Annotated in this window: 127 protein-coding genes and 1 pseudogene (1 of these 128 running past the window's edge); 31 read left to right on the top strand and 97 right to left on the bottom strand. The window is 39.3% G+C overall.

Going from position 1 to position 115,343, the window contains the following annotated elements:
- The 10 genes from chrA to GH754_RS06010 all read right to left on the bottom strand — a co-directional run.
- A protein-coding gene (gene chrA, locus GH754_RS06055; protein ID WP_153727843.1) for a chromate efflux transporter crosses the window boundary here: on the bottom strand, positions 1 to 157 show its start. 1,043 nt of this gene lie to the left of the window's left edge; 157 of the gene's 1,200 nt are visible here — the first part of the coding sequence; the start codon lies at positions 155 to 157; its stop codon lies off the left edge, out of view.
- A 16-nt stretch (positions 158 to 173) separates the two neighbouring features.
- Entirely contained in the window at positions 174 to 479 is a 306-nt protein-coding gene (locus GH754_RS06050) for a PadR family transcriptional regulator (protein WP_153727842.1), read from the bottom strand.
- Positions 480 to 677: 198 nt separating this feature from the next.
- Positions 678 to 1,205, bottom strand: a complete 528-nt coding sequence (locus tag GH754_RS06045) for a hypothetical protein (protein ID WP_153727841.1) — start codon at positions 1,203 to 1,205, stop codon at positions 678 to 680.
- Between the two features lie 12 nt (positions 1,206 to 1,217).
- A complete protein-coding gene (locus GH754_RS06040; protein ID WP_153727840.1) occupies positions 1,218 to 2,261 on the bottom strand; it encodes a beta-carotene 15,15'-monooxygenase in 1,044 nt (347 codons plus the stop codon).
- Positions 2,262 to 2,339: 78 nt separating this feature from the next.
- On the bottom strand, positions 2,340 to 2,876 hold the full coding sequence (locus GH754_RS06035) for an AAA family ATPase (RefSeq protein ID WP_153727839.1): 537 nt from the start codon (positions 2,874 to 2,876) through the stop codon (positions 2,340 to 2,342).
- Positions 2,877 to 2,891: 15 nt separating this feature from the next.
- Positions 2,892 to 3,413, bottom strand: coding sequence for a GNAT family N-acetyltransferase (locus tag GH754_RS06030; RefSeq protein WP_323741876.1), 522 nt, complete (start codon positions 3,411 to 3,413; stop codon positions 2,892 to 2,894).
- Positions 3,414 to 3,433: 20 nt separating this feature from the next.
- Complete coding sequence (locus GH754_RS06025; RefSeq protein ID WP_153727838.1) at positions 3,434 to 4,453, bottom strand: DUF2332 domain-containing protein; 1,020 nt, start codon at positions 4,451 to 4,453, stop codon at positions 3,434 to 3,436.
- 134 nt (positions 4,454 to 4,587) lie between these two features.
- Complete coding sequence (locus tag GH754_RS06020) at positions 4,588 to 4,902, bottom strand: hypothetical protein (RefSeq protein ID WP_153727837.1); 315 nt, start codon at positions 4,900 to 4,902, stop codon at positions 4,588 to 4,590.
- Positions 4,903 to 5,092: 190 nt separating this feature from the next.
- Entirely contained in the window at positions 5,093 to 5,443 is a 351-nt protein-coding gene (locus tag GH754_RS06015; RefSeq protein WP_153727836.1) for a DUF2200 domain-containing protein, read from the bottom strand.
- Positions 5,444 to 5,591: 148 nt separating this feature from the next.
- A complete protein-coding gene (locus tag GH754_RS06010; RefSeq protein ID WP_153727835.1) occupies positions 5,592 to 6,158 on the bottom strand; it encodes a GNAT family N-acetyltransferase in 567 nt (188 codons plus the stop codon).
- 225 nt (positions 6,159 to 6,383) lie between these two features.
- Between GH754_RS06010 and GH754_RS19410 the strand changes: the two genes are divergently transcribed.
- Together GH754_RS19410 and GH754_RS06005 are read left to right on the top strand one after the other, a co-directional pair.
- Positions 6,384 to 6,554 carry a hypothetical protein gene (locus tag GH754_RS19410; RefSeq protein ID WP_194841298.1) on the top strand — a complete coding sequence of 57 codons (171 nt, stop codon included), beginning with the start codon at positions 6,384 to 6,386 and terminating at the stop codon, positions 6,552 to 6,554.
- A gap of 2 nt (positions 6,555 to 6,556) precedes the next feature.
- Positions 6,557 to 7,369: a serine/threonine protein kinase gene (locus GH754_RS06005; protein WP_153727834.1), complete on the top strand. Its 813-nt coding sequence runs from the start codon at positions 6,557 to 6,559 to the stop codon at positions 7,367 to 7,369.
- Positions 7,370 to 7,384: 15 nt separating this feature from the next.
- Here the strand turns inward: GH754_RS06005 and GH754_RS06000 are convergent, their stop codons facing one another.
- Positions 7,385 to 7,819: a hypothetical protein gene (locus tag GH754_RS06000; RefSeq protein WP_153727833.1), complete on the bottom strand. Its 435-nt coding sequence runs from the start codon at positions 7,817 to 7,819 to the stop codon at positions 7,385 to 7,387.
- 215 nt (positions 7,820 to 8,034) lie between these two features.
- Between GH754_RS06000 and GH754_RS05995 the strand changes: the two genes are divergently transcribed.
- From GH754_RS05995 to GH754_RS05985, 3 genes are read left to right on the top strand one after another with little or no spacing between them, the layout of a single operon-like run.
- On the top strand, positions 8,035 to 8,598 hold the full coding sequence (locus GH754_RS05995; RefSeq protein WP_153727832.1) for a TetR/AcrR family transcriptional regulator: 564 nt from the start codon (positions 8,035 to 8,037) through the stop codon (positions 8,596 to 8,598).
- Positions 8,599 to 8,611: 13 nt separating this feature from the next.
- Positions 8,612 to 9,520 (top strand): ABC transporter ATP-binding protein, encoded by a 909-nt coding sequence (locus GH754_RS05990; RefSeq protein ID WP_153727831.1) that lies wholly within the window; start codon positions 8,612 to 8,614, stop codon positions 9,518 to 9,520.
- On the top strand, positions 9,513 to 11,114 hold the full coding sequence (locus GH754_RS05985) for an ABC transporter permease (RefSeq protein ID WP_153727830.1): 1,602 nt from the start codon (positions 9,513 to 9,515) through the stop codon (positions 11,112 to 11,114). The genes GH754_RS05990 and GH754_RS05985 overlap by 8 nt, the downstream gene beginning before the upstream one ends.
- Before the next feature lie 222 nt (positions 11,115 to 11,336).
- Here the strand turns inward: GH754_RS05985 and GH754_RS05980 are convergent, their stop codons facing one another.
- The 4 genes from GH754_RS05980 to GH754_RS05965 form a co-directional block, all read right to left on the bottom strand.
- Complete coding sequence (locus tag GH754_RS05980) at positions 11,337 to 11,714, bottom strand: hypothetical protein (RefSeq protein ID WP_153727829.1); 378 nt, start codon at positions 11,712 to 11,714, stop codon at positions 11,337 to 11,339.
- A gap of 397 nt (positions 11,715 to 12,111) precedes the next feature.
- Positions 12,112 to 12,321: a hypothetical protein gene (locus GH754_RS05975; RefSeq protein WP_153727828.1), complete on the bottom strand. Its 210-nt coding sequence runs from the start codon at positions 12,319 to 12,321 to the stop codon at positions 12,112 to 12,114.
- 87 nt (positions 12,322 to 12,408) lie between these two features.
- The gene (locus tag GH754_RS05970; RefSeq protein ID WP_153727827.1) at positions 12,409 to 12,954 is read right to left on the bottom strand and encodes a GNAT family N-acetyltransferase; all 546 of its coding nucleotides are present in this window, start codon (positions 12,952 to 12,954) and stop codon (positions 12,409 to 12,411) included.
- An 18-nt stretch (positions 12,955 to 12,972) separates the two neighbouring features.
- Positions 12,973 to 13,779: a carbon-nitrogen hydrolase family protein gene (locus tag GH754_RS05965; RefSeq protein WP_153727826.1), complete on the bottom strand. Its 807-nt coding sequence runs from the start codon at positions 13,777 to 13,779 to the stop codon at positions 12,973 to 12,975.
- Between the two features lie 123 nt (positions 13,780 to 13,902).
- Between GH754_RS05965 and GH754_RS19405 the strand changes: the two genes are divergently transcribed.
- Entirely contained in the window at positions 13,903 to 14,073 is a 171-nt protein-coding gene (locus GH754_RS19405; RefSeq protein ID WP_194841297.1) for a hypothetical protein, read from the top strand.
- Here GH754_RS19405 and GH754_RS05960 read toward each other — a convergent pair.
- The 5 genes from GH754_RS05960 to GH754_RS05940 all read right to left on the bottom strand — a co-directional run bounded on the left by GH754_RS05960 (position 14,070) and on the right by GH754_RS05940 (position 17,945).
- Entirely contained in the window at positions 14,070 to 14,978 is a 909-nt protein-coding gene (locus tag GH754_RS05960) for a sensor histidine kinase (protein ID WP_153728085.1), read from the bottom strand. The genes GH754_RS19405 and GH754_RS05960 overlap by 4 nt on opposite strands.
- Before the next feature lie 19 nt (positions 14,979 to 14,997).
- Positions 14,998 to 15,663: a response regulator transcription factor gene (locus GH754_RS05955; protein WP_153727825.1), complete on the bottom strand. Its 666-nt coding sequence runs from the start codon at positions 15,661 to 15,663 to the stop codon at positions 14,998 to 15,000.
- A gap of 11 nt (positions 15,664 to 15,674) precedes the next feature.
- Positions 15,675 to 16,454, bottom strand: a complete 780-nt coding sequence (locus GH754_RS05950; RefSeq protein ID WP_153727824.1) for an ABC transporter permease — start codon at positions 16,452 to 16,454, stop codon at positions 15,675 to 15,677.
- Positions 16,447 to 17,364 (bottom strand): ABC transporter ATP-binding protein, encoded by a 918-nt coding sequence (locus GH754_RS05945; protein WP_228550155.1) that lies wholly within the window; start codon positions 17,362 to 17,364, stop codon positions 16,447 to 16,449. The genes GH754_RS05950 and GH754_RS05945 overlap by 8 nt, the downstream gene beginning before the upstream one ends.
- 158 nt (positions 17,365 to 17,522) lie before the next feature.
- Complete coding sequence (locus tag GH754_RS05940) at positions 17,523 to 17,945, bottom strand: DUF1801 domain-containing protein (RefSeq protein WP_153727822.1); 423 nt, start codon at positions 17,943 to 17,945, stop codon at positions 17,523 to 17,525.
- Between the two features lie 309 nt (positions 17,946 to 18,254).
- Here GH754_RS05940 and GH754_RS05935 point away from each other — a divergent pair, with 309 nt between their 5' ends.
- Positions 18,255 to 18,404: a hypothetical protein gene (locus tag GH754_RS05935; RefSeq protein WP_153727821.1), complete on the top strand. Its 150-nt coding sequence runs from the start codon at positions 18,255 to 18,257 to the stop codon at positions 18,402 to 18,404.
- A gap of 614 nt (positions 18,405 to 19,018) precedes the next feature.
- Here the strand turns inward: GH754_RS05935 and GH754_RS05930 are convergent.
- Genes GH754_RS05930 through GH754_RS05910 form a run of 5 tightly spaced genes read right to left on the bottom strand, consistent with a single transcriptional unit; the run spans position 19,019 to position 20,765 of the window.
- On the bottom strand, positions 19,019 to 19,324 hold the full coding sequence (locus tag GH754_RS05930; RefSeq protein ID WP_153727820.1) for a MerR family transcriptional regulator: 306 nt from the start codon (positions 19,322 to 19,324) through the stop codon (positions 19,019 to 19,021).
- Positions 19,325 to 19,365: 41 nt separating this feature from the next.
- On the bottom strand, positions 19,366 to 19,530 hold the full coding sequence (locus GH754_RS05925; protein ID WP_153727819.1) for a Fur-regulated basic protein FbpA: 165 nt from the start codon (positions 19,528 to 19,530) through the stop codon (positions 19,366 to 19,368).
- A 16-nt stretch (positions 19,531 to 19,546) separates the two neighbouring features.
- Positions 19,547 to 19,711 (bottom strand): hypothetical protein, encoded by a 165-nt coding sequence (locus GH754_RS05920; RefSeq protein ID WP_153727818.1) that lies wholly within the window; start codon positions 19,709 to 19,711, stop codon positions 19,547 to 19,549.
- Positions 19,708 to 20,403 (bottom strand): LrgB family protein, encoded by a 696-nt coding sequence (locus GH754_RS05915; RefSeq protein ID WP_153727817.1) that lies wholly within the window; start codon positions 20,401 to 20,403, stop codon positions 19,708 to 19,710. The genes GH754_RS05920 and GH754_RS05915 overlap by 4 nt, the downstream gene beginning before the upstream one ends.
- On the bottom strand, positions 20,400 to 20,765 hold the full coding sequence (locus GH754_RS05910; protein ID WP_153727816.1) for a CidA/LrgA family protein: 366 nt from the start codon (positions 20,763 to 20,765) through the stop codon (positions 20,400 to 20,402). The genes GH754_RS05915 and GH754_RS05910 overlap by 4 nt, the downstream gene beginning before the upstream one ends.
- A 217-nt stretch (positions 20,766 to 20,982) precedes the next feature.
- Between GH754_RS05910 and GH754_RS05905 the strand changes: the two genes are divergently transcribed.
- Positions 20,983 to 22,350 (top strand): LysM peptidoglycan-binding domain-containing protein, encoded by a 1,368-nt coding sequence (locus tag GH754_RS05905; protein ID WP_153727815.1) that lies wholly within the window; start codon positions 20,983 to 20,985, stop codon positions 22,348 to 22,350.
- Between the two features lie 206 nt (positions 22,351 to 22,556).
- Here GH754_RS05905 and GH754_RS20085 read toward each other — a convergent pair whose 3' ends face one another.
- From GH754_RS20085 to GH754_RS05870, 7 genes are all read right to left on the bottom strand, one after another.
- Positions 22,557 to 22,862 carry a TIGR04104 family putative zinc finger protein gene (locus GH754_RS20085; RefSeq protein WP_153727814.1) on the bottom strand — a complete coding sequence of 102 codons (306 nt, stop codon included), beginning with the start codon at positions 22,860 to 22,862 and terminating at the stop codon, positions 22,557 to 22,559.
- Positions 22,859 to 24,406, bottom strand: a complete 1,548-nt coding sequence (locus tag GH754_RS05895; RefSeq protein WP_153727813.1) for an NAD(P)H-hydrate dehydratase — start codon at positions 24,404 to 24,406, stop codon at positions 22,859 to 22,861. Before GH754_RS05895 ends, GH754_RS20085 begins: the two co-directional genes overlap by 4 nt.
- A gap of 328 nt (positions 24,407 to 24,734) precedes the next feature.
- Positions 24,735 to 25,181, bottom strand: coding sequence for a DUF5392 family protein (locus GH754_RS05890; protein WP_153727812.1), 447 nt, complete (start codon positions 25,179 to 25,181; stop codon positions 24,735 to 24,737).
- Positions 25,182 to 25,399: 218 nt separating this feature from the next.
- Positions 25,400 to 26,314 (bottom strand): NAD(P)H-dependent flavin oxidoreductase, encoded by a 915-nt coding sequence (locus tag GH754_RS05885; protein ID WP_153727811.1) that lies wholly within the window; start codon positions 26,312 to 26,314, stop codon positions 25,400 to 25,402.
- Positions 26,307 to 27,488 carry an acetyl-CoA C-acetyltransferase gene (locus tag GH754_RS05880; RefSeq protein ID WP_153727810.1) on the bottom strand — a complete coding sequence of 394 codons (1,182 nt, stop codon included), beginning with the start codon at positions 27,486 to 27,488 and terminating at the stop codon, positions 26,307 to 26,309. The genes GH754_RS05885 and GH754_RS05880 overlap by 8 nt, the downstream gene beginning before the upstream one ends.
- The gene (locus GH754_RS05875) at positions 27,485 to 28,234 is read right to left on the bottom strand and encodes a 2-phosphosulfolactate phosphatase (RefSeq protein WP_153727809.1); all 750 of its coding nucleotides are present in this window, start codon (positions 28,232 to 28,234) and stop codon (positions 27,485 to 27,487) included. The genes GH754_RS05880 and GH754_RS05875 overlap by 4 nt, the downstream gene beginning before the upstream one ends.
- Before the next feature lie 25 nt (positions 28,235 to 28,259).
- A complete protein-coding gene (locus GH754_RS05870; RefSeq protein WP_153727808.1) occupies positions 28,260 to 29,465 on the bottom strand; it encodes an acyl-CoA dehydrogenase family protein in 1,206 nt (401 codons plus the stop codon).
- 234 nt (positions 29,466 to 29,699) lie between these two features.
- Here GH754_RS05870 and GH754_RS05865 point away from each other — a divergent pair, with 234 nt between their 5' ends.
- From GH754_RS05865 to GH754_RS05855, 3 genes are all read left to right on the top strand, one after another.
- A complete protein-coding gene (locus tag GH754_RS05865; RefSeq protein ID WP_323741875.1) occupies positions 29,700 to 31,211 on the top strand; it encodes an MDR family MFS transporter in 1,512 nt (503 codons plus the stop codon).
- 58 nt (positions 31,212 to 31,269) lie between these two features.
- Positions 31,270 to 33,105, top strand: coding sequence for a glutamine--fructose-6-phosphate transaminase (isomerizing) (glmS, locus tag GH754_RS05860; protein WP_153727807.1), 1,836 nt, complete (start codon positions 31,270 to 31,272; stop codon positions 33,103 to 33,105).
- A gap of 181 nt (positions 33,106 to 33,286) precedes the next feature.
- The gene (locus GH754_RS05855) at positions 33,287 to 33,601 is read left to right on the top strand and encodes a hypothetical protein (protein WP_153727806.1); all 315 of its coding nucleotides are present in this window, start codon (positions 33,287 to 33,289) and stop codon (positions 33,599 to 33,601) included.
- A gap of 34 nt (positions 33,602 to 33,635) precedes the next feature.
- Here GH754_RS05855 and GH754_RS05850 read toward each other — a convergent pair whose 3' ends face one another.
- From GH754_RS05850 to GH754_RS05835, 4 genes are all read right to left on the bottom strand, one after another.
- Positions 33,636 to 34,079 (bottom strand): DUF4181 domain-containing protein, encoded by a 444-nt coding sequence (locus GH754_RS05850; protein ID WP_153727805.1) that lies wholly within the window; start codon positions 34,077 to 34,079, stop codon positions 33,636 to 33,638.
- 23 nt (positions 34,080 to 34,102) lie between these two features.
- The gene (locus GH754_RS05845; RefSeq protein WP_153727804.1) at positions 34,103 to 34,540 is read right to left on the bottom strand and encodes a GNAT family N-acetyltransferase; all 438 of its coding nucleotides are present in this window, start codon (positions 34,538 to 34,540) and stop codon (positions 34,103 to 34,105) included.
- 66 nt (positions 34,541 to 34,606) lie between these two features.
- Entirely contained in the window at positions 34,607 to 37,801 is a 3,195-nt protein-coding gene (locus GH754_RS05840; RefSeq protein ID WP_153727803.1) for a UvrD-helicase domain-containing protein, read from the bottom strand.
- Complete coding sequence (locus tag GH754_RS05835; protein WP_153727802.1) at positions 37,794 to 40,790, bottom strand: PD-(D/E)XK nuclease family protein; 2,997 nt, start codon at positions 40,788 to 40,790, stop codon at positions 37,794 to 37,796. The genes GH754_RS05840 and GH754_RS05835 overlap by 8 nt, the downstream gene beginning before the upstream one ends.
- A 236-nt stretch (positions 40,791 to 41,026) precedes the next feature.
- On the opposite strand from GH754_RS05835, the gene GH754_RS05830 reads away from it, so the two are divergent.
- Complete coding sequence (locus tag GH754_RS05830) at positions 41,027 to 41,983, top strand: DNA polymerase beta superfamily protein (protein WP_153727801.1); 957 nt, start codon at positions 41,027 to 41,029, stop codon at positions 41,981 to 41,983.
- Positions 41,984 to 42,034: 51 nt separating this feature from the next.
- Here GH754_RS05830 and GH754_RS05825 read toward each other — a convergent pair whose 3' ends face one another.
- The 3 genes from GH754_RS05825 to dacB form a co-directional block, all read right to left on the bottom strand.
- Positions 42,035 to 43,039, bottom strand: a complete 1,005-nt coding sequence (locus GH754_RS05825) for a DUF3231 family protein (RefSeq protein ID WP_153727800.1) — start codon at positions 43,037 to 43,039, stop codon at positions 42,035 to 42,037.
- A 124-nt stretch (positions 43,040 to 43,163) separates the two neighbouring features.
- Entirely contained in the window at positions 43,164 to 43,415 is a 252-nt protein-coding gene (locus GH754_RS05820; protein WP_153727799.1) for a sporulation protein, read from the bottom strand.
- A 194-nt stretch (positions 43,416 to 43,609) separates the two neighbouring features.
- Complete coding sequence (gene dacB, locus GH754_RS05815) at positions 43,610 to 45,085, bottom strand: D-alanyl-D-alanine carboxypeptidase/D-alanyl-D-alanine endopeptidase (RefSeq protein ID WP_153727798.1); 1,476 nt, start codon at positions 45,083 to 45,085, stop codon at positions 43,610 to 43,612.
- Between the two features lie 109 nt (positions 45,086 to 45,194).
- On the opposite strand from dacB, the gene GH754_RS05810 reads away from it, so the two are divergent.
- Positions 45,195 to 46,130, top strand: a complete 936-nt coding sequence (locus tag GH754_RS05810) for an alpha/beta hydrolase (protein WP_153727797.1) — start codon at positions 45,195 to 45,197, stop codon at positions 46,128 to 46,130.
- Positions 46,131 to 46,390: 260 nt separating this feature from the next.
- On the opposite strand, the gene GH754_RS05805 is transcribed toward GH754_RS05810, so the two are convergent.
- Positions 46,391 to 47,245 carry a CvfB family protein gene (locus GH754_RS05805; protein WP_153727796.1) on the bottom strand — a complete coding sequence of 285 codons (855 nt, stop codon included), beginning with the start codon at positions 47,243 to 47,245 and terminating at the stop codon, positions 46,391 to 46,393.
- Positions 47,246 to 47,349: 104 nt separating this feature from the next.
- Here GH754_RS05805 and GH754_RS05800 point away from each other — a divergent pair, with 104 nt between their 5' ends.
- A complete protein-coding gene (locus GH754_RS05800; protein WP_153727795.1) occupies positions 47,350 to 47,799 on the top strand; it encodes a YaiI/YqxD family protein in 450 nt (149 codons plus the stop codon).
- A gap of 41 nt (positions 47,800 to 47,840) precedes the next feature.
- Here GH754_RS05800 and GH754_RS05795 read toward each other — a convergent pair whose 3' ends face one another.
- The gene (locus GH754_RS05795) at positions 47,841 to 48,044 is read right to left on the bottom strand and encodes an alpha/beta-type small acid-soluble spore protein (protein WP_153727794.1); all 204 of its coding nucleotides are present in this window, start codon (positions 48,042 to 48,044) and stop codon (positions 47,841 to 47,843) included.
- 143 nt (positions 48,045 to 48,187) lie between these two features.
- A complete protein-coding gene (locus tag GH754_RS05790) occupies positions 48,188 to 48,916 on the bottom strand; it encodes an aspartate/glutamate racemase family protein (protein ID WP_228550154.1) in 729 nt (242 codons plus the stop codon).
- A gap of 460 nt (positions 48,917 to 49,376) precedes the next feature.
- Between GH754_RS05790 and GH754_RS05785 the strand changes: the two genes are divergently transcribed.
- Positions 49,377 to 49,562: a DUF6954 family protein gene (locus GH754_RS05785; protein ID WP_153727793.1), complete on the top strand. Its 186-nt coding sequence runs from the start codon at positions 49,377 to 49,379 to the stop codon at positions 49,560 to 49,562.
- 18 nt (positions 49,563 to 49,580) lie between these two features.
- Here the strand turns inward: GH754_RS05785 and GH754_RS05780 are convergent, their stop codons facing one another.
- From GH754_RS05780 to GH754_RS05770, 3 genes are all read right to left on the bottom strand, one after another.
- The gene (locus tag GH754_RS05780; protein ID WP_153727792.1) at positions 49,581 to 50,564 is read right to left on the bottom strand and encodes a ring-cleaving dioxygenase; all 984 of its coding nucleotides are present in this window, start codon (positions 50,562 to 50,564) and stop codon (positions 49,581 to 49,583) included.
- Positions 50,565 to 50,726: 162 nt separating this feature from the next.
- Positions 50,727 to 51,866 (bottom strand): DEAD/DEAH box helicase, encoded by a 1,140-nt coding sequence (locus GH754_RS05775; protein WP_153727791.1) that lies wholly within the window; start codon positions 51,864 to 51,866, stop codon positions 50,727 to 50,729.
- Positions 51,867 to 51,888: 22 nt separating this feature from the next.
- A complete protein-coding gene (locus tag GH754_RS05770) occupies positions 51,889 to 52,761 on the bottom strand; it encodes a patatin-like phospholipase family protein (protein ID WP_153727790.1) in 873 nt (290 codons plus the stop codon).
- Positions 52,762 to 52,902: 141 nt separating this feature from the next.
- Here GH754_RS05770 and GH754_RS05765 point away from each other — a divergent pair, with 141 nt between their 5' ends.
- Positions 52,903 to 53,370 (top strand): COX15/CtaA family protein, encoded by a 468-nt coding sequence (locus GH754_RS05765; protein ID WP_153727789.1) that lies wholly within the window; start codon positions 52,903 to 52,905, stop codon positions 53,368 to 53,370.
- 4 nt (positions 53,371 to 53,374) lie between these two features.
- Here GH754_RS05765 and GH754_RS05760 read toward each other — a convergent pair whose 3' ends face one another.
- On the bottom strand, positions 53,375 to 54,748 hold the full coding sequence (locus GH754_RS05760; RefSeq protein ID WP_153727788.1) for a dipeptidase: 1,374 nt from the start codon (positions 54,746 to 54,748) through the stop codon (positions 53,375 to 53,377).
- Positions 54,749 to 55,004: 256 nt separating this feature from the next.
- On the opposite strand from GH754_RS05760, the gene GH754_RS05755 reads away from it, so the two are divergent.
- Positions 55,005 to 55,379, top strand: coding sequence for a DUF4870 domain-containing protein (locus tag GH754_RS05755; RefSeq protein ID WP_153727787.1), 375 nt, complete (start codon positions 55,005 to 55,007; stop codon positions 55,377 to 55,379).
- A gap of 38 nt (positions 55,380 to 55,417) precedes the next feature.
- On the opposite strand, the gene GH754_RS05750 is transcribed toward GH754_RS05755, so the two are convergent.
- Positions 55,418 to 55,909, bottom strand: coding sequence for a DUF456 domain-containing protein (locus GH754_RS05750; RefSeq protein WP_153728082.1), 492 nt, complete (start codon positions 55,907 to 55,909; stop codon positions 55,418 to 55,420).
- A 208-nt stretch (positions 55,910 to 56,117) separates the two neighbouring features.
- Here GH754_RS05750 and GH754_RS05745 point away from each other — a divergent pair, with 208 nt between their 5' ends.
- Positions 56,118 to 56,543, top strand: coding sequence for a FixH family protein (locus GH754_RS05745; protein WP_153727786.1), 426 nt, complete (start codon positions 56,118 to 56,120; stop codon positions 56,541 to 56,543).
- A 459-nt stretch (positions 56,544 to 57,002) separates the two neighbouring features.
- Here GH754_RS05745 and GH754_RS05740 read toward each other — a convergent pair whose 3' ends face one another.
- From GH754_RS05740 to sspL, 3 genes are all read right to left on the bottom strand, one after another.
- Positions 57,003 to 57,998 (bottom strand): nuclease-related domain-containing protein, encoded by a 996-nt coding sequence (locus GH754_RS05740; protein WP_194841295.1) that lies wholly within the window; start codon positions 57,996 to 57,998, stop codon positions 57,003 to 57,005.
- 576 nt (positions 57,999 to 58,574) lie between these two features.
- On the bottom strand, positions 58,575 to 58,718 hold the full coding sequence (locus tag GH754_RS05735; protein ID WP_153727784.1) for a hypothetical protein: 144 nt from the start codon (positions 58,716 to 58,718) through the stop codon (positions 58,575 to 58,577).
- Entirely contained in the window at positions 58,715 to 58,855 is a 141-nt protein-coding gene (gene sspL / locus GH754_RS05730) for a small, acid-soluble spore protein L (protein ID WP_323741874.1), read from the bottom strand. Before sspL ends, GH754_RS05735 begins: the two co-directional genes overlap by 4 nt.
- Positions 58,856 to 58,972: 117 nt before the next feature.
- On the opposite strand from sspL, the gene GH754_RS05725 reads away from it, so the two are divergent.
- Positions 58,973 to 59,149, top strand: a complete 177-nt coding sequence (locus tag GH754_RS05725) for a hypothetical protein (RefSeq protein WP_153727783.1) — start codon at positions 58,973 to 58,975, stop codon at positions 59,147 to 59,149.
- A gap of 7 nt (positions 59,150 to 59,156) precedes the next feature.
- On the opposite strand, the gene GH754_RS05720 is transcribed toward GH754_RS05725, so the two are convergent.
- Both GH754_RS05720 and GH754_RS05715 read right to left on the bottom strand, forming a co-directional pair.
- Positions 59,157 to 59,723: a GNAT family N-acetyltransferase gene (locus GH754_RS05720; RefSeq protein WP_153727782.1), complete on the bottom strand. Its 567-nt coding sequence runs from the start codon at positions 59,721 to 59,723 to the stop codon at positions 59,157 to 59,159.
- Positions 59,724 to 59,725: 2 nt separating this feature from the next.
- Positions 59,726 to 60,616, bottom strand: coding sequence for a 5'-3' exonuclease (locus GH754_RS05715; RefSeq protein ID WP_153727781.1), 891 nt, complete (start codon positions 60,614 to 60,616; stop codon positions 59,726 to 59,728).
- Positions 60,617 to 60,787: 171 nt separating this feature from the next.
- On the opposite strand from GH754_RS05715, the gene GH754_RS05710 reads away from it, so the two are divergent.
- The gene (locus GH754_RS05710) at positions 60,788 to 61,051 is read left to right on the top strand and encodes a DUF4190 domain-containing protein (protein WP_153727780.1); all 264 of its coding nucleotides are present in this window, start codon (positions 60,788 to 60,790) and stop codon (positions 61,049 to 61,051) included.
- Between the two features lie 38 nt (positions 61,052 to 61,089).
- Here the strand turns inward: GH754_RS05710 and GH754_RS05705 are convergent, their stop codons facing one another.
- The 15 genes and pseudogenes from GH754_RS05705 to GH754_RS05640 form a co-directional block, all read right to left on the bottom strand.
- Positions 61,090 to 62,100 carry an LLM class flavin-dependent oxidoreductase gene (locus GH754_RS05705; protein ID WP_323741873.1) on the bottom strand — a complete coding sequence of 337 codons (1,011 nt, stop codon included), beginning with the start codon at positions 62,098 to 62,100 and terminating at the stop codon, positions 61,090 to 61,092.
- 47 nt (positions 62,101 to 62,147) lie between these two features.
- Positions 62,148 to 62,690 carry a DUF421 domain-containing protein gene (locus tag GH754_RS05700; protein ID WP_153728080.1) on the bottom strand — a complete coding sequence of 181 codons (543 nt, stop codon included), beginning with the start codon at positions 62,688 to 62,690 and terminating at the stop codon, positions 62,148 to 62,150.
- Between the two features lie 148 nt (positions 62,691 to 62,838).
- Complete coding sequence (locus GH754_RS05695; RefSeq protein WP_153727779.1) at positions 62,839 to 63,669, bottom strand: manganese catalase family protein; 831 nt, start codon at positions 63,667 to 63,669, stop codon at positions 62,839 to 62,841.
- A 163-nt stretch (positions 63,670 to 63,832) separates the two neighbouring features.
- Positions 63,833 to 64,354, bottom strand: coding sequence for a type 1 glutamine amidotransferase domain-containing protein (locus GH754_RS05690; RefSeq protein WP_323741872.1), 522 nt, complete (start codon positions 64,352 to 64,354; stop codon positions 63,833 to 63,835).
- The gene (locus tag GH754_RS05685) at positions 64,311 to 65,768 is read right to left on the bottom strand and encodes an ATP-binding protein (RefSeq protein ID WP_153727778.1); all 1,458 of its coding nucleotides are present in this window, start codon (positions 65,766 to 65,768) and stop codon (positions 64,311 to 64,313) included. The genes GH754_RS05690 and GH754_RS05685 overlap by 44 nt, the downstream gene beginning before the upstream one ends.
- 192 nt (positions 65,769 to 65,960) lie before the next feature.
- Positions 65,961 to 66,395 carry a peptidoglycan-binding domain-containing protein gene (locus GH754_RS19935; RefSeq protein ID WP_323741896.1) on the bottom strand — a complete coding sequence of 145 codons (435 nt, stop codon included), beginning with the start codon at positions 66,393 to 66,395 and terminating at the stop codon, positions 65,961 to 65,963.
- Positions 66,396 to 66,491: 96 nt separating this feature from the next.
- A pseudogene (locus GH754_RS19585) lies at positions 66,492 to 67,004 on the bottom strand (peptidoglycan recognition protein family protein); the annotation flags it as partial.
- Between the two features lie 108 nt (positions 67,005 to 67,112).
- Entirely contained in the window at positions 67,113 to 67,364 is a 252-nt protein-coding gene (locus tag GH754_RS05675; protein ID WP_323741871.1) for a DUF2164 domain-containing protein, read from the bottom strand.
- Between the two features lie 87 nt (positions 67,365 to 67,451).
- The gene (locus tag GH754_RS05670; RefSeq protein WP_153727776.1) at positions 67,452 to 68,585 is read right to left on the bottom strand and encodes a bifunctional cystathionine gamma-lyase/homocysteine desulfhydrase; all 1,134 of its coding nucleotides are present in this window, start codon (positions 68,583 to 68,585) and stop codon (positions 67,452 to 67,454) included.
- Between the two features lie 15 nt (positions 68,586 to 68,600).
- Positions 68,601 to 69,524: a PLP-dependent cysteine synthase family protein gene (locus tag GH754_RS05665; RefSeq protein ID WP_153727775.1), complete on the bottom strand. Its 924-nt coding sequence runs from the start codon at positions 69,522 to 69,524 to the stop codon at positions 68,601 to 68,603.
- Between the two features lie 16 nt (positions 69,525 to 69,540).
- A complete protein-coding gene (locus GH754_RS05660; RefSeq protein WP_153727774.1) occupies positions 69,541 to 70,002 on the bottom strand; it encodes an S-ribosylhomocysteine lyase in 462 nt (153 codons plus the stop codon).
- A gap of 20 nt (positions 70,003 to 70,022) precedes the next feature.
- A complete protein-coding gene (locus GH754_RS05655; RefSeq protein ID WP_153727773.1) occupies positions 70,023 to 70,661 on the bottom strand; it encodes a class I SAM-dependent methyltransferase in 639 nt (212 codons plus the stop codon).
- 171 nt (positions 70,662 to 70,832) lie between these two features.
- Entirely contained in the window at positions 70,833 to 71,444 is a 612-nt protein-coding gene (gene wrbA, locus GH754_RS05650) for an NAD(P)H:quinone oxidoreductase (protein WP_153727772.1), read from the bottom strand.
- A 113-nt stretch (positions 71,445 to 71,557) separates the two neighbouring features.
- Positions 71,558 to 72,544 carry a metal ABC transporter solute-binding protein, Zn/Mn family gene (locus GH754_RS05645; protein WP_153727771.1) on the bottom strand — a complete coding sequence of 329 codons (987 nt, stop codon included), beginning with the start codon at positions 72,542 to 72,544 and terminating at the stop codon, positions 71,558 to 71,560.
- 127 nt (positions 72,545 to 72,671) lie between these two features.
- Complete coding sequence (locus GH754_RS05640) at positions 72,672 to 73,088, bottom strand: Fur family transcriptional regulator (protein ID WP_153727770.1); 417 nt, start codon at positions 73,086 to 73,088, stop codon at positions 72,672 to 72,674.
- 166 nt (positions 73,089 to 73,254) lie between these two features.
- Between GH754_RS05640 and GH754_RS05635 the strand changes: the two genes are divergently transcribed.
- The 4 genes from GH754_RS05635 to GH754_RS05620 all read left to right on the top strand — a co-directional run bounded on the left by GH754_RS05635 (position 73,255) and on the right by GH754_RS05620 (position 77,956).
- Complete coding sequence (locus tag GH754_RS05635) at positions 73,255 to 73,473, top strand: hypothetical protein (RefSeq protein ID WP_153727769.1); 219 nt, start codon at positions 73,255 to 73,257, stop codon at positions 73,471 to 73,473.
- Positions 73,474 to 73,522: 49 nt separating this feature from the next.
- Complete coding sequence (locus tag GH754_RS05630) at positions 73,523 to 75,124, top strand: catalase (RefSeq protein ID WP_153727768.1); 1,602 nt, start codon at positions 73,523 to 73,525, stop codon at positions 75,122 to 75,124.
- Positions 75,125 to 75,259: 135 nt separating this feature from the next.
- Positions 75,260 to 76,132, top strand: a complete 873-nt coding sequence (locus tag GH754_RS05625; protein WP_153727767.1) for an AAA family ATPase — start codon at positions 75,260 to 75,262, stop codon at positions 76,130 to 76,132.
- A 6-nt stretch (positions 76,133 to 76,138) separates the two neighbouring features.
- The gene (locus tag GH754_RS05620) at positions 76,139 to 77,956 is read left to right on the top strand and encodes a vWA domain-containing protein (RefSeq protein WP_153727766.1); all 1,818 of its coding nucleotides are present in this window, start codon (positions 76,139 to 76,141) and stop codon (positions 77,954 to 77,956) included.
- On the opposite strand, the gene GH754_RS05615 is transcribed toward GH754_RS05620, so the two are convergent.
- The 16 genes from GH754_RS05615 to GH754_RS05540 form a co-directional block, all read right to left on the bottom strand.
- On the bottom strand, positions 77,953 to 78,222 hold the full coding sequence (locus GH754_RS05615; RefSeq protein ID WP_153727765.1) for a hypothetical protein: 270 nt from the start codon (positions 78,220 to 78,222) through the stop codon (positions 77,953 to 77,955). The two genes, GH754_RS05620 and GH754_RS05615, sit on opposite strands and share 4 nt — an antisense overlap.
- Before the next feature lie 56 nt (positions 78,223 to 78,278).
- On the bottom strand, positions 78,279 to 78,461 hold the full coding sequence (locus tag GH754_RS05610; RefSeq protein WP_153727764.1) for a YfhD family protein: 183 nt from the start codon (positions 78,459 to 78,461) through the stop codon (positions 78,279 to 78,281).
- A gap of 86 nt (positions 78,462 to 78,547) precedes the next feature.
- Positions 78,548 to 79,522, bottom strand: a complete 975-nt coding sequence (gene uvsE, locus GH754_RS05605; RefSeq protein ID WP_153727763.1) for a UV DNA damage repair endonuclease UvsE — start codon at positions 79,520 to 79,522, stop codon at positions 78,548 to 78,550.
- Between the two features lie 132 nt (positions 79,523 to 79,654).
- Positions 79,655 to 80,182, bottom strand: coding sequence for a nitroreductase family protein (locus GH754_RS05600; protein WP_323741870.1), 528 nt, complete (start codon positions 80,180 to 80,182; stop codon positions 79,655 to 79,657).
- 15 nt (positions 80,183 to 80,197) lie between these two features.
- A complete protein-coding gene (locus GH754_RS05595) occupies positions 80,198 to 80,605 on the bottom strand; it encodes a DUF4395 domain-containing protein (protein ID WP_153727762.1) in 408 nt (135 codons plus the stop codon).
- Positions 80,606 to 80,888: 283 nt separating this feature from the next.
- Complete coding sequence (locus tag GH754_RS05590; RefSeq protein WP_153727761.1) at positions 80,889 to 81,755, bottom strand: MurR/RpiR family transcriptional regulator; 867 nt, start codon at positions 81,753 to 81,755, stop codon at positions 80,889 to 80,891.
- A gap of 6 nt (positions 81,756 to 81,761) precedes the next feature.
- A complete protein-coding gene (locus tag GH754_RS05585; protein WP_228550152.1) occupies positions 81,762 to 83,135 on the bottom strand; it encodes an aspartate aminotransferase family protein in 1,374 nt (457 codons plus the stop codon).
- Between the two features lie 140 nt (positions 83,136 to 83,275).
- Positions 83,276 to 84,196, bottom strand: coding sequence for a type II secretion system F family protein (locus GH754_RS05580; RefSeq protein ID WP_194841294.1), 921 nt, complete (start codon positions 84,194 to 84,196; stop codon positions 83,276 to 83,278).
- 6 nt (positions 84,197 to 84,202) lie between these two features.
- Entirely contained in the window at positions 84,203 to 85,171 is a 969-nt protein-coding gene (locus GH754_RS05575; protein WP_194841293.1) for a type II secretion system F family protein, read from the bottom strand.
- Positions 85,171 to 86,532 (bottom strand): CpaF family protein, encoded by a 1,362-nt coding sequence (locus tag GH754_RS05570; protein WP_153727757.1) that lies wholly within the window; start codon positions 86,530 to 86,532, stop codon positions 85,171 to 85,173. Before GH754_RS05570 ends, GH754_RS05575 begins: the two co-directional genes overlap by 1 nt.
- Positions 86,533 to 86,555: 23 nt before the next feature.
- On the bottom strand, positions 86,556 to 87,731 hold the full coding sequence (locus tag GH754_RS05565; protein ID WP_153727756.1) for an AAA family ATPase: 1,176 nt from the start codon (positions 87,729 to 87,731) through the stop codon (positions 86,556 to 86,558).
- On the bottom strand, positions 87,728 to 88,360 hold the full coding sequence (gene cpaB / locus GH754_RS05560; RefSeq protein WP_153727755.1) for a Flp pilus assembly protein CpaB: 633 nt from the start codon (positions 88,358 to 88,360) through the stop codon (positions 87,728 to 87,730). Before cpaB ends, GH754_RS05565 begins: the two co-directional genes overlap by 4 nt.
- 16 nt (positions 88,361 to 88,376) lie before the next feature.
- On the bottom strand, positions 88,377 to 89,276 hold the full coding sequence (locus tag GH754_RS05555; RefSeq protein WP_153727754.1) for a TadE/TadG family type IV pilus assembly protein: 900 nt from the start codon (positions 89,274 to 89,276) through the stop codon (positions 88,377 to 88,379).
- Between the two features lies 1 nt (position 89,277).
- The gene (locus GH754_RS05550; protein WP_228550151.1) at positions 89,278 to 89,658 is read right to left on the bottom strand and encodes a TadE/TadG family type IV pilus assembly protein; all 381 of its coding nucleotides are present in this window, start codon (positions 89,656 to 89,658) and stop codon (positions 89,278 to 89,280) included.
- The gene (locus tag GH754_RS05545; protein ID WP_153727752.1) at positions 89,655 to 90,152 is read right to left on the bottom strand and encodes an A24 family peptidase; all 498 of its coding nucleotides are present in this window, start codon (positions 90,150 to 90,152) and stop codon (positions 89,655 to 89,657) included. The genes GH754_RS05550 and GH754_RS05545 overlap by 4 nt, the downstream gene beginning before the upstream one ends.
- Before the next feature lie 85 nt (positions 90,153 to 90,237).
- Positions 90,238 to 90,447, bottom strand: a complete 210-nt coding sequence (locus GH754_RS05540) for a Flp family type IVb pilin (RefSeq protein WP_153727751.1) — start codon at positions 90,445 to 90,447, stop codon at positions 90,238 to 90,240.
- A 221-nt stretch (positions 90,448 to 90,668) separates the two neighbouring features.
- Between GH754_RS05540 and GH754_RS05535 the strand changes: the two genes are divergently transcribed.
- Together GH754_RS05535 and GH754_RS05530 are read left to right on the top strand one after the other, a co-directional pair.
- Positions 90,669 to 91,007: a DUF192 domain-containing protein gene (locus tag GH754_RS05535; protein WP_153727750.1), complete on the top strand. Its 339-nt coding sequence runs from the start codon at positions 90,669 to 90,671 to the stop codon at positions 91,005 to 91,007.
- 325 nt (positions 91,008 to 91,332) lie between these two features.
- Positions 91,333 to 91,527: a hypothetical protein gene (locus GH754_RS05530; RefSeq protein ID WP_153727749.1), complete on the top strand. Its 195-nt coding sequence runs from the start codon at positions 91,333 to 91,335 to the stop codon at positions 91,525 to 91,527.
- A 64-nt stretch (positions 91,528 to 91,591) separates the two neighbouring features.
- On the opposite strand, the gene GH754_RS05525 is transcribed toward GH754_RS05530, so the two are convergent.
- From GH754_RS05525 to GH754_RS05495, 7 genes are all read right to left on the bottom strand, one after another.
- Entirely contained in the window at positions 91,592 to 93,760 is a 2,169-nt protein-coding gene (locus GH754_RS05525) for a PAS domain-containing protein (protein WP_153727748.1), read from the bottom strand.
- Positions 93,761 to 93,842: 82 nt separating this feature from the next.
- Positions 93,843 to 95,093, bottom strand: coding sequence for an ATP-binding protein (locus GH754_RS05520; protein ID WP_194841292.1), 1,251 nt, complete (start codon positions 95,091 to 95,093; stop codon positions 93,843 to 93,845).
- A 118-nt stretch (positions 95,094 to 95,211) separates the two neighbouring features.
- Positions 95,212 to 96,828 carry an ABC-F family ATP-binding cassette domain-containing protein gene (locus GH754_RS05515; RefSeq protein ID WP_153727746.1) on the bottom strand — a complete coding sequence of 539 codons (1,617 nt, stop codon included), beginning with the start codon at positions 96,826 to 96,828 and terminating at the stop codon, positions 95,212 to 95,214.
- 126 nt (positions 96,829 to 96,954) lie between these two features.
- Complete coding sequence (locus GH754_RS05510) at positions 96,955 to 98,376, bottom strand: DEAD/DEAH box helicase (RefSeq protein ID WP_153728078.1); 1,422 nt, start codon at positions 98,374 to 98,376, stop codon at positions 96,955 to 96,957.
- Between the two features lie 374 nt (positions 98,377 to 98,750).
- Complete coding sequence (locus GH754_RS05505; RefSeq protein WP_194841291.1) at positions 98,751 to 102,398, bottom strand: dynamin family protein; 3,648 nt, start codon at positions 102,396 to 102,398, stop codon at positions 98,751 to 98,753.
- Positions 102,399 to 102,496: 98 nt separating this feature from the next.
- On the bottom strand, positions 102,497 to 103,471 hold the full coding sequence (locus GH754_RS05500) for a P1 family peptidase (RefSeq protein WP_153727744.1): 975 nt from the start codon (positions 103,469 to 103,471) through the stop codon (positions 102,497 to 102,499).
- Positions 103,472 to 103,534: 63 nt separating this feature from the next.
- On the bottom strand, positions 103,535 to 103,771 hold the full coding sequence (locus GH754_RS05495; RefSeq protein ID WP_323741869.1) for an indolepyruvate ferredoxin oxidoreductase subunit alpha: 237 nt from the start codon (positions 103,769 to 103,771) through the stop codon (positions 103,535 to 103,537).
- Between the two features lie 172 nt (positions 103,772 to 103,943).
- Between GH754_RS05495 and GH754_RS05490 the strand changes: the two genes are divergently transcribed.
- Positions 103,944 to 105,134, top strand: coding sequence for a M14 family metallopeptidase (locus tag GH754_RS05490; RefSeq protein ID WP_153727743.1), 1,191 nt, complete (start codon positions 103,944 to 103,946; stop codon positions 105,132 to 105,134).
- A gap of 96 nt (positions 105,135 to 105,230) precedes the next feature.
- A complete protein-coding gene (locus tag GH754_RS05485; RefSeq protein ID WP_194841290.1) occupies positions 105,231 to 105,617 on the top strand; it encodes a cbb3-type cytochrome c oxidase subunit I in 387 nt (128 codons plus the stop codon).
- Between the two features lie 426 nt (positions 105,618 to 106,043).
- Here GH754_RS05485 and GH754_RS05480 read toward each other — a convergent pair whose 3' ends face one another.
- The 7 genes from GH754_RS05480 to GH754_RS05450 form a co-directional block, all read right to left on the bottom strand.
- Positions 106,044 to 106,415 (bottom strand): VOC family protein, encoded by a 372-nt coding sequence (locus tag GH754_RS05480; protein WP_153727742.1) that lies wholly within the window; start codon positions 106,413 to 106,415, stop codon positions 106,044 to 106,046.
- Positions 106,416 to 106,441: 26 nt separating this feature from the next.
- On the bottom strand, positions 106,442 to 107,152 hold the full coding sequence (gene sfsA, locus GH754_RS05475) for a DNA/RNA nuclease SfsA (protein WP_153727741.1): 711 nt from the start codon (positions 107,150 to 107,152) through the stop codon (positions 106,442 to 106,444).
- Positions 107,152 to 107,355 carry a DUF6501 family protein gene (locus GH754_RS05470; protein WP_153727740.1) on the bottom strand — a complete coding sequence of 68 codons (204 nt, stop codon included), beginning with the start codon at positions 107,353 to 107,355 and terminating at the stop codon, positions 107,152 to 107,154. Before GH754_RS05470 ends, sfsA begins: the two co-directional genes overlap by 1 nt.
- A gap of 20 nt (positions 107,356 to 107,375) precedes the next feature.
- Positions 107,376 to 108,479, bottom strand: a complete 1,104-nt coding sequence (locus GH754_RS05465) for an AbrB family transcriptional regulator (protein WP_153727739.1) — start codon at positions 108,477 to 108,479, stop codon at positions 107,376 to 107,378.
- A 301-nt stretch (positions 108,480 to 108,780) separates the two neighbouring features.
- Positions 108,781 to 109,746: a peptide-methionine (S)-S-oxide reductase MsrA gene (gene msrA, locus GH754_RS05460; protein WP_153727738.1), complete on the bottom strand. Its 966-nt coding sequence runs from the start codon at positions 109,744 to 109,746 to the stop codon at positions 108,781 to 108,783.
- 77 nt (positions 109,747 to 109,823) lie between these two features.
- Positions 109,824 to 110,489 (bottom strand): VrrA/YqfQ family protein, encoded by a 666-nt coding sequence (gene vrrA / locus GH754_RS05455; RefSeq protein WP_153727737.1) that lies wholly within the window; start codon positions 110,487 to 110,489, stop codon positions 109,824 to 109,826.
- A 103-nt stretch (positions 110,490 to 110,592) separates the two neighbouring features.
- Positions 110,593 to 111,273: a uracil-DNA glycosylase gene (locus GH754_RS05450; RefSeq protein WP_153727736.1), complete on the bottom strand. Its 681-nt coding sequence runs from the start codon at positions 111,271 to 111,273 to the stop codon at positions 110,593 to 110,595.
- Between the two features lie 306 nt (positions 111,274 to 111,579).
- Here GH754_RS05450 and GH754_RS05445 point away from each other — a divergent pair, with 306 nt between their 5' ends.
- The 3 genes from GH754_RS05445 to trhO all read left to right on the top strand — a co-directional run bounded on the left by GH754_RS05445 (position 111,580) and on the right by trhO (position 115,155).
- Positions 111,580 to 112,443, top strand: coding sequence for an NAD(P)-dependent oxidoreductase (locus tag GH754_RS05445; protein ID WP_153727735.1), 864 nt, complete (start codon positions 111,580 to 111,582; stop codon positions 112,441 to 112,443).
- A gap of 115 nt (positions 112,444 to 112,558) precedes the next feature.
- Positions 112,559 to 114,061, top strand: a complete 1,503-nt coding sequence (locus GH754_RS05440) for an alkaline phosphatase family protein (protein ID WP_153727734.1) — start codon at positions 112,559 to 112,561, stop codon at positions 114,059 to 114,061.
- Between the two features lie 119 nt (positions 114,062 to 114,180).
- Positions 114,181 to 115,155: an oxygen-dependent tRNA uridine(34) hydroxylase TrhO gene (trhO, locus tag GH754_RS05435; RefSeq protein WP_153727733.1), complete on the top strand. Its 975-nt coding sequence runs from the start codon at positions 114,181 to 114,183 to the stop codon at positions 115,153 to 115,155.
- The last annotated feature ends 188 nt before the right edge of the window (positions 115,156 to 115,343 follow it).

Below are 115,343 nucleotides of genomic sequence, written 5' to 3'. Positions count from 1 at the left end.
CATAGGTTTTATCATCAAGCCATTTACGGCGGTCAATGTATTCGTCTTTAAAGTATGCTAAATGTGCAACAGGTCCTCCAAATGAAGTCAATCCTAATTTTGTGGAGGTCAATAATATTTCAATCAGCGTTTGAATTTTGTTCTTCGGTTTAGACATGATAGTCCCCTCCCTTTTAGTATATTTCTTTAAATAACTCATAGGCTTTGTTTCGTGATTCGATGAGCACTTCACTGCCTTTGTCTGTGGTCGTGTAGTATTTTCTAATTTTTCCTTCTACGTTTCTTTCTTCCTTTTTCAATAGACCATCAGATTCCATGGAATGTAAAATTGGATAAAGAGTCCCTGAGCTGATGTCATAGCCGTGCTCTTTCAGTTCTTCTACCATCCAAGCACCATAAATCGGATGTTCCTCTGCATGGTGTAAAATATGGATGTGAATGAATCCAAGGAACAGCTTTCGTAATACTTTATCCTCCAAACTAGTCACCTCCAAAAGCACAATCCGATTTCGATATCGGTTTTCGATATTGCGATTGTACATTAGCTTCTAATTATTTTTCAACAACAATATTAAAAATTTACAATAGCTTTACATGGGCTGAAAATTTCACCAAAAAAGAGACCAAATCTATGTGATATGGCCCACTGGGAAACTATACCTTATCTCTATAATGTACTAGATTCCTTGGCTAACAATGGTTTCTGTTGATTTAATCACATTCGTTGGCATAATAGATTGGGATTTCACTCCTATATGGCCTTGGTTTAAGGATAGTTCCGCGTCACCTGACAATATGGGGGACATTTCAAATTTTGTTCTAGTATCATGTGGTAATTTGTCATGGTTATTTTGCTTTACTACTAGATACGTGTAATCATTTCCCATCGGCGTGTGAAATTCAGCTGACCCTGCTATCGTATTATGAAGTGATAACGTTGCAGTTAGTTTGACTATCGAGTAACGATTATGTTCATTTTCCATACCGTAAACATCATATTGGTGATTTCCTGACCGCACAATAAATAGCTCATCATCGTCCGTTGTCTTCACATGCTCAATATCACTTCTTGGAAACTCATCGAGAAAATGTTTTATGGCTGCCTCTTTAGTTTGAAAGACGTCCTGTTCTGCATTATAATCCTGACTTTCACAGCCTACTAAGAATGTCAAAAAAATAACCAACAAAACATATTGAATTCTCAATTTAAGCCTCCCCTATTCATTCAAATGGTCCTTAATTGTTCTTTTAAATCTGTTGGGATCGTCTACTCTGACTGACACCCGATCAAACTCTTTACTTATCCCCATCATAAGCGTAGCTTTCTTCGGTCGCTTTAACCTTAATATAACATCTGGCTGTACCTTCTCGAGATCAACCGCCATAAATTCTATCGTATTTTTTGGGGATTTTTGCTCTAGTTGGCCAGGATTGTCTATCACTTCCTGAATATCAGACCACTTTATTTCCATTCGTTTCATCAACCCAAGGGATAGGTAAATTCCAGTCTCTGTCGTTTGAATTGGATTGAGACGTACCGATTGGATATTGGCTATGAAAAAGATAACGGAATAAATATTGAGTACAAGTAAAATGAGTGATAGTATCATAGATTTTTCATGTAACCACCAATGAATACCGATTGTTTCAATAACAATGGCATGAATCATCATGATTTGAAAGGCGATAAAACTCGTCTTTTGATGAATTGTAAACAGCCGATCACCTTGTCGTGGCTGTTTTCTCCAGCTTGCAAATGCATAATAGAACATTAGGAGATCAGAGGATATAACTTTAATGATCGAAGAAGACTTTACTTGTTGTTCTACTGCGTTAGGAAATGAAAAAACAACTGGTATTGTACTTAGTTTTACAGAACGTACGATGTTGGGTAAATACTTTACTAGTGAAGCAATGACCAACACTTCAAAAAGGACCAAAATTCCTTCCACTGCAAATCCAAACCACGTTATGACTTCGAATGGTGCTAAGTAATCCATGGGAATGAGGAGACGAACCAGTACAAGACCAGCAGCTATGGATATGACCATACTTTTTAAACTCCAATTACGTTTCCAAGCCATAAATAATAATGGTGATATGACGGCGATATCAATCATGGATCCAATCACAACACCACTGGGATCTTCAGGTAAAATGTGGGCCCCTAGTGTAGTATGATACAATGCAATATTGGAACCGAGAACTAGAAAAAGTAGGATTAGTATACTGTTTCGATACAGCGTTTTTTTCAAAACCATTCCCATCGTCCTTTCTATGTTTAAGAAGTCATATATGTATATTTTAACATAATATTCCACTTTCAGCGTTATGTAAGCTTAATATAAGATTTTATACAGCCTATCTATAATATTTTTAGTCATCATATCAACTGTTGCATGCTCTGTATCTATATATTCTTTAAAGTTATACTCCTCAAATGCTTTTAAACATTTATCTGTTTGCTCAAAAGACCAGTTCCCCTCTTTCTCTCCCCGACCTCTAAGTCTCTTGTGAATCGTTGCTTTTGATGCGGTCAAACAAAAATGAAAGGTTTGTGGATCTATGCTTTGAAAACCATTAAAAATATATTGAAAGTAATCTGGATTACGAATCGTCATGGGTACAATTAGGTTCATTTGATATTTTGCTAAAAGGTGTTCTGCTACCTTAACAGTCAGTTCCTTCCATAACTCCAAATCCTGAAAATCCCCTGTGTTCGCCTCTGTTTGCTGTATATCCTCAGGAATAATATTTCGGAGCATAAATCCAACCTCTTCTGGGTCAAACAGCATACTACTTTCCAAATCTTTGTGTAAGGCGTTTGCAACGGTAGTCTTTCCTACACCAAATGCGCCATTAATCATAATAATCATGTTCGTCCCCTTTCATCACAAAAACTTTTCCATCGGAATATCTGTCCACATTTCTCCTTTCCAATAGGTAAAGTTTTCGATTCGTCCAATTTCCCTGTACCCCAATTTTTTATAAAGCCGGTGAGCGGGCTTGTTAAATTCAAAAACGCCTAATTCAATGCGTCTAAATCCTTGTTTTTGAATTTGATCCTCCAAATATTGCATGGCCATACCCCCAATACCCTTGCCACGAGCTTGGGGTTCGCCAATTGTAATCCCAATCCAAGCAGTCCCAGGCTCTTTTTTATAAAGATGACCTGGATCAATCATGAAATTCATTTCCCCTATCAACTGTTCATTTAGATAGATTAAATAGATATCATGATTTTCCAAGCGCTTACGAACATCCTTAATCGTCAGTTCATCCCTATCATGTAATTTTGATTCGTTTTGGATAGGCTGTTTCAACGGAATTAATGCTGGATCATTTTCCCAACGATTCATCATTTCAATCACATTTTCGGTGGGGGTCGTCATTTTTATAAATTTTATTGTCACTGTTTGCACCTCATTTTCTATCATAATTCCCAAGAAAACCATCTTCCGTGCCCGTCAGTCTCTCCGATTACATTTTTGGACTCTTCCCCATTCAAGTAATAATCAAGATGCAAACGGGAATCTTGGATGTTATTGTAGATGTGAAATATTTCTCTGTCTGAACCGATTGATTTCACCTGTTCTAATAAGTTAGTTTTCACCTCGATGGGCATTTGGTTCGCCACATGGGTATGAAATATACAAAGCGTGTAATCTTTTGATATTCTCTCAGAAAGCTGTTTAAGTAGTCCTACCCCATCTCCTTCGATTAAGGTCAATGTATTATTCTTAACGTAATGTACAGCTTTTTCAAATAAAACTCTTCTTTCATGATGATTGGGCCATATAAGAGCATTCAACCAGAGATAATTTTCTTGGTTATTGACATCCATTGTTTGAAGGTCTACCCCAATCCTAGAAGCTACTGGTGGAATGGAATCTTTCATAATGAGTCTGTTCTTACCGACTATTTTCGAGGATATATGTACGTTGGATTCCTCATTTCCATAAATCTGATTCGTTCCATAGGAGTAACTATATTGATCCCATAATAGCTGCAGCCCAGCGCTCGTTCCAATTTCTACTAGAGCTAGAGGTTTCTTGACTATGTCATAGACAAACTGAAAGGCCGGGAAGAGATAGGCACAACGACGAACTTCATTGGTCTGGACTGACTTTTCCTTTAAAATAGTGATGATTTCACCTGAGTATTGCTGACAAAAATCATTAAAGTAAAAAAATGAGTCCTCTACATCACTCGGAGCCTCTACCATACTAGGATAATATTCTTTTAGCTTATGATTCTTACCCTTTAGTAAAAGATAATGAACAGCACCGAAAAGTAAATTAGGAATTGGCTGGCCTTCTCTAGCCATTGATGCTAGCTGTAAAATTTCATCATCTTTAGATATGGATATGGATAGCGTTTCATATAACTCGCTTGATCCTTTACACTCTTTTATGGCGAAATTTCTGAATTTTTCTGATATATGCTTTTTCATTAAACCTCTCCCAATAGATTAGTTAAAAAATTATATTGAATAATATTTTTTTATCAATCATTACTCTAACCCCTGTAACAGTAGAGTACATCTCCTAAAAATTTCGAAGCATTTTTGATAAGCTCCGTTTTGTCTTAAAAGAATAAGATAACCATAACGATAAAACTGATGATTGTATAAAGCACAGAACCATAAAAAATGGTACCAACATTTGCTTTCAAATCATTATTATCTTTTTGGATTTTCCAGCTAGACTCGCTTGCCTCTAAATTTGCAACTTTTGATAATGCTCCACCGCTACTACTAAAAAAGAAAATTACAACGGAAAACCCTAGCCCAATGAAGAAGCTCCATTCACCATATGAGAAAGAAAAGATAAAACTAGCAATCCACACAATTACACCCAAAATGACTGCCGATATCAATGACTGAATTATAATCTTTTTCATTTGTGTCCCTCCCTTAATTATTTTCTACGTTTTAAAACTGACAAAGTTCCCTTTTGTGCTAAAATTTAAAATTTAACTTATGATTAACCTTCCTCTCTACATACTGTTTTCTAGCAAAAGTTAGACAATAAAAAAACACCGCCCCCTTTATACTTTATAAAGGGAATCAGTGCTTCATCATTTTCACCTATTATGTACGCAAAATCTTCTCCATCGCTTTACCCTTTGCTAGCTCATCAATCAGCTTATCCAAATAGCGAATTTCCTGCATAATTGGTTCCTCGATGTCTTCCACCCGGACACCACAGATCACCCCTTTGATTAAAGTGCGCGAAGGATTCAATTGGGGAGCTTCTGCAAAGAAGTTCTCAAAGTCAGTCTCTTTTTCCAAATGTGCCTCTAACTCCTCCTGGCTATACCCTGTCAGCCATCGGATGATTTCGTCGACTTCCGCTTTTGTGCGTCCTTTTTTCTCCGCCTTCGTAACATAATGGGGGTAGACTTTTGCGACACTCATTGAATAAATTTTATGTTTGGCCATGTTATATCCTCCCTTGTACTGAACAGTTCACTCGATAATCTCTTTTTACCATTCTACATGTTATGAATCAAATATACTTAGTTCCACTCTTGCCTTCCCAAGTGAAAAAGCGACTGTTCTAAGTGAACAATCGCCTAATCTGTAGAAGTTAGTCAATCGAATTTTTATAATAAATTAAATTATCTGTCCATCCCCCAAATTCATAAATAAACCCTTTTCTTGTACATTCATATTTCATTCCAACATTCTCAGCTAGATTTATTGAAGCAGGATTATCTAAATTGATATGAGCCTCTATACGATGAAATTTCAAATGATGAAAAGCCATATTAAGCGCTTCATTTACAGCTTCTTCACCATAACCATTTCTCCAATATTGATTGTGGATGGAGTATCCTATTCTACCCCACTGGAACTCATCTCTTGCTAAGGTTGAAAAATCAACCATACCTAAATGTGTACCATCCTCTTTTCTAAATACACCAAACACGTGAGCGGTATCGGTAAGTGCTAATTCTTGATGTTTATCTACTAGATTATGAAACCACTCCTCTGTGCATTGACTCATATCCATTCTCCCTTTATCGTGTCGATGTTGAGATGGATAACGGTTTTCAAATTCGTTGAGCCAATTTTTATAATCAGCTTTCTTTAAAGGTCTTATTACTAATCTTTCTGTTTCTGAAGTAATTTCAAATGATCCTTCTTCTTTCAATGTGACATCTCCTCTGAATAGACTTTTTCCAAAAGACAAGACCTACTTTGTAATCGGGATTTAGTTTCTCTGCCATAAGACATCACACCTTTTTATGTAATTTATCCATATTAAATTAGTTCGATATAAAACAGAATAATCCTGGTGACCTACCTAAAAACTTTGAAACTAATCCCCCACTTTAATCGTAGTATAGTATAACTAAAGGAGAGGGAGGAATACGTATTGTTTAAGAAAATTGTAAAGCAAATGGTAAAGAAAAATATGAGTCATCGTCGTTATTCCAGTAGCGGCTACAAAAGAAGAAAATATGGGAAATATCCATCAAAATACGGCCACCATCACTACAAAAGAAAACATAAATCCAGTGGCTTTTTTGGATCATATAGTAGCTAATTATGTTTCTTTCGTATGTTCACGATTTATTAGAAAAAGAAATCCCCATTGGTCATACTGTTCATGCTCGGTACCAAATTGAATCGCTTCTCGGTAAGGGCAGCTACGGCATTAGTTATTTAGCCTGGGATTTAATCGGTGAGCAACAGGTGGTCCTTAAGCAGAATCGAAAACGTAAGGGGAAAAGAGGATTACGAACCTTTACAAAAGAAGCGGAGATTTTAAAGCAATTTAATCATCCCTCCATTCCAAGATTAATGGATGAATTTAAAATTGAAAAATCTACATTTCTTGTGATGGAGTACAAGGCAGGAAAAACTTTTGAGCAGCTGATTTTTGAAGATGAGTATGTGTATCAAGAACAAGAAGTCTTTTCGATATTACGGCGCATCCTAGATATAGTAAAAACCATTCATTATCAAAACATCGTTCACTTAGATTTACGCATTCCGAACATTATATATCGGGATGGACAAATTTCTGTCATTGATTTTGGTCTAGCCAAGTACTTACACGAAAAGTCGACTAGACAAATGAGAAAAAATCCATTTCGAAATATTCGTGTTGAAAGCGACTTTTTTGCTTTGGGTCACTTTGCCCTTTTTTTACTCTATTCTAATTTTGAACCTGATGAAAACAGTCGAAAAAGGGATAGTTGGTTGGATGAGTTGACTCTTTCTAAACATGCTACCTATATGATCAAAAGGCTCCTCCAGCTAAATTCCCCTTATTCTTCCGTTGATGAGGTTATTGGCGACGTTGACAACTATTTGAAGGTTGAGCATGAACAAGGCTTAGAGAAAAGTAATCTCTAAGCCTTGTCTTTGGACTTAATGATACCTAAACCAAACAAACCATCCATCTTCTTGACTCTTGGCTAGAAAAATTTGACCTTCTGATGCGCTAGCACTTTTCCCTTCCCATCTCGGAAAATGCAATCTGACTAGCCAGGACTGATTCGCTACCTCTTCACCACAAAAATTTTTCGCCATTCCATAATATGCCTCATCTTTTTTATTTCCAACAATATTCGGGAATGGGGCAGCTGTGATGACCTCCCATTCAGAGTAGTAATTACCATAGTCCCCCTTCCCATATGTAGATGGAACAATTTTCTCTAGTGCTTCTACTAATTCATCCTTATCTTTTACGGTAGTCTTTTCTAAATGCTCGACATTCGGGCAGTCTACGTCAGATTTTGCACTGATTTGGGTGGGGAACACCAGAAAACTTGCAAGTGTAAGTATGGTAATTATTCTTTTCATATATCTCACCTCTGTATTAATGTCCCAATCATCATCTGACCTTATTCGTTATGAAACAAAACCGGTAAGAAAAAATTAACAAAATTAACATTGACCAATGCGGTCAATTTTGATACATTGGAGTTGACCACAATGGTCACTTCACTCCATGAAGGAGGTAAAAGGCGATTCACTCAAAGTTTAAAAGCCTCAGTAGAGAGAAACAGGAACGTATTATGAATGCAGCACTCAAAGAATTTTTGAAAAACGGATTTGATAAAGCGTCAACTAACGAAATGGTAAAAGAAGCAGAGATTTCCAAAGGATCGTTATTTAACTATTTTCAAAACAAGAAGGATTTATATTTATATCTGGTTGATTATGCCTATCAAATTATTGACAAAGTTTATGAACGCATCGACTTTACAGAAAGGGATCTTTTTAAACGACTTGGCAATGTTGGATTGGTAAAGCTACAGATTCAGAAACAGTCACCCCATATTTTTGATTTTCTCACCTATCTCATTCATGAGGATTCAGAAGAAGTTAAGGATGTAATTGATCAAAAGTATAATGTGGTCTTTAAAGAGGGATTGACCAAGATTTATGAGAACATTGATTACTCCAAGTTTCGTGAGGATATCGATGTCCAAAAAGCGATGGATATTCTGACATGGACGATGGTAGGATTTGGGGAAAAAGCAAGAAGTGAAATCAAACCATTTGATGAGGTTGGAGAGAAACAATTAAGAGATTGGGAAAGTTATGCAGAAATCTTAAAGCGTAGTTTTTACAAATAAGGGGGATACGAAAATGAGTGTATTGGAAGTCAAGCATTTAACCAAAACGTTTGGAAAGTTCAACGCCCTATACGATGTGAATTTTGATGTGAAAAAGGGTGAAGTATTTGGCTTTATTGGTCCGAACGGGGCTGGTAAATCGACGACCATTCGCGTTTTACTTGGAATTTTGAAGGCAACTGAGGGTCAGGTGAAGGTCTTTGGTAAGGATGCCTGGGATGAGGCAGTGGATATTCATAAGCATCTCGCCTATGTGCCTGGTGATGTGAATTTGTGGCCTAATTTAACAGGTGGCGAGGTGATTGACTTATTTGTAAAACTACGTGGAGGGAATAACAACCATAAACGAGAAGAATTAATCAAAAAGTTTGATTTAGACCCAACCAAAAAATGCCGGACTTATTCGAAAGGTAATCGCCAAAAAGTCGCGTTAGTCGCAGCCTTTTCGTCTGATGCTGATTTGTATGTTTTAGATGAACCAACATCAGGACTGGATCCGTTAATGGAACGCGTATTTCAGGAATGTGTTATGGATGTGAAAAGCCAAGGCAAGAGTGTTCTACTTTCCAGTCACATTCTATCAGAAGTAGAAAAGCTGTGTGATCGAGTTGGCATTATTCGACAAGGTCAAATCATCGAATCCGGCTCCCTAAATGAAATGCGGCACCTCACGCGTACGCATATTCTTGTGGATACTAAACAATCCATCACAGCATTAGAGGAGTTCAATGGAGTTCATGATATAGAAGAAACAGAGAATGGCTTAACCTTTCAAGTAGATACGGAAGAGCTCGACAATGTCATCAAACATGTTAGTCAATTTGGGATTCTGAAGTTGGAAAGTGCACCCCCAACCTTAGAGGATTTGTTTATGCGTCATTATGAGGGTAATGAAAAACAGGGGGTGACCACTAATGGCTGATCAAGTGCTCGCAAACACAGGTCGGCTCGCTCGGTTTATTTTTCGGCTTGACCGCATCCGGATTGCCCTATGGTTAATCGGGTTAGTGATTTTTACGATTATCATTCCCCCTGCTTTTGACAATTTATATAAAACACAGGCGGAAAGAGATGCGATAACCGAAACCATGGCCAATCCTGCTATGACGGCAATGTTTGGCCCTGGAGATTTGAACCATTACACAACAGGCGCCATGACTGCCCATCAAATGGTGCTGATGACCGCTGTCATTGTCGGGATTATGGCTATTTTACTCATGGCTCGTCACACCAGAGCAGATGAAGAGGATGGCCGAATTGAAATGATTCGTGCCCTGCCCTCTGGCCGACTCTCGTATTTAAATGCATCATTAGTAGTGACGAGCGCAACATTTATTGGCTTAGCCCTTTTTACAGGCTTCGGGTTATATGCCCTTGGTATTGAAAGCTTAGATTTAGAGGGCTCCTTGCTTTATGGTGCTACGTTAGGTGGAACGGGGCTAGTTTTTGCAGGAGTGACAGCGGTTTTTGCTCAACTCTCTGAAAGTTCCCGAGGCACAATTGGATGGTCCACCGCGGTTCTACTCATTGCTTATTTACTTCGTGCTATTACTGATGTAAGCAATGAGTCCTTATCCTGGCTATCCCCTTTAGGCTGGGTATCAAAAGCAGAAATCTACTCGTCAAATCAATGGCTTCCGGTATTATTGATGCTTGCTGTTTCTATTATTTTAATGGTTGTATCCAATTATTTAAATAGTATCCGGGATTTAGGTCAGGGATTTATCGCATCCAAACCAGGTAAAAAGTATGCCTCTCGATTTTTACAAAGCCCATTTGGCCTGGCATTCCGCCTTCAGCGAACAGGCTTTATCTCCTGGGCTATCGGTTTATTTGTATTGGGGGCGTCCTATGGATCTATATTTGGTGATTTCGAAACGTTCTTTGGTGATAATGAAATGTATGAGCAAATGTTGGTTCAAGCTGAAGGAGCCTCGTTAGTCGAACAATTTATACCTACTCTTATGATTGTAATTGCCCTGATTGCCACCATCCCACCTGTCATTGCCATGAATAAACTACGTGGAGAAGAGAAAAAGGAACGTCTAGAGCATATCCTAACACGAGCAGTTTCTCGAACAAAGCTAATGGGATCATATTTTGTTCTAGCTGTGATCAATGCCTTTGTGATGATCTCCTTAAGTGCACTTGGCTTATGGTCAGCAGGGACCTCTGTTATGGAGGAAGGACTTGAATTCGGCATGATTTATAGTGCCGCTATCGTATACTTTCCAGCGATGGTTGCCATGATTGGTATCGCGATCCTCCTTAATGGATTTTTACCAAGAATGACGCATTTGGTTTGGCTTTACTTTATCTACTCATTCTTCGTGCTCTATCTAGGCAATATGTTCCAATTTCCAGACTGGGTCGGCCAGCTGTCACCATTCGGCCATATCCCACAGCTACCAATCGAAGACGCAGCCTTCATGCCATTGTTTGTACTAAGTATCATAGCTGTCGGAATCATCATACTAGGATTCATTGGATTCAACAAACGTGATTTACAGAACTAAGTGGTCCGGGGGGGACAGGTTCCTTGTCCCACCCGGTTCTTGGTATTTATGTTGAATCTAGTTAAGTGCGGGGCGTGGGGTGTCGGTTCAGCATTTGGTTATCTATCTTTAGCATAACAGGCTTGAACTCTAGCACTTTCTCTCGCTGCTTCAGCAAAAACACGTACTGCTTTAGCATTTGCAGCATGCTTTAGTATTTGCACTTGGTTCTTCAGCTTTTAACTAGGTATCTTCAGCTTTCAGATCCCCAGCTTCAATCCAGGAAAAGTCCGTTAAGTAGGTAAGCATTTCATCAAAACTATCCGTTCCATACATCCAAAAGATAGATTGTACAGTCACAAAAATAATCAGATGAATCATAGCACTATACCGATATTTTCTAGCAATATATTTTGGATCCTTGGCACGCTCCATAATCCGATAATCCTTATCAGTTAAAAGCTCCACACCACGCCATTGCCCAATCTTTGTACGCATCCACCGATCTAGCTTCAAAAAATCAAAAATACCAAATGTACACGCATATAAAACAAAAATGACTAGAATGATCTGAAACGTAGAAATCTCATTCGTCACCTGATAAATCCATATACCTAGCAAACCTTCTAATCCGAGCAAGACTAAAAAAGCAATAATAAAGAATATACTGAATTTTTTTCGACCGAAGAAATACCGAAAGAGGCCAAACAATAATAAAGACAAAAGCGACAATACTTCAGCCGTTATAAAAATCTCCCACTGATATTGAATGAGGAATTACACGCCCTATCCCCCCACCTATTATTATTTTTCTTTATGATGTAATGGCTGCTCTTTGAACCTTTGTTGATAACATCAATCTGGAAAATATCATTTGAATTTTTCCTATATGTAATGGGAGTCTTCCCTTCGACTCGTGCGTTGAAACCGGGGTTCAGCATTTGACTCGCTTTCTTTAGCAAATCAATCTTGTACTCTAGCATTTTTTTCTACTTTTTTAGCCTAAACACGGTCCTCTTCAGCATATCGTGCGTTCTTTAGGATTTACAATTGATTCTTCAGCATTTAACCTTTCATCTTCAGCTTTTCGCCAGCTTACAATGTCTGGACCCAGGGGTTCAGCATTTGCTCCCCCTACTTCAGCATAACAATCCCAAACTTCAGCATCCCCCTCCACATCTTCAGCAAAAACCCGCTCTCCTTCAGCATCTCCCCCGTACTTCAGCATTTGCACTTAACTCTTCAGCATTTAATCAGCCATCTTCAGCCAGCACCCCCCTAAAGCGGGACAAGGGACCTGTCCCCCCGACCCGCTTCAGTCAAATACCGGGTTTGATTCCCATTCTTCACGCAGTAATCCCATACGTATGGAATCGTAATATTTGCCATTGTAGTAGCGACATTTTCTCATTCTCCCCTCAAGCTTCATGCCGAGCTTTTCGCCTACCTTCATCATTCGCTCATTCCCGGACCAGGTGGTATACCCCACACGGACTAACGGCAGGTTGATAAATAAGTGGTTGATCCACATACGAAAAGCCTTCGTACCATAACCTCCACTCCAATAATACGGGTTGTATATGCCAATCCCCATTTCTAGCCAACGAGAAGGCTTATGCTCCCAATAGTAACTCACGGTTCCAACCACTTCCCCGTTCACTTCCACAACCCAGCGATCCTCAGCCTGAACCCATTTATCTCTTTGATTCAGAAATTCCTTGTATGGAACGTGGAGCAATTCGAAATAAGGTGCGTCCCACTTTTTCCATTCAGGTGATTCTTCTTTATAAATTAACTCCCATAATATAAGTAAGTCGTCCTCTATGACAGGTCTAATCACAACATCTCCATCTTGATACATGCTTGTTCGACTCTCCCTTTATTTATATTCCGCTAACTTATCGTCACGTAACGGATAATGCTTTCTTACCGACTCGATTAAAGAATGTTCCAACGTAAACGTTTTGAGTGTCTCATCTTCGCCATATATAGTTGGATCCTGATTAAAATCAACCCAAGGCGGGCAAAAAATCGAATTCCCAAAATGCTTACCCGCTTGATTTAAACTTAAGAAATAAACTTGATTTTCTAGCGCCCTTGTCACCACAAAGGAATGCCAACTAGGAAACGACTGGTCCTTGAAAAAGGCGACAGGATGTACGATGACATCTACCTTTTCCTTCAGAGCAAGCGTTCGAATCATCTCTGGAAAACGAATATCGTAACAGATGATCATGCCAAACTTCCAACCATTTAACTCAAACGTCGTAAGGGAATTCCCTCTCGAAAAGTAGTTTTTTTCCGATGAAGCCTCAAACTGCGCGATATGAATTTTATCATAATGAACAAGTTCTTCTCCTTCATGTGAAAGCACCGTTTGCCGAATATAATAGCTCCCATCCTTCTCATAAGGATAGCCATAACAAATGGCACAGTTTAACTTTTGAGATAACTCCTGAAATGTTTGATGAACGATACTATCATTTGAGTTGGTAAGCTCAGCTAGATTTTGAAAGCTTTGATCACCATAGCTAATAGTCGATAATTCTGGTAAAACGAGGAAATCAAAACCATCCTGTAGCTCATAGAATTGTTCAGCAAGCTTTTTAATCCGTTGCATATGTTGAATCTGGGTTTGTTTCGTATGGACGTTTTCAATGGCTAACTGCATTCCTGCAATTTTCATCCCTCTTCCCCCTCAAAAACACACACTCTCTGGATTATTTTAACATAACTATCTGCTGTACTTTGGATTGAGCTTAACATTTTGGGAAAAGATAAACGGGGAATTTATGATGGAGGTGTAGACATGGAAGAAGATTACCGCGAATATCGAACAGGACAAGGAGTGCCTGCATCCGGGGAGTATATATGTCAATCCGGCAAAAAAGCAGAATTTAATGAAAATGACACATTCCCCGTATGTCCTGTCAGTGGTGAAGAAACCACTTGGAAGCATGATAAGTACGAGCAATCCTAAGCTTGAGCTCTATTAAGGGGAAGATGGATGTGAAGAACAAACCAGTCTTCATCCAGTTCTGCATCCATTTTTCCATTCATTTTCTCCACTAGCTTTTTGGACAAATAAAGACCCAGCCCACTGGCCTCAGTGTTCGTCCTATTTTTGTCTTCTGTATAAAAACGCAAAAACACTTTTTCTATGGCAACCTTACTATGGGATTTAACATCATTTTTCACGCTGAAAATCAAATCTGTATCGCTATGCTCATAGCTAATAACCGCTTTACTTTTTGCATAGCGAAGGATATTTTGAATGATATTTTGAATAACACGCGTGAGCATGAACTCATCCGCAATAATTTGCGACTCCCTTCCATGTTCAGGAAAGTGAAGTTCTATATTTTGCTCCTCAAATTGTTCATAAAAAGATAGAAATATATCTTCGACTAAATTGGAGAGCGAAAATGAAGATAGCTGTAGTTCTTTTTGATTCGTTTCGATCCGCGCTAGATCGTAAAATTGGTCTGTCATTTCAAGAAGACGAGTAACTGAACGTTCGATAATCTTTATGTAATGTGCCCTTTTTCTCTCATCGGATACCTCCTCGAGTAGTTGCACATACCCTTTGATCGATGTAAGAGGTGTCCGTAAATCATGTGAGAGCCCCGTAATGAACAACCTTACATTCTCTTCCATTTGTTTCGCTTGTCGATTTTTACCTTCAAAAGCATCAACCATTTGATTCAATTCATCGACTATATCCATCAATGTCCGCTCACGAAAATCAAGGGACAACCGATATCCATAGCTTGCGCGAATCGGAAGTTCCTTCATTTCATGTTGTAATTTGCGCAGTTCACGCTTTAAAAAGAAAAGATAAAAAAGAAGCGCCAATGCTACAAAGGCAAATATCCATCCCCACATCACATTCACGCTCCCTTAGTTAATCAAATTTAAATCCTATACCCCAAACCGTTTTAATGTAGTTCGGGTTAGCTAGTTTATTTCGTAAATTACTTATGTGCATGTTTACCGTTTGATCGTTCTGGAAAAATGGCTCTTTCCAAACACTTTCGTAAATATTGGCGCGACTATAAACCTTTTGCGGATTCTCTAAAAAGAGGAGAAGAATTTCGTATTCCCGTCCCGTAAGATGAAGCGTTTGATTATTACTCTTTACCTCACGTGTGTCCAGATTTACGCTGATATCCTTGTAATGTATCTCTTGTTTTTTGTTAATTGATGACTTGGTAACGTGACGTAATTGAATATCAATTCGTGCTAGGAGCTCCTTCACATCAAACGGTTTGGTAATATAATCATCTGCCCCATTTGTCAAAAGTTCCACTTTCAGATTTTGATCGTTTTTTGCCGTAATGACAATCACAGGAATTGATGAGCTATGCCGAATGTCTAAAAGGAATTCCTCTCCATTCATGCCTGGAAGCATCAAATCTAAGAGAATTAAATCTACCTGGTTGTGTTCAAGTAGCAATTTCCCTTCAGTCCCGGAATATGCACTTAAGGTATCAAATCCTCGCAAATCTAATGATTCCTTAAGAAGGGAATGAATATCTTGATCATCTTCCATAATTAATATTGTAGCCATCTTTATCCGACCTACTTTATATCTGTTCGTTTAAATGAAATGATTCCTAAAGTTGATGATAACACGATTGTGATAAGACTGACCATGACCATATCAGGAAATTTTGCAATATGGGCTGGGGTTGCAAAATTGTAATAGAACAAGAAGGTTTCCGTAAACCAATCTGTAACTTGCTGAAAATGTTTCGTATGCCTGAAAATATCCGGAAGAAAACCTGTTGCAATCGTATAAAGAAAACTCCAAATAAGTGCAACTCCACTATTCTTAGTCAAAAAGCCAATCATGACATAGACTGACACGTTTGCCAGTATTAATAAATAAAGGGTACCAAACGTTTTGAGTGAATAAAGATAGTAATGGTTAATATCCGCAACCTCACCAAAACCAAAAATGATAGAAAAGCTGACCATACCAAGGGCAGTCATGATGATCGTTCCAACGAGAGTAACAAGTCCAGCAATCACGAACTTAGTTAGATAGTAATGTGTGCGGCTTCGACCTAGTGACAAGGCATTTCGTATGGTTCCGTTTTGAAATTCTTCTCCAATAAAGAAACTGACAAAGGAACACAATACGAGAAAAATGGTCAGGGCGTTTTTATCAATCATCATAATTCCTGTTGCTCCATTAATGACAGTATCAACGACTTGATTGAGTTCCTTTCCATTTTCGACATTAAGTTTCGTATTTATAGCTTGAAATATTGGCAGTAAGATAAATATGCCTAATACAACCATTAGTTTTTTACTTCGTGATAATTTGATTCTTTCCGCTGTTAAAAGGTTAAGCATCGCTGGTTCCTCCTGTTAATTGTAAGAAATAATCCTCTAGTTTTTGTCTAGTTGTTCCGATTCGGGATACCTTCAAGTTCGCTAACACTAACGAGCGATTGATTGAGGAAACGTCATCAAGACTTTCGTAAATATGAATTTTACTCCCACTAATAACTTCATAATCCTTTATTCCCAATTCATCTAAAACCGCCACTGCCTTCTGAACCTCAGTTGTTTCCAATTCAATATATTGACGAGTCTCACGTGCCAACTCCTCCTTTGAAAGTTCACGAATGAGTTGTCCATCATGCAAAATCGCATAATGGGTAGCCACCTGTGAGAGTTCATCAAGCAAGTGACTTGAAAGTAAAACAGTGATTCCACGCTCTGTCACCAAGCGATGAATGATTTCTCGCATTTCCACAATTCCGGATGGGTCAAGACCATTCGTCGGTTCATCTAAAATTAAAAACTCAGGATTGGTTATAAGTGTTGAAGCAATCGCTAAACGCTGTCGCATACCCAAGGAGAAGTTCTTAGCCTTCTTTTTACCTGTATGACCCAGATTCATTAATTGAAGTAAATCATCTATTTCTCGATCACTCACCCCACCGTTTGCCGCCTGAACACGCAAATTCTCCCGTGCAGTTAAATCTGGATAAAGTGCTGGTGTCTCAATGGATTGCCCCATTCTTCTTCGTCCTTTCTGCAACCCTTTAATACCCGTTTCACCAAACAGCTCAATGTTCCCCTCATCGACCGTGATCAATCCCATGACTGTGCGCATAAAAGTCGATTTCCCTGCGCCGTTCTCGCCAATTAAACCGTAAATCATCCCTCGTTTAATTTCGAGGGATACTTTATCGAGCGCTTTTGATTTGCCATATATTTTTGAAACATTGACGGCTTTTAGTATTGTCTCTGACATCATCGTCATCCTTTCGTCGTTGATAAACTTAGTATAAAGAGCAAATATAAAAATTTAGACTAAAAAAGTCTAAAGAAAGTATAAAGATTTTAGCACAAAAAAAGCAGCTCAATGATGGTATCAAACAACACTGAACTACTACGTGTATCCGCGTTTTCTTATTGTTCTGGGTATGTTTTACGTAAAAATTTTACTGATTGATTGATCAACGCCTTCAATACACCCACATCAATATCGGCAATCTTATTTATGTATACACAAGCTTTTCCTGTCGTATGCTTGCCGAAATCCTTCAATTGTTCGTCTTGAGCCTTATCACCAGGAGCGAAATAAAGACTGATTTTAGCTTTCCGAGGAGAAAATCCTACTAGAGGTGCATCACCTTCGTGGCCAGATTTGTACTTATAATGATAAGAACCAAATCCAATGATGCTTGGGCCCCACATTTTGGCCTCATAGCCCGTCGTTTCAGTAAAAATATCCAGTAGCTTAAAGGCATCCTCCCGCTTCTTCGGACTATCCACATTTTCAATAAACTCAATCACACTGTTATCGTTCTGTTTTGTTTTCAATTCGTACATGAACCAACCTCCTTTAGACACTTCATATTTTTTACATTTTTTCTGTATTTTTTCATTATTACTGTGTCAACCTAAGAATGCAACAGAGGAGTTCAAAATGAGTCAATAGTATACGTTAATTTTGACACACCAAAAGGTCATAAAGCATACGTTATTTTCGGAGAATGACACAATATATTCAAGAATATAAAAGTTTTTAAAAGAATTTCATTTTTAACTTTACTTTTTCGTAAAATTTGCTATTATATAGTTGGATTTAATAATAAATGAAGAAAATTTAATACTTGGAAGGAAAGGAGTGGATGGAGAATGGTAACATCTCTATACATTCTGTCAGTAACTGTTTTAACTACTTTTTTTGTCTTATCTACAGTAGAAAATCTTTCAAATCGAAGAAAGAAAAAAGCAGCTATGAACAAAAAAGAGCAAGAACCAGTCCTTGCTTTTGGTAAACGCTAAACATTATTGCTTACAATCTGATGAATTTAAGTTAATTTAGGCCTATTGCATATGCAATAGGCCTTTTTGATTGAGCTTGGGTGGGATATGGTGACTTGGTGTGGGGTGGAGTATTTGGGTAGGTGCTTAGCTTTTACATGGGAGGCGGGCTTTATCATTTTTAGGGGCAGCTTTAGCTTTTATTAGTGCGAGTGTAGGTTTCAGCATTTTGGGTGACTTCTTTAGCATCTCCACCGCTTTATTCAGCATTCTCCTTCGCTTTTTCAGCGGATCTAATCTTCACTTTAGCATTTAAGTGCTGCTTCAGCTTTTGCAGACTATTCATCAGCATTTAGGGAGTTTTCTTCAGCTTTTATTTGATTTTTTTAGCTTTTACAAGTGCAAGTACAGGCTTCAGCATTTTGGGTGACTTTTTTAGCATCACCAATACTTTATTCAGCATTCTCCTTTGCTTTTTCAGCGGATCTAATCTTAACTTAGTATTTAAGTGCTGCTTTAGCTTTTGCGGACTATTCATAAGCATTTAGAGAGTTTTCTTCAGCTTTTATTTGATTTTTTTAGCTTTTACAAAGTGTGAGTACATACTTCAGCATAAACCCCCCCTTTACAAACCACTACTTCCGCATATTAAATTGAGCATTCAACTGCCCACGCCTCATGTGATCTCGTATTTTACGCTTTTGCGCTTTATTCATATCCTGTTTAATTTCGGTTGTCTGTACGCCTTCTTCACGCATGCTCGCTATTTCCATCAGCATTTCCACGTCAGAGAAGGAATACTTTCTCGTCCCTTTCGCTGTTCTTGCAGGAAAAATTAATTCTCGTTCTTCATAATAGCGAATTTTACGTTCTGATAATCCCGTAAGTTCATGAACAATCCCGATTCCAATGACTTTTTTCTCCTTATAAGATGAAGTCAAACCCCTCTCCTCCTCATTCTTTTCGTACTCATTCTATTTGTTTAGGTCGATTTCGGGTCTTCAATATTGTTTACTATCATTTCAAGTTCCGTTAAAGTAATGGTATACAATTCGGGATCTGCCTTTGAATAAACCCCAGCATCAATGAGCTTTTGAATGTAATACTTTTTCATACTATCAACAGCCTCACGAAGATGATTTCTCATCTGTACACCTCCACGGTTATTTATAATTTTGATAAAACCGTAATACTTCATAGGCGTCCGATCCCATTATTGTCATTAATTTTTCATATAGTTCATCTCGTCTTATGTCTAATTCAATGATCTCCTTAACTAGTTGGATAACTTCTTTCCTGTTCACTTGTTCTACTTCCTTCATTCTCATAGATTTAACACCGTGGCTATTATTGGTACAGATATGGATAAGAAGAGAGCTGATGTTGTCATGGCCACACTGCCCATTGCCCCTTCTTCCTCACCCCAGCTTAAAGAACGGTTCGCACCGAGCATTTGTGCTGAAGTACCCATTGCCAAGCCTTTCGCAGATTTACTTTTTATGCCTGCACGTTTTAATAATTTCGGACCAATTATTAATGAAATAAGCGCTGAAACAATGACAAAAAAGACTGTTGTTGTTGTAATTCCTCCTAAGTCACTTGATATAGTTATCGCGATAGGTAAGGTGACGGACCGGGGAATTAATGATGCAGTAAGTTGTTCATTTAGGTGAAAAACATAGGACATTACGGAAACTGCTGTCAGTCCAAGACCTGTACCGCATATGACACCAATACATATTTTTTTATAATGCTTTTTGAGTAATGACCATTGTTTAAACAAAGGGACAGCTAATGAGACTATGGCTAGTTGTAATAGCAGATTAAATATAAAGCTTCCTTCTTGATAGGTATCACCATTAACGTGGGTGACAAGTAGTAAGATAATAAGAAGAACTGAAGATGTGTATAGCGGATTTAGCCAGTCTTTTGGATACTTTCGATACAGTTTTAAGCCGATGAAGTAGCTTAGTAATGTAATTAATACACAGAAAAAAACAGTTCCAAGTAACGTTATCATTTTATCTGCCTCCTTTTCCATTTTTCATACCATTCAACTGCAAAAGCAGACCCTAATAAGCAACAGACACTACTTAGAATTAATATCATGAATACATTCCAATGTAGGATGTTTAAAAAGGTGGAGGATAAAAATAAGCTCACAATAGGTGGGATAAACAATAAAGTGAGATGACGTAACTGGAAGGAAGAGAAATTTTCAACCCATTCCAATTTAATAAGGCCTGTTAATAGGAAAACAAACAGTATAATCATCCCGACTACACTACCTGGTAACGGAATATGAAAAACAGCACAAACCCCATAACCAAGTAGTAAAAATCCTCCGATAATGATAAGCTGCGGGAACCAACTTAATTTCAAGCAATTATCCTCCCTCTTTTTATATTCTTAAGATAATCTTAGTGGAAAATTTTAACGATGTCATTATTTTTGTTAGAAAATCTAACATGCGTTATTGCAATCAGATAATATATTGAAAGAATTTCTTACATGATCATAACATGTGAAGAGAAAAGTGTTTTAAAAAATTGTAAAAATAAACTCTCTGGGGATAGTAATGGGTAAGGATGGTGAGATTATGGAACCATTTACTCATTACAAAATAAATGAAACAGAAGACGGAATTGAGGTTACCTTATATCTTGACGAAAATTTAACGGAATTTTCTAAGGAGCTCGGGACTGTTTCCAAGATGGAAGAGGAGGATGTGAATAAGGAAGCCGTTAGCTTTGTGAAAAGAATGTTCCCTTCCTTAAAGGTTAAAACTGTTAAAATTATGGCTGGTGCAATGCTAGTGTCTACCTTGGGGCTAAGTGCAATCCCAGCCAATCAGGCATCAGCTGCTGAAATTACACAAGCTGCGTCTACATCTTACACTGTAACAACTGGGGATACACTTTATAGTATTGCGGATCGTAACGGTACGTCTGTGGATGCAATCAAGAGGGCCAATCAGTTGTGGTCCAATCATATTGAAATAGGACAGACGTTAATCATTCCTTCTGGCAATACGGCTGCTCCAACGACTCAAACCAAAGGCAATACTTATAAAGTAGCATCTGGAGATACACTTTATAGTATTGCCACGCGAAACGGCACGACTGTTGACGCCATTAAGCAGGCTAACAACTTGTCTTCAAATTTTCTAAAAGTCGGGCAAACACTTTCCATCCCTTCTGGTAACACGTCAGCCCCTACTCAAACAAATGAAACCACATATCAGGTTAGTTCTGGTGATACACTCTACAGTATTGCTGCTCGCCACGGAACGTCTGTGGATGCAATCAAAAATACCAATAATTTATCGTCAAATCAGATAATAGTTGGACAAATGTTAACCATTCCTTCTGGCAATACGGCTGCTCCTTCTACTCAAACTAAAACGAATACGTATACAGTAGCATCTGGAGAAACTTTGTATAGTATTGCCGCTCGCCATGGAACAAGTGTGGATGCGCTAAAGAAAGCCAATCAATTGTCATCGAACCAAATAACAGTCGGACAAACACTATCTATACCTACTGGCGTGACGTCCACTCCAACACCACCTCCTCTGAAAGAACAACAATCAACTGTGAATCAGGAAGATGTCGAGTGGCTTTCGAAGATGATTTACAGTGAGGGTAGAGGTGAATCATTACAGGGGCAAATTGCCATTGGAGCTGTGATTATGAATCGAGTAAAAAGTCCTGAATTCCCTAACAATGTCAAGGATGTTTTGTTTGAAAAAAGTTATGGTTATTACCAGTTTACACCTGCGGAAACGGGCGCCATACACAATGCCAATCCGAATGCTCAAAATATTGAAGCGGCAAAACGGGCACTGAATGGTGAGGATCCAACCAATGGAGCATTATTTTTTTATAATCCTGATAAAACATCAAGCTCCTATCTAAGAAGCCGTACCGTTTCAACTGTAATCGGTAACCATACATTTGCTTTTTAGAGCAGAAGACAGACCTGCACCTCAAAACATTCGCGATAATTATTATATTTCATGTATAATAAAAAAGAGAAGTGCGGCAACACTTCTCTTCGGCAACCATGTCCAAGGGTTGTTTAGTTATTTTTCCTGAAAGCCACCTTATTCTTTTGACGGTGTGGGGAAAGGCGAGTTCACCCTCGGATGAACTCGCCTTCTATCTATAATAATTAATCACTCATTCTATATGTAACCAACTTAGGAGTAACTAAAGAGCCGGCTATAAATATTAAAAGTCCTATTAAAATATGAACAAAAATATTACTAGCAAAGGAAAATGAATACCCATAAATCATCATCGGTAAAAGCGTCGAGGATACGAAAGTGAATCTACCTGCAATCGTGATCTTATGTTTAGAATCACAAACCGCACAAGTAATGGGTTTATAACCCAGCCAAAATGATTTATAAATTTGTCCCCAATTGAATTGTGTATGGCAGTTTTTACAGGTTTGTATCAACCGGTCCCCCTTCATCTAATTATTCTATTTAACTCACCTTTAATTCCGTCAACTAAATCCTGTGGCATGACCCCATAATGGGATAAAACCTTAGCTTGTTCCTCACCTGCAACAGCATGAAGATAACTTGCTGTGATAAGTGCCCCATGAGGTTTTGCTCCTTGTGCAATTAAAGAGCTTACCACTCCTGTGAGAACATCCCCGCTTCCGCCTTTACCAAGTGCGTCATGGCCATATGGATTGATCAATACCTCCCCATTTGGTGTAGCAATAATGGAGCGATGTCCCTTTAACAGTAAAAACACTTGATATTTTTCAGCGAACTCTTGAGCGATCTCTATCCGATTTGATTCAATATCCTTGACCGTTCGGTTCGTCAGGTTAGCCATCTCACCTGGATGTGGCGTAAGAATAATATCTCCCTCGTAATCTTTAAGAATATCCAGATGACTACGCAGCATAAATAGCGCATCGGCATCGATGACTAATGTTTGCTTTTGCAGAGCGTTTAATAACGAAACGAGGAACGTCTCTCCATCAGCAAATCTACTCATTCCTGGTCCAATCGCAATACAGTCATATTGATTCAGTTTGGGGCGGAGCTCGTCAATGGCCTTAGCACTTATGTGTCCATCCAGCTGTGGTAAAGGGAAAAATAACGTTTCTGGACTTTGACTCGCTAAATATGGATAAATATTTTCCGGAACAGCTAGCGTGGCCAATCCTGCTCCTGAGCTGAGAGCTGCTTGTGCAGTAAACAGCGGTGCTCCAACAAAGGATTGGGAGCCACCTAAAACCAGAACATGGCCAAAGGTGCCTTTATGACCAGTTTGAGGCCGTATGGGTAATACTTTTTTAGCTAGTTCTGGTGTGATTAAGGTTGGAAGTGTAAGATTCAGTTTAGAAACAATCGATGGTGGTACGGAAATATCAACGGCCTTCCATTCCCCAATATGCTTCGGACCATCCTGAAGAAAAAAGCCTTTTTTCGGAAAAACAAACGTAATGGTCTGGGTTGCTTTGATAGCCTCTCCTTCAACTTTTCCATCATCACTGTTTACCCCTGATGGAATATCGACAGATACGACCATTTTATTTAGACTATTTACCTTATATATAACCTGACTCATCGGTTTTCTAACAGTACCTTTAACCCCAGTACCTAGCATCGCATCTATGATGATGTCAGCATGATGAATTTTCTGAAATAGCGCTTCCAGATTATGTTCGTCAAGATAAAAAATCGGTAGCTCTCTATTTATGTAGACATCAAAGTGAACCTTTGCATCACCTTTCAATTTTTCAGGACTGACGAGTAGACACAATAGTACATCAACACCAGCATCTATTAATCTACGGGCGATGACAAAGCCGTCCCCACCATTGTTCCCGCTTCCTGCTAATACAACCACTTTTTCCTCATATGTAATTAATAAAGGTAAAATCTCCTCTACTACTCTCGATCCTGCACTTTCCATTAAAACAGTTCCAGGCATTCCAAGCTCGTTGATGGTATATTGATCCATCTGTTGAATATCTTTTTGACCTGCAATCAGCATTGTGGCTCCCCCCTTCTGCCATTTTCTTCATTTTAACATTTTCCTGTTATTACTTGCATCGGATTGCGCTGGGTGAGGGACCTTTTTGATATTTCATGACCGTGTTTTGTCCTTCATGGCCGCCGTGTGGGACATTTCCAACGGTTCATGAGCCCGTTTTGTCCTTCATAACCATGATGACGGACATTTCCATCGTATTGCGCGCAGCTTTTTTGCCTTCACATGACCAGTCACGGACATTTTCTTCCTGTTACATATCGGTTCTGTCCTTCACATTCACAATCCAAATAAAAATAGCAGGGAAAATTCCCCTGCTATCACTTATCCATTAATTCCCAAACATCTGCTGTTTCCGCTGATGCTCCTCCGTTAGAAAATCAATAAACGGCTGAAAACCTAATTTGGGTTGTTCTTTAATTGTGTTAATATACGATTCCTTACTATAATCATTCATATGCTCACTATTCTTTATGCGATTGATCATATGCTCCATGCCAATGTTTTCAATCTCTTTTTTGACATAGCGAGACTCTTTATACAGTGCTAATCCGATGGACGCCATGAGTGCGTATATGGCAAGTGTCGGGATCATGTCTAAATATAGGTTTCCGGTAATCAGGTAGAAAAACAGATTAAAGACGGAAAACGTTAGTAATGGCAAGGCAAACACAAGGTATTTAGAATGTTTTTTCAAATATGGGTGAAGAACTTCACTTATCGCTTCTAGCTCCTTTTTGACAAAGCCAGGCATATGCTTAAACATCATCGGGTTCATAAACCGTCATCTCTCCTTGAAAATCATTCTTATTACTTTCATATGCAAAAAGACCTTACCACATGAATGGTAAGGTCTGGCTAACAACGATTGTTGCCAACAAAGCCGAGAGCTTTACACTCTGGATTGACGACTTTGCTGTAAAAGCTACTCCCCTTAGAGGAATATGATATTACCTGTATTATAACGCATATATGTAGGCTTGTCATTTATTTTGCTCAATCACGAACAGTTTGACTAGATAATAGACTGGATACTCCTCCTTCATATTCTCTAGCCAGCTGGTCTAAAATCTCACGCATGGATTGTTTTCGGTCCACTGCTGTTACACTCTGACCAGCAGACCAAATATCCCGCCATGCTTTCACATCTGTGAGATGGGATAAATCTACATCCTTCCTTGGCTTTAAGGTTTTCGGATTAATTCCTTCTTTAATCAGGCTTGGAATTAGCACATTAGCGTGTACCCCGCTAAAGGAATCTGTATATAAAATATCCTCGATGGTTGATTCAATCACCATTTGTTTATATTCCTCTTGGGCACTGCTTTCCTCGGCAGTTAAAAAGCGGGTGCCCATGTAAGCATAATCCGCTCCCATTAATTTCGCTGCCGCTACATCAGCACCAGTCGTGATTCCTCCTGATAGAATAATAGTTCCATCATAGAATTGTTTAACGGCATGGATAAAGGAAAATGGATTTAGCGTACCGCCGTGGCCACCTGCCCCAGCACTAACGAGAATCAGACCATCTACACCGGTTTGGGCGGCCTTTTTCGCATGCTTCACATTGGCAACATCTGAATAAACCAATCCTCCATAGCGATGAACCACCTCAATGACATCACCTGGATGACCTAGGGAGGTTATGACAATTGGCGGCTCATATTGTTCAATTAATTGGAGGTCATCATCATATCGTTTATTTGATTTCTTATGACAGATAAAGTTTACAGCCCATGGTTCGTCATCAAGCTTTGATTTGACCTCTTCCATCCACTCTGCACATTTAGATACGGGTCTTGCATTTAATAGCGGGAAGGAACCAATCGCACCACCCTTTCCTGCTTCAATTACCATTTCCGGAGTAGAAACGAGAAACATAGGAGCTACAATTACTGGTATTTTAGACATGCTCGATCACCATCGCAATTCCTTGACCGCCACCAATACAGAGACTGGCTACGGCATATTTTTTATTTAATCGACGTAGTGCATATGCAGACGATAATAGAATTCTAGCACCACTAGCACCAACAGGATGTCCGAGAGCAATAGCGCCCCCATAGATATTGGTTTTGTCGCGGTCTAGCCCAAGCTCCTTTTCTACCGCTAGATACTGTGCAGCAAAAGCTTCATTTACTTCTACGACATCCACATCATCTAACGTCAGATTCGCCCGACCTAGCGCCTTTTGAATGGCCGGAACAGGACCAATTCCCATAATCGTAGGATCTACACCTGCAACTGCCCAGGAAACAACACGAGCAATTGGCTTTAATCCATTTTCTTTCACAGCCTTCTCACTCGCAACAATCATGGATGCAGCTCCATCATTAATTCCAGACGCATTGGCGGCGGTAACCGTACCCTCAGATGTAAAGGCTGGACGGAGGTGACTCATTTTTTCTAGTGAGGCATCTGGTTTAATATGCTCATCCTCTTGAATCCAAACTGAGCCCTTTCTCGTTTTGACCTCAACCGGTACAATCTCCTCCGCAAAGACCTTCTCTCCCACCGCTTTAGCGGCCCGTTGATTAGATTCGACGGCAAATTGATCTTGCTCTTTTCGACTAATATTATGCTTGGTAGCAAGCTTTTCTGCTGTCATTCCCATACCTTTACCTGTATATTGGTCAGTCAGAGTAGCCGTTAGCATATCCTCAAACTCCAAATTGCCCATTTTAGCTCCCCCAAACCGTTGTTGAAAGTTGGAGTATGGAGATTGGGACATGTTTTCCGTTCCACCGGCGAGTACAACATCAGCATCACCTGTTAAAATATGCTGTAAACCGCTCACAACAGCCTGAAGACCTGAACCACATAACCGATTTAACGTTAGGGCTGGTACCTCCTGTGGGATTTGACTGTTCAGGCCAATATGCCTTGACACATAGGAAGCATTTTTCTCCGTATGTATAACATTTCCATATAGGACATGGTCCACTTGTTCCGGGCTTAAGTTCGACCGTTTTATGGCCTCAACCGCAGTAGCCGTCCCTAACTCAGTGGCACCGACCTTTGCAAATGAGCCTCCGAATTCTGTAAATGCCGTCCTGGCTCCTTCAATTAAATAAACTTGACTCATAGAAAACTCCCCTTTTTGTTTTGATGAACTTCTTTTATTATTTTTTCATTTTGATAAACAGGTACAATCTCTATTGATTCAAATTTTTCTACAACCCAGTACATCGTCTCTTCAAAGCCAGTTTGTTTAAAGAGAGTGGATGTCTCACATTCATAAAGACTAGTAAAATTCCTGTCCCGCTCTATTCGGAATAAGTCTTTGGCTGATTTAGCGGAATCAGACAGCTTATAGTCGCCTTGTTTAACCAGGTGGTTCACAATTTGACCAGCCCCCACAAAATCCTCCATTGAAAATCGCCCCGCATTACCTGAGCAGACAATCACCACCGAGGAATCTCCCTGTTGTTCATGAATTCGCTCTGCTACTACATGTCCATTTACAATCGAAGACACGTACAGCTTTTGGGCATTTTTTGCTTTCTCAACAGCTTTCGTTCCATTTGTGGAGCAAATTATGGCTGTTTGATTTTCAACTGTTTTGTGAAAAAGTAATGGGTCTGGATATTGAAAGCCCTCTATTAAATCACCATTGGATTCACCTAAAAGAACATATGGCTCTTCTAGTTGTTTGGCAATCCTTAAAGCATTTTCAGCATCCTTCACGGTGTATACCGATTCATAGTTCTGGTGTAGTAAATGTGTAATGGTAGTCGTCGCTAGAAAAACATCCACGACAACGACAGTACAATGTTTTACTGCATCAGAATCAACTAATTCCTTTTGTGTAATAACATTAATTTTTCGCATGTACTCAACCTTTTGCTATGATTTTTTACAATTGTTCTCTAATTTCTAACTTCGCGATATCTCGTAAATGAACTTGGTCAGGACCATCCACAATACGTAAAGTTCTTGCATCAGCCCAATAGGCTGCAAGTGGAAAATCATCTGATACCCCTGCAGCTCCAAATATTTCGATAGCGCGATCAATGACATTTAGCGCCATTCTCGGGGCGGCAATCTTAATCATGGCAATTTCTTTTCTAGCGGCTTTTGCCCCTTCTTGGTCAATTTTATTTGCAGCATGTAAGGTTAATAATCTTGCTTGTTCAATTTCTAGTCGGCTTTCGGCAATTTGCGCCCGCACTACCCCTTTATCAACCAATTTGGAATGGAAGGCCTCCCGACTATTTGCGCGTTTCACAAGAAATTCAAGTGCTCGTTCAGCCTTGCCAATGGCGCGCATGCAGTGGTGAATTCGACCTGGACCTAATCTTCCTTGAGCAATTTCAAATCCTCTACCCTCTCCTAATAGCATATTGGAAGCTGGGACACGAACATTGTTATAGTGGATTTCCGCATGCCCATGTGGAGCGTGGTCATAGCCAAATACGGGCAAATGTCTTTTCACCTCTACCCCTGGAGTATCAAATGGAACTAGAATCATAGATTGCTGCTTATGTTTTTCTGCATGGGGATCGGTTTTTCCCATCACAATCGCAATCTGACAGCGTGGGTCTAGAGCTCCTGTTGACCACCATTTTTTGGCGTTAATGACATACTCATCTCCGTCCCGTTCAATGCTACTTTGTATATTGGTCGCATCAGATGAGGCAACATCAGGCTCTGTCATCGAAAAAACAGAGCGAATTTCTCCTTTGAGTAAAGGTTCGAGCCATTTTTTCTTCTGCTCCTCCGTCCCGTATTTCACCAATACCTCCATATTTCCGGTGTCAGGAGCATTACAATTAAATATTTCTGGAGCAATCGGGGATCGTCCCATAATTTCGCAAAGGTGGGCATAGTCATAATTGGATAAACCTTTTCCATACTCTTCATCTGGTAAAAATAAATTCCACAGTCCCTTCGCCTTTGCCTTTACTTTTAGCTCTTCCATGATAGGTGGAACTTGCCATCGGTCTTCTTGCGCTTTTAGCTGCTCCTCAAAAACACTTTCATTTGGATAAACATTTTCCTCCATAAAATCTAGTAATTCTTCTCTTAAATGCTGTGCTTGAGACGAAAGTTCTTTTAACATTATTAATCCCCTTTCAATCTATAATAGACTCTATTACTATATATTCCTTTACTTGTTATATCATGATAGGTATGCGCTTTCATTTAATTATCTGAATTTTCTCCTTTAATTATACAATAATAAGGACTTAAGTTAAATGCTTAAATCTTACAATCTTTTCCGTTTACGTTTCTCATAAAAATAGGAAGTGATATAATACTCAATATAACCTTTGACCGAAAGTTGGTACAGCACGTGGGAACTTCAACATTATCAAACTCAAAATCCACGACTAAAAGAGGATTTGTACTCGCATCCATTGTAATAGGAATGTTTATGGCAGCCATTGAAGGGACCATTGTGTCTACGGCTATGCCTAGTATTGTTGCTGATTTAGGTGGGTTTAGTTATTTTAGCTGGGTTTTTTCTATATTTCTATTAATGCAGGCTGTCACCATTCCGATTTATGGGAAGCTTGCCGATCTATTTGGTCGTAAGCCGGTTTATTTTCTAGGGGTAATCATCTTCCTCGTCGGCTCCATTCTTTGTGGATTGGCCACTTCTATGCCGTTATTAATCGCTTTTCGTTTTATTCAAGGAATTGGAGCTGGCGCTGTACAGCCGATTGCGTCCACAATTGTTGGAGATATTTATTCGATTGAAGAGCGTTCCAAAATTCAAGGCTACCTAGCAAGTGTGTGGGGCATTTCCTCGATCGTTGGGCCTGCACTAGGAGGTATTTTTGTTGAGTATATCCATTGGGCTTGGGTGTATTGGATCAATATTCCGTTTGGCATTTTGTCCTTGATTGGCATTTCGCTTTATTTACATGAAAATGTAGAAAAGAAAAAGCATTCCATCGATTATGTAGGGTCTGGTCTGTTGTTTGTTTCTATTTCTGCTCTGATGCTCGCCTTTATTCAGGGTGGGGTTGCCTGGAGCTGGACGTCTCTGCCTAGTCTGTTTCTGATGGCTTTATTCGTACTCGGCATGGGATTGTTTTTACTTCAGGAAAAACGTGCACTGGAGCCAATGATGCCACTCAAATTGTGGCGTAATCCTATTATCGTGATTTCGAATGTGGGTTCGCTCACAACAGGAATGATTATGATTGGTGTCATTAGTTTTATTCCCACCTATGTCCAGGGAGTAATGGGCTATTCGGCTATTGTTGGTGGGTTCTCCCTTGCGATGATGTCCATCGGCTGGCCTGTTTCTGCTACGATTGCAGGTAAAGTATTGATTCGGCTAGGCTATTTAAAAAATGCTTTAATTGGCGGATTTGGACTAATTATTGGTTCCATTTTACTCATCACCTCTGAGCCTGCCTTTGGACCTATTTGGGTTGGTATTGGCTCATTTTTCATCGGCGTTGGAATGGGTTTTACGACCACCACGTTTACTGTTTCCGTTCAGAGCAGTGTTGAATGGAGGGTTCGCGGGGTCGCGACGGCATCCAATATGTTCATGCGCATCGTCGGCAATACCGTTGGGATCTCTTTGATGGGAGGTATTTTAAATACTCGATTAGCTCACTTTTTAGAGACTCATTCCAATAAACTTGGTGGAATTGATTTAGACATTACTAATCAAATGCTTGATGCCGAGGAAAGGCAGAAATTTGCTGATGATACATTGGCATTATTACAGGAAGGGCTTAACATCTCCATGCATTATGTATTTTGGGGATTTTTAGTTTTAGCCATCATGAGTCTAATTGCTGTTTCCTTTTTTCCAAATGGCATAAAAACTAACAAACAACTTTAAACCATCCTACCACTTTTTAGTATAATGAAAGTAACAAGACAAAAGAGGTGCAAGATCCATGAGCGGAATTGTAGGATACATTGGCGAACGATCAGCTCAAACGATTTTAATTAATTGTTTGATGAATTTAGAATATCGCGGGTATGACTCGGCAGGACTAGCCATTTCCAACCGACATCATATCGAAATGCGTAAAGAAAAAGGAAGAATTCAGGACCTTGAAGCATCCATTCAACTGGATCCCATGACAGAAGGAAGTCTCGGGATTGGCCATACACGCTGGGCCTCTCACGGTACTCCATCTGCTACGAATTCTCATCCATTAACAGATGAGAATGAAAAGTTTTTTGTCGTCCATAATGGCATTATCGAGAATAATCATCAATTAAAAAAGAGTTTAATTGCGGATGGATATGTGTTTACAACTGATACCGACACCGAGGTCATCCCCCATCTGCTGGCCAAATATGATACAGGTGACTTTAAGGAAACGGTTCGCATGGTTTTACCTATGCTGAAGGGCTCCTTTGCATTAGCCATTATGTCACAATCAGATCCCGGTACGATTATTGGTATTTCTCAGGAAAATCCGTTAATCCTAGGCTATGGGGAACGCGAAGCCTTTCTTTCTTCGGATATTTCTGCTCTATTGAGCTATACAAAGGAAATTTATCCAATCAAAAACGATCAAATGGCTATATTAAAAGAAGGTAACATATCCATTGAAACATTGGATGGAACACAGGTACATCCTGAAAAAGCATCGATTGATTGGGATGAAACGGAATTTGAATTGCACCAGTATGATCATTTTATGCTAAAGGAAATATTGGAACAACCTACATCGATTCAACAAACCCTAGAAAATCGTCTAGAGGATGGTCATGTGAAATTACCAGAATTAGAGGCTTTCTTTGAGGAGCATGATTTACACGCATTTCGAAAAATCGATATCATCGGCAATGGCACCTCCTACCACTCAGGAATGGTTGGAAAAAGTATTTTGAGCAAGATGATTAACCTGCCGATTGAGGTCTCCATTTCATCAGAATTTACCTACGAGCATGGCGCTTTGGATGATTCCAATCTTATTATTATCTTAAGTCAATCAGGTGAAACAGCGGATACCTTGTCAGCTTTAAAAGAGGTCCAATCCTATGGTGCTAAGACCATTGCGATAACCAACAATAATCGGAGTAACATTGCCCGTAAAGCTGATTGTACGGTGTGCACCAATGCAGGATTAGAACTCGCTGTACCTGCAACAAAGGCCTACACCTCTCAGATTACTGCCCTGTTATTACTAGCCATTTCGTTAACGGAAAAGCTAGAGGGGCCAGGAGCTAAGGATATTCCAGAGCTCGTTGATGCGTTAACGGATTTACCTAATGTTGTTGATCAGTCACTAGTGATGACTCAGGACGCCATTGACCGCTTCGCACAAGTGACAGATGACCAGGATCACCTATTTTTGATGGGACGTGGACTGGATTATGTACTGGCACTAGAAGGAGCCTTAAAAATCCAGGAAGTCGCCTATTTGCACGCAGATGCCTATGCTGCTGGTGAAGTGAAGCATGGCACGATGGCTTTAATCACGCCAGGTGTACCCATTATTGCCCTTTCTACACAGCCTCATTTACGGGAAAAAATGGTCAGTAATATACGTGAGCTGAAAACCCGTGATGCTTATGTAGTCGGCGTTACCACGGTTGGAGATGTGGAAATTGGAGAAGTTGTTGACCAAGTGCTTTATATTCCAGAAGCGCATCCATTTTTAATGCCAATTGTCGCCGCCATCCCTCTTCAGCTACTGGCTTATTATGCAGGAACTGTGCGAGGATATAATGTAGATCGGCCTAGGAATTTGGCGAAGAGTTTAACGGTTGAATAATGTTATTGTAATTGTGATGGGGAGAATGGTTAAGGACGGCGTCAGTTCCTTTCCACGCTCCCCATTTTATACCTTAGTCAACATTCTACTTTTTTCTACAAAATTCATTCTTCCATACATGAAAACTGCCCAATTTGGTTAGGATAAAAAATGAGACATGAGGATATTGGCAGGTGAAATTATGCGAAGAAGGATTTATCGTATCGGCTTCTTCATCACGTCCTTGTCTATTCTCTTCAGCCCTATTCAGTTGGCTGCGGAGGAAGATGATGGTGTCCAGGGGATTCATCATGATTGGGAGGAAGTACATAGACATCAAGAGGAGAAATTAGTCGATACGTTTAAGAAAAAAATTAAAACATTAGTCAGTCATCATTACCATGATTATCATGTGTACCGCACCATTACGGTGTATACCTATAAATGTAACCTACATGGTGAGTACAAAACGAAAGCTGATATTTCCGATAAGAGAGTTGAAAAACAGCCCCATTAGCATGTATTTCCCAAACATGCTAATGGGGTTTCCCTTATAACCACGTATTCACATTACTAAATACTATTAGAAGTAATAAACTGATAAAACCTAAAGAACTTAGGGTATAAATAAAATCATTGCGATTAGACGAGTATTTCCATTCCATATATGCCCGTGTAAATTCCTGAATATAAATAAACAAGAAACTAATAAAAGCTGGTGCAAGAACTGGATATCGCATGTCGGGATAAACGATTAGCGTTGCGAAAGATCCTACGATTATGGCAATCATCATAGCAATGCGGATTCCCCAGTCTATTTTGCCATGTTTCTCGTTCACAAAATCATTAAACGCAAATAGCTTTCTTTTTTTCACCTTTAATTTTTTTCTTAGGATTAGGTTAAAAAGGTAAACAAGAAGAGAGAAGAGCGTTAAAATGATTGCGCCTATTAAGAGACCATTTAAATCGATTCGTTGTGCATAATAGCTTTCCACAGTATTCTCCTCCCTCTTACGTTTTAATCTAGTTCGTGTTTAAATACATAGCTTACCTTGTCGTAATCCATCTTGTCTTCATAAAACCGATGGGCTTCTTTACGTTTAAGCCCCGAGGAAAGAGCCACACTCTCAAAGCCATTATTATCGCCCCAATTATGTACATAGTTTAATAGTTTCTCCCCATAGCCTTTTGATCGTTGATGTTGATCCGTTACCAAATCACATACCCAAATAAATCGTCCATAATAGAGCGTGACCATTGGGTGGAATCCGATGACAGCAACTATATCATCCTCATCAAATAATGCAAACATTTTATACCCTTCCTTTTGTTGTGCCTCCTCTACCAACTCTACGTATTGGGATTCATCTAAATGCGCCCGTAGCTGTTTCATAACTGGATAAGCTTGCAATACTTCCTCACGCGACATCATTTCCTTAATCGTTAACGTATTCATATTTTGCTCACTCCTTAAGTGAATCCTTTAACACTTTAAAGCAAGTGGGGTCTGTCCCCACTTGCACTAATGCGTTACCGTGTTAAAGAAATATAATTGGGTTTCTTTGACGGTTTCTCCTGTTAGGGTCTGCCAGGCTTGTTGATAGAAATCTATTTGTCCTTGATAAAACGCCTTAAGCTTTTCTATATCCTCATCACTCTTCACCCGATCTGTTTTATAATCCAAGATCTTCCACTCGCCATTCGTTTTATAAACAAGATCAATAATCCCTTTTACAAAGTACGATTCCACCTGCTCATTCGTTTCAATCTGAGCGTATAATTTATCTCCCTTCTGAACACGAAATCTAAAAGGTACCTCTGTTAACACTTCTTCTGCCTGCTGAATCTCCTTCCAAGCATCTGCATTTTTAAAGGTTTCAATGTAAGACCAGACCTCGGACTCACGCTCTAAGGACTCGTTATACTTCTCCAATATATTCCGCACAAAATTGGTAACATCTTCTCCCTTTACTACCCTTTCCATCACCTCATGAATGATGGTACCCCATTCCTTTCCACCGCCAGATTCGCGCGCAATATTTAAAACGTTCTCGTAATCCTTATCGGCAGTTGGACTCCACGATTCATAGGTTGGGCGTTTACTATCCTCAAGCCAATCGAGCATACCACCTGTTTGTGTGCGATAGTCCTGTAATGTAACTAGATTAGTCACCTGTTCAGATTCCTCAGAAACTGACTCCTCTAACTCAATCATTTCAAGCCCTTCCACGCCTAATAGGGATTTCCACGGATTCTTGTTATTGTTTTTCGCACTTGAGCTGATTACTAAAGCCTTCTCCGCTCTTGTTGCTGCCACATACAAAATCCTTACCTCTTCCTCTGTTAAATAACGCAGCTCCTCCTGCTTAAAATCCTCCCAATGAAGAGGCAAAGCGATTGGTTTAGATTGAAAACCCTTTTTCACAGAAAAGGAGAAATAGCCCTTTGATTCGTAGTCCTCTCGCTTAATATGCTTCGATAAAAAGGACTCAGGCTTTACCTGTTTAATTGGGTGGGCCAGATATACAATTGGTGCCTCAAGCCCCTTCGCCTTATGGACATTCATGATCCGAACTGCATCTGCCTCCTCCTCTAAATTAGCTACTACCGTTTTTTCTTCCACCATTTCCGTAAATAAATCACAAATTGCCTTATAGGTTGGCGTCCCGTTTGACTCTTGATTTCTCAATGCCTCTAGGATTTGCAGTAAGCTTTTATGAGCCCTCTTCCCATGCTTGTTGGCTAGTAATAAAGGGTAAAAACCTACATCCTCAATCATTTTTTCAATGGCTGTGGTAGGAAGATACTGCTGAATCCACTTTTGATAGGTTTGTAGCTTCGTTAAGGCGAGCTCAAATTTCGCTTTTATTTCGTCCGGCAATGAAGCTGGAAGATGACTGTAGATAGAGAATCTCCCCCCCGACTCCTTCCATTGATAAAGATCATCATCGCTAACCCCAAAAAACATTCCTCTAAGTGTGGCAACGAGAGCTACTTCATCTGTAGGATCTAAAAACGTCTGCAATAATATGGCTAGCTCCCGAAATTCAACGGTTTCCCCAATCACCATTTCACCACTCACACTAACGGGGATCCCCTCGTTCTCTAGCATTTGGGCATAGGTAGCAATTCCATCATTATAGCGAGTAAGAACCATAAATTCCTTAGCGTCATGGCCTTCTTTCATCAATTGTTTAATCGATTGGACGATATTCTCCGCATCCTTTTCCATTACATCGTCTTTCCGAGTATATTCAGATGGTACCGTTAATTGTTTAATCCCTGAAAAGGCTTGTCCATCGTCCTCCTTAAACGCATGTAAAGGACGATACGCAGCTTGATAGACCGTTTCATCCTCTGGTAGAAACTCCTGAAATACTGTATTTAATTTTTCCGTTACTGCATCAAGAGTTCGGAAATTCATAGTTAGCTGAAGTACTTCTCCACCATGCTCAATCATGAGCTCTTTGACTCGATTATACGTATCCATATCTGCTCTTCGGAATCGATAAATCGCCTGTTTTGGGTCTCCTACAACAAATAAGGAGCCTGGTATTGGCTTACACTTTGTCCATACCTGTTCATGATGGTCCTCACTTGTTAAATAAAACATAATCTCGGCTTGGATCGGGTCAGTATCCTGGAATTCATCCACAAGTAAGGAGCGATACTTCTGTTGAAAATAACGACGTACCTCAGCATTACCTTTCAATAGTTCACTTGTTTTCAGCAAAAGATCCTGAAAGTTAAGCAGTGAACGTTCACTTTTAAGTTGCTCGTATTCTCTTAAAGCCCCTCTTAGGAATGAAATGACCACAGGATGACAAAATTCCTTCCAATTTTGGATTAAGGGCTTAATTTTCACATCCACTAGCCCTGAAAATTTGTCATGATAAAATTCCGCATCCTCTCGATTTTCCCAACGGTTAAAGGTAGGCTTTAAGTTTTTATTAAATAACTCAAACAGCTCCATGATTTCTTTATCCTGAGATTCGTCTAGATGTCTTATTCGTTGTAAGCCTTGATGAATCGCAGTCTGTAATTTGTCATAGCCTTTTGGAGGCTCCTGTTTAGGGAGTGCCCTTCTTGCTTCCTGTAAAAGGGATTTTAATGATTGTAATGCTTCATCTAAATCTGGTTTAGCTACGTTAGCAGTCACCCACTCCACATCAGGGTATTCCTTCATGGTACGTACACAGCTATATAGATCATCAACCTTTAAGCCTAATTCATGTAAATGCTCAAGTTCCTGGGGCCTGTCCTCCTGAAGCACATGCAAATATTGCTGCCAAGCTTCCTTTAGTAAATCGTTGTCATCCTCCTCTTCAAGCTCCTGGAAGCTTAAGTCGAATTTGGCTTCAATGGGACGTTCCCGAAGTAACTTTGCACAAAAGGAATGTACGGTACCAAGAAAGCTTTGGTCGATATTTTGCAGGGCATGGGAAAGCCGAGCCTGAATTTCTGGATCCTCTTCCTTCTTCCAAACCCTCTCTAATTCTGCTTGGAACCTTAGCTTTAATTCATCTGCCGCCTTACGAGTAAACGTGATCGCAACAATTTCGTTGATCTGACAAAACCCAGAGTAGATTAGATTCACCATACGACTAACTAAGCTCGTGGTTTTCCCTGAACCTGCTCCAGCCTCAACGAGAAAATTCGTTGATAAATCCTTGGTAATCTTACTACGTGACGCCTGATCCACAATCTCTTTACTCATAAGACCTTACCCCCTTAAGCTTCAAGACACCCTCTTTGCTTTGATCCATTTGCTTTGCCTTTAATATATCTTGATCATATAAATTTCGTCGGCATATCGATTTTAGCTCACAAAATTTACAGTCATTCTCGTCATCCGTCATGGAAAAATGTCCATGCTTAATCACATCAATTAACTTTTCTAGAATATCGTGTCCATTGGTTCTGAGCGTTTCATCCTGCTGCCGTACATATCTCTGTCCCTGTCCCTTAGCAGTTGGAAAATAATAGGAGCTTTCTAAAACTGACCCTTCCTCCAGCTGCAACTGCTGTTCAATGGCTAGTGCATAAATAAAATGCTGCAGTTGTCTTCCGCCTTTAAAACGCTCTTGATCACGATAGTTATACGTACTACCTGTTTTATAGTCAATAATGTGGTAATGCCCTGAGGTCGATTGGTCCACACGATCTATTTTTCCAGAAACATGAATCGTATCGTTCGATGGTAACGTCACAACTGCAGGGACTTCACCATTGACGCCAAAGGTATATTCAAAGTAAAGCGAATCATATTCTTCGGCATATTCCTCCTCTTCCTTGAGGAAAATTTTACACGCCTGAAGAATATCCTCTACCTCCCGCTGGAAAACACGCTCACTAGGAGGTGGCTGAATGTCCTTTTGCTCCTGGATAAGCTGATTAGCAAGCTCTAACAGCCCATCCACATGTTGATCATAAGAAGGCTTAACCTCTTTTTCCTTAATCGTCTGATAGTAGGTTTCAAAAATTTTGTGCAGTAACGTTCCTCGCGTAGCCGGGGCTAACCAAGTAGATGGATCATACGATATTTCCTCAATTGGCTTAACCTGCAATATTTCTGTTAGGAAATAAGCATAGGAACATGTAGCCAAGGCTTCGAGTTTTCCTGCGGTCATGGTTCTGTCCTTATTCACCCTCGGGTCATAACGGTCAACATCAATGTTCACCTGACCATCAAAAGCCGTAAAGACACCTTCTATTCGCGCAGCTTCAGCATACAGCCCTGACTCAATATTTTCATATTCATGTAGCAGCTTATCCTCAACCTTTTGCTCCACATCCAATTCTAGCCTTCCACTCCAATAATCCTTGACCTCCAATGGCTCTTCAGGAATCAAAGGAGCAGGCATAGATTTGATATCTTGAAATTCAGCTTCATGATTGTCAGAGACTAGTCGATAGCATTGGAGAAAGAAATGAGATGGACTGACTGCCCGATTATCATTTACATTATAGCGACTAAAGCTTACCGAAACATTTCCCTCTATTTGAGCAAGCAGCTGCAACATCTTATACAGGTTTTCCTTTCCCGCGTCTTGTAGCCTAGGCAGGTGATGACTGAGTTTTTCTCGTTCCTCGTCCAATAACAGCGGATCCTCACTTGGAGCCCCAGGGAAAGAATGATGATTAACTCCCACAATAAAAACGTTTTTCCGATTATTGTATAACCCATTCTTGTACGAGGTTAAGTGAATATGACCTGGCTTTGGTCTAGATTTGTAAATTCGTATCGTAAGGATTAAGTCCTTCACTTTTTCAAAAGCATCATAAAGTGACAATGTTACATTAGCGAATGGTAAAATTGTTTCTATTTTTTCAATCATGGCATCCTTTGCCGACTCATCCATGGCTGAAAATGTTCTAGTATAATGCTTAGTGACATACGAAACAGCATTTAGTAGTTCTTTATAGGAAAGCTCGACCTCAATGTTTGGAAGTCGTTTAAACAGCTTTGTAAACCAACTCTTCAACCAGGTTATATCTTGAATCTGTTTTTCATAGTATTCCTTTTGTTCGTCGCTAATGGACGGAGATACTTTGGCTTGGTAATCCTGAATCATTAGATCCAACCGTTCACGATAGCGGTTAGGATCCCAGCCAATATTTGCTTTCCGTAAAAGCTTCGTAATTCTCGTTTTAGATGGAGCACCTTCAGGTAAATCAAGAACCCCTTCATGTAAAATCTCATTAAAGGCCTTGACACTATATTGCTCCTTCATCCACTTCAATAGGCCAATGACCAAACGACCAGGCCGACTAAACGATATGGGCAGTCCTTCTCCATACGTAACGGGTAGATTATACTTTTCTGATAGCTGATAAACCGTTGTAATATACGGGTCTGGCTGAGCATAAAAAATAATACTTTCATCGAACGGAATCCGATTGTTTTTTAAGGTGGAGAAAATATGTTTTAACTCCACCTCTTCTGTTTTACTTGTAAATAACGATAGGTTAGGTTTTTCCGTTAAATCCTCTAATTGATATACATAACTAAATGGTGTAGGCTCACTCCACGCAATCGAACGTAATGAGCCATGTTCAGGTGCAGGTATCCCATAAACCTTAGGTAAAGGCAATTTATGTACCTGGCTTGGTAGAAGTTCTTCTAGGAGTTGATATTCTAATTCCGTTAAATTTAGATTGGATTGTAAAATAAAAATGGCTTGAGGCGTTTTCTTGGTGTGGTGAATAGCTTCCATATAAAGGGCCGCATCATCCTTTAAGCGATGCGTATCTAAAAGCTGTTCATATTCTTTCATGATGAGCTCAATATCCTTTGCTTTTTGTATAGAAATAAATGCTTCTTGATTAAATTTTTGACTTGTATACCCCGCTAAGCGTAAGTCAGTAATCATTTGAAAAATGGACCGACTAAAGGAAGGGGTTATTTCAATCCCGTTAAAATAGGTTAATTCACCTTGCTCCTGCATTTTCGTTAATAAACCGTAAAGCAAATGATTTCCTATCACTGGATCTAGTTCTTTAAATGGCTTTTTTGCTTGGAGTAATAGGCTGTCCATCGCAAGGTCCTTAACAGTCTTCACTTTCACGTTCATGGCCTGATAACCAGCCTCTAAAAAGGCCTGATTGATTTGATCTCCAATTCTATGTGAGTCCACAACCAGGATTTTTTCTTGAATTGGATGATCCTGGCATATTCTTTGTAGCTCTTCGACAAAGGCTTGCATCAAATCCCCTCCTCCAACATCTACTTACATTATCCTATTTATTACCATAACGCGCAAATAGATAGTTTTTTATATTTACGAACATTCTAATAAACAAAATGAAATTGTTACAAGAGCACTTTAATCCTTCTAAGCAACAATTCCTTTGATATTTGAATTTTTGTTTACTTAACGACTTATTGAACAACTGCTATAATTGTGAAAAAGTGCAGCAAAGCTGAAGTAGGAGGTCGTCCATGTCTACTCAAGAATTCCTTCAACTACTACGAGAAAACACTATCTATCGTGTGATAACTGGTTCCACCGCATACGGACTTAATGTTGAGCATTCCGACATAGATGAAAAGGCATTCGTCATTCTACCTCCCACAAGAGCCTTCACACTTGGTAAAGAGTGGGAAACTGATACCTTCCATAACCCTGATATTGAATTCCACTCTCTAAAAAAGGCGATGAATTTACTTAACTCACAAAATCCTACAATACTCGAGACCCTATTTGTTTCCCAACCTTTCGTCGTGAAACAAACAAAGCATGGGAAATGGATCAGAGAAAATCGAGAGCTTTTTCTTTCTCAAAACTGTTATCATTCCTTTGGAGGCTATGCTAAGGATCAGCTTATGAGAATTAAAAACGGACTTCAGAAAGCGACGCCAAATGAGCAGCTGGAGCATTTAGAATACAAACTTAACCAAATGGTTAGCGAAATGAAGGAAAGATACCCAGCTTTAGAGGATGGAATGATACAAGTTCAGCACATATCTAAGGATTCAAAGGGTAACCCTCAATCAAATCTGTCTGTCCAATTTAATCAGATCTCTTTGACGGAACTTAATGGAATTACGACTGAATTAACCAATGCACAAAAAAGCTATTCAAAAAAAGACAGACAAACAAAAAAACCGACAGAGCAGTTGTATAAGCATGCCATGCACCTGCTTCGTTTGTTGATGATGGGCACTGAGATATTAAAGGAAGGTCGGTTAACCGTTTACCAAGAGAAACAGCAAACCTTTTTGAAGGGTATTCGTAACCAGGAATATAGCTGGGATGAGATTTTTACGATAGCTGAGGACCTTTTTGAAAAACTAAGACAAGCCAAAGAACAGACGATATTGCCGAAAAGTACAGATAAATCCAAAATCAATAAGCTATATACTGATATTATTCAGAATTATTACGGTTTGTCTTAATGAACATAAAAATAGATGGATGAGATTACTCCCTCCACCTATCCGTATCTTTTACTTTTTTAATTCACTTCGATCCGCAACCATAGGGGGTTGTTCCATCCAGTTGTTTCTGATCATAATATTTGCACCATCCTCGGAATATTTCTGTACTTCCAAGGATAAACGATTGTACATAACACCAAGGTCAAGTCTTGGGCTTTGAGCTATACCGGTACCATAATAGGTCGTACTTAAACCTGTTAACGCTGATGTGAAGTACATTATAATACGATCGGAAAATGTATAAGTTGTACTATCCGTCACCTCAGCTGTCCATGTAGCAGGCACAGGTAAATCGTCGTCTTCAAGCTTTCCGGCAAATACTTTAACATGCTTTTTAGCAATTTCAATCCCACGTTTAATATGCTTTTTAACTTCCTGAGATTCTGCAACCTGACCAAAACCAGTATGTGTAGCAATGCCTAAAGCATTTCGCTGGATATTGGCGTACAGATTGGTGGCCTCACTCGCAATTAAAGGCCGCTTATCTCCAAGGACATCAAAAATAAAACCTTGTCCTTCCACATTATTCGCTTCCTCTACTTTTGGCAACGATGCCGACCTAACAAATAAACCCTTTGATAATAGAAGCCCTTTTGATCTCTTGAAGAGTTCCATAGTCTCATTTATGACTTTTATATAGTACTCCGTTATATCTGCTCGCGCAGAACCAGAAAGGCCACCACTATACATAAGTAGTCCAATTTTTGCCATCTGATGTAAATAATTCAAAATGTACGTATCCGAAAATAACCGAGGCGCATTAACATCTACATCTCTCTCTAGGCTAAAGCCCCGTGGGACCGCAAACTTTTCTTCTTTAAATATAGAGGATAATTTATCAATATGAATTTTTGACAAATCGAGAGCAAATTTAATAAGCTCTTTCAGTTCATCATCTTCAGCGGTTTCTAGGTAATATGTCAACATACAAACACTAGCACTGTCATTTAAATATTGATTCCATAATGGGGCGATTTCCGATGACGTTAATTGTACTTTCTTATCCTCTTTCATGAGAAAACCTCCACGAATTATAATTCTAATTCCTGTTTTGCCCCTTATGTTTTACAATTATGTATTAAATCCTCCTAAAGTAAAAAGACTATCCACTTATTTTAGATGGATAGCCTTTCTTCCATTAATATAATAATTCATAAACCTCGTGTAGCTGATAACCCCGTTCATGATCTCCTGATTCATTTGCATGGTGCATTTCCTTCAAAAGAATCTCACGCAAAATCCGGCTTTCTTCCTCATCTAAATCTCGAGAAAAAAGATTTTCGGACGTATATTCATTTTGAGTGATTTTTTCATCAATGTCACGAATGGCCCCAATTTCTTCGGTATAATTGGATAGCACCTCATGTAAATATGAAAGTGACTGATCCATGTCCAACACCTCCCTAGCTTCAGTAATGTTCCTAACGTTAGGATGGATTGTATATGCGGGAATATTCATCGACATTACCGCGAATTTCACCAAATTATAGCGATTTATGGTACAATCAGGAGAATTGCGTTGTCGGTACACCTAAGAAAATGTCATTCTTTGCGCTTGCCCAGGAAATATCACCATTTATTTCTCTAATAATTACCTAGGATTCTCACCATCTCATCCTCAATAACTCTTCCATCTTCCTCATCCACTAAATTATTTAGAATTATCGAAAAAATTAGTTTTTCCCCGCTGATGCTCTCCACATAACCAGATAAAGAGCTTACTGTAGATAATGTTCCTGTTTTCGCTTTTACGTTTCCGACGAGTGGCGGAGTATTCATTCGATATCTTAAAGTTCCACCCGCTAATTTTCCATCTACTCCTGCAACTGGCAAGGATTTTTCAAAGACTGGAAACCAATCCTCTCGTTGAGCAAAAAATAACAGCTGAGAAATTTCATTCGCTGGGACCAAATCGACATGCGAAATGCCTGAACCATCTCTTAACACGAGCGTTTCCGGATTAACACCAAAGCTATTGAGCTCCTGCTCTATCACTTCTAGACCCTTTTCCCAACTCCCCTCCCCTTTTTGTCTTTTACCAAGTTCTTTAACTAGTACCTCTGCATGTCCATTATTACTTAACTTCATAAAAGGAATGAGTAGCTGGGCTAAAGGAATGGATTGATGTGTGGCGAGATTTTTTGACTTTTTTGGCGTCTTAGAAAATGTAATCTTCCCCTCAAAATCTACTCCATTTTCTTTTAGCACTTGCTTAAAAACATTTGCTGCATAAGCTGTAGGATTCCATACCGAAATCCACTCCTTTTGGATAGGTGCACCTGCTGGGATTGTTCCTTTGATTGTTATTTGATTAGACCCATGTTCTCTATCAATGGTAATATCCTTTTCTGAGTCAGAAGAAACAGTATTTAACTCGTTTTCAATTTGTACATAATCTGTAGTTGGGGTGACCGAAATCCGAGCCCTATCTCCTACCTGATTTGCGGGCTTCACCTTTAGAAGTACAGTTCCTGCATCATAATCCTGATCCGGCGATAACGTTAACGCCGATACTTGAGCACCATAATATGTATGCTCGTCACTCCATGGCAAATCCTGTGAGTAACGAATATCATCAAACCACGTATCATCAGCTACTAAATCCCCTTCAATCTTCTCTACTCCCCTGTCTTTTAGCTTTGATACTAGCTTTTGCACATCACTTTTTCGTAACGTAGGGTCTCCTTTTCCTTTTATATAAATGTTTCCTTTTAACGTGTTATTTTTGATCGCACCATCTGTGAGCAATTCCGTTGAAAATGTGTGTTCCTTACCTAACTTCGATAAGGCTATAGCAGCAGTAAAAAGCTTTAAATTAGAGGCTGGCCGAAGTCGTACATCACCATTATGCTGATAGAGAATTACTCCCGTTGATGCGGACCGAACACTTATCCCTGCAATCGCTCCTTTTAGGCTAGGTTCATTTGTTAGAATTTTATGGAACTGTTCAGCTAATCGATCATCATTTGCTTGGACTACCTGATTGTTTTCACTAATATGTAAAAGGATGACGATACCTAAAATAACTAACACACAACCAGAAACAAGAAATTTCTTCATACAATCCCCTCTCTAAGTATGTTTTTATGTTATCATTGCCATCTTTGATTCATCCTAATCGACTCGTATGGAAACTAATGTATAATATACTGTATCAAGGAGGTATGCAATGTATACATATGCACAGCTGTTAAATAAGACGTTGGAGGTGCTTGAGGATAAAGGGAGCATGGAAGCCTATCAATTTATCTCTAAATATGCAGATCAGGTGAAGGGGAATCGTGCTCAAATCTACAATTTTCAATACTGTCTGGCCGCTTCGTCTGGACAAGAACATGAAGCCCTACAATTAATGGAGGAGGCAATCATCCAAAATGGGTTTTGGTATGCCTATGATTACTTAATGTCAGATGAAGACTTGAAGCCCCTACATCCACATAAACAGTTCCAGAAGCTGACCCAATTATGTCAGGAAAGAGAAAATCAAGCGAAAGCGGAACAAAAGCCTGAGTTAAAGGTTCTTTCACATGTCGATACGCAGAGACCATTAATTATGGCTATACATGGAGATCAGGAGAATAGCAGCATGACGGAATTACATTGGCAGTCGGTCATTCAAGATGGGGTCACTCTTGCTCTTCCACAATCTTCCCAAATAGAATTTTCCAATGCCTACAATTGGGACAATAAAGACAAAGGCACACGAGAGATTCTAGAGCATTATGAATTCTTAATATCGAAAAACGAAATATCATCTAATCAAGTGATTTTAGGTGGCTTTTCAGCTGGATGTGGAGTAGGTTTAAACGCGGTCTTAACAGAAAGTATGCCTGTCACAGGGCTTATCCTCGTTGCCCCGTGGTTCCCTGATCTAAAGGAATGGCAGCATCTATTATCTAAACTTAAGGATCAACAAACAAAAGTATATGTGATCTGTGGGGAACAGGACGTAGATTGTTTGGAGGGAACGAATCAATTTGTAGAGCTTTTAAAGCTTAATGGGGTAAATCATACTTATAAATTGATTAGCGGATTAGATCATGAGTATCCAGAGCATTTTGAGGACTTGTTGAGCGAGGGTGTAGAGTTTATTTTAAACAATTAGGGAGAGGACATTGAGGTCCTCTCCCTATATTTTCGTGTGTTGAATGACTTTAGCTTTTAGTTCGGGTTCTTTAGCTATAGTGGTCTGGACTTTAGCAAATCCTTTGACATCTCTAGCATAAGTCCATTGTTCTTTAGCATTTGAGGGTTTCTTCAGCATTATTATATTTATATTTAGCTTAAATCTGCAAATCTTCAGCACAATCTGCCACAACGCACAGAAATTAATTTACATATTATTTTTATCGCAAACAAAACGACTTACTTCAAATACGTATTCCCATCTCGTTGCTCTACTTTTCCTTCCTTCATCAAACTCCCTAACGCCCGTTTAAAGGCTGCCTTACTAATTTGAAAGGTGCCTTTGATATCTTCGGGATCGCTTTTATCGCCAAACGGCATCATGCCGTCGTTTTCTTCTATATATGTCAATATCGCTTGGGCATCCTCTGAAATACTATCCTGCTTCAATGGTCGTAACGAAATATTGATGGACCCATCTGGTTTCACATCAATTACTCTTCCGGTCACCCATTGTCCAAGTCGTGGCTCGGTTTTGCGCTCGGAACTGTGGATAAATCCCCTGTACCCTTCTTCAGTAAGGATAACCGAGCCTTCCTTACTTGTGCGATAAACGCGACCACTAACCGTAGCATTTTTCAAGTCTTCAGGTGCATTTAAAAAGTCATCGTCTGTAAACAGGCTTTCTGTTGCAGGTTTAGCTAACAACCGCCCTTTTTTATCCGTATCTAATGCCACATAGAGAAAGTCTCCGGCAGCTGGCCACACTTTGGTGTATAGAGGAAGATCATCTATCGAGACGAGAATCTCTTTATGAATGCCAATGTCAACAAACACTCCGAGGTTAGGAACCACTTCCATGACCTCTGCCCAATCATATTGATCTAACCGAACGGAAGGAATGGTCGTTGTGGCAACTACCTGCCCCTTTTTATCTGGATATAAAAATACCTCCACCTCTTGATCGACCTCTAAATCTTCATTTGCTTCTCTATTATGTAATAAAAATTCATCTTGTCCATCTGTTAATACATATCCCGTGTCAATAACTCGTTTTACAGTTAACATTTGAATGGTGCCTGCTTGTGTTATCATAGTGTATATAATCTCCTTATACTTAAAGTCTTCATCTATTATAACGTACGAAAATGGAGAGTGAAATCAATACATTATCAGTTTTAGACAAGGAGGTCATTTTTATGAACATTTATGTAGATGCGGATGCTAGTCCTGTTAAGGATATTGTGATTTCAGAAGCTCATACATATGATATACCTGTTACTCTAGTCATGAGTTTTTCTCATTTTTCCAATAAAGAACCAGAACCAAATGTGGACATTGTTTACGTCGATTCCGGGGCAGATGCTGCCGATTATCGCATTATGAAAATGGCAAACAAAGGAGATATCATCATCACACAGGATTATGGTCTAGCTTCACTCGCCCTCGGCAAAAAATGTGTGGTGCTTCATCATAAAGGCTTTCAATATACGACCGAGAACATTGATCAAATGCTGACAATGCGCCATGCCAACGCAAAGGCTAGAAAAGCTGGATACAAAACAAAGGGTCCAAAAGCCTTTACGGAAGAGGATAGAGAACAATTTCGAGAGTCATTTCGTACAATTCTCGAAAAATACACAACGTAAAAAAGCCCCCAGTTAAGGGGGCTCTTTTATCATCCATACTATTATTTATTCATGTTTTGTTGTGCTAAAGATACAAGGCGTTTTGTAATTTCACCGCCAACGGATCCATTAGAACGAGAAGTTGAATCTGCTCCTAACTGTACACCAAATTCTTGTGCAATTTCAGTTTTCATTTGATTGATTGCTTGGTCTGCTCCTGGTACCACTAATTGGTTTGAGTTGTTAGAACGATTTTGTTGTGCCATTCTAATGACCTCCTTGGGAAATTTATCGTCTTGCAAACTTAGCGTTATGGAGGATAAGCCTTATTTATTCTGTGAGATACAACTTTTTTCATTGGTAAAGTTTAGAAAAAGCCAAATCTCCTGATATGACAGGCTTCAACCGACTATTGAAAATCAAATTTTTTTCTTATATAAGCGTTATAAACGTATTCAATCATCGATGTGTAATCAAATACAGGTAATGAAACAGCCTCTTGGATAGCCTTGGCATATGGAGGTAACATGCTACATTCCAGTAAAATAATGGAGATGGATGGGTTTTTTTGAACCAGATTTACCGTAGCATTGACCACTTCTTGTTCAACTTTATTTGTATCCAACACCCCTGATTCTGTTAGGGCAAAATCTTTAAAATATGGCTGGTTTTGAAGGCCTTGAATGACAATTGGGTAGGTGTGATCAATATTAATACTCGCCAACAAGGAATTGGTTAAAAGCGTAGAATCAGCGGTAATGACAGCGATCTTTTCATCTCCGTGTACCAAATGGGTTAAGAAATGGAGCTGAAGGAGACTTGATAAGAACACAGGAACCTGGAGATCTTTGGCTAGTCTGTCTTGAAAAATGGCCATGTAACCACAATCTCCAGTAATGGCCTTTACTCCACTTTGTGTCAGCTTTAAGCCAGCTTCTAAAAAATTGGGATAATGACTATCATCCCAGTTGACCATATTGCTCGCGTTTAATCCCTTAACTGTTTCATACCTTACTGGAAATGGAAAGGTATGTGCGTTACCTACATCTCCTGGTATAAAAGGAGCGAACGAATCTAACATTAGAATCCCAATGGTTTCACCGTAACTCACTTGTCCTGGATTGGCATAATACCTCAACACTCTACACCCTTTACGCTATTTTGTTTTTTAGTATGAGTATTGTGTTCAACCATTATTTTGACGATTTTGTAATTTTACACCATGGGCAAATACTTCATTATTATTTTTTATGACAAAGCCATAATTGGGTTTGTAGTCGATGATTAATGGGTCTCCAACCTGACTTTTAGTGAAGGAATTTACCTGAAAGCTCAGTCCATCTACTTCTATTTTTTCGTCTAGTTGATTTGATTCATCCAGAACCAAAGAAAATTCTAACGTGCATCCTCAGCCACCACTAAAATTAGTGTCTACAACTATAACCTGGTTCGAGGAAGTGTTCTCTTTTAAGACTTCTGCAGATTCGCCTCTTAATATAATATCCATTCCGAAATCGCCCTTTCTATTAATTAAAGGTAAGCTCTTTATAAGTACAGAATATACTTAAATAATACGTGAATCAAAAGGAGTGCTTACCATGCACTGGCTTGTGTATTTCTGTTTTCTATTAGCATATATTCTTGTTACATTTTTTGGTATTAGTCCTGTTCTGATGGCAGATGGTTCGTTTGAAGAACAGATGATTACCTTAGCTGTAGTAATTGCCATTTATATCTTCCTGGCCTGGTTACTCTTGCTCTATAGAAAAAAGCGAGCCAAATAACTAAGCTCGCATTTGTTTTTACTCCTTTGTATCTAGGGGTTTTAGACGTGCCTCAATCATATCCCGTTGATCTTCAAAATAAGGAGGCAAGGCCAAGCTCTCACCTAAATGCTCAAAGGATTCATCCCCTTCAAAGCCTGGACCGTCTGTTGCCAGCTCAAACAACACACCATTTGGCTCCCTGAAATAAAGTGATTTAAAGTAATAGCGCTCCACAAACCCTGAGTTTGGAATTTGCAGCTGTTTCACATACTCGACCCACTTGTTCAGTTCGTCCTCATTTTCAACTCGGAATGCGACATGGTGCACACTGCCACGGCCTGGACGCTCCCTAGGTAAATCATCACGTTCAACAATATGCACCTCCGCGCCAGATCCACCTTCGCCTGTTTCATAAACGTGAACTTCTTTTCCGTCATGAATTTGAGAGGACGTGTAGGTACGAACGTGTTTGAAGCCGAGCACATCTAACAGGATTTTTTCCGTGTTTTCCCGTTTTGATACGGTTAAAAGGACTGGACCTAACCCAACAATTCCATGTTCTTGTGGGACTGGACTTTTATCCCAAGCCTTCCCACCTGAAACACCGTCATTATTTTCATCTGAAACTAAATAGAGTCTTTGCTGTTCAAAATCGCGAAACGCTAAGGTTGCCCTGCCACTCTCTGCTGTAATTTCATCATGCTCTACTCCCAGCTCTTCGAATCGATTCTTCCAATATTGTAACGATTCATCATTTGGAACTCGTAATGAAGTACCAGATATGCTGTTGGTTCCAGGATAAGTCGTCCCCGCATTTGGAATTTCAAAAAAGGTTAAATCTGTACCTGGATTTCCTCGCTCATCTGCATAAAAAAGATGATATACGGATGGATCATCTTGATTGATCGTTTTCTTGACTAATCTCATTCCTAAGGTTTTCGTATAAAATTCATAATTGTGTTTTGCATTTGCTGTAAGAGCCGATACATGGTGAATACCCTTTAATGGTTTACGTTCCATTTATATACACCCTTTCATTTTATTATCTCGAATTCGAAGTAAATTATACTAAACATTGAAAAAGATTGTCAACGAATGACACTTCCTCGTCATATTGTCCCCTTTTGTTACATCATTAACATAAAGAAAGGATGCGAACCTGTTCGCATCCTTCTCACATCACTATTTTTTTATGTCCATAACTTTTCCGCCCTTAACTTTTTTCTCATGAACTGGAATACCCTCATTCCTAATCAACTGTTTTAATTTACGAACCTCCCGATCATTGACCAGCGAAAGAACCATACCTGAGGTGGAGCCTAAGCGGCCAGTGCGCCCTGAACGATGAATATATTGCTTGGTGTCCTTTGGTAAGTCCACATGAACAACATGCGTGATTCCCTTCACGTCCAGCCCTCTAGCTGCCACATCTGTGGTCAAAAGCAACGGTATATTTCCAGCTCGAAAGTCTTTAATCATTTTTGCTCGTTCCTGTTTCTTCACTTCACCATGAAGAACCCCGATTGGCACACCTTTATATTGAAGCTTTTGAGCATATACATCAAGATTGCCAATATCATTCATAAATGCAATTCCCTTGACGTTCTCTAAAAACGCTATTCTTCTTAACATCTCTACCTTTTCTCTCGACTGACAAACCACAAATCCGTGGTCTGAAACAGGCTTGGTATCGTCCTGCTTAATCCGAATCAATTCAGGCTCATTCATGAACTCTTTGGCCGTCTTTTCAGCATCAGAAGGAACTGTAGCTGAAAAAACTAGAACTTGGCGGTCAGCCAACGTTGATTTTATAATTTGTTCAATTGTCGAAATATGCTCTGGTACAAATAATTGATCCGCTTCGTCCAGAACGATGGTTTTCACCTCGTGCATTTTCGCTTTTTTAATTTTGATTAGCTCTAATAAGCGTCCTGGAGTTGCTACAACAATCTGTGGACGTTTTTTTAGCTTATCGATTTGACGTTTAATGTTGGCCCCACCGATAAAAGCTGCACTTTTGATTCCTTCTCCTGATCCCCAATTTTGTATTTCTTGATGGATCTGCATCACCAACTCATGGGATGAGGCCAGAATAACCGCTTGAATATGTGGCAGTTTTGTATCTACTTTTTCCATGATGGGAAGAAGATAAGCTAACGTCTTTCCTGTTCCTGTTGGAGACTCGGCAATGATGTCCTCCCCTTGTAAAATGTGTGGAACAGCTTGCTGCTGAATGGCCGTTGGTTGTTCAAATCCAGCTTTTTCCCAAGCAGTTTGAATAAAAGGCTTAAAATGTTGAACGAATTCTTCAGTACTATTCATGTCCATCCTCCGTTGTTTAAAGCTAGTTATAGTATACATCATTTGTTTGGTTTAAAAACTGCTTTAATTGGTTAAGTGAGGATTTTGCTTGCTCATATCCCTTATCATATAAAGCAGACAATTTATCGGGATTTCTCTCGATGCGTCCCACTTCTAGTTTTTCAGTCGGACGAATAATAAATACCTTACCTTTCTTTTCCTGCTCCTCTAAGTAAGCAATCGTTTGATTATACATTTCATGGCGGTTCATCATGGCTCGTACTAAGCCGTCATAATGTCCATACTTCCTTTTTAAAAGCCAGTTAAATTTAGCCGGACTCTTTCTATAGTCCCTGTTTCGCGTTAAAATAACTATATTTTTTTCGTTTCCATCCTGTTCCGATTTTCGAATTGGGATTGGATCAGAAATGCCCCCGTCTAATAGCTTACGTCCCTCAAACTCAATCTCAGGAGCCATAAACGGTAAGGAACTTGATGCGCGGAGTAAAGTAAGCATGTGATCTTGGTGTGTTGATTTCTTATAATATACAGGCTCGCCTGTTTCACAATCCGTTGTCCCAACAACAAACTCCTCGTTGGCTTGATGAAAAGTATCAAAATCGAATGGGACCAATTCATTTGGTAATCGGTCAAAAATAAAATCCATACCAAATAGCTCACGTTTTGTAAAAAATCGTTTGTAGGAGATATATTCTGGATGAGTGATATATTCAATGTTCACAATTTTATTTCGTTCTTTCTGTCTCGAAATATAGGATGAACCATTACAGGCTCCAGCTGAGACGCCAATAACATAAGGGAAATATAATTCCTGCTCCATTAAGTATTGTAATACACCAGCTGAAAACACCCCCCTCATCCCTCCACCTTCTAATACTAATCCGGTATTTTTCATATGTAATCGCCTCTATTTTCTATAGTTAAATCCTATTTTAGCATAATTTGTTTATAAAATAATCAGTTTGATTTGACTCTGCGGTTTGTCTTTAAGTGAAGTAGCCCACATTCAAGTTTATAATCTTCTGATAAACTTTTTTTGGCACTAGTTGTACTAAAAAGGGAGGAAAGAGCACGACATTTAAAACGCTTAGCATTCCTGACGATCATCATTGCGTATTTTCTATTTGTTTTTGTTGGTTACGTAGCCTCATCAAAATCAGGCATGGGATGCGGACCTGACTGGCCATTATGTAATGGTGTGTTAACTCCCCTTTTAAAAAGAGCCACTTTAATTGAATATGCTCACCGAGTGATTGGAGCCATTTTATTTTTCATCAGTTTATTTCTTTTTGTGAGAATCATTCGTTCTAAACCTGCTAACCAAACGAGAAAAGTAGCCAATTGGATGATGGTTCTTCTCGTCATCCAAAGCATCGAAAAACATTTATCGGCTATTATTTTACTTCTCGTTTTAACCTTAGGCTTTGGAGCTTATATTAAGCACCAAGATTACGGACTTGCCTGTGGCGGTAAAAAGACCCTAGGTTCAAACCTAGGGTCTTAGTCTGTTATTTACTTTCCTTCACATTATCCCAATAATAAACCAATGTTTCCATACCTTTATCGAAGCTTTCAATTGGAAAGCTCTCGTTAGGGGAATGTAGTCGATCTTCAGGCGTACCGAAGCCTAATAAAACAACCGGAATTTGATACAGCTGGTCAATTAGTTCAACAACCGGAATGGAACCGCCCATACGGACGAATACTGTTTCCTTCCCGAAGGCCTGCGTATAGCTTTCCGCTGCCTTTTGAATTAATGGGTGTTCTGGGTCGACCTTATATGCTCTAGCAGATAAAGGCTCTTTTTTTATGTCAAGCGTGACACCTGCTGGCACATGTTTTTCTAGATGATCTACGAGTAAACTTTGAACATGATCTGGTTCCTGTCCCGGTACAAGTCGGCACGTCAGTTTTGCGGTAGCTGTGGAAGGAATAATCGTTTTCGTTCCTTCTCCCTGATATCCACTATATAGCCCGTTAACTTCTAAGGTCGGGCGCGCCATCGTATGTTCCTTGGCTGTAAAACCTTTTTCTGGCGTCGTTTCCTTCACGCCTGTACTCGCCTTGAAGTCTTCACTAGGTACGTTTTTAATTAGTTCACGCTCTTCCTCACTAAGCTCCTCAATCCCGTCATAAAATCCGTCTACGGTCACGACCTCATCTTCATTTTTCAACGACGAAAGAAGATGCGCCATTGCCATAGCTGGGTTTCGAACAGCCCCACCGTACATGCCTGAATGAAGGTCACTGGATGGTCCAGTTACCGTAAATTCAAGACCTGTAAAACCTTTTAATCCATATAAAATGGTAGGCTGGCCACTGGCAACCATCCCTGAGTCGGAAATGACACAAAAGTCAGCAGCAAACTGATTCTTTTTCTCCTCTAAAACCTCATATAAGTTTTCGCTACCGATTTCCTCTTCCCCTTCAATACAAACCTTGACGTTAATCGGTAGCTCACCGATCGTTTTCATATAAGCCTCAAAAACAGCTAAATGCATAAACACCTGACCTTTATCATCACTCGAACCCCGAGCATAAAGGCGTCCATCTCTGATTTCTGGTTTAAACGGCTCACTATCCCATAATTCATATGGGTCTGCAGGTTGAACATCATAATGTCCGTAAAGCAAAGCTGTTGGAGCTCCCTCACCTGCTCCCATCCACTCTCCATAAACAAGTGGATGCCCCTTTGTTTCCATAAGATCGACCTGTTCAAATCCAATATCTTTTAAATAATCCGCTACATATTGCCCCGCCTTTTTCACGTCATGCTTATGTGCGGGGTCTGTACTCACACTTTGTATTGACAAAAAGTCATTTAAACGATTCAGTAAAGTGTCGCGATGCAGATGTAAGTATTGAATAATGCTGTCTGTCATATGAATCTTCCTTTCGCTAACGTGTCCTCCCTAGCATTGTAGCATAATTTGGCAGAAAAAATGAAAGGTCTGGATGTTAAGGGGGAATTTTTTCCTAATTACTTGAGCCCAAAAAGAATAATTATACTTAAGTATAATATATTTATAATCAGAAAATTGTTAAAATTAGCATTAAACGAGTAGGCATTATTTGTGGGGAATGCTGTGAAAGTGATGACATCTCAAGCACTTCATCATCAGAAAGGAGGTCTTCACAATGTCCGAATCCGTAAATGACGAAAACAAGCAGCAGGAAGAAGTAGTAGAAGTGGAAAAGTCTTCAACTGGTATGGACTTAAATGTGGCAGGACTTTTATGCTATTTAGGGGGATTTATTACAGGAATCATCTTTTTCGTTATTGAAAAAGAAAGTTCTTTCATAAAGTTCCACGCACTACAATCCATTTTTACGTTCGTCGCTGTGTTTATTATAAGTATGGTATTAGCGTTTATCCCTATTATTGGATGGTTCATAAGCATCATCATATATCCATTATCGCTTGTACTCTGGATCATACTCATGATCAAGGCTTACCAAGGTGAGCGCTTTAAACTACCAATTATCGGTGACATGGTCGAAAAGCAGCTTTAATCTATGAATGACAAAGCATTCCCCAGTGTTTTTTAGTATTAAAAATTTATCCATACATCTAAAAAGAACCAAATAATCATGACAAGCTGAATAATAACCTTAGCAACGGAGCTTCCTAAAAATCCTAACAAAGAACCGACAGAAGCCTTAATCGCCTCCCGTGCCGTACGCCGCTGAATCAATTCCGTGATAAAGACTGCCACAAATGGAATAATGATGATACCAAATGGAGGCACAATAAAAGACCCAACAATTACGGCAATAGCTGCAACCCGCTCCCCCCATTTACTCCCACCAAAACGCTTCACAAAGTGACTATTCACAATGATATCTGCCACAAATAAAATGATTGTAAACATCACCATCGGAATCCAGAAAAACCACGATAATGTTTCCCCATTAATGGCAAAATGATAGAGAAGAAATCCTCCCCAAATCACCAATACAGACGGAATAATCGGAAAGACAATACCAACAAAACTCAATATAAATAGCACCAAAATTAATATCCATAAAAGAATATCAACCATCTTCACACCTCCACGACTACATAAGGACATCTTATCACAAATATCTTTTCCAAAGAAAAGGACAGGCTTACGTCCAAAATGTTGTGATTTTGTCACATGCCACTCCTTTTATTCAATACTAAAATCAAATATACTTTGGATGATTTACTATAGAACAAACGTAGGAGTGTCCAAAATGAAATAAATAATCTTTATCGGCTTGTTCACCATGGTAGTCTTATTTTTAGCAGCTTGTGGCAGTCAACAAGAAACGAACAAGAGACTGCAAGTTCAGACCGATATGCCTGAAATGATTGATGTTACCATACAATTACCCGAGGACTTCCAACCCAACGAAAAAGTCACCATTGAAGGAAAAGTGACACAAGGAAACGAACTCGTCAACGACGCCAATGAGGTAAAATTTGAATTATGGGAAGCAGGCGACGCTGAAGAAGACCACGAAATGATCATGGATGAATACCAAGGAGATGGAATCTACTCCATAAACAAGACCTTTGAAAAAGACGGCCACTATTCCGTCATCGCACATGTAACTGCAAGAGACATGCACAACATGCCAAAACAAGAATTCGTTGTCGGCGATCCTGGTGAAAAACCGGCTGAGGATAGTGAGGAAGAAGAGAATAGTTAAGAGCACTAAGCCACACCGAATTGGATGTGGCTTTTTGGTGGAGATAATCAGGTCGGGGTGCAGGCGCAAAACTTGTTTAATGTGCGTCGGTGGGTGGCTGGGCGCGGGGCCGTGGGGCGCTGGAAATGTCGGGGCGCGTGTTCAGCATTTTCGAAGTGAACTTCAGCAAGTTAATCTTGTAGTATAGTATTTATGAACCCTACTTTAGTTAGTTATCTATAAACTTCAGCATTCTGACTCTTGTTTAGTATTTAGATGAGTTCTTTAGCATTTCACTCGTGTTCTCCAGCATTTTACTATCGTGTTTCATCATCCCCGCCCAGATTTTTAGCAAAACCAGTGTTCAGCATTTTCGCCCCAAACTTTAGCCATTCCACCCTCAACTTTAGCTTAACACTCAGCAACTCTAGCAGAACCAACAGAAACTATAGCATACCACGAGATGTTCAGCTTTTACATTCATTCTTTAGTCGACAAGGCCCAATCTTTAGCATTTGTATAATCAAGAAAATACCGTCTAGCGCTGGTTACCCCGATCATTTTTAACTTCTCTTTCTGCAATAGCTGTTTCATCATATGAACAGAATTGACTTTCAGAAAAAACCTCGCCTGTCTATTATTGATTTGGTCTCCTATTAACAAATAATAATCCTTAAGCGCCGCCACATGTGCATTTTTCGAATGCCCACCACAATTGGCACACGTCCATTTCCCATGATTTCGATACATCGTATTGGTATCACATTTAGGACAAAAAACACCTAGTTTCAACTCATGTGTTGAAACATTATATTTCTTTAAAACATCAACTGATTCCGGAGTGTGTTGATCTTTTAGGTTTGCGGTTATTTTATTTAGCTGATTTCGATTTAGCAGTTTGATTTGATGTTTTGCTGTAAAATATTCAATTTTGGATAAAAGCTTTTCCTTTTGAATAACAGTTTCTGTAATTAGAGGATCATGTGCGAGGTTTTTAATTATTGTTTTCGGATTTGTAAACACAACTAATGTTTCAATAGGAGGCTGCGGAAAGCGATGTTTTAATAACCAGTCTGACAATCTCCTTTTCTGAAGAAGAACCTGCTCGACATGATTGCTGTAACCTTCTTCAACACCACCAATATTCCGATATGCCTGTCCCATTTCGTCATAAACAATCTCTTGATAATAATTTTTCACTTCTACAATCAGAATAAAATGCTTGGTTAAAATTAAAGTATCCATTTGAAAAAAGTTATTTCGATCGGGAATACGAACATTGTGAAGGATTTGATAGGTGTCTGGATTAAGGAAACGAAGGTAAAAATCAATGGCTTTTTCACCATTGTAGCCAGCTCGGAAGTTTAAATAATGCTGTTCAATTAAAGATTTCATACGATGATGATCATCAACTCGTCTGTTTAATGCTTCCGTTTTTAACATCTTCATTGGAATATCACGTTGTTTAACAATCAAATCATAAAACATCCCTTCTTTATGAAATTAATATTTTATTCGACAAAAATTGACCATCTCCTTTAAATTAATTTAAATTTATTTAACTTTGTTGATTTAGGCTAACAATGAGGCTTTTGGTTTGGCCTGCAGTTCAGCATTTGTACTTCAAACTCTAGTATCTTGAATTCACTCTTTAGCCTGTATACTCGTAACTATAGCTAATTAATTTAAACTTTAGCATTGGAGCACAACTTTAGCATTTCAACTAATTCTTTAGCACAAATTACATCATTTTCAGCATCCCCGCGGGTTCAGCATTTCCACCTCCATTTGCAGCATTTCTCCCTAAAACTCCAGCACACTCATCCACTACTTCAGCTTCTCAACCCAATTCTTCAGCATTTAAGCCAATCTTCAGCTTTCCCATCCATTTATTCAGCATTATAAACTCCTACTTCAGCACCCCCCACGGCTTCAGTATTTTCACCCCTTTTTCCAGCATTCCTCCCCAGAACTCCAGCACACTCATCCACTACTTCAGCCTCTCAACTCAATTCTTCAGCATTTAACCCGCTATTCAGCATTTACAGCCATTTATTCAGCATTCTCCTCTCCAACTTCAGCACAAATCAAATCAACTCCAGCATCACCCACCCCACCAGACACCGCCCATCCCATCACCTCAACTGCACCACACACAAAAAAACGCCAACCCCACAGGGTCAGCGCTCCAATCAAATCTTAGTATTCTTTTTCTTCGCCCGTTGCTCCAATTGTGATCTTGGTTGTTGGTCGGCCACGTCTTCAGTTAGGCCTTGGGGATTTACATTTGATGCTCTTTGGCCTTTGGTTCGATTTTTCTCATGTTTTGCCACTGTGAAACACCTCCACACATAGTTTGCAGTTTATGGATGTGGTTTATGCGGTGAATTAACCTGAATGAAATGTAAACCGCCTACACATAATAAGAAAAAATTGAAGAGGTGTTCCCTTTGTCTTATCAACCTGAAGTTGAGCGTATTGTTAAGCAAATTTTTAAGGATGTACATAGTGTAAGTGAGCATGAGCGCAATGTGATTAAGCAGGCTTTGAAGCAGTCCTATGATGTTGGGTACGAGGATGGGCTAACGGATGGGGAAGAGATTAGCGAAAAGCCAATCTCTGGTTAACCATACCTTATCCCTCATTAACAAATTCCGATTTCAGCAAAGAATAAACGACGGTATCGTGGAAGGTCGTTCCGTCAAAATCAGTTTGTCGTAGCTGACCATCTTTGTGAAAATTGTAGTTGAGTAGTAGTTTTTCAGATGCCTTATTGTCAGCAAATATGTCTCCAACAACGCGGTTTAGTCCTAAATCATTGAATCCAAATGGTAGTAATGTGGCCAACAACTCATTCATAACCCCTTTTCCTTGAAACTGAGGGTGAATGACGACGCCCATTTCTGCTTTTTGGTGCCACAAGTTTACTTTATGAAATCGAAAAATTCCTACCGTTTGTTTCTCTTCCTTGGATTCTATGACCCAAGGAATTTCTTTTTGCTCACGGTACTTGGACAAACAATTTTCTACATAATCTTCAACTTCAGCTACGGATTGAATGGGATGTGGAGTGATATATTTCATCGTTTCTGGGTCAGTGAGAAAGGGGTATATAGCTTGAGCGTCGCCCACAGCCAACCCTCTCAGAACATAGTGCTTCGTTTCCAAGATTGGAATTTGGCTAAAAATAGATTCATCCATGCTTATGCCCCACTTTTGGCTACTTTTTTCACCTGGTTGATTAGATTTTTAAACTCTAATTCCTCAAACTTCTCGGATACCTTACTGTGGTTTAAACTCCAAGCAGCTTGTTCCAGCTCACAGGATACTGGAACCTCACAATGAATCTTGGCCAGGTCTCGAGATAGATGGAGCATGTCCAGATTTTCTTCAATTTTCTTTTTAATCCCCTTTGATAACTCATCCATGTTTTCTAAAATACCATCAATCGTATTATATTGTTTAATAAGCTTTAAGGCTGTTTTCTCGCCAATTCCTTTTACACCGGGATAGTTATCGGCAGAATCGCCCATAAGGCCTTTCATGTCTACTACTTGAGCTGGTGTAATTCCTTTTTCTTCTTCAAAATTATCCGCTTTATAAACAGCATAGTTGCCTTGTCCCTTTTTCATGATCGCTACCGACACTTGTGGCTGTACGAGCTGCAGGATATCCTGATCACCGGTTAAAATTAAAACCTCGTGATCCTCTTTATACTGATTCGCTAGTGTACCAATACAATCATCCGCCTCATATCCTTTAAGTCCCACATTGGGTACATCAAAGGATTCCATAACTTCTTTGACCAAATCAAACTGTGGAATAAGCTCAACAGGTGGCTCGCCACGATTGGCCTTGTAATCAGGGTATTTTTCGTTACGAAAGGTTTGACTTCCCATGTCCCAGCAGCAAATCACATGACTTGGCTGAAAGGTCTCTAGTGCGTTTAAAAAATATCTCATAAAACCAAAAATTCCATTAGTCGGGGTTCCTTTTGAGTTAATCATAAAGTTTCCAGTAAATGATGTGGCGTAATACCCTCTAAAAAGAAGAGCCATTCCATCAACGAGCAGTATTGAATGCTTTTTCTCCATTATTAAAATTCCTCTCTTCCATTTCATATCATCTACTCTATTCTAACAAATTTTTCACAGTAGGATGACAAAAGAATTTATTACCTGTTATACACTAATTTTCGGAATATTTTTACATATGTATACGTATAATGTCTCTGCAATAGTAATTTTTAATTGGAGGTTGATGAGATGGATCAACAAGGAACACCCATCACACCAAAGAATCAAAATAGTAAGGGAATGGCTATTACAGCTCTTGTTTGTGGTATTGTTGGTTTGATTTTATATTGGTTTCCTTTTGTACCCTATCCTCTAGCTATTCTAGCGATTGTATTTGGCTTTATTGGTCTTAAGCAAAGTAAGGGAATGGCGTTAACGGGGATTATTACTGGTTTTCTTACCTTTATCCTAAAGATATGGTTTTGGATTGATTTTGTCACTTATTTTAGCTAATATTTAAGGACTGCCTCAAAAACGAGACAGTCCTTTTTTTATTGCATCCGCTTTTCTAATTGAAACTCCTCTGCAAGTAAGCGATAGCTTTTCAGTTTTGCGTTGAAATCAAAAATATTTGTTATGATTAAGAATTCGTCGGTACGATAGAGCTCACTTAACTCCTCTAGTCTTTTTCGAACATCATCTGGAGTCCCAATAATGCAACGTTTACGATTCTTTTGTATTTTTTCTAGTTCTCTTTGTGTGAATCGCTTTGATTTTACCTCTTTTATAGAAGGGATTCGTGTATCCTTGCCTGTCTCCACATTTAATAGCCACAAATCCTGGCTCAAGGCTAGAAGCTCTGCTTCCTTTTTCGTTTCCGCACAGACAACAAACACACACGCATTACTCATCGGTCTTTTTTGCCAGGAAGAGACTTTAAAATGTTCAAAATACGTTTCAATAGCTTTCTGACCATTGGTAGGATTGATAAAATGCCCAAACGTAAAACGTGTACTATTTTCTGCCGCTGTTTTAGCCCCTCTTTCAGATAACCCTAACACCCACAGACTTGGGTTGGTAATGGTTCTTGGGGTTGCTTTTACCCTTTTGAAATCGTGGCTTGCAGGTAACGAATCAGTTAAAAAACCTGATAAATCGGCTACTTGCCTTGGAAATTCATTTAAGCTTTTTTGAATATGGTCGGTTAACGCCAAACGAGTGGCATGGTTTCCACCCGGTGAGCGGCCAATTCCTAAATCAATGCGGTTCGGAAATAACGCCTCTAACACCTTGAAATTTTCTGCTACCTTTAACGGACTATATTGAGGAAGAAGCACTCCACCTGACCCTACTCGAATGTGATTGGTCATCGAGGCAATATGAGATATTAGAACCTCAGGCGATGTGCCGGCTAACCCCTTTGTATTGTGATGCTCGGCAACCCAAAAACGGGTGTATCCGAGTTTTTCAACATATTGGGCCAGTTCAACCGTGTGTTTCAAGGTTGTCGTTGCTGTATCCCCTTTAGATATTGGGGCTTGATCTAGGACACTCAGTTTCACTTCGATTCCCCTCTCATTAAACCTTCTTTTCTCTTTAAATCATCTATTTAATGTAAATGATCTGGATTATGCTGTTCACTTTGATCATTAATTTCTGAAAAAATATTGTGTTTGTTTTGGTCTGTTTGTTGATCGTACAGTTTCATGAGCCTTTTAAATTCCTTCACAGTTAATGGCTTAGCCTCGTCCATTAATTCATATCCAATCTGCCCGTTCGGTTCCAGTGTCGCTGTTTTGACATCCTTTATATCTGAAATTCCTTGCTGTCGTAACCGCATTTCCAATTGATCCACAGTGAATCGGAGTTTTCGCATCGTTGGAACATTAAGCTGTCCATTTTGAATAATCACTTTCGACTTGCCTGTTAAAAATTTTTCTAAGAAATTAAACCTTACTTGTAAGAACTCCATTAAAATTAGTGCTACAACAAAAATAGAGGAGGCCAAAATCGTTCGCAAAACACTCGTTTCCACAATAGGCTGTATAATAATGGAACCAATTGAAATCATTACAACTGTTTGTGCCAAAGTCATTTGTGATATAGATTTTCTTCCGGCCAGCCTTAACAATAATACACCTGCTATTACCATAATGATGGAGTTCCAAATTGTTGGTGTCAAACCATACCCCTCCAAATCTTAAACCTTTTGGCTTAGGTTTCCAATTTTAGAAGAGAATCATTCTACTTTATAATAAAAAGACAACTTGAAGTCTACATGCTTCAAGTTGTCTTGTTCTTTACATCTTAGACATAGGCAATGTGTCATGAATATAAATCGGTGCTGGCATTAAAAAGGCTTGTGGTCCATAGGCTGGTGGATTGGCCACATACCTAAATTGACCACGTCCATCGGGCGCTGGCCCTTGTGCCCAAGGTCCAGTAGAACTCTCTTCACCTCTTGAAAAATTATAAAAATCATAGGCAACAGCCTGCTTTTCCAATTCACTTGGGAAGGTAGTTGGAACCACAATGTCTTGTTCCCTCGTTTCAAGCTCATGTATGGCTGCTTTCCACTGATTTTGATGGGCCTTATCCCGAGCGATAAGGAAGGACAAAGTATCCTTAACCCCTGGGTCATCAGACATTTCATACAGCCGAACTACTTGTAGGCGTCCCTGTGACTCAGCATTTAGATTGGCTCTAAAGTCAGCCAATAGGTTGCCACTTGCAATCGTATATTTCGAGTTCCACGGATAGCCTTCACTATCGGTAGCCATCGCTCCTAGTCCCGATACGATCGCATGCTGTGGATTCATGCCTCCAAGAATAGCCTCCACAGCAGGGTCTTCAGCTGCCTTTTCTTGTTGGTCAACAGGTGCATTGTCTAACAAGCGAGCAATTAAAGTTGCGAGCATCTCTACGTGAGCAATTTCCTCAGTTCCAATATCAAGTAATAGATCACGATACTTTGGCTCTGCTCGGCAATTAAAGCCCTGGAATAAATACTGCATCATAACGGTGATTTCGCCATATTGTCCACCTAAAACTTCTTGTAGCTTTTTAGCATAAACGGGATCTGGACAAGAAGGCTTGGAATCATACTGTAATTCTTTAATATGATAAAACAATGTTAAAACCTCCTGCATGTATTCGTAACCAATCATTATAGGCATATGACAGAAGGCTCATTTTGGTGACAATTAACCAGTATAAACAAAAAAACTAAGGCAATTAACCACTACAGGTTTTGCCTTAGTTCTATTTGTTGATTATTCTCATTGCTACTTGTATTTAGTTACATAATACCTTAATAAACTCTTTCAAATATTCTGGTAAATCTGGTGGCCTTCTACTCGATACTAAATGGTCATCTACCACTACTGGTTCATTTACCCAAGTGGCACCTGCATTGAGCATATCGTCTTTGATTCCAGGTGTACTCGTTACCTTTTTACCCTGCAAAATACCAGCTGAAACTAATACCCAACCTGCATGACAGATTTGTCCGATCGGTTTTTTCATCTCGTTCATTGCTTGTATCAGCTTTAATACTTCATCATAGCGCCTTAATTTATCTGGTGACCAGCCCCCAGGGACTAATATGGCATCATAATCCTCTGCCTTTACATCTGTAAAGGTTATGTCCGATTCAACCGGGACACCATATTTCCCATGGTAGGTTTGATTTGCTTGTTCAGCTGCTATGTCGACTCTTGCCCCTTCCTCTCTAAGCCTTAAAACTGGATACCATAATTCTAAGTCTTCAAAGTCATGACTCACTAACTGGACGATCTTTTTTCCTTGTAATGTCACTCTTTTCCTCCTTACAATCTGTTGATGTTTGGCACTTTGGTAAACGAACGATAAAGGTTGTCCCTTTTCCTAGCTCACTATCCACCCTAATGTCGCCCTGATGATGGTCGATAATACGATAGGAAACCATTAGCCCAAGGCCTGTTCCTTTATCTTTCGTTGTATAAAAGGATTGTCCAATTTGAGATAGTTTATCCTTTGGAATACCGTTGCCTTCATCTATAACCTTAATAGAATAATGAAATTGCTCCTCTTCAACCTTTACGTACACGCTACTACATTTTTGTGATGCTTCGATAGCATTTTTTACTAGGTTCATAAAAACCTGTTTTAATTGTGATTCATTTCCCCACACAAAATATTCCTTGCCTGAGTAATTACATATGATTTGAACATTTTTCTTGTTCGCGTGGACCTCCATTAATAATATGACATCATCTAAAATTTTGGTGATACATCGTTTCTTTATATCCTCTTGGGGTTTGGCAAAAGACAGCATATTCATCGTCATAGCTTCCATTCTTTCTACCTCTGCACTTAAAATGGGAACATAATCCTTCATATCTATAGCCCCAGCCTTCATGAGCTGCAGAAACCCTTTAATAGAGGTGAGCGGATTTTTGATTTCATGTACAATGCCCGCACTGAGTTCCCCTACCATTGCTAGTTTCTCAGATTGCATCGCTAGTTTTTCTGCATGTATCTGCTTATCGATGTTTTTTGTATTTGATATGATATAACTCCTCGTTTGATCCTCAATAATATGTAATTCCGTCTCTACCCAAAGATACTTGTCCATTTTCTTCTTAATGCGAAACCGAACTGTTTTGGCTTCCTTTGAATATAAGAAGCTGCGGAAGCTATATTTTACTCTCGTTTGATCCTGTGGATGAATCAATTCACACGGTGAACGACCAATTAATTCATCAGTTTGATAACCAATTAGTTTATGTACAGATGGTGTTATATTTACGAACTGCCCATGTTCATCATGCTCGCAAATCAAGTTTTGCATGTTTTCACTTATGTATTGATGTCTTCTCTGCTCTAACTTGTTCTCGATACTGCCGTTCTCAATAAATTGTAAATAGGCATAAACTTGATCTTGGTTCGTCAACGGCATGACATAGGCTTGAACATTGATGGAGGTACCATCTTTTTTCTTGATGGTTAGATGATTGATGGTTTTAGTATGCTGGAGAACCAAAACCTGGTGAATGGTTTCTTTAATCATACTCAAATCATGAAATGAAAAAAAGTCATCCCATTTATCCTCATTGTGTTCATCGGTCCCAAACAATTGGTAACAAAAAGGGTTGGCATAAATAACTCCACCATCACCATAGACCATAATTGCTTGTAACGTATTATGAATGATTTGTTGAAAATCAAGTTTATGGTTTCTTGATGTCATTGATTAATACCCCTTTACGCTTAAACTATTTTTTAGATATAGGATTCTCCAGCCAGCATAAATATCATTTTATTTAATCCGCTATACTTTTACCCTTTTTTAGAAATCTTAAACCATTATAGGAAAATAAATGAAATGCTTTCTACTACTTAACATAAGATCCAATGAAAAAAGCCGCAGTAAGCGGCTTTTTTACAAGTCTTCTAATTCCATTTCCATAAATCGTTTCGTATTTGGCCCATAAATGCCGTCATTCGCTAGTTCTTGGTACATAGACTGAAATCTTTTAACAGCATCCTCGGTTAAAGAACCATATTTTCCATCTATATATTCAGGATCATAACCTAATCGTTTCAAAGCTCTTTGCACTTGTTTTACACTATTTCCCTCATCACCATTTTGTAAAACACCACGAGGTAATGGAAATTCATTTACAGGTCGATCACCATTATTGACTTCCTTCAATGTGCCAAGCGTCTGTGGGCCAACTAGGCCATCAACAGCCAAATTATAACGTTTTTGAAAACGCATAACGGCTCGTTCCGTTTCACTTCCAAACATACCGTCAGCGCCAAACTGAGGAAGTGAGAATCCAGCGCTGATTAAATCTCGCTGAATCTCCCTCACAAACGCACCTTCATCTCCCCTGCCTACTGGTAGTTGAACAGACGCTCCTTTGACAACGGGTTCTGGTAGGTCCTCTTCCCCTTGAAAATATTTACGATAGGCTTGATTAACATCATTTATAAAATCATTCCAGGATATTCCATAACGATTCATGGCATTTTGTGGATCTGATCGTCGAGATGGATCCAACGTGCTGTGTGCTACAATGTCACGTTTTGGATCTAAGCCGAACTGATCGACTAAATAGGCATGATACCATACATATCGATCATAGGATTCTTCAAAATTGATTCGTCCACCCCAGCATAGTTCAACTCCTATAGCCGCGTCGTTAGCATCTGCGCCGTAGCGGCTGTTGTCGCTTGATACGTTATACCGTACATGCCAGGCTTTTTCATCAAGAGGAATAATTTCTAAAATGTATTTGTCATCAATAAAGGTATGAGCTGATGCAGTTGGATTCGTGTTCTCAAAATAATTACGATTTCCGTATGCTGTTGAACCTGCATTCCCTGTATCATGACTTACAATAAATTCAATACCGTTATTTTTTTGACCAGACCTAGAGTTTCCAATCCCAATATAATCTCTCGTGATATTGTATTTCATTTTATTCACCTCATCTCAAACATCGTTTCATTCCCCCTATAAGCTAATATATTAAAGGGTATTGTCACATGTGCGAATAAAATGATATTACAAATTTATTACTGCTTATCACTTTGTATTTAGCGTTTTTTCCAAGGAACGAATATCTTCATCTAAGCCCATCAGCTTTTGCTCAGCCATGATTCGGGCATCTTGAATTCCTTGATTATAAAGAAAAGGCCCAAGTTCTTTCACAAAAAATTGATAGGCATTCTCTGCCGCCAGCTCACCAATTTCCTCCCCACGTTCTTCTAAAAAAAACTGTTGAATTCGGCTAATCATCAATTGCTTCTGTTCACTGGTTATCTTGATATGGAACACTCCTTTCTAGTTTATTGTAGCAAAAAAGTCTAGATCCTCCTTTAGGTGATCTAGACTTTCAAATGCAGTAATATTATAAATGATCATTTATTTTAAAGCCTGGTCAAGGTCTTCAATTAAATCCTCTGCATCCTCTAAGCCTACAGAGATACGAACCAGGCCGTCTGTAATGCCTAGTTCCTCTCTTCTATCCCTTGGAATCGATGCATGTGTCATTTTAGCCGGCACGGAAATCAAGCTCTCTACCGCTCCAAGGCTCTCAGCTAGTGTGAAGTATTGAATGCGGCTTAATAACTGGTCTGCCTTTTCACTACTTCCGACATCAAAGGATAGCATGCCTCCGAATCCAGTGGCTTGAGAGGTATGTGTGTCGTGGCCTCGATGGCTCTTTAGTCCTGGGTAGTAAATGTTTGTTACTACAGGGTGCTCCTGTAAAAAGTCAACCACCCGTCGAGTATTTTCCTCTATTTCTTCCATTCTCACCCCAAGTGTTTTGATACCGCGAATAAGAAGATAGGAATCTTGAGGCCCTAAAATGCCACCCACAGAGTTTTGAATAAAGTGGAGGTCTTCGCCTAGCTGCTCGGAATTAACTACAACTAAACCGGCCACTACATCACTATGACCTCCTAAATATTTCGTTGCACTATGCAAGACAATATCAGCACCTGAGTCAATCGGTGTTTGCCAATATGGCGTGCTAAATGTGTTATCTACTATCATATATAAACCCTGTTCTTTAGCTAACTCTGAGACCTTTTTTAAGTCGGTAATTTTCAAAAGTGGATTGGTAGGTGACTCTATATAAATAGCTTTTGTATTTGGTTTTATCGCTTTTTTCACTTCATCAATAGAGCTTGTATCCACAAAGGTGAATTCAATATTAAATTTGTTTAATACCTTAGAAACGACACGGTACGTACCCCCGTATACATCGTCTGTCATGATTACATGGTCTCCAGCAGAAAAGAGCATAAAGACTGAAGTTATGGCAGCCATTCCAGAGCCAAATGCAAAGCCACGCTTTCCACCTTCAAGATCCTTGATTAATTCTTCTAGAGCGTGGCGAGTTGGATTCCCTGTTCTAGAATACTCATAACCTTTATGATTACCAACAGACTCTTGCTCATAGGTACTAACTTGATAAATCGGAACGTTTACCGCTCCCGTTTGTTCATCACCTGTAACTCCTCCGTGAATCAGCTTTGTTTTCTTACGCAAAGCGATCCCCTCCTTCTACTTAGCATATTGATATATCCCTGTACTCATATAACGTTCACTACTATCTGGAAATACGGTTACAATGTTGGTTCCTGGTTTGGCTATTGCTGCTTCTCTTAAACAGGCCTCAAATGCTGAACCAGAAGAACTTCCTACTAACAAGCCAACTTTAGCTGACAGGTCTTTGACTCTTTGAAAAGCTGCTTGATCTGTAATGGTATGAATGGCATCAAAATAATTCGTATCCATATAGTTAGGTAAAAATTCCATTCCAATGCCTTCTGTGTCATGAGGACCTGCCTCGCCACCGTTTAAAATAGAGCCCTCAGGTTCAACAATCACGGTTTTCACCTTTGGATTGTTTTCCTTTAAATACTTAGCTGTACCCATAAAGGTTCCACCAGTTCCACCACCTGCAACAAAGACATCGATATTTCCATCCAATTGCTGTTCAATTTCAGGACCCAGCGTTTCATAATACGTTTCCGGATTATGATGGTTGGAAAATTGTTGAGGTGAATAGGCCCCTTTAATTTCCGATAAAAGTTCGTTTGTTTTATCGATGGCACCTTTCATCCCATCCGCCGTCGGAGTGTTCACCACGGTCGCTCCAAGTGCCTTCATCAGCTCTTGCTTCTCAACACTAAACTTCTCCGGAACGACAAACATAACATGAATTCCGGTTCCAATCGCAGCTAGTGCGATGCCAATCCCTGTATTCCCTGCAGTAGGCTCAATAATGGTGCCACCCTCCTGGAGTTGGCCGCTCTGCAATGCTTCTTGAATCAGCTTTTTTCCTAGGCGATCTTTAATGCTGCCGCCGGGATTAAAATACTCTAGCTTCGCAAATATACGAACCTCTTTTGGCAGTTCAAACTGGTGGATTTCGATAAGAGGCGTATGTCCAATCAACTGCTGTACATTCCGTACATATTCCATCACGTTTCACCCTTTATTAAGCAAAAACTTCTGTCCACTCATCCTTTTTCGCTAGCATTTTTTTCGCTAGCTCTTGAGCACCCTCTAAACTGTGACTGGCTGCCCAACCACATTGCACCTCATTACAAGCTGGTACTTCTGTTGCTTCAAGTACGTCCTGTAATGTTTTTTCTAATAAATCCAAAACATTTTCATAGCTGTCATCATTTAACAACGCTAAATAAAAGCCTGTTTGACATCCCATTGGACCTACATCCACCACACGATCATGATGGTTACGGCTAAATTCAGCCATCATGTGCTCTAAAGAATGAAGAGCAGGCATCTCCATATGATCCTGGTTCGGTTGGCAGAAACGAAGGTCATATTTATAGATCGTGTCACCACTTGTTCCTTCTGTTTTTCCTGCTAAGCGTACATACGGTGCTTTTACCTTGGTATGGTCTAAATTAAAGCTTTCTACGTTCATTTTACTCATGTAACATCCCTACCTTTTCGTTACTGTTTCTTGGCATAAAGTAGCCAGACAAACTCATTCATTTGGATGAAATCAACGGAAAAATCATGTTGCTCTAACATAGCCTCTAACGTTGGAATGGTCGTATAATATTCGGTTTTTAAATCATGAGCTAAGTGAAGGAAGTGGGCATCTTCTGCCTGTTTTATCATATCAAATTTCGACTCCTGATTTAAAAAGATAGTATCCGCAAACACAATTTTTCCGCCTTTTTCAAGAAGACGAGCATATTTCGCAATCGCCTCCTCCTTCTCATCATCGGTTAAATGATGGAAGGCATAGGAGCTGACTACGCCGTCCACAGGATGACCATTTAGAGGGAAGTTAAGGAAGTCACCATCGACAACCTGTACGTTGGGCACCTTCTCTTTCGCCTTTTCACGCATCATCGGGGAAGGCTCTACTCCAGTTACTTGACACCCATGTTCCAATAGCTTTGCTGTCAGATTACCTGTACCGACACCAAATTCTATGACATGTCCTTCCACGCTTTGGGCAACTCGTTCTAATATTGCATCATATTGCTCAAAAACCTTTTTATATTCAATGTCCTGACCACTTACCGTCTCGTCATAAGAATCAGACCATTCATTAAATAAATCGACAAACTCTCTTCCCATTTGCTCACCCCTTTATAAATCATATAATCCTTATTGGTATAGTATGATTTATAATGACTTGTGTTCATTGTAACATAGATTTGGGTCCTGTTGAGAAGAGTTTTTGAGTGGAAATTTTGGCCAATAAAAAAAGAGGTGTTATGTGGTGAACACCTCTTTCCTACTCTTTCCTTATTGTGTGCCGTTTTTTACCCATTGGGCTACTTGTAAGGTTCGTTTTGCCTGATGCTTCACTGCACCCTGCACATCCTCAATCATATTGCCATCCTGATCAACCGATACACTTGTACCGTATGGGTTTCCACCTGCACCGAATAAAACAGGATCTGTATAACCTGGACTAACTACAATCGCTCCCCAGTGATACATCGATGTATATAGGGAAAGGATGGTTTCTTCTTGTCCACCATGTGGGTTTTGAGCTGATGTCATCGCACTAACCACTTTATTGACCGTTTTGCCGTTAGCCCAAAGTCCACCAGCTGTGTCTAAAAATTGCTTCATTTGTGCTGGCAAATTCCCAAAACGAGTTGGTGCACTAAAAATAATAGCATCAGCCCATTCAATATCGTCTAATTTTGCTTCTGGTACATCCTTCGTTGCCTCTACATGGGCTTTCCAGGCGGGATTGGATTCAATCGCCTCCTTAGGCGCTAACTCTGGTACCTTGACAACTTTGGTCTCAGCCCCACTTTCACTTGCACCTTCACTCGCCCATCGCGCTAGCTGATAGTTTGTTCCAGACGAGCTGTAGTAGATAATTGCTAATTTTACATCTGCCATAAAAATCTCCTTTCTCAGATAAAAAACTATGTACCTCCTTCATAGCGTTGTACTATTCAAGAAAAAATATCCATGGAAAAATGAAAAAAATCCCTCTTTCTCTCAGAGGGATTTTACTCATTTAAGGCTATCTTCAAGTTTTCTAGATTCTGATTCATTAAACTAAAATAATCCTCATCTTGTTCAGTTTCTTCATGTGTACGAACAGATAGGTTATGAATAGTCAAAGCCTCAGCTCCGACCTCTTGTTTCACAAGTTCTCCAATATTTGAGGAAGTATTTTGCTCAAATAAAATGTGCCGGATATTAAGCTCCTCTATTTGATTGATAACTTTTTTTATTTCCTTTTGTGATAGTTCTCCAGATTGATTCATACCAGACAAACCAATTTGCTCTATTCCATATGCTTCCTCCCAATAGCCATAGGCTTCATGGGAAACTACAATTTGCTTGCTTTTTGCCTGATTAATAACCTCATGGAAGGATGAATCTAATTCTTCAAGGTCGTTCTCTAAATCTTTAAAATTTTGCTCAAATAAATCCTTCGATTCAGGCTTTAAACGAACTAGTGCATCCTTAATATTTTCAGCCATCCGAATAGATCGGATTGGATCTAACCAAACATGGGGATCCACATCATGACTGTGACCATGTGCATCATCCTGTTCATCATCACCATGTTCAACACTAGCATTAACAGGATGCGCTTTCCCCTCCTCATGTTCATGATGCATTGCCTCTAATCCTTTTGATGCTTCTAAAATGGATACATTCTCTGTCTCGATGGCATCAGAAATTTGATCCGCATAAGTTTCAAGATTGTCTCCACTATAAATAAACGCATCACCCTTAGCGATTTCAACAATCATTTTAGTTGTAGGTTCATAGGTATGGGGGTCTGTTCCTGCTGTAATAATATTGTGAACCTCTACATGCTCCCCACCGATTTTGGTCACGAAATCTTCAATTGGAAATAATGTTGTATATATATTTAAAGTATCATCATTATGTGTTTCATTACTATTGCTTTCTCCATTGCAGGCCGTTAGTAAAAAAACAATCACAATCAATGTCACTACATATCCGATAGTCTTTTTCATGATTGTCTCTCCTCTCATCTCAACAATTCCAAAACATATTATATAGTAATCATTACGATTTGTAAACTGTAATTATTACTATTTGTTGAGGAGCAGTAAAAAAACAGGGAATCCTTCTCCCCTGTTTCTAATTACATTCTGGGCAAGTTCCATAAACTTCAAACTTGTGATTTTGAATCATATAGCCTGGTAATGAATCATCGACCTGCTGAATAGGACAAACCTCAATCGGCTTCGTCTTCCCACATTGAGTACATATAAAGTGATGATGGTGCCCATCCGTTTCACAATGAAGACGAAAAAGCTGCTCTCCATTCAGGTTAGTGGATTCCAAAATATTCAAATCTACCAACGTATATAAGTTCCGATAAACCGTATTATAGCTCGCACTAGGAAAATCGTCCTGAAACTCCACTAATATATCTTTAACTGGAAAGTATTGATCTTTATCTTTCCCCTGAAAAATTTCAATCAGCTTTTCCCGCTGCTTCGTTTGTTTATAGCCATTTTCTTTTAATATATCTAAAGCTTTTCTAGCATTCAATACTCTCAGTCCTTTATCATTAAATGCTTTTCTCCTATTATAATCGATTTAAGTGGATATGTACATATGGGAGGGTTGGCTGGTAGCTAGGTGGTATGAAGTGGATGCTGAAGATGTGCTACTCTATGCTGAAGTATTGTGCTGATTTGCTAAAGATTCACGCCCAATGCTGAAGTTTAGTGCAAATCCTAAAGTTCTACAGGGTTATGCTAAGGTTTACGGTGCCTTTGCTGTAATACCAATTTTTTATACTAAAGTTCTCACTCTTTATGCTGAACACGCACACCATGCTAAATATGTGCCCCGCCATGATAAACATCCAGCTCCAAATGCTGAACAACTCCCACCAAAAAATTTTACGATTATTTCCACCCCATCCGAGTAATGCTAAACATGGAAGCAAACGAAATCACTATAGAAATGAGGGAAATAAAATGGCTAACAACCAAAACGACAAAAAACCACAAACAAATATTGAACATGATGACACCCTCACAACTCGCCAAGGTCATCCTGTGACAAATAATCAGGATATTCGGACCGTTGGCAATCGGGGGCCATCAACACTTGAAAATTACGATTTTATTGAGAAAATTAGTCACTTTGACCGCGAAAAGGTGCCTGAACGAATTGTTCATGCACGCGGGGCTGGTGCACATGGTTATTTTGAAACCTATGGCACAGTTGGAGATGAGCCTGTATCCAAGTATACGCGTGCGAAGGTATTTCAGGAAAAGGGTAAGCAAACTCCTGTATTTGTCCGATTTTCGACTGTTGTTCATGGCAACCACTCACCTGAAACCGTCCGTGACCCACGTGGATTTGCGGTTAAATTCTACACAGAGGATGGAAATTGGGATTTAGTTGGGAATAATCTCAAAATCTTTTTTATCAGAGATGCGATGAAATTCCCTGATATGATCCACGCATTCCGTCCAGACCCAGTCACAAATTACCAGGATAGTCAACGTTTCTTTGATTTTTGTGCCAATTCACCTGAGACTTTCCATATGGTGACTTTTGTGTATTCTCCTTGGGGGATTCCTGCCAATTACCGCCAAATGCAGGGTTCTGGCGTGAATACATACAAGTGGGTGAATCAAGATGGGAAAGCAGTCTTAATCAAATATCACTGGGAACCGAAGCAGGGGATTAAAAACTTAACTGTTAAGGAAGCAGAAGAAATCCAAGGAAAAAACTTTAACCATGCAACTCAAGATTTATACGAAGCAATTGAAAATGGCGACTACCCTGAATGGGAGCTATTTGTTCAGATTATGGAGGATGGGCCACACCCTGAGCTTGATTTCGATCCACTTGATGACACCAAACTGTGGCCTGAGGATCAATTCCCTTGGCTTCCTGTTGGGAAAATGGTGTTGAACAAAAATCCAGAAAACTATCATACAGAAGTGGAACAGGCTGCATTTGGAACAGGTGTACTTGTAGATGGATTAGACTTTTCTGATGATAAAATGCTGCAAGGACGCACCTTTTCCTATTCGGATACCCAGCGTTACCGTGTCGGAGCCAATTATTTACAGCTACCAATCAATAAAGCGAAAAAACGAGTGGCAACCAACCAGGAAGGCGGCCAGCTTCGATATGAAAATGATAAAGCACCTGGGCAAAACCCACATGTCAATTACGAGCCGTCATCTTTAGGTGGATTAAAGGAAGCGGAACAGGTTGGCAAGGAGCATACGCCAAAGGTTGAAGGAGAATTAGTTCGCGAGCCAATTGACCGTCAAAGCAATACGAAACAAGCTGGTGAAACCTATCGCTGGTTCGAGGACTGGGAAAAAGATGAGCTCATTAACAACCTTGTCGGCGACCTATCCCAGTGTGATCAATCCATCCAGCATAAAATGATAGCTCTAGCTGAAGAGGCAGATGAGGAATATGGGCGCAGGCTTCGAGAAGGCTTGGCGAATGCATCTAAGGATGGCTCAAGTATGAATACACTCGGTAATAAAGATGCTGAGAAAGCTCCTAAACAAGCAGAAGATGAGGGTCATGACTCCAGACCTTACTAAATCCATTGCCCCTTTTTCACCGCAAAAAGGGGCATTTTCTATCTAACTGTGAGTCAAATCATTTACTCTTTTCACTCAAACACATACAATGGTACAGGATATGATTATATACAATGAAAAAGGAGCATTTTACGCATGATTCAAGAGCAATTGCCTACCGAAATTCAAGAATATCTTGAAAAACAATCAGATTATCAAAATGACTTCGAGCATTTATATACCAAAGATGGTTTTATTGAAACAGAAGGACTTATTCATAAGACTGTCATCTCCTATTACATGGGGAAAAACATTTTGCTAAAAGGACCCACAGGAAGCGGAAAAACCAAGCTTGCGGAAACCATTTCAGCCATCTACCAAAAGCCAATGCACAGCATTAACTGCTCCGTTGACTTGGATGCAGAAAGCTTACTAGGCTTCAAGACCATTCGTGAGCAGGATGGGAAATCTGTGATTGAATTTGTGGAGGGCCCCGTCGTTCAAGCGATGAAAAACGGCCACACCTTATATATTGATGAAATTAATATGGCACGGCCTGAAACTCTACCAATATTAAATGGGGTACTAGATTACCGAAAAACCATCACCAATCCCTTTACAAACGAGGTGATTAAAGCGCACAAGGATTTTCGTGTGATTTCTGCCATTAATGAGGGCTACATTGGAACGACACCATTAAACGAGGCGCTTAAAAACCGATTTGTCATTTTCCAGGTTTCTTATCTTACTGGTGATCAGCTAAAAGAAGTCATCAGAGCGCAAACCAAGCTTACTGACAACCAAACGATTGAATATATGGCTAAATTGGCGGATGAACTCATTGAGGAGACGAAAAAAGGAAAGGTATCTGAGGAAGCAGCCTCCACTCGTGCACTTCTCGATGCTTGTGACCTTGCTGTTTATCTTACACCTCTAACCGCCATTGAGCATGCCATTTCAGAGAAATTAGATGATGAACGAGAGAAAAGCTTTGTGATGAACCTAGCTGAAACCTATTTTAAGGAATGATTAAGCATGAGTTTTATTGAAAAAGAAATGAACTATTTCATGTTTATGCAGCTAAGAGACTTAGCCTTCTCCTTTATGAAAAAGGAAGTCGATATTCAATATAACCAGGTCTCTTTCTTGGATATTCATGCACCGAAGATTACAATCAGTAGCTTTTGGGAAAACCGGACAACCAAGCATCATTTAGGCGAAAAAACCGATATCTACTTACGAGCCCTTGGTAATTATACCTATAGTGATCGAAATGCACTACTCACCTTTGTAAAGCAAATCGAAAAAAATCGTCTCCCTTCCTTTATGAAACAGCTCGTAAGTTTGTTGGAGGATTTGCGGTTGGAGGAAAAAATTCAATCCCTAAGGCCTGGTACCTCTAAAGCATTTGACTTTAGAAGAAAACAATATGCGGATTTTTTCCAGGATCAATTAAAGGTGAATCGTACGCGCAGCTTTGATGGAGACATTCTCTTTTCCTTTCTTGCTTTAAGTCTTCTAGAAGGGATGGAATTTAAGGTAGAAACTGTTTTGGAAATCCCTGAAGAGACGATGAATCAAGTAAAGGTGAAACTCTTTACCGCCTATGAATGTAAGCATACGAGCGAGGTCATTGACCTAAGCTGGGGTATTTATCACTTGGTCAGCGACTATGTCAAAATGGATATGATTAATCCCTATTTCACGCTGCCAAAAATAAAAGTAAACCGAGCCAAAGAGATGGAGGAGGATGAATCATTTGATGAAACCCTTCCAACGTGGAGTCGGAAGCGGAAAAAGGAGACCGAGGAAACCTTTATGCAGTTTGACGATGTCGATGGGGAGCATCAGGATATGAAGTTTTCCGAAACCCCTCGTGAAAGTGAATCAACAGATCAGGTGATGGCATCTGTTCAAGGTCAATCCCAGCAGACAGACTTTAATGATCATTCTGAGGCATCCAGTGAGAAGATTGATTCAGAGGATGAGGACGGATTTAATAAAGGGAAAGCCAATCGCTTTGCAGTTGCGATTGAACAGGAGCTAGAGGCGATTACCGCATCCAACCGAGATGCCTTTGAAGACTTTAAACAAAAAACGTTATTGGAAAAGAAAAAGCTCGTCAAATTATTAACTGATTTATTAGAGCGAAAGCGAGAAAACAACTTTAGACGTTTGCATTATGGAAAATTAGATAAAAAGCTTGTGCGCTTTTTTACTCAAGACAATCCTAAAATGTTTGTGAAAAAGGACGACGACGACCACTTTGATTGTTCCTTTACACTGCTTGTAGACTGCTCCTCATCGATGATGAATAAGATGGAAAAAACGAAAGAAACGATGGTGCTCTTTCATGAAACGTTGAGGCAAATGGATATTCCCCACTCGGTTATTGGTTTTTGGGAGGATGGCATGGATAGTGATGAGACCTATCAGCCGAACTATTTTCATGAAGTCATTTCCTTTGAAAATAGCTTGCAAAGTAAAGTGGGACCACATCTCATGCAGCTACAACCAGAAGAAGATAACCGGGATGGTTTTGCCATCCGTTATGTAGCCGAAAAGCTGACGAAACAAATAGCTCAGCATAAATTTTTATTAGTCCTAACAGATGGAAAGCCAGCCGCCTTTGATTATTTTCAAAACGGCGTAATGGATACGAAACAAGCCATTCAAGAGGTTGAGAAAAAAGGGATTCATACGATTGGGATTCAAATGGACAGTCAGGAAGAGCAACAGGAAAAAATCATGGAATCCATGTATAACAATCACTATTTAATAGTGGATCAGCTTGAGGAATTACCTGCCCAATTTGCAAGCGTTCTGAAAAAGCTGATTATGATTGCCTCTTAATGAAGGTTCATTATGTTCATCAATTGATTGATATCCTGATGCAGACTTTCAGTATCCTGTCCATTCAGTCTTACAGGTAATTGATCATTAACCGTTATGATACAGTCCTCGCTTAGTTCTAGCTGCTTTGATAGATACTGATACATGGCCTGGAGTTGATTTGGATGTAGAACAGATTGTGTATCTAAATTTTTAATTTGGGTGATGACAAACTCCTTTTCACCTGAAAGCTCGCCTTTCACCATATTGCCATGAAAATGTTCCATGCTTTAACCACCTTTTACTGGAACGGGAAATCCGATATGGATTTCCCGTTTCCCTTTTATTTACGCTTAGCTCTAGCGTCTGCTTCCCTTGATCTCTTTTGTGCTTCTAAATCATCATGATCAGCAAATTCCTGAGCAAATTCGATGTCACGTCCATCTGGCACAATATCTCTTCGCGGAGTTTGAGGTAACTTGGCCTGATTTTTATCTCGTGGTTTTTGACTTTGCGCTCTGCCCATTGTCATACCCCTTTCCCATGTTTTTGGATTACATGGTTCTTTTTTATATTGCCAACTACTAAGAAGAAGTATGAATCCACTTTTTGTTAAGATTTAAGATAAAATGAAGCCTCGTCAACCATCTCGACTTCTGAATTAGCTTTTAGATCATCAACAAGTTGAAATAAAGCCTGATCCTTTTGTTTCGCCTCAATCATGCAGTCTATCTGCGGCGTACTTCCATTGACTTTCTTCACAAAGGTAAGAAACATTTCAGGGTCAATCATATTGGCATGAGCCCGAAACTGTTTATCACTTTTTGGACTTGAGATGTGCATTTTAACAGGTAGAGGTGATGCAGACCAAGTTTGGATTACCCTCCCCCACTCACTAATCCAGTCCTCCCTTTCATGATTGGCCATATGATGATGAAGGTCAAATACAGCTGGAATATTTAATTTTTCACAGACATACAAAATGTCATGAAGCGTATAGGTTTTATCGTCATTTTCAAGCATAATCATCTCTTGAATTCGAGCAGGAACAAGCGCCCAATTGCTTATAAATCTCTCAAGGGAGGATTCCTTATTCTCATATTTTCCGCCTAAGTGCAACACGCAACGATGTATAGGTTTTAGTTTCATATGGGTTAAAAGCTTATGGTGATAGTCCAGTGTCTTAACAGATGTTTTCATAACTTCCTTTTTTGTGGTATTTAAAACCACAAAGTGATCGGGATGAAAGTCCATCCGAATTTCATGCTTGGCAGCAAATTCCCCCAGTTCCTCCAAATCCTCTTTAATGGGACTAATGTAATCCCAGCCTTTTAACGCATCATGTGTAGCGAGCGGAATTAGCCTTGAGCTTAGGCGGAAAAAATGAATATCATTGGCTTTATTATGTTTTAACAGTCGAAGACAATTTTGTATATTGGACTTCGCCACTGTCTCAAGCTTTTGAATCGCAGCTTCTTCGTCTGCAAATTGTGAAAAGCGTTTGTATGTGATGGTTTGCGATGGTGAACTGTTTTTGAGATTGACACTCATGGCGACATAACCGAGCCGAAACAACGTCTTTGTCATTTGAATCTCCTCGAATTTTTACCCTTAGGCTATGTCAAGTCAACAAATATTATTAGGTCCGTTGTTAGCACTCTAGAAATGCACCTATTCCTCAATTGAAGAAAAGAAAAAGACATGCTCAGCGCATGCCTCTTACATCGTTTCATAATAAACCACTGATTCGCGTGGTAGCATTTTTTTCGCCTTCAATTCTTGATTCGGATACCCTAATCCTAATATGGAAAGTACACGGCGACGGCGATCATCTGGTAAATTCAGAGCCTTTTTTACTACATTTTCCCTTTTCTCCGATTCCTCTGCATCTGTAGCATGATAAATAGCACCAAAAGCTGCTCCAAGTCCATTTTCAACTGCTGCAAGCCAAACAAATCCGCTAGCAATGGATGCATCTTGAACCCAGTACTTACTAATATCAGGTCTCCCTGTTACAACCACGGCTGCTTTTGCTTCCTTTAACCATGGGACAAAGGGTGTTGATTCCGAAAGCTGCTCAAGCTTAGTTGCGTCCGTTACTAAAATAAACTCCCTTGATAATAGGTTGTTTCCTGAAGGTGCTTTATAAGCCGCATCTAAGACATTTTCTAATACCTCTTTCGTAATTTCCTTATCCGCATACTTCGTAATTTCACGCCTTTGTTCAATTGCATCTTTTACATTCACTTTCCCGTCACCTCTTTATGAAATGGATTGCGTACGTTTATGCTTCCACATGATGTATCGGTATCGAATGAAACAGCCAACACAAAACCCCAACAGGGCAACCAAAGCAGCTACAGCTACCATGACACTAAAAATAACTCCCAATAGCTGGAAGCCTGCATAATGGCAAATTAACGATAGACCTAACATTGTTGTAGCTACCCACTGATTAAAAAGTTGTTGATCTTCCTGCATATATTCATTTGGTGGCCTTGGCAGGAAACGCTTCGCTATAAGAATCACCGGATTTTTCTTTGTAAGTAGCGTTATAACTCCTACCGTAAACGGAATCAGTAAAATCCATGGATCAATCACGAACGCTAATATGACGGAAATGACAATAAAGGATTGATTGGTTTGCACAAGCGGTTTTGGAATCGTCATCGTCCTCTCCTCCTTAACCCTATTATACATAGTGTTTTACTTGGATTAAAGAGAAAAGGGTAGTAAACCAAACTTTTGGACGCTTACCTATCCCCATCCTCAGATTGTTTCTGCATTAACTCACGAATACGAGGTTTTGGATCCCAACAGTTAAACTGATAGTGTGATTTCGTTTCATAACCGAGACGCTTACATTTGGTTAAAATCCTACCATCCTTTTTGGTAGCTAAAAAATGAACACAAGTTGCGCAGCAATGATAGTTCTTCAAGCTTCTCCCTGCCTTTAATCGGTATTTTCACTTTTCTTATGAAATATGTCTAAGTAATCCCACATACTTTCTAAATGATCAAGTTTTTGAGTAATATCAACTTGCTTGCTATTCCCAATCTGAGTAATAATTGCATTCATTAAGCTCAACGGTGCCACAAATGAATCAATTAACGATGGCATGCGACTGGAGGCGGTCAGTGGAACATCCGCTAATGGAACCAATGGTGATAATAGATTATCCGTTATAGCAATGGTAGTGGCTCCCCTTTCCCGTGCAAACGAAAACATTTTAATTGTTGATTGTGTGTAACGTGGGAAACTAATCCCTAGCACGACATCATCTTCATTTAAATTATAAAACTTCTCAGAGATTAACTCAGAAGATGAGATGAATTCCACATTGTCCAACAGAATTCGCAAGTAATAGTCAAGAAACATGCCAAGGGAAACAGCACTGCGACTGGCAACAATATAAATTTTCTCTGCATTTAATAATAAATCAACAGTCCGATGAAAGGCCGTCATATCTAGATTTTCCATTGTGGAACGGATATTGGATATGTCATCCTGAAAGATGTTAAAGACCCATTTTTCCTGATCATCATAAACCTCAGAGCTCATTTTTAGCCTTTCCGTGGCAGTGAGCTGCTTACGAAGGGAATCCTGCATGGCTTGTTGAAGCTCTGGAAATCCCGAGAATCCTAAAAAGGTAGCAAAACGTACAACGGTAGCCTCACTCACCGAAGTAATCTGGGCAAGTTTACCAACTGTTAGGAAAGGTACATTATTCGGATTTTGAAGAATATATTCGCCAATTTTTTTCTGTGCTCTGCTCATATCTGGGATTTTTTCTGCTATTAATTGATAAACATTGCCCATTCAATCTTACCCCCTAATTTTTTTCAGCGCTTTCTCGTGTATTTCGACTGTTTTAGCGATATCCTCTTCGGTATGAGCCGTTGACATCGAATAGCGGTTTAATGGTTTTGTATAAATACCCTGAAGAAGAAGTTCGTGATCAATGACCTTCCGCAATGACATATTGGCCTTTTGCAAATCGCGATAGTTCTTGACGGTTTCTTTCGTTAGCACAATGTTGAAAATACTCCCCATACCAATGGTTTGCATGTCAACACCCTGTCGTTGATACACTTCCTCTAGTTTCTGACGTAGTAATTTAGTGCGGTCGCATAGTTTCTGCATCTGGTTGCTCTCTTCTAATGCCTGAATGGTTGCTAGCCCTGCAGCCAATACAGTTGGGTGTCCGTTATACGTTCCACTATGAAAGAGAATTTCCTTTTTCCCGGCTGAATGCTCACCTGCACTCAGAATATCGCGACCTCCATTTGGAGCGCTAATCATCATGATATCCTTACGACCGCCAACAGCACCAACCGGAAATCCCCCACCTAACACTTTCCCTAATGCAGTTAAGTCTGGTTTCACCCCGAAAATTTCTTGGCAACCACCAAGTGAAGTCCTAAAACCGGTTTTCACCTCATCAAAAATAAGTAGGATGCCAAGCTCGTTGGTAAGTTTCCGTAATCCTATTATAAATTCTTCATCCGCTGGAATAAATCCTCCCTGAACAGGTTCTAAGATAATAGCTGCCAACTCATCAGCTTGCTTACGCAAAATACGCTCTGTCGCATCCATATTATTAAATGGTAGAATAATTGTATGCTCAACCTCATGACTTGATATACCCGTAGATTCTGGAACAGCTACTGGTTCATCCTCTGTTCCTGATTTTTCAATATCTGGATTGACACTTAATAAAAATTGATTTGACCCACCATGATAGTGGCCTTCAAATTTGGCAATTTTATCTTTTTCTGTATATGCCATCGCCGTTCGTACAGCTAATAGCGTGGCTTCTAAACCTGAATTTGTATATCTTACCATATCAATACCTGGATAAAGTTCAATTAATTTTTCAGCCATTTTCACTTCTAAATCATGTGGAGTGCCAAATATGGTCGTCCCCTGATTGGCCAATTGATCATAAACCGCCTTCATCACCGGCTCATTACCATGTCCGTGAATAAGTGCGCCATAGCATAGAAGATAGTCGATATATTCATTTCCATCGACATCAAATAGTTTGCTTCCCTTCCCTTTCTCCATCATGATTGGATGAGGCTCGAAATATTTGATATTTGCTGTCACCCCACCCGGCATAACCTCACATGCCCTTTCATACAATTCCCTAGACTTACGATTTGGGTCTGAAAGTAAGGAAGCTTCTTCACTTAACAATTTTAAAATCTCCTTTACAAATGAAATTTTTATTTCCTTTGTCTGCATTATATGAAATATTAATTACATTATCTACCCTTTTATGAAATTTTTTATTCAAAACACAAAAAAAGACCATCACCTATTCGATGACGGTCTTCTTATAACCACATAGTCACTAGCTGAATTACAGCAGGTCCTAACAAAACGATAAATAAGGTCGGAAAAATAAATAGCACCATTGGAATCAGCATCTTAACTGGTGCTTTCATCGCTTGTTCTTTAACCTTTTGACGCTGCTGTTCACGAATTCGTTGTGTCTGTGCCTGAAGTACTTTAGACAGGCCAATTCCTAATTGGTCTGCTTGAACAATAGCACTTACCACGCTTTTAAGAAAATCAGATGCTACTCGGTTTCGCAAATCTGTGAGCGCATTTTTACGCGACTTTCCTAATTTCATATCCTCTAAAGCATATAAAAACTCTTTTGATAACGGACCATCCATTTGCTTACAAACACGTCTTAAAGCACTGTCCAGTCCCATTCCCGCTTCAATGGAAATGGTCACCATGTCAAAGAAGTCAGGCATTGCTTTTTCCATCTCTAACACACGCTGTTTTTTCTTAGCTACGATATAGTAATTGGCATAAAAGTTGATAAAAAGGACAGAAAAAATCCCCAAGAAAATGATCTTTCCCATACTCTGTCCCGTTGGTAAAAACATGACAAATAAAAATAAAATAAAGGCCATACTAATAACCATTCTTAGGACGATAAAATTAATTCCGGTTAATCCAAAAGGGTTTCCTGCATCTCTTAATTTGTTCTCCATTTCCTGTAGCTTTTGCTTAGGTGTTCGTTTTAGAATAAATACCTGAAATTTTTCTACAATAGGTAAAATCATTCGTTCCTTAAAGGATAGGTTTTCCTCGTCATGACCTTCTCCATTGTCTTTCTTCGCACCTATAAACGGAGACACTCTTCTTTCAATTTGAAGTTTATTATAATTTAGACTAACTTGAACGGTAGCCAACATAACGGTAAAAAAAGCAAAGGCGACTATCCATAACATGAGCACCATCATCAACTACACCTCAATCCTCACAATCTTTTGAATGACCATCCACCCGATGAAACCCGATACAGCTCCAAGACCAAGTAGGACGAGTCCTAGGGGATGCTGTAGCATTGGTGAAAAATAAGTCGGACTGATGACATTTAATAAAACGCCTAACGCAACAGGTAACAATGAAATAATAATCGCTGACATTTTCCCTTGTGAGGTTAATGCTTTGAGCTCATCCTTCATTCGAACGCGATCATTAATCGTATCTTCAATGGTTTCAAAAAGTTTAGCTAAATTCCCACCCGTTGACCTTTGAATTAACACAGCAGTCACCACAAGCTTTAAATCATTGTTTGGTAAGCGTTCTAGTAAATTATGAAAGGCCTGTTCCATGGAAATACCTAAATTGATTTCACGAATCGTTTTTTCAAATTCTGGACCTAATGGATCGGCCACCTCTTTTGCCACCATCTGCATGGCCTGCATAAAACTAAAGCCCGATTTCATCGCGGTTCCAATTGTACCTAATGCTTGTGGGAGCTGGTCTGAACAGGCTTGAATTCTCTTTTTCCGTTTTGAGTTTAAATAAAATACAGGCCCCATCCATCCCGCAATGGGTAACAAAGCTGTTATAAACAGATTGAAATCAAGTGTAAGAGCCGCCATGATCGAAAAGATAACAGCCAATAGTCGAATTGCAACAAACTCCTCAGCTTTCAAGGGAATCCCAGCTGACTCTAGAGCCTGCTCCCATTTCTCCGCTTGACTTTTCCCTTGAAAGGCTTTCGAGAATGTCTGGAACGTTGATTTCAATATCGAACCTTTTTTCTTCCCTTCACCTTTCTGATCTTTTAGCTTGTGATGGTCCTCGCTCGTATCGTTAAATATTTTCTCCAGTCTTGATTCAACGATATATTGATTACGCTTGACTGTGATCCCAATCATCCCGATGATTAAGGTACTTAAAAGAAAGAGCAAAATAAATATCATTATGACCATTCCTCCTCGAACCAATGGCTCGGTACGTCAATTCCGTAATCGATTAATTTATCCGCACAGTTAGGCCGAATCCCTGTTGACACAAACTTACCAACGATTTTGCCATCGGGAGATGTATCCGTTTGTTTAAACACAAACAAATCCTGCAGGGTAATCGTATCTCCTTCCATGCCTGTGATTTCAGAGATGTGAGTAATTTTACGACTTCCATCCTTCAATCTTGTTTGTTGAATAATAATGTCAATGGCCCCTGATACTTGCTCACGAATAGCTCTTACTGGAAGATCCATTCCCGCCATTAACACCATCGTTTCAAGTCTTGAAAGCATATCTCTTGGGGAGTTCGCATGACCTGTCGCAAGGGAGCCATCATGTCCAGTATTCATGGCTTGTAGCATGTCTAATGCCTCTGCACTTCTGACCTCACCAATAACAATTCGATCGGGTCGCATACGCAAGGAGTTTCGTACTAAATCACGAATGGTAATCGCTCCAGTCCCTTCAATGTTTGGTGGTCTTGTTTCTAACGAAATAACATGATCCTGCGATAGCTGTAATTCTGCCGCATCCTCAATCGTCACAATGCGCTCATCATGAGGAATAAAGGAAGATAATACATTAAGGAGGGTCGTTTTACCTGATCCAGTTCCCCCACTAATAAATACGTTCATCCTTGCCTTTACACAAGCATCTAGAAATTGAGCCATATTTTCATTGAGTGTTCCGAAGTTGATGAGATTCTCAATTTGTAAACGACTTTGTGGGAATTTACGAATCGTAATGGTTGGTCCGTTTAACGCAAGTGGCGGAATGATCGCATTCACACGAGAGCCATCAGGCAGTCGTGCGTCTACCATCGGACTACTTTCATCGATTCGTCTTCCAAGTGGTGAAACTATTTTTTCAATCACCTGTAGAACATGATCGTGATCACGAAAATAGGCTTGGGTTTTGATTAACTTCCCGCTATTCTCCACGTAGATATCATGCGGTCCATTCACCATTATTTCTGATACATTTGGATCGTTCAAAAATGGTGTAATGGGTCCATAGCCAATTAATTCATTTGAGATATCCTCAATGAATGACTTTTTCATTTCAAAGGAGAGACGTTCCCCTTCTTGATTGAGAAAGCTCATCGCTTCTTTATTTAAAAATTCCTTCTGTTTGTCATCATCGATTTCATCAAACTTTCGTAATTCTGAAATCAGATGAGTACGGAGCAAAGTTTTCAACTCGTGTTCTGGTGAGCGTCCCCCTTCTTTTCCTATAGAGACACCTGAACTCTTTGATGCAGAAGAACTAGCTGCTTGACCTTCACTCTTATCATTCAGCCTTTTTAACAACGACATTTGGCATCTCCTCTTTCCCTAAACTACCTTCTACGCAGAAGAGAAAAACGTTTTTTCGTTTTTCTTTGGTTCGAATCTGGTTTGGAATCTAATTGTTTGACGAGCTTTTGCATGGATTTGGCTACTTGTGTTTTTGGTGAACGAATCACAAACGGAACTCCAAGGTTAATGGAGCTAATCACGGTCTTATAATCACTTGGAATCGAAACCTCTAGCTTACGTCCAAGGATATTTTCAACAGTGTTTTTGTTCATGCCTTCCATTTCGGTATCTCGGTTCAAAACAATTTTTATTTTGTCATTCAGCTCTAGTAAATCAAATGTATCAATTGCTAGCTTCCCGTTTTTTAATGCTGGAAGATCTAAGGATGTAATGAGAAGGATATCCTCTGAATTTTCAATGGCAACAAGGCTTGTTTCAACAAAGGATGGAGGCGTGTCGACGATGATCACATCAAATTCTTTCTTTAATTGAGAAAGAACATTGGATACGTGTTCCCCTGTGATCAACTCTGCAAATTCAGGAGAGGATGGAGCAGCTAATACGGATACTTTTGTATGAGGGTCATAGGTTACATATGGGATGACTTTCCCATCCCCATTTTCATAAGATTCCTTAAGCCACTCATAAATGGTTTGCTTAGGCTGTAGATCCAACAGTAAAGGAACATCTCCGAATTGCAAATCCAAATCCACGATAACCACATTAAGCTCCTGATTTGCCAACGCAACAGCCAGATTGACACTGATAGTCGTTTTTCCAATTCCACCCTTTGTACTCGCAACCGTAATCATACGAGCAGGCTTTTGGTCACTTTTCTTTTCTAAATCCTCCATTTTAATTTCAATAATGCTTTCCGCTTTGACAAGTGCCTGCTTCCATTCTTCTTCCTCAAACTCAAGACTGACGATATCTGTAGCTCCCACATACATCGCTTTTTTATAATCAATGTCTTCTACATCTGAAATGAGAATGACCTTGAGGTTTGGCCACTGTAAGGAAATATCTCCACATAAATCATAAAGGTCATAGGTGGTGCTAGAAGTTATAAATAAAACGCCATAGTCATCCTCTGTCACAAACGATTTCAGCTGTTCCAAATTGTGAAAGATCTTTGCGAATTTGCGATTGTAATATAGTAGTTTTTTGATACTTTCAGCCGTAGAATGGTTCCCGGAAATTATAAAATAATTCATCATTTCGGAATCACTCCTTTATTTAGCTTATCCATGGTCACATGGATATGGGGAGAGTCCTCTTTATCCTCTTGATCACGTAGCATTAACGTATAGTAACCCTGATCAGTAGCATAGGCTAATGCTGCTCCCTCTTGGGGAAGCACTTCTAACGTAATCAATTGATAAGAGACATTAGTCTCAGTTTCCCCCTCTTCCTGATTGACGGGAGCTTGTTTGCCAACAGCCAATACCCTTAGTTTTTGCAAAAGAATTTGAGCATTTGGCTCCTGCCCTTTAGGTGCGGGGACAACTGCAACAACATCTACAAAATCACCTTTTTGTACATGCCCACTTACACTTTGTAATTCATTTACTGGTATGGAAATGGCTCTTTTGCCTTTTTCAATAGTAAAGCCTGTTTCCTCTTTCTCTATACTTTCTAATTCTTCTTTCATATTATTTTCTGTTTCATTTTCTGTTTTACTTTCAGTAGATCCACTTGTTTCTGATTGTTCCTCATTTTCCGTTGTAATTTCGTTTGGATTTGTAGCTGGTGTTGTCGACGGTTGATTTAGCACAACATATAGCAAAGTCGATAAAACCAATCCTAATATAATCGAAATCATCCACATCTTCTTAAGGCTTTTCATTTATCATCACCATCTTCTATTGAATTAGTTTTAAACCATATGAGCCGTAATTGTATTGGTCCGGGTCACTGCCGCCATTATGAGTGGTTTGAATAAAACGGCCAAGCACAACAGAATCATCATTTGGTGCTGTTCCTTCTAAAAAGAAAGAAGCAAATCCAACAATTTCAATCTCTTTAATTTTGGTTTCGTCAACATTCACTGGCTTATACACCATTACTAAGACCACACGTTGACAGCTTGGGCTAAAATTGTCAAAGGTGGCATCAGGACAAAGGGAAATCCGGTAATCAACCGCTTCCTTTGTGGCTCCACTCATTTTCCCTGGTTCGGTTGATAACATTTGTCCAACATGCAATGTCTTGTCAAAGCCATTGATAAAATCATCCCGATAGTTTCTGGCTCCAGAGCCCGTTAGCTCAATGGCACCAAAGTTACCGACAACAGGGTCCCCTACTTTTAGCTCAATTAAATCGCCCTGTGTCATGTCTGTGTTGTTTTGAACACCTAGGGGAATCGCACCTTTTGCTGAGGTGATGGGTGCAAGCTGAACGACAGCACTTGCTGTTACAATCGGGTCATCAAACCCTAACGCATTTCCAAAGGTTAAGTTGACCTTTTTCTCCCCGTTCACTCTGATTCCTTTATGGTCCGATAAAAACTCGACAGACAAACTGGTTGCCCCGCCATTTTGTGTCGCTACCCATTTAGCAGATTGACTTGCAGTTTCCGGGAAGGTGGGTAGGTCCTGTGCACCGGCTAAAGCTGCTGCGTCTACTGTTTTTTGCAATTGATTTCTAGCTAAATAAATACTCCCACCATCTAACACGAGGGCTGTTAATGCTAAAAACCCACTCATAGCCAATGCCACTAACACCATTACGGCACCATCTTCACGTTTCCATATTTTTTTCATGTCACTCCACCCTCATGACAGTTTCACCTGTTACCGTAAATGGATTTGGCATAATTTGATCGAGAAAAGGTGTGAACAATTCCACTGGATAAGATGTGGTTACAGTGACATAGGTGCCTCTTGTTCGATTTGTTTCAGGTGAAATGTGTACAATTAATTCTTCAGAATTCAGACCGCTTGCAGCTTGGTAGGCATAATCAATAATATCGGTATTGGTAGCTCCCACACTTGCTACTCGGGCAGATTCACGACTGGTATGCTCTAATGTTAAATAAGCGTGAAAAATACGACCAAAATCAATCATTCCAAATATTAACAACAAAAGGATGGGCAAGGTTAAAGCTAACTCAACGGCTGCTTGTCCCCTTTCAGACTTCATCATAACCATGTCGCTCCTAATCCCATGTAAATGAAGGTACCAAACACGATAGCAATGCCATATGGAAAGGCATGATGTAGATCATCCTTTTGTAAACCTTCCAATGTTTTCAATTTAGTCGCAAATAAAATTCGTTGGAACGATTGAAATAACTCTTTACGTTTAAGTAATAACACAACCGCAATAATTCCACCTATAAGAGCCGTATATATAAAAGCGTAGAATACAAATTGCATGCCTTGCAATGCACCTATAGCCGCCATGAGCTTGACATCTCCCGCTCCCATTCCACCTAACATAAAAGGAATGAGCAAAAGACCAAGTCCTACGAAAAAGCCGCTGGCACTAAAGAGCAATCCGTCAAAACCTGACATGATAAAATGATAAATAAAAGCAAAAAATATTGTTGGTAATGTTACGATGTTAAGAATTTTTCGGTCTTTAATATCGGTGATTAAAGATATCACTAACACGATGGTTAGAATGATTTGGATCAATTTTGCTCACTCCTTTTTTGCAAAAAAATAACCCCACTTCTCAAAATGTATTTAAGATAAGCGGGGTTTGTTTAGATTTTACTATTTATGAACCTGAGGTTGTTGTTGTTGGCTCTGCACCGTCACCAGGAGTACGGAACTTATTAACGACATCTTCAAACTTTTTAACAATTTCGTCGCCAACAGTAACCATGATTCCTACAGCTGCTAGTGCTATCAGACCAAGAATTAGACCGTATTCAGTCATACCTTGTCCTTTTTCTTCTTTAACTAATTTTTGAATTAGATTTTTCATTGTGTATACCCCCATTAAATTATATGAAATTTTTTACACCGGCTGGCTGTTTCCCGATTGGAGGTTAAGTTTATAATATAATATGAATAATAAGTTCGTATGAAATCCGTTCGTTCATCAGCCAATTTGCAAATTGTTTTCCCTTGCAAGACTTATAATAGCACGCGGGATACTTAAAAGCATTATAATAATAGTGGTAAGTCTGGAAAGTAGGTTAGTTTATGGAGATAATTAGAAAAAATATCAAATACGAAGTACCCATAGACCTTAAATTCTACAACACCTTCTGGAAACGGTTTAAAGGACTCATGTTCAAGGTAAAGCCCCTTAAACAGGAAGGCATCATCATCCTTCCCTGCAACTCTATTCATATGTTTTTTATGTTTTTTTCCATTGACGTGATATTTATTAATGACGAGCAAAGAGTTCTCAAAACCGTTAATCATCTAAAGCCTTGGCGTGTAGTGACGCCTGTTCGAGGTGCTGTTGCGGCTATAGAACTTCCTAAAGGTACCATTCAAAAATACGACATTCAACCAAATGACGAAATCCACTACTAATAGAACATAAGACAGCCCTGCTTGCACATACAACATATTAAAGGTCTAAAATGTGGAGGTGTTGTATGTGCTCAAAGCTCTAGATTGGAAATTGATTTCATTTTTAACCCTAGCATTAATCCACGAGTACTGTTTTACTTATCGAATTCCGCAAATTTATTATTGGGAACTCACCCAAGAGAATAATGAGGAAAATTAATGCCTCAAAATAGCGCTTGGAGGTTCATTCGCTCCAACACATAAATCCCCTACCTCACCATATTTTACTCCACGGATAATGTAACTCAAATCACATAAAATACGGATAGTAAGGGAGGAATGAGTGATGGGCGTAAAGAAAAAGAACCAGATTGAAACCAATGCTCCAAAAAATAAGGAGTTGTCTGTACAAACATCCGATGTGGAAAACGACTATCAAGAGACATTCCCAGGAGATTCTGTTGAGGAGCATAAACGAATCGAATCAGCCAATAAACAACTAGGTGCAGATGAGATTAAGCAGCAATTTAACAATTTATAATAAAAAGAAGGATTCTATTTGGGAAAATTTCTTTCACCCATTATAGAATCCTTTTTGACCTCAACTACCCTGAATATCGTTTGGAGGGTATAAGTACATTAAACGTTGTACCTTTTCCTAACTCACTTTCAACATAAACTCTCCCGTTATGATTCTCAACAATTTTGAAGCTAATCATTAACCCGAGACCGTTGCCCTTTTCCTTTGTAGTATAAAAAGGCTCTCCGATTCTTTTCAATTTTTCTTCTGGAATCCCAACGCCCGTATCCGTAATTGAAACATGAATATATTTCTGATTGCTGTAGTCTAATGAAATGGTTAAATCCCCACCATTAGGCATGGCTTCGATTGCGTTTTTGACAAAGTTGAGAAAAACCTGCTTGATGCGATTTTCATCTACAATAGCTTTCATAACCTCTTCTTCTGAACGAAGATGAACGGCAACACCTTGTTTACGTGCATCATAATCGAGTAAGGATAAAACGTTGTTCATTACAGACACAATATCTTTTACTTCCATCGTTAAATCCTTTGGTTTTGCCAGAACCATGAAATCCTCTACAATATCATCTACACGATCAATTTCATCCAATATAATTTCGAGATACTCCTTCCGTTCTTCATCCTCTTCATCCATGGTTAGAAACTCAGTGTAGCCCTTCATGGAGGTCAATGGATTACGGATTTCATGAGCAACCCCTGCAGCTAACTGTCCGACTGCTGCTAATTTGTCTTGTCGATGCATGTATTCCTCGGTTCGTTTTTTATCGGTTATATCCGTACGTATTGCTACGTATTGATATGGCTTACCATTATCGTTCAAAAACGGAACAATTGTAGTGTTTACCCAATAATACGAGTCATCCTTAGCCTTGTTGCGGATTTCCTCTTTCCATACGTTCCCAGTTCCGATGGTTCGCCATAACTCTTTAAAAAATTCTTTGGAATGATAGCCGGAATTTAATATACGATGATCCTGTCCCATTAATTCATCCCGACTATATTTCGAGATTTCACAAAATTTGTCGTTCACATAAGTGATGCGACCTCTTTGATCAGTCATTGCCACGATAGAAGATTGATCCAAAGCAAATTTAAAGTCACTAACCTCTTTTAACGAATTCTTCAGATTATCCTCAGCTAATTTGCGATTGGTTATATCCGTACGTATTGAAACATACTGGTACGGCTTCCCCTTTTTATTCATAAATGGAACAATGGTGGTGTTGACCCAATAAATCGAACCATCCTTTGCACGGTTACGTATTTCACCCTTCCATACATGTCCAGTCCCAATCGTTCTCCATAAGTCCTTAAAAAACTCCCTCGAGTGAAAGCCGGAGTTCAAAATTCGATGATTTTTCCCAATTAATTCTTCTTCATTGTACTTGGAAATTTCAACAAATTTGTCGTTCACATAGGTGATCGTTCCACGTGGGTCGGTAATGGCCACAATGGAAGAGGCATCAAGTGCTGATGTAATATCCTCTAGATTGGAATTACTTGTTTCCAAACGTTTCCCAACTAGTGTGCTCGTAATAACTAATCCCACTAAAATTAACATAGATATAAAAATAGCAAGGTAAAATAGGAAAGAGTCTTGTCCAGTTGAACCTTGAACCCCATTATTACTGCCATCATAGAAGCTAGAGGCCTTGGTAAATAGAAAATAGCCCTCCACAATTGCAGCCGTAATAATTAAAGTACTTAGGGGCCGTAGCCAGCCTTGACTGGAATAGGAAAAGTTTTTCGAAAACAGAATCCAAAAAGACAAAAAGAATGCAAAATAAATTACGCCCAACGCAATCAGTAAGAGAAATGGATTGTATGACGGATTATAGTTTAAGGAAAAGACACCCAATACATGAAAACAAAAGACAGCCATAGTCATAAAGAAACTACTGACATACAAGCTGTACACTTTTAGGGCTTTACCTATTATATGATAAAAAGCTATTCCAATAAATGATACGCCAATAGCTATCGATAGAATCTCAAGTGGAAGATTGTATTCTCGCAACGAATCCGTATTTAACGATAGCATCATTAGAAAATTTATGACCCAAATCCCAATTCCCATTGAAGTGATGGCACCTAAAAAGAGAAACATTTTATTCCGTTCAGAGCCTTTAATTAACAAAAAAAGGTCGAGTGCTGTATAGGTGGCCATAAACGTCAATACAATGGCTAAAAACAATAGAAGCGGATTTGACGACAATGATAGAAACTCCATGCCAAACTTCCTTTCGATTCTAAACACTTATATTTTATTGTAAAGTAAAGCATCTAGATAGAAAAGAAAAAATTTATATCCTTCATACATCGATTGGAAACTGAACTGTCATTGTCGTTCCTTTCCCCACTTCACTTTCAATCTGAATGTTTCCACCCATCCGTTTCACAATTTCAAAGCTTACACTAAGACCTAAGCCTGTCCCTTTTTTCTTTGTAGTAAAATAAGGTGTGCCAATTTTTTTCAAATCCTCTTTGGATATCCCTTTTCCTTCATCTTTTATGGTTACCTCTACAAACTGTTCCTTTTCTTCAGCCCAAACTCGTAGTTCCCCTCCATTTTCCATAGATTCTACAGCATTTTTAAATACGTTTAGAAGGACCTGCTGAACCTCGTATTTAAATCCAGATATTTGTAAGTCATCCTTGATCGAAGTGATGACATGTACCTTGGTTTTGATTGCATAGGTGGCCATAATACTTGCTAAGTCTTTCAGTAGATTGGATAAATCAATGACTTCATATTTTCTCGAATTCGGTTTGGATAACGAAAGGTAGTTTTGTATCATATATTCAGCTCTTACTAATTCTTCAATTGATATTTTTATGTATTCCTTATCCTTATCCTCTATGTATGATTTATCGCGTAAAATTTGTAGAAATCCCTTTACAGTTGTTAATGGGTTCTTTACTTCATGGGTCACTGTTGCTGCAAGCTGACTGACAGCATCCATTTTTTCAATATGCTGGAGTTCGCGCTTCATCCAAATTTGTTTATCCATATTTTCCATCAGCAGCATAACAGAAACGATGGTAAACCAAGTAATGAATGATAACATCATTAATAGCGAGAGCTGATTGGTTTCCTCTAAAATAATCAGTAAATAGAACGCTCGTGTACTCGTAATGATGAAGTAAAAGATCGTTAGGGTAAGAAACTTCTTATAATGGCTAGCATTTCGATAGTAGTTTGTTAGGAAAAAAAGTATGAGGGCTATGACGGTATAATTTCCGAGATACTGCGAAAAGTCAGCTGGTGCGAAAATAAAAGTATGTAATAGCATTATAGCAATCGTTAATATACCTTGTTTGTAAGTTCCATATAAAAAAGCTAGAAGAATTGGTATGAGTCGCAAATCATAAGTAAAATGTTCTGTATAATGGGCTGGAAATGTCAACGTTAAAAATAAGGATATAGTGATGAATAAAAAGAACTTCGAAAAGATTTTTGACGTGCGTGTCGTATCTTCTTCATTAAAAAATAAAAGATAACAAAGAAGTGGAAAAATGATACACAATACATTACTCAGTAAAGATTGAATCGTTAGTCCCATATCCATCTCCCCAAAAGTTGACATTTGTGTTAATTTTACCTTTAATTTACATTGTTGTAAATAAAAATTGAAAAAAGTGACTAATCCTGTTAAAAATAAAGATTAGTCACTTTTCGTCTTAATATAAAGCTTCCAGTTGTTTTTCTACCTCTGGACTTTGTAAATATTCGTCATAGGACATCTCTTTGTCAACAAGCCCATTCGGTGTAATTTCAATGATTCTATTCGCTAACGTTTCTACAAATTGATGGTCATGAGAGGTGAAAAGCATGACACCCTTAAACTTCATTAACCCATTATTAAGTGCAGTAATGGATTCCAGATCCAAGTGGTTGGTTGGCTCATCAAACAATAGGACATTAGACCCACTAAGCATCATTTTGGATAGCATACAGCGAACCTTTTCTCCACCTGATAATACACTTGCCTTTTTCTTAACCTCTTCTCCCGAAAACAACATTCTTCCTAAAAACCCACGTAAGAAGGTTTCCGTCTCATCTTCAGGGGAATACTGGCGCAGCCAATCAACAAGGTTTAAGTCGCTATTTTCAAAGAAGGCAGAGTTATCTTTAGGGAAATAGCTTTGAGATGTCGTCACACCCCACTTATAAGAACCTTCGTCAGGCTCCATTTCACCCATTAAAATTTTCATTAATGTTGTATTTGCTAATTCATTTCTTCCAACTAAGGCAACTTTATCGTCTTTTTTCAAGGTAAAGCTGACATTATCCAACACTTTTTCGCCATCAATCGTCTTGGAAATTCCTTCGACAAACAGGACATCATTCCCAATTTCACGATCAGGCTTAAAGGCAATGTATGGGTATTTTCTGGATGATGGTTTAATATCATCTAACGAAATTTTATCTAACAATTTTTTACGTGATGTTGCTTGTCTTGATTTCGAGGCGTTGGCACTAAAGCGAGCAATGAAGTTCTTGAGCTCTTTAACTTTTTCTTCTTTTTTCTTATTTTCCTCTTCAGCCATTTTTAAAGCTAATTGACTGGATTCATACCAGAAATCATAGTTACCGACATAAAGCTCGATTTTTCCAAAGTCAATATCGGCAATATGAGTACACACTTTATTGAGAAAGTGACGATCATGGGAAACAACAATGACGGTATTTTCAAAGTTGATTAAAAATTCCTCGAGCCATTGAATGGCCTTGATGTCTAAGTGGTTGGTCGGCTCATCTAGTAGTAGGATGTCTGGCTGACCAAATAATGCTTGTGCTAGCAATACCTTCACTTTATCCCCACCAGATAAATCCGCCATTTTGAGATTATGCAAGGATTCATCAATGCCTAGTCCTGTTAACAGCTTGGAGGCATCGGACTCTGCTTCCCAACCGTTTAACTCGGCAAATTCACTTTCTAATTCAGCTGCACGAATTCCATCCTCATCTGAGAAGTCAGGCTTCATATAGATTTCATTTTTCTCATGCATGATTTTAAATAAACGTTCATGGCCCATCATGACAACCTGTAAGACTTCCTCTTCTTCATACTTAAAGTGATCCTGCTTTAACACAGCTAGTCTCTGTCCAGGTGTAATGTGCACATCACCGGATTGGGACTCAATTTCACCTGATAATATTTTTAAAAAGGTTGACTTTCCCGCACCATTTGCACCGATTAATCCGTAACAATTTCCTGGGGTGAATTTAATATTCACGTCTTCAAACAGCTTACGATCCCCATATCGCAAACTGACATCTTGTACTGTAAGCATATTTATGTCCTCCATTAATTCAAATACTCGGATAACCTTCAGAAAGTATAACATTTTTAGGGTACATAAAGATAGTTTTTGAACAATAAAAAGCTAATGAGCCTAGTCATTAGCTTTTTGTAAAAATTAATCTCTTTTCCCTTTTCCGCCCCAATTTCGTTTATTGCGTTGGTCCTTATTGCGGCGGTCACGTCTGTCTCTTGGTTTCCGATCCTTGTATTTACGGTCTTTATATTTACGGTCGTTGGATCGTCTGCGATTCCCATCATTTTTCGGCTTTTTCGAACGGAGTGGAGCAACCGATGTCAGTTGAACTGGAGTGCGGTCTGGCTCCTTCGTTAATAATTTAATGGCAGCCGACACTAAGGTGACCGAATCAATGTCATCTAACAGGTTTTCCGCCATCGATTTAAATTCACTAATATTGTCATTCTCTGCTGTTTGTCTTAACTGATCAATTGCCGATTGCTTGTTTCCTTCAATAACATCACTGTAAGTTGGAATGGATTGGCGCTCAATCCTAGTTTTCGTAACCTTCTCAATAATGCGTAAATGTCCCATTTCACGTGGTGTTACGAGTGTAACAGACAAGCCCTTCTTCCCAGCACGTCCTGTACGACCAATTCGGTGGACATAGCTTTCAGGATCCTGTGGAATATCAAAGTTGTATACATGGGTTACACCTGAAATATCTAAACCACGTGCTGCCACATCTGTTGCTACCATGATATCGATGGTTTGCTCCTTAAATAAGCGAATGACATGGTCACGCTTAGATTGAGACAAATCCCCATGAATTCCCTCTGCGGAATAGCCTCTCTTCTTTAACCCTTCTGTTAGCTCATCCACACGCTTCTTCGTACGACCAAACACAATTGCTAATTCTGGAGACTGAATATCTAAGAGACGACTTAGAACATCGAACTTTTGCTTTTCTGGAACATCGATATATTGTTGGTCGATATTTTTAACTGTCATTTCTTTTGTTTTCGTGCGAATCATTTCTGGATTGTTCATAAAACGTTGTGCCAATGCCTCAATTTTATTCGGCATGGTAGCTGAGAATAGCATAGTGTGATGCTCTGAAGTAACAGCAGCTAAAATCTCTTCAATTTCCTCAATAAAGCCCATATTAAGCATTTCATCCGCTTCGTCTAGAACGACGGTATGAATTTTATCTAAGCGAATGGTTCTTCTCTTCATATGGTCTAACAAACGACCAGGTGTTGCCGAAATGATTTGTGGTCGTTTCTTCAATGCCTTTATTTGGCGACCAATGTCCTGTCCACCATAGATAGGTAGTGTAAATATGCCTTTTTTTGTACCAATACGGTTAAGCTCTTCAGCTACTTGCACAGCGAGTTCACGAGTTGGGGCTAAAATGATACCTTGGATATTACCACTCGTTGTATCTACTTTTTCCACAAGCGGAATTCCGAAAGCAGTGGTTTTCCCTGTTCCTGTCTGTGCTTGTCCAATTAGATCTTTGCCAGATAAACCTACTGGAATCGCTTTTTCTTGAATAGGAGTTGCTTCTTCAAATCCCATTGCAGAAATAGCTTGTAGCGTGTCCTCACTTATGTTAAAGTCTTTAAATTTCTTCAAATTATTTCAATCCTTTCTTGTGTTGCCTTTTCGTATATATGATTTTAGGTGCCGTATACTTGTCATCATTTATTTTACCTATAGTATGTTACCTTATGACTGAATTTACCCTTCCTAGTGTATTAAGTTACGGTCTCTTTACGAATAGGTATGTTCAAAACATTTTCACGTTACTGCCATACTTTAGCAATTTTAAAGGAAATAGGATAAAAAATCTAGTTATAAGACCAATTTTGTCCAAAAGACTGATTTTTATAGAACATTTCGTTAAACGTAACAAAGAAAAGATAGCCAATTAAATAGCTATCTTTCCCCTTTTAAATCCTTGCTTGTGATTGTAGTTGTTTGTACTTATTTTGTAGCTCGTTAAGATCCACTTCAGCGGACATGCTGTATAAAAGCCCATCAAAGTAGTTTTGAATGGTGTCCTTCATTAGGTCTTTTCCATATTCAAACGTTTGGTCCCATTGCGCTAGATAATCCTGTTTCATTCGGTCTCGTTGCTCCTCAAGCTGCTCTTTAACCATTGGTTTTAAAATGCTCTGAATGGTCTCTTTTACGTCTTCTTTTTCATTTCGTTCAAAGAAGCTTTTCGTATTTTTGAACTGGGCTAACGCGTCTTTGAAATGATCCATGTCAATTTGATTTAATTTCAGCTCTACCTGGGGCGATTCATAATTATATTCCAGGTGATCTGGGAAAGTCAGTTCATACGCTTGGAACAATGAATTGTCTTGCACTTCCTCGACAATCTTGTTCAATTGTTTTTGCATAAATGTTTCCAGCCGCAGCCCTGTAGCTTGAAGCTCTTGAATCAAATCATTTTGCATGTATTGTAGAAGTTGTCGAATGGCTGTTGCTAATTCCTGTTTACCTTTCTTTCCATTTGACTGAATGGTAGCCGGATTAATCGATTCCTTAATTAAATCTGCAAAACGCAAAAAGACCCGTTGATGAATATAATACGTCAGTTCCTCTAATTCCTGAGTAATGGATTGCTGATAGCGCTCGGATGTGACACCCTCTACAGTATCTATGGCTTGTTTTTGGTCCTCTTCATAGGTACGTTTTTTCTGCGCTTTTTCATTCTCACCCATTGACGCGGTTTTAATATATTCGGAGAGCGTATTTACAGAACGATTAAGATCATGGAGGGCTGATTGAATAAAGATTCCAGTCAACTCATCCTCGATAAAGGTGTAGAAATCACGCTCAAATGCAGGCAACCCAGATTTGGATTCTGTTATATTCTTTTGTTTATCCTCTATAGCCCATTTACTTGAGACAGGATACATTCTAGGATTTCGTATTCCGAATTCCAGCAATCTCTCCGTCACATAGGATTGGACAAGTGTTAATTCTTCATCATCCTTCGCTAAATCGGCTGCATTAATCATGAAAAACATTTTATCTAAGCTAAACACATCTTTCACACGGCCGAGTTGAATTAAAAACTCTCTGTCAGCCCTTGAAAATGCGTGGTTGTAATACGTGACAAATAACAATGCATCAGCACTTTTGATGTATTCGAATGCTACATCAGTATGTCTCGCATTTACAGAGTCGGCTCCAGGGGTATCCACTAGAGTAATTCCTTTTTGAGTGAATGGTGTATCATAAAAAATTTCAATCCATTCCACGTAGCAGGCATATTTTTCATCTGCAATATACGCTGTTGCTTGCTCTAAATCTGTGCTGACTTGATCATTGAGTTGATGTCCCAATTCTGAAAATCCTGCCTGTAATGCCTGTAGGAAGGAAAGGTTTTTAGCCCCGTTGGTTTGGTCTACAAAGTCAGATAACTCAACAGTATCCATCCATTTCACAACATCTTCAACAGTGCTCAAATGTTCAGGTATTCCTACTGTTACATGGAACACGTCATCCAGTAAATCCTTCTCCTTCTTCAGCTGAACCGCTACCGTTCCATGCGGATGATCCACATTTGGCGGACTTATCTTGTTAATGGTTGCGGTCGTAGGATTAGGAGAAACTGGCAATACCTTTTCCCCTAAAAGGGCATTTGCAAAGGAAGATTTACCGGCACTAAAAGCCCCAAATAAAGCAACCGTAAATTGGCGGTTCTCCAAACGTTCTTTTTTGTCCACTAGCTCCTTGGTTAGCGACTGAAAACCACGAATATCCTGGATAACATTTATGGATTTTTCAAGTCGGCTCACAGTATCCTCAACTGAAATAAGGTTTTCTTGTTGATTGGTATCCACTACTTCTTCAGTAGTGTCCTTTTCGTACGATTCATTAGTCTGATTGAGAACCGCTTCACTTTGTTGAATGCTGGATTCTCTTTCCTGAAGAATCCTTTCAACCTTATCTATCAAATCCTTATTTTCCGTGTATTCGCCGAATAGCTTTTCGTTCAACTGTTTCTCTCTAAGTTCAATATCTGATTGAATTTGAGCAAGTTGATCTTTCGCTTTATTGATCTCCTCATAAAGCTCAAGCTCATCCTTCTTTTCCTCCAAAACTTGCTTCGTTTGCTGTTGAATTCGACCACGAATCTGTTCCCAAATATCTAGTAATTGCTGATTCGCAGACTGTTTTAAATCCTGGACAACATCGTTCGTGTAGACAAGTACATAATTACCTGTTACCTCTGCACCTGATTTAATCAGCTTTTTGAGACGTCCCTGCTCATACTGAATGGTAAAGTCCTGAATTTCCTTAAGGAGCTCCTCATCCCCAACACCTTGCTCTTTGGTTACCCTTTGCAATAGGTCACGTATGTGAGAATCTAATTGAACAGAGGCCACTTCCATTAAAGACTTAAAAAAATCCTCTAAACGATTTTCGCGTTCCTGTTCTGTTTTTTTCCTGGCAAACAAAACACCAGCCTTAAAACCAGGCTGCATGGATTCGAGAAAGTGTTTTGCCTTCTCCCGATTCTCATAAGGCATTAAATAAGCATTTTTAAAAATCGAGTCTAGAGACTCCTTAAAGATTCGTTCAACCTTTTGATCGCGATTCTGCATATCCTCTAGTTTTTCCGCCACATCGTTAATGGTTTGATCCCCTGTTGACAGCCTGCTTTCTAAATCAGTTATTTTTTCCTGTAGGTCTTCTAACTGCTCTGATTGTTGGTTGCGATAATATTCAATATGATCTTGAATCAAAGCCTTTGAGGAATGGATTAACGTGTGCTCAATGATATCCTCTTTTTGTTCCATAAAATCATGAAATAAGTCCTTGAGCTCTGAAAACTGGTTGTTCTCAAGCTCTTGTTTGTGTAAAGAAGTATAAAAAACACCCTTAGGCTGCAAATTCCAATTGCTTAAAGCAACATCTACACTCTGCTTAAACTCCTCAAAAGAAAGCTCTTCCTCTTGATGCTTATCGATTTGATTAACAACTAGATAAAAAGGCTTCCCTCGTGACTGAAGCTCCTGCAGAAAGGCGAGATTGACCTCTGACTGTACATGATTGTAATCCATCACATAAAAAAGCGTATCCACGATATGTAAGCTTGATTCCGTGATAATTCTGTCTGCATCATTGGAAGAGTCAATCCCTGGTGTATCCAAAATCGAAACATGCTGAGGGAGAGATGCAATATGTTTGCTAATTTCAATTTCCTTAATCGCATCACCGTCTTTGCATAGTGATTTAATGGTATCGATATCAATAGAGGAAGAATATTCAACCGGCGACTCATACCGATAAAACACGCGCGTATACGGAGCACCAGATTTCACCTGAACTAAATTTGCACTAGTAGGAATCGGACTGGATGGCAGGATGTCTTCACCAACTAAGTGATTGATCATGGTTGATTTACCGGCTGAAAAATGTCCTGAGAATCCGACCACTAATTGTTCGTTCTTATATTTTTTCATTAGATCAAGCATTTTTTCGGCTTGATGTATATCCCCATATTCATTGATCCTGTCATAAAGGGTCGCAAGTTTACTCAATTTTTGATCGACTTTAGTATCTACATATGAATTCATGTTGAAGAAACTCCTTTTATTCTGGCACATTGATACTGCTATTTTACTGAAAATAAAGTTATTTTAACAGACCTTTTTTGAATTATTGTATTCGTGATTTAATCACGGAGGTCGTTATATGCCAAAATTCCATGACTGGTTCTAGCTTCTCTTACCGCTTTTATGATTGCTTTTTCCATGACGGTCGTTGCTAGCATCCCAACTACATTTAATTCGGCTTCCACTTTGTTCGTACTCATTGTGAAGATCGTATCACCATCCACTAATGCATGCGAAGGGCGCATCGTCCGTGCCAGTCCATCATGAGCCATTGAAGATATTTTGCTAGCTTGACCTTTATTCAGCTTGGCATTGGTGACAATCGTTCCAATCGTCGTATTCCCTTTAAAACGATTCGTTTTTTCAGTTTGGTCAGATTGAGACAGAAGTTGTTGTTCTGAGGATAAAAAAGATTGATGTTTTTGATCATAGACGCCCGCAATGATGCCACCTGTTTTCGGATCAATCACATCACCGAAGCAATTAACCGCAACCACTGCTCCGATTTGTAAATCCCCGATTTGAACAGCATATGTCCCTAGACCACCTTTCATAGCAAATTCAGGCCCTAAACACTTTCCTACTGTTGCTCCAGTTCCAGCCCCCACATTGCCGTTTTGTAAAGGCTCATTTTGATATGCCCCTTCACAGGCCTGATAGCCCATTTGATGATCAGGTCTTACAGTAGGATTACCGGGAAACAAATCAAATAATATGGCACCCGAGACGATTGGTACCTTGGCCACTTGAACATCAAATCCGATTTGTTTTTCCTCTAAAAATTGCATAATCCCTCCGCCAACATTTAAGCCATAGGCACTCCCGCCTGACAAAAACACAGCATGAACATCCTCAACTAAATTTTTAGGATCCAATAAATCGGTTTCCCTTGTTCCAGGAGAACCCCCTCGTACATCTACACCACCAACTGCTCCCTCCTCACATATAATCACACTACAGCCTGTAGCCGCTTTCTCATCTTGCGCATGCCCAAGCCGAAAACCATCTATTTGCTGAAAAGGTATTTCCCTCATGATTCTTCACTCTCCTAAAATGAAAAGGACTGCCTCCGTTTTCATGAGAAGCAGTCCTTATAATTAAGATTGGAAAAACTTTTTATTTAGTTCGATGTATTCATTTTCCTCATCAGGAACATCGTCCTCATGGTAAATTGCCTCTACCGGGCAAACTGCTTCGCAGGCACCACAGTCGATGCAAATATCTGGATCAATGTAAAACATATCTTCGCCCTCTTCAATACATTCTACAGGGCAAACTTCAACACATTCAGCCGCTTTTTCATCTTTACATGGTGAAGTAATTATAAATGCCACATTAAGCCCTCCTTTTTTATATGCTCTTCCCTTATTATAATATTAGATGTCCTTGGAAGAAACTCCTTTTTTATGAACTTTTTTTTGGCTAATTTTCTCAATATTTGTACATATATTTATTTCCCTATGTTCATATATTGTACGTGAGACTTTAAAATATAGGGGGTACAGCATGAATATTACTGTAAATTCCGGAGATAATCTTTGGGCATATAGTCAAGTCTTTCAAATCCCATTACAGCTTATCATTGACTCCAATCCAGACATTAACCCGTCTCGGTTAGCCATAGGCCAAAACATACGAATTCCTGGCTTTGTCACGGAAACATATACCGTTCAATCCGGAGATACCTTCTGGCGAATTGCTCAGCAGCAAAACATTCCTATAAGTCATATCTCCTTTATGAATCGACAAATTAATCCTGCCAATTTATTTGTGGGGCAAGAAATCATTTTACCAAGACGTGTTACATGGAGAGTAGTAAACGGAAATCAACCTTACACATATAACGATTTGATTCAAGATATGCGGGTGTTAGCGTATATTTATCCCTTTATCCGCACATTGAATATCGGTCAATCCGTTATGGGAAAATCAATCCCTGAATTTGTCATTGGCCGGGGGGAAAAACAGGTTCACTGGAATGGCTCGTTTCATGCCAATGAATGGATCACAACTCCAGTTATCATGACCTTTATCAATGATTACTTACTAGCATTAACGAATCAGCAACCAATTCGTGGCCTGCAAGTTCAGCCCTATTATCATGAAGTATTACTCTCCGTTGTACCTATGGTCAATCCAGATGGGGTTAATCTCGTTATTGAGGGACCACCCGATGAAGAGCCTTATCGCGAGCAGGTGTTAGATATAAACAATGGAAGGACCAACTTTTCCAATTGGAAGGCCAATATACGTGGAGTTGATTTAAACAATCAATATCCAGCTAGGTGGGAGATTGAAAAGGAACGCAAAGAACAGCAGCCTGCCCCTAGAGATTATCCAGGTGAGGCTCCACTAACCGAGCCTGAGGCGATTGCAATTGCCGAACTAACAGGTAATCGTAATTTTGACCGTGTCCTCGCTTTCCACACGCAAGGAGAAGTCATTTACTGGGGCTTTGAAAATTTAGAGCCACCTGAAGCCGAAACCATTGTGAACGAGTTTGCGCGAGTGAGTGGCTACCAGCCCATCCAAACCGTTGATAGCTATGCAGGCTATAAAGACTGGTTTATTCAGGAATGGCGTAGACCTGGCTACACTGTTGAACTTGGGCAAGGAATCAATCCTCTTCCCTTGAGTCAATTTGAAGAAATTTATCAGGAAACCTTAGGAATTTTTCTAGCTAGCCTGTATTTGTGAACGTTTTATGAAAAAGTATACTTTGGTATAATTTCCGAATATTAAAAATCCCGTTACAATAATGAGTGTTAATACAGTAGATTGGAGGTGAAAAAATTGGGAACAACACTCATTAAGATTTCAGTAGTGTACTTTATGATCGGGGTCAGTATTGGCTACTACATGTCTACATCTCACCAATATAATCTAACAGGTGTCCACGTACACATAAATCTTCTCGGATGGACTGCACTTACTTTAATAGGACTAATTTATGTTTTATTTCCTGAGCTTGAAAAGAAAGCCTTAGCCAAAATCCATTTTTGGCTTCATAACATTGGCTTACCACTCATGATGATCTCTTTATTTGTCATGCTACAAACTGGTAACATGACAAGTACTCCCCTCGTAATTGGAACGGCAGTCGGGGGGACACTTGTATTAATTGGGGTTTTTGTTTTTGCTTTTAATGTGTTGGTGAATTTAAAAAAGAGTGAGGCGTAAAAAAGCCTTGATTTGACTTTTTCTTCTTCGGAATTATGAAGATCATTTCCTCTGTGTTTTGGTGGAGTTTTGTCCTTCATTGGCATTGTGAAGGACATTTCCTCTGCACTTTGAAGCGGTTTTGTCCTTCATTGGCATCATGAAGGACATTTCCTCTGCTTTTTGAAGAGGTTTTGTCCTTCATTGGTGTTGTGAAGGACATTTCCTCTGCTTTTTGATGTGATTTTGTCCTTCATTGCCATCATGAAGGACATTTCCTCTGCTTTTTGATGTGATTTTGTCCTTCATTGCCATCATGAAGGACATTTCCTCTTTGTTTTAAAGTGATTTTGTCCTTCATTGCCATCATGAAGGACATTTCCTCTGCACTTTGAAGCGGTTTTGTCCTTCACTGGCATCATGAAGGACATTTCCTCTCTGTTTCATCTAATTATTTTTCTCTAAAAACTCCAACCTGTTACCAAAAGGATCTGTTGCATAAAATCGATTATACCCTGGCAAACGGTCATCAACCTTAACCTCAATTCCGTTATTCGTCAGTCGCTCGCGTAATGCTTTTAAGTTTTCAATATAAAATGCTGGATGTGCTTTTTGTGCTGGTTGAAAGTTTTGTTCCACACCGATATGTAGCTCGTGATGGCCTGCTTGAAACCAAACTCCACCATTCTTTTTTAACTCCTCAGGCTTCTCAATCTCAGGCATACCAATGATGTTCGCAAAAAATTCACGCGCCTCAGCCTCACAGCCAGCCGGCGCAGCTAATTGAATATGGTCAATCCCCTTTACAGTAAATGACATTTCTCCCACTCCCCTTTTATTATTACCTACACCTCAACTGGAATTTGCTTACCTAAACCAATCCCTTCTAAAGTGAGCTGACAGCTTCTTGCTTTCAACTCCACTCCAGCTTGTCTCGCAACCTTAAGGGCAGATGCAAAATCAGCATCAATCCAGTCGGCGGGCCTGACCACTTGAATATCCTCTCTTTGACAAACAAATAAAACTCCTGTTTGATGAGAACCGGACCTTTGAATCTCGGTTAACTCCATCACATGCTTTTTCCCACGCTTTGTCGGAGCATCGGGAAAATAGCCGATACTCCCCTCCTCCATCGTGACACTCTTAACCTCGAGTAAATATGGCTTTTCTTCACCCTTGAGCAAAAAATCCCATCGTGAGCCTCCATATGTATACTCCTGTTTGACATATAGAAGGTGTTCAAATTCTTGTAGCCGACCCTGCTGCAACACTTGTCGCACGAGTTGATTTGGCAAGGTTGACCGAAGCGAGACCAAAATATCATCATCGGGTTTTTTCACTAATTCTGCCGTCCACTTCGTTTTCCGGTGCGGTGCATCATGATAGGATACATAAAGGGTGTTATTCGGAACAAGTAACTTTTTGAGTCTACCCGGGTCTTGTAGGTGAACTGTAATGATTTCGCTTGTTTCCACTAGCTTACAGGTTAATATAAAGCGATTTTCCCGTTCTAAAAAGATAGCTTGATGTAAAGAAACATCATATGGTAAAAACATTAGACTTCCTTAAAATAATCCTTAAAGAATCCACCTATTTTTCCCGTATTATCAATGATGAAATAAAACTCGTCTGTTTCATTTTTTACATCGTATACTTTACCAGGTGTCAAAGCATTGTTGACAATATACTTATTCGCATTGGCATGAACACACTCAATTTGTTTGATCGTTTCGTTGTTCTCCCACGTTTTATGAATCATCTTAAACCCCCTCTTCTAATCTATAAATACTCGCCTTTATCATAATGATTTTTCGTTTTTTTTGCAATACTTGGTAATTGAGCACGATTTAATTTTGGCAACAACCCTTTAAGCAGAACAGGTAACAGAATCACAATAATTAATAGACGAACAGCTTGAAGTGAGCTCACGATTGAAGGGTCACCGCCTACCATTTGTGCGGTCAAACCCATTTCTACTAAGCCTCCAGGTGCAAAGCTTAAAACAGCTGTAGCCAGATCCATTGATGTAAATTGACTAAACACATAACCAAACAAAAAGGAAACGAAAATGAGTCCAATATTTAATATTAAAAAAACAACACAGTATTTACCGACCTTGATAATATCCTTTAAGGAAATGGTATGACCTAGGTAGGAACCTAACACCATCTGCGCGCCAATGAAGAAATAATTTGGCAGGTGGTACATTGTAAAGCCTGTTGCATTCAGCACCCCAGTTAACAGCATTGGAATGATAACAAAGCTGGCTGGTACTTTATTACTTAGTGCTTTAGCTAACAAGGCAAACGCAACATAAAGAAGAATGGTCGCAATATGTCCATCCTGTTCCGTCGCATATGCACTCGCCCCCTGAATCGTCCCACTATACAGATAATGGGTCGCAACAAATGGAACGATGAAAAGAACAGCTAACAATCGGATCGAATGAAAAATCGTTACATAAACAGTGTTACTATGAAACGATGTACTAAGGGCGATCATGGCTGATAACCCACCTGGTACCGCCCCTAAAATACTTGTAGTCGTATCCAAATTAGATTTTTTCGAAATGAAATAGGCGACCGTCAACCCAATCAAAATCATAAGCGATGTTAGGGCTAAAAAAGGAAAAAAGTAAGGAGCAACATTACCAAACGTATTTGATGTAAACGTACCCCCAATTTGAATACCTAATAATATAAAGCTAATATTTCTTAGCTTTGCTGGCGAACTGGTCTTTTGATGAAAAAGAGATTTATAGATTAATAAAAACGTAATGGGACCTAATATCCAAGGTAGCGGAATATGTAATGCTTGAAACAGTAGCCCGCCACCTAAAGCAAGGATCATGGTATATATGAATGATTTATATTCCGGTTTCATGAGTGAACCTCTTCCCTAAAAATGTCTGTTTTGAGTCACTGAATACTATTATACTTGAAAATTATTAGGATTATTAGTTGCATTTATTGTGACTGGTCATGTGCGGGGAATTTTGAAGCCCTTAGGAGCTGAGAGGACTGGGGTGTTAACTTTATCATCTAGAGCAGTCTTTAGCATTTTCAAAGATTCTTTAGCGAATTTGCACTAATCTTCAGCATTCAGCACTACCCCCAGCCCAGCACCAATCCAACTACATCCAAAACAAAAAAGCCACCCTCAACCCAAGGGCAGCCCTCTCTATTTACTCATCAAACAAATACAACAAATTTCCATACCCTTTTTCTTCCATCTCTTCCTTAGGGATAAAACGCATAGCAGCTGAATTCATGCAATAGCGTAATCCACCCTGATCTATGGGTCCGTCCTCAAATACATGACCCAAGTGGGAGTCAGCATAGGAGCTGCGAATCTCAACCCTTCTCATGCCGTGGGACGTGTCTAACTCTTGTTTGACTTGTTTGTCAAAAATAGGTTTCGTAAAGCTTGGCCAACCACACCCCGCATCATATTTATCCTTAGAGGAGAATAACGGTTCACCAGATACCACATCCACATAAATGCCTTCACCCTCATGGTCCCAATATTCATTCTGAAACGGAACCTCAGTCCCATTTTCTTGGGTGACATGATATTGAATAGGATTCAGTTTTTGTTTCAATTCATCAAGATTTTTCTCATTGCCCCATGTTTTTTCGATAAAACCCTGACGACCTGAACCCTTTTTATACATTTTATAATGAAGTGGATTTTTTTGATAATAATCCTGGTGATAATCCTCCGCAGGATAAAAGGTTGATGCTGGTAATATTTCAGTCACAATTGGTTGATTAAACTTACCACTTTCTTCAAGCTTCTTTTTCGATGCCTCTGCTACCTCTTTTTGATGTTCATTGTGGTAAAAGATAGCCGTTCGATAGGAATCCCCTCGGTCGTTAAATTGTCCACCAGGGTCTGTCGGATCAATTAACCTCCAAAAGATTTCGACCAAGTCTTCATAAGGAAAAATGGATGGATCAAATGTGATTTCAACCGCTTCATAATGTCCAGTTGTATCACTACATACTTCCTCATAGGTTGGATTTTCTTTATGTCCGCCTGTATATCCAGATATGACCTGGTGAATGCCTGGTCGAGTATCAAAGGGTTCGACCATGCACCAAAAACAACCACCTGCAAAGGTAGCCTTCTCAAGACGATTTTCAGCCATATTTATGCCCCCTAATGTTGTTGGTTACCTACATTTTATACTGAAATGATGGCAATCACAAATGTTGGGGTTTGTGGTTAGATAAATATTTTGGGGGTAGAATGGCCTTGTCTGGAAGAGCTCCTTCTCCTTGGTGATTGCTTTCTTTTCCTTTTTTTACTCCTACTAGAACTCTCCTCATCTGTTAGATAGTGTTCTAGCTCTTTGAGGTCACGCTCAATTCTTTCTTTTTCACTGGAGCTTTCTTCATTATGGTGTAATTCATCTTCCTTATCTATTTCCTCTTCACTTTCTTCATGACTCTCTGTATCATCCACATCATCTTCATCACCGTCCTCTGAAGCATTAATCGCTTTTAGCATTTGTAGCATGGCAGGTAAATTTTTCACCATAGGCCCGTATTGTTGAATCATTGGAGCCGCCTGTTGTGCTACATTGATCACCTGCTGAACATTACCAAGGACGTTTGAAGCCTTATCAATGCCTGATGCACCTGCAATGTGACCCGCTTGATGTCCTCCAAATCCAGCTCCCGGTCCAAAGCCAGGTCCAAATCCGGGATTTCCTTTAGGGGTGCGATTAAATAATCGTTGCAATAAACCTCCCACTCCCCTTTGACCACCACCTCCCATTTGCTGCATCATGGACTGTTGCTGAAACATACCTCTAGGTGGTTGTTGTGGCATGCGTGATGGCGGTCCCTGCATCATAAACGGGTTTGGTCTACCTGTGTTTGGTGGCATTTTTCCATTCCTCCCCTTTATCGTGAACTAATGTACTACTCTTACTGTACGATTAGGGGGATGTCTAAGTGTAGGCGGAAACTGGAAATCAGCACATTCTTTATTATATATTTTCTGGAATTTGCCAATCGATAGGCTTCTCACCAATCGATTTCAAGAATTCATTTGCCTGTGAAAATGGTTTGCTACCAAAAAAACCTCGATGGGCTGATAAGGGACTCGGATGCGGAGAAGTAATAATCTTATGCTTTTGTTGATTGAGTTTAGCCATTTTCTGTTTCGCATGATTTCCCCATAAAATAAATACAACGGGTTTTTCCCGCTCATTTAATACTTCAATCACTTTATCGGTAAAATGCTCCCAACCCTTTCCGCGATGAGAGGCTGCTTGATGGGCTCGAACCGTTAAGACCGTGTTCAATAACAAGACACCTTGCTCAGCCCAATTCTTTAAATAACCGTGATTCGGAATCTTACACCCTAAATCATTCTGTAATTCTTTATAGATATTTTTCAAAGATGGAGGAACTTGGACAGTCGGTTTTACTGAAAAACTGAAGCCATGTGCTTGCTCAAGGCCGTGATAAGGATCTTGCCCCAGAATCACTACCTTTGTGTCTTGGTAGGATGTATGATGAAATGCATTATAAATATCCTCCATTTTCGGATATATGGTCTGAGTACCATACTCACTTTTCAAAAACTCTCTTAACTGCAAATAATAGTCCTTCTGAAATTCTTCATTTAAATAATGTTGCCAGTCATTTGTTAAGATTTGTTGCAATACGATCACCCTTATTTTAACTATACCTGTCTTATATTTTACTAGATTAAAATATAAAACAACAAACACTTAAAAAAGTGCCTGTCTCTTATCTACTATTTAGTCTGATGTTACTTCCGCAAATATGATAAACCCTACAAAGCTTGCTAAAATCGTACCAAACAGAACAGTTGTTAACATGTCATCCATCCCCCTAACAAACGATTTTCTTACTTTTAGTATACGAGAAGAAACGGTACAATGGAGGTAGACTGTGTGGCAATTTTATGAAAAATATCTAGTCATGAAAGAAAGGGGATTTGATTCATGGAGACAATCGGTTTTATTGGAACAGGCGTTATGGGGAAAAGTATGGCTCGTAATCTAATGAATGCAGGATATGAGCTTAACATTTTTACGAGAACCCAAGCTAAAGCTAAAGAATTAATAGATGCTGGGGCTACTTGGAAGGAAACAGTGGCAGATTTAACTGCGAGTTCTGATGTGATTATTACCATCGTAGGCTATCCACATGACGTTGAGGAGGTTTATTTCGGTTCTAAAGGCATTTTGGAAAATGCCAAAGCAGGTACATATGTGATTGATATGACGACATCTAAGCCTAGTCTAGCTGTTGATATCTATAACCATGCTCAAGAAAGAAACGTTTATGCACTTGATGCACCTGTATCTGGCGGAGACATTGGCGCCCGGGATGGAAAGCTTGCCATTATGGTCGGTGGTGACCAGGCAGCTTATGATCAAGTCCTTCCAATTTTTCAAGTCATGGGAGAAAACATTATCCTGCAGGGGGATGCTGGTGCTGGACAACATACGAAGATGAGTAACCAAATTGCAATTGCCACGAATATGATTGGAGTATCTGAAGCGATTGTATATGCCAAAAAGGCTGGCCTAAACCCGGAAAGAGTGCTAGACACGATTTCAACAGGTGCTGCAGGTAGCTTTTCATTAAGCAAATTAGCCCCACGAATGATTAAGGGTGATTTTGCACCAGGATTTTATGTGAAACACTTTATTAAAGATATGAAAATTGCGTTAGAATCTGCGAAAGAAATGGACATGATGACACCAGGCTTGGAACTATCTTTATCCCTCTATACAGAGCTTGCTGAAAAAGGTGAGGAAGACAGTGGTACGCAAGCATTGATTAAATTATTTGAATCCTAAACAAATAAGAGTGCTGATGGAATGGTCATCAGCACTCTTTCTATTTTCCATAAAAGGTATAGATGTTATGACGGTAGGAAAAATAAGCATAACTACATTTGTTAGGATGAATGATATGACAAACCCGAGAACTTCCATACATAAGCCGGTAATCTTACTTGCCATCGACACCTTAATGTCCACTCCTTTAGAGGTTGTGGCCCAAACTGGACGAGCACCCGCGTTACAATTTTTAATGGAAAATGGTCAATACATCCCCAATTTAGTTAGTTCCTTTCCTACAATGTCCGTCACTATTGACAGTAGTCTATTAACAGGCACCTATGCTGACCAGCATCACATCCCGGGATTGAACTGGTTTGATATATCTAAGAAATCGATTGTCAACTATGGAACCGGGCTCCGGGAAACATACAGATTAGGCTGGAAAAAGGTGGCTACCAACACCTTAAACCGTTTGAATAACGAGCATTTAAGTGAAAATGTGACTACTATTTACGAGGATTTGGCCGATATGGGAATTTCCTCTGGTTCCATCAATGCTCTCGTTTATCGTGGGAACAACCCAAAACGTTTACAAGTCCCCCGCCTGCTCAGTGCCTTTACTGAATTTGAAAATGGCGAGTGGACAACCAATGCTACCTCTACCTTTTCACTAGGTACCTTTTCTAAACTGCGCCCATGGAGTTTTCCCACCAAAGTTGTGGCTGGAAACTATAAGTATATTGTGCGTGAGATGAAATATTTAATAAAGAAGGAACAACTACCAGCATTCACCTTATGTCTGTTTCAGGATCTAGATACACGAATTCACTTTAAAGGGCCTATGGATGTGAAAGGTCTGATTAAAATTGATCGTGAAATTCAAAAACTGCTTAATCTTTATCCAAGCTGGGAGGATGCACTTAAGCAAAATATTTGGATGGTGATTGGAGATAACGGCCATTCTGCAACAGGTTTCGATTATGAAAAATATATAATCGATTTACGAAAAATATTGAGCCATTACCGCATTGCTCGCATCGAAAAGCCAGTGAGGACAAAAGATGAGCTTGTGCTGTGTGTCAATCAACGCATGGCGTATGTCTATTTATTAGATGACGATATGCAAATATCCCAAATCACGGACGACTTAAAAAAGGACTCAAGAATAGACGTCATTGCTTGGAAGGATGATTCATGGGTCCACGTAGTTTCCGGAAAAAATCAGGGCAAGTTACGTTTTACTAAAGGTGGTCATGATGTCGATGAATATAGCCAATCGTGGACCATTGAAGGAAATGGTGAACTGTTAGATTTAAAAATATCTGAAGATGGGAAAATTTTTTATGGAGATTATCCTGATGCCTTAGCCAGATTATACGGTGCTCTCCATTCCCATTCCGGTCGCTTTATCGTTGTCAACGCCAAGCCTGGGTGTGATTTTAAAGCACAGTCTACACCATTTCACTTGAGTGGAGCAGCTCACGGTTCGTTACATCGACAGGAAACCCTTATTCCTTTAATTATCACAGGTACTAAGCAAACTCCATCCACTCCTAGAATTGTTGATATGAAAGCATTTATTCTACAATTAATTCATCAACAGATTGAAGAGAATACACACGTAAAAGACTAAAAATAAAATTGATAAAACTTGCAAACCGTGTTAAAATATCATCTTGCAAGAATAAAATCGCATATAAACGCCTAACTGATTTATATCTTGCAAATATAAATGGATAGGTGGTCATACAAATGGACAACAAGGAAAAATATCAAGTATTACTGTACTACAAATTTGTTACGATTGATGATCCTGAAACTTTTACAGCTGAACATCTTCAGTACTGTAAAGACCTTGGACTTAAAGGCCGTATTTTAATCGCTGAAGAGGGAATTAATGGTACGGTTTCAGGAACTGTTGAGCAAACGAACAAGTATATGGAAGATATGCACAACGATCCTCGTTTCAGTGACATGATGTTCAAGGTTGACGAGGCAGATGGACATACTTTTAAAAAGATGCACGTACGTCATCGTCCAGAACTCGTGACATTACGTCTTGAAGACGAATGGGATCCAGCAGAAGAAACCGCTGAGTTTCTAAATCCAAAAGAGTTTTATGAAGCCATGCAAGACGAGAACACGGTGGTGTTAGACACTCGTAATGATTATGAATATGAATTAGGACACTTCAGAGGCGCAATCAACCCTGATATTGAAACTTTCCGGGAGCTTCCTGAGTGGATTAAAGAAAATAAAGAAGAATTAGAAGGTAAAAAAGTGCTTATGTACTGTACAGGTGGTATTCGTTGTGAGAAATTCTCTGGTTGGCTACAAAAAGAGGGCATCACGGATGTAGGCCAGCTACACGGAGGAATTGTCACCTATGGTAAGGATCCTGAAGTACAAGGCGAGCTTTGGGATGGAAAATGCTATGTATTTGACGAGCGTATTTCCGTACCGGTTAACCGTAAAGAGCATGTTGTCGTAGGAAAAGATTACTTCGACGGCACACCATGCGAGCGTTTTGTAAACTGTGCAGACCCTGATTGTAACCGCCAATTCTTGTGTTCAGAGGAGAATGAACATAAATACATGCGTGGTTGCTCACATGAATGTCGCGTTTCTCCAAGAAACCGTTATGTGATTGAACATGGGCTAACAGAGGAAGATGTTCAAGAGCGTTTAGCTAAAATTGAGGAAGAAGATCACGTTAAACAAGCTTAAATATATGTAAAAAAAGTCAACCAGCATTAAACTGGTTGACTTTTTTAGGGGCTTGTCAAGTAAAGTGTGTAAGTTCAGATATATTTCAGAACTCGATCCTTTAATCGATCATCAACTAATAACTGGTTCATAGCTAAGGACCAATTCTGTATGTGTCCACCTTCCCATTTGGTCTCTAATTCTTTTAC

The sequence above is a fragment of the Salinibacillus xinjiangensis genome (assembly GCF_009649735.1).
Lineage (GTDB): Bacteria > Bacillota > Bacilli > Bacillales > Alkalibacillaceae > Salinibacillus > Salinibacillus xinjiangensis.
The sequence above is the reverse complement of the archived record's forward strand: the minus strand, read 5'-3'. Positions and strand labels throughout refer to the sequence as shown.

Coding starts and splice junctions, on each gene's coding strand:
- GH754_RS06000 (WP_153727833.1), bottom strand. CDS start 7,819: ATGAAAAGAATAATTACCATACTTACACTTGCAAGTTTTCTGGTGTTC.
- GH754_RS05700 (WP_153728080.1), bottom strand. CDS start 62,690: ATGGTAATAGCAGGTGTATTATTGTTAAGGCTGGCCGGAAGAAAATCT.
- GH754_RS05500 (WP_153727744.1), bottom strand. CDS start 103,471: ATGAGGGAAATACCTTTTCAGCAAATAGATGGTTTTCGGCTTGGGCAT.
- GH754_RS05630 (WP_153727768.1), top strand. CDS start 73,523: ATGGCTAACAACCAAAACGACAAAAAACCACAAACAAATATTGAACAT.
- GH754_RS05820 (WP_153727799.1), bottom strand. CDS start 43,415: ATGGATCAGTCACTTTCATATTTACATGAGGTGCTATCCAATTATACC.
- GH754_RS05810 (WP_153727797.1), top strand. CDS start 45,195: ATGTATACATATGCACAGCTGTTAAATAAGACGTTGGAGGTGCTTGAG.
- GH754_RS05580 (WP_194841294.1), bottom strand. CDS start 84,196: ATGGTGCTCATGTTATGGATAGTCGCCTTTGCTTTTTTTACCGTTATG.
- GH754_RS05655 (WP_153727773.1), bottom strand. CDS start 70,661: ATGGGAAGAGAGTTTGTCGATTTATTTAATGAATGGTCTGATTCTTAT.
- GH754_RS05785 (WP_153727793.1), top strand. CDS start 49,377: ATGCACTGGCTTGTGTATTTCTGTTTTCTATTAGCATATATTCTTGTT.
- GH754_RS05965 (WP_153727826.1), bottom strand. CDS start 13,779: ATGAAAATTGCAGGAATGCAGTTAGCCATTGAAAACGTCCATACGAAA.
- GH754_RS05720 (WP_153727782.1), bottom strand. CDS start 59,723: ATGGATGAATCTATTTTTAGCCAAATTCCAATCTTGGAAACGAAGCAC.
- GH754_RS05800 (WP_153727795.1), top strand. CDS start 47,350: ATGAACATTTATGTAGATGCGGATGCTAGTCCTGTTAAGGATATTGTG.
- GH754_RS05440 (WP_153727734.1), top strand. CDS start 112,559: ATGACAAACCCGAGAACTTCCATACATAAGCCGGTAATCTTACTTGCC.
- GH754_RS05555 (WP_153727754.1), bottom strand. CDS start 89,276: ATGAAAAAAATATGGAAACGTGAAGATGGTGCCGTAATGGTGTTAGTG.
- trhO (WP_153727733.1), top strand. CDS start 114,181: ATGGACAACAAGGAAAAATATCAAGTATTACTGTACTACAAATTTGTT.
- GH754_RS05470 (WP_153727740.1), bottom strand. CDS start 107,355: ATGATTCATAAAACGTGGGAGAACAACGAAACGATCAAACAAATTGAG.
- GH754_RS05835 (WP_153727802.1), bottom strand. CDS start 40,790: ATGCAAGCCTTTGTCGAAGAGCTACAAAGAATATGCCAGGATCATCCA.
- dacB (WP_153727798.1), bottom strand. CDS start 45,085: ATGAAGAAATTTCTTGTTTCTGGTTGTGTGTTAGTTATTTTAGGTATC.
- GH754_RS05920 (WP_153727818.1), bottom strand. CDS start 19,711: ATGAGAATGAAGGAAGTAGAACAAGTGAACAGGAAAGAAGTTATCCAA.
- GH754_RS05660 (WP_153727774.1), bottom strand. CDS start 70,002: ATGAGTAAAATGAACGTAGAAAGCTTTAATTTAGACCATACCAAGGTA.
- GH754_RS05840 (WP_153727803.1), bottom strand. CDS start 37,801: ATGAGTAAAGAGATTGTGGATCAGGCGTCACGTAGTAAGATTACCAAG.
- GH754_RS05635 (WP_153727769.1), top strand. CDS start 73,255: ATGCTGAAGTTTAGTGCAAATCCTAAAGTTCTACAGGGTTATGCTAAG.
- GH754_RS05845 (WP_153727804.1), bottom strand. CDS start 34,540: ATGAATACGTTAACGATTAAGGAAATGATGTCGCGTGAGGAAGTATTG.
- GH754_RS06025 (WP_153727838.1), bottom strand. CDS start 4,453: ATGAAAAAGCATATATCAGAAAAATTCAGAAATTTCGCCATAAAAGAG.
- GH754_RS05985 (WP_153727830.1), top strand. CDS start 9,513: ATGGCTGATCAAGTGCTCGCAAACACAGGTCGGCTCGCTCGGTTTATT.
- GH754_RS05685 (WP_153727778.1), bottom strand. CDS start 65,768: ATGACATCAAGAAACCATAAACTTGATTTTCAACAAATCATTCATAAT.
- GH754_RS05535 (WP_153727750.1), top strand. CDS start 90,669: ATGGAGATAATTAGAAAAAATATCAAATACGAAGTACCCATAGACCTT.
- GH754_RS05665 (WP_153727775.1), bottom strand. CDS start 69,524: ATGGAATATGTACGGAATGTACAGCAGTTGATTGGACATACGCCTCTT.
- GH754_RS05575 (WP_194841293.1), bottom strand. CDS start 85,171: ATGATATTTATTTTGCTCTTTCTTTTAAGTACCTTAATCATCGGGATG.
- GH754_RS05750 (WP_153728082.1), bottom strand. CDS start 55,909: ATGGTTGATATTCTTTTATGGATATTAATTTTGGTGCTATTTATATTG.
- GH754_RS05610 (WP_153727764.1), bottom strand. CDS start 78,461: ATGGGCAGAGCGCAAAGTCAAAAACCACGAGATAAAAATCAGGCCAAG.
- GH754_RS19405 (WP_194841297.1), top strand. CDS start 13,903: ATGGAAGAAGATTACCGCGAATATCGAACAGGACAAGGAGTGCCTGCA.
- GH754_RS05490 (WP_153727743.1), top strand. CDS start 103,944: ATGAATATTACTGTAAATTCCGGAGATAATCTTTGGGCATATAGTCAA.
- GH754_RS05480 (WP_153727742.1), bottom strand. CDS start 106,415: ATGTCATTTACTGTAAAGGGGATTGACCATATTCAATTAGCTGCGCCG.
- GH754_RS05620 (WP_153727766.1), top strand. CDS start 76,139: ATGAGTTTTATTGAAAAAGAAATGAACTATTTCATGTTTATGCAGCTA.
- GH754_RS05995 (WP_153727832.1), top strand. CDS start 8,035: ATGAATGCAGCACTCAAAGAATTTTTGAAAAACGGATTTGATAAAGCG.
- GH754_RS05830 (WP_153727801.1), top strand. CDS start 41,027: ATGTCTACTCAAGAATTCCTTCAACTACTACGAGAAAACACTATCTAT.
- GH754_RS05540 (WP_153727751.1), bottom strand. CDS start 90,447: ATGAAAAATCTAATTCAAAAATTAGTTAAAGAAGAAAAAGGACAAGGT.
- GH754_RS05465 (WP_153727739.1), bottom strand. CDS start 108,479: ATGAAACCGGAATATAAATCATTCATATATACCATGATCCTTGCTTTA.
- GH754_RS05515 (WP_153727746.1), bottom strand. CDS start 96,828: ATGCTTACAGTACAAGATGTCAGTTTGCGATATGGGGATCGTAAGCTG.
- GH754_RS05950 (WP_153727824.1), bottom strand. CDS start 16,454: ATGCTTAACCTTTTAACAGCGGAAAGAATCAAATTATCACGAAGTAAA.
- GH754_RS05970 (WP_153727827.1), bottom strand. CDS start 12,954: ATGTATCAAGATGGAGATGTTGTGATTAGACCTGTCATAGAGGACGAC.
- GH754_RS05895 (WP_153727813.1), bottom strand. CDS start 24,406: ATGCTGATTGCAGGTCAAAAAGATATTCAACAGATGGATCAATATACC.
- GH754_RS05975 (WP_153727828.1), bottom strand. CDS start 12,321: ATGCTGAAGTACGGGGGAGATGCTGAAGGAGAGCGGGTTTTTGCTGAA.
- GH754_RS05990 (WP_153727831.1), top strand. CDS start 8,612: ATGAGTGTATTGGAAGTCAAGCATTTAACCAAAACGTTTGGAAAGTTC.
- cpaB (WP_153727755.1), bottom strand. CDS start 88,360: ATGAAAAGCCTTAAGAAGATGTGGATGATTTCGATTATATTAGGATTG.
- GH754_RS05780 (WP_153727792.1), bottom strand. CDS start 50,564: ATGGAACGTAAACCATTAAAGGGTATTCACCATGTATCGGCTCTTACA.
- GH754_RS05875 (WP_153727809.1), bottom strand. CDS start 28,234: ATGCGAAAAATTAATGTTATTACACAAAAGGAATTAGTTGATTCTGAT.
- GH754_RS05505 (WP_194841291.1), bottom strand. CDS start 102,398: ATGAATTCATATGTAGATACTAAAGTCGATCAAAAATTGAGTAAACTT.
- GH754_RS05445 (WP_153727735.1), top strand. CDS start 111,580: ATGGAGACAATCGGTTTTATTGGAACAGGCGTTATGGGGAAAAGTATG.
- uvsE (WP_153727763.1), bottom strand. CDS start 79,522: ATGACAAAGACGTTGTTTCGGCTCGGTTATGTCGCCATGAGTGTCAAT.
- GH754_RS05940 (WP_153727822.1), bottom strand. CDS start 17,945: ATGTACGAATTGAAAACAAAACAGAACGATAACAGTGTGATTGAGTTT.
- GH754_RS05645 (WP_153727771.1), bottom strand. CDS start 72,544: ATGAAAAAGACTATCGGATATGTAGTGACATTGATTGTGATTGTTTTT.
- GH754_RS06040 (WP_153727840.1), bottom strand. CDS start 2,261: ATGGTTTTGAAAAAAACGCTGTATCGAAACAGTATACTAATCCTACTT.
- GH754_RS06020 (WP_153727837.1), bottom strand. CDS start 4,902: ATGAAAAAGATTATAATTCAGTCATTGATATCGGCAGTCATTTTGGGT.
- GH754_RS05745 (WP_153727786.1), top strand. CDS start 56,118: ATGGTAGTCTTATTTTTAGCAGCTTGTGGCAGTCAACAAGAAACGAAC.
- GH754_RS06015 (WP_153727836.1), bottom strand. CDS start 5,443: ATGGCCAAACATAAAATTTATTCAATGAGTGTCGCAAAAGTCTACCCC.
- GH754_RS05855 (WP_153727806.1), top strand. CDS start 33,287: ATGCGAAGAAGGATTTATCGTATCGGCTTCTTCATCACGTCCTTGTCT.
- GH754_RS20085 (WP_153727814.1), bottom strand. CDS start 22,862: ATGAAGGGGGACCGGTTGATACAAACCTGTAAAAACTGCCATACACAA.
- GH754_RS05710 (WP_153727780.1), top strand. CDS start 60,788: ATGGATCAACAAGGAACACCCATCACACCAAAGAATCAAAATAGTAAG.
- GH754_RS05715 (WP_153727781.1), bottom strand. CDS start 60,616: ATGGAGAAAAAGCATTCAATACTGCTCGTTGATGGAATGGCTCTTCTT.
- GH754_RS05550 (WP_228550151.1), bottom strand. CDS start 89,658: ATGATGAAGTCTGAAAGGGGACAAGCAGCCGTTGAGTTAGCTTTAACC.
- GH754_RS05945 (WP_228550155.1), bottom strand. CDS start 17,364: ATGTCAGAGACAATACTAAAAGCCGTCAATGTTTCAAAAATATATGGC.
- GH754_RS05880 (WP_153727810.1), bottom strand. CDS start 27,488: ATGAGTCAAGTTTATTTAATTGAAGGAGCCAGGACGGCATTTACAGAA.
- GH754_RS05625 (WP_153727767.1), top strand. CDS start 75,260: ATGATTCAAGAGCAATTGCCTACCGAAATTCAAGAATATCTTGAAAAA.
- GH754_RS05590 (WP_153727761.1), bottom strand. CDS start 81,755: ATGGGCAATGTTTATCAATTAATAGCAGAAAAAATCCCAGATATGAGC.
- GH754_RS05570 (WP_153727757.1), bottom strand. CDS start 86,532: ATGTCGTTGTTAAAAAGGCTGAATGATAAGAGTGAAGGTCAAGCAGCT.
- GH754_RS05915 (WP_153727817.1), bottom strand. CDS start 20,403: ATGATAACGTTACTTGGAACTGTTTTTTTCTGTGTATTAATTACATTA.
- GH754_RS05890 (WP_153727812.1), bottom strand. CDS start 25,181: ATGAACCCGATGATGTTTAAGCATATGCCTGGCTTTGTCAAAAAGGAG.
- GH754_RS05520 (WP_194841292.1), bottom strand. CDS start 95,093: ATGGGACTAACGATTCAATCTTTACTGAGTAATGTATTGTGTATCATT.
- GH754_RS05885 (WP_153727811.1), bottom strand. CDS start 26,314: ATGTCTAAAATACCAGTAATTGTAGCTCCTATGTTTCTCGTTTCTACT.
- GH754_RS05905 (WP_153727815.1), top strand. CDS start 20,983: ATGGAACCATTTACTCATTACAAAATAAATGAAACAGAAGACGGAATT.
- GH754_RS05935 (WP_153727821.1), top strand. CDS start 18,255: ATGGTAACATCTCTATACATTCTGTCAGTAACTGTTTTAACTACTTTT.
- GH754_RS05525 (WP_153727748.1), bottom strand. CDS start 93,760: ATGGAGTTTCTATCATTGTCGTCAAATCCGCTTCTATTGTTTTTAGCC.
- GH754_RS05955 (WP_153727825.1), bottom strand. CDS start 15,663: ATGGCTACAATATTAATTATGGAAGATGATCAAGATATTCATTCCCTT.
- GH754_RS05870 (WP_153727808.1), bottom strand. CDS start 29,465: ATGTTAAAAGAACTTTCGTCTCAAGCACAGCATTTAAGAGAAGAATTA.
- GH754_RS05775 (WP_153727791.1), bottom strand. CDS start 51,866: ATGAATAGTACTGAAGAATTCGTTCAACATTTTAAGCCTTTTATTCAA.
- vrrA (WP_153727737.1), bottom strand. CDS start 110,489: ATGCCACCAAACACAGGTAGACCAAACCCGTTTATGATGCAGGGACCG.
- GH754_RS05770 (WP_153727790.1), bottom strand. CDS start 52,761: ATGAAAAATACCGGATTAGTATTAGAAGGTGGAGGGATGAGGGGGGTG.
- glmS (WP_153727807.1), top strand. CDS start 31,270: ATGAGCGGAATTGTAGGATACATTGGCGAACGATCAGCTCAAACGATT.
- GH754_RS06035 (WP_153727839.1), bottom strand. CDS start 2,876: ATGATTATTATGATTAATGGCGCATTTGGTGTAGGAAAGACTACCGTT.
- GH754_RS05925 (WP_153727819.1), bottom strand. CDS start 19,530: ATGAGAAATCATCTTCGTGAGGCTGTTGATAGTATGAAAAAGTATTAC.
- GH754_RS05595 (WP_153727762.1), bottom strand. CDS start 80,605: ATGACGATTCCAAAACCGCTTGTGCAAACCAATCAATCCTTTATTGTC.
- GH754_RS05760 (WP_153727788.1), bottom strand. CDS start 54,748: ATGACAGACAGCATTATTCAATACTTACATCTGCATCGCGACACTTTA.
- msrA (WP_153727738.1), bottom strand. CDS start 109,746: ATGGCTGAAAATCGTCTTGAGAAGGCTACCTTTGCAGGTGGTTGTTTT.
- GH754_RS06005 (WP_153727834.1), top strand. CDS start 6,557: ATGTTTCTTTCGTATGTTCACGATTTATTAGAAAAAGAAATCCCCATT.
- GH754_RS05530 (WP_153727749.1), top strand. CDS start 91,333: ATGGGCGTAAAGAAAAAGAACCAGATTGAAACCAATGCTCCAAAAAAT.
- wrbA (WP_153727772.1), bottom strand. CDS start 71,444: ATGGCAGATGTAAAATTAGCAATTATCTACTACAGCTCGTCTGGAACA.
- GH754_RS05510 (WP_153728078.1), bottom strand. CDS start 98,376: ATGGGATTTGAAGAAGCAACTCCTATTCAAGAAAAAGCGATTCCAGTA.
- GH754_RS05755 (WP_153727787.1), top strand. CDS start 55,005: ATGTCCGAATCCGTAAATGACGAAAACAAGCAGCAGGAAGAAGTAGTA.
- sfsA (WP_153727741.1), bottom strand. CDS start 107,152: ATGTTTTTACCATATGATGTTTCTTTACATCAAGCTATCTTTTTAGAA.
- GH754_RS05960 (WP_153728085.1), bottom strand. CDS start 14,978: ATGTGGGGATGGATATTTGCCTTTGTAGCATTGGCGCTTCTTTTTTAT.
- GH754_RS05565 (WP_153727756.1), bottom strand. CDS start 87,731: ATGATGAATTATTTTATAATTTCCGGGAACCATTCTACGGCTGAAAGT.
- GH754_RS05795 (WP_153727794.1), bottom strand. CDS start 48,044: ATGGCACAACAAAATCGTTCTAACAACTCAAACCAATTAGTGGTACCA.
- GH754_RS05805 (WP_153727796.1), bottom strand. CDS start 47,245: ATGATAACACAAGCAGGCACCATTCAAATGTTAACTGTAAAACGAGTT.
- GH754_RS05615 (WP_153727765.1), bottom strand. CDS start 78,222: ATGGAACATTTTCATGGCAATATGGTGAAAGGCGAGCTTTCAGGTGAA.
- GH754_RS05825 (WP_153727800.1), bottom strand. CDS start 43,039: ATGAAAGAGGATAAGAAAGTACAATTAACGTCATCGGAAATCGCCCCA.